We start from the raw sequence: 115,343 nt of genomic DNA, 5'->3' as shown, positions 1-115,343 counted from the left end.
GGCGATGGAGCAGCTCAACCAATATGTGCATGAAGCCCCACCAGCCTCTGAGGTACACCTTCACAGCATGGCATTGCGTCCGATGCTGCTGTCCATGCTTGACCGCCATGACGAAGCCTATGCTGTAGCAGCGGAAAATATTCATCAGCTGCCGATTGAATATACATTTCCCCATGCGATTCTGCGCACTTCACTGGCCTACGTGGCGCTGGTAATCGGGCACTATCGGGAAGCCCAGGACCTCCTGGACGAAGGGCGCCGGCTTCAGGTGATCGATTTCAGCCCGTTTACCCATATCTATGCGCAGTGCGTAGAAGGTGCCATTGAACTGCTACAGGGCCGCTTACGTCAGGCTGCCGCGCGCTTCCGCCTGGCCGCTGGTGTGGGTGACCAAACTGGCAGGATAGTTACTAATGGCAATGCCATGGCTGCCATTCTCCTTTCCGAAGTCTGGTATGAAAGCGGGCAGTTTGAAGATGCCGAGCGCTTGCTCCATGTCTATGTGCCGCTGGTGCAGCAACAGGGGGTGCCGGATCACCTTATCTGCGGGCATCGAAACCTGGCAAGAATTCTTTATGCCCGTGGCGACACGGAAGGTGCCTTCCAGACAATCACCGAGCTTGAATATTTTGGCTACCGCAACGAGCTACCGCGATTGGTTGCTAGCGCTCGGCTCGAACGCAGCCGAATCTTTTTGCTGGAAGGGGACCGATCCGCATCGCGCGATGAGCTGAAGCGTGCAACCAATGCAGGGGATTGGCAGAAATTCGACAGCTGGTCGCTGTTTGGTAGCGATCTGGATTCCCCGGTGGATGCCGAGCTTCGCTGGAAAATTCACTTTGGTGACCCGCAAGAGGCGGTCCGGGAAATCAAGGGCCTGGTCAGTGCCGCAGAGGCCGGCGGTCGTGGTCGCCGCGCGTTGAAATTGCGTTTGTTGCACGCCCTGGCTCTGTTTCGGGGCGGCAACGAAAAGGGGGCGTTTCGGCAGCTGCGGGAAGTGCTGAAAATTGCCGCATCGGAGCACTATGTACGGCTGATTCTGGATGAGGGCGCACTGGCGTTACAGCTGCTTCAGCGCCTTGCCCTGCATCAGGGGGTCGCATTTGATCCCCTGAACCAGGGGGATGTCCCGTTGCTCTTCCGGGAGCTGGTTCGCAGTTCCACTGCTGATACCGGGCAGGCGCCAGCTGCGGTCACAAAGCAAGACGGACAGCCACTGGAAAAGTTGACCCGCAAAGAGTTTGAGGTGCTCAAGCTTCTCGGCGAGGGGCTTTCCAATGGTGCGATTGGCGAGCGCATGTTCGTATCTGAAAATACCGTGCGTACGCATCTTCGCAACATCAATGCAAAGCTCCGGACCCAGAACAGGACCGAAGCGGTGGCCGTTGCGCGCAAGTTGAACCTGATTGGATAACGCCTCCATCAGCGCCTCATGGAGCGCGCTGCCTCCTGCTCCAGCATATTTGCCGAGTCTATAGCCCTTTCTGCATCAGCTCTATGTACGCATAGCCGTTTACTGATGATGCAAACCCGCGGATTCCTGTGCTGGGATGCTTCATGGTTGTCGCTGTATCAGTCAGTCAGGCGCTGAAATTTCATCGGATTGGACGAGTTTTTTTCACCCCCGGCTTCGCATACTGGCACCAATCCTGACTCACTGGATAAATACAAGAATGCGGCCGTGCCGTGATAGTGCCGCCAGAACGATAAAGATAATCAAGCGAGGAGAGACCTCCATGGCGATGAATGTGAACCCCCGCGGTGCCCTGTTTAAAGTGAGCGCAATGGCTTCGGCAATTGCAGCGGCGTTTCCGGCAATAGCGCAGGAAAGCGACGGCCGGCAACTGGAAGAGGTGGTGGTGACTGCCCAGCGCCGTGCGGAAAGCATGCAGGAGATCCCGGTAGCGGTGACTGCCGCGACCTCCGAGGATCTCGCCATGGCGCAGGTCGACAGTATCTCGAATATCCAGCAGATTTCCTCGAGTATCAAATTTGATGTCACCAACAGCGCGGCCAACAGTGCCAACATCATGATTCGCGGCATCGGTACTGTCGGTAACAGCCGCGCGTTCGAAGGTGCGGTGGGGGTGTTTGTCGACGGTGTCTACCGTACGCGCGCCGGTCAGGCGATGCAGAACTGGCTGGATATTGGTGGCCTGGAAATTCTGCGGGGGCCGCAGGGTACGCTGTTCGGCAAGAATACCTCTGCCGGTGCCCTGATCCTGAACAGCGTGGCTCCTTCCACTGACGCCGCCGGCTTCGACTACGAAGTAAGCGCGGGCAGTTACGGCAAGCAGATGGTACGCGGTGCGGCCAATATGCCGGTCACCGATGACCTGGCGGTGCGTATCGCCGGCTTGTGGGGGCAGCAGGACGGCTTTATCGAAGATCCCAACGGAGGCAACTACAACGAGCGCTCTCCGCGCGCCCTGAAAGCGCAGTTGCTGTACGAGCCGTCCGACACGTTTTCTGCGCAGGTAATCGCGGACTGGTCCGATGAAGAAAATAATTGCTGTTATGGCCAGGTCGATGTGATCGATGGCCCGATGCAACCGTTTATCGACGGGGTGCTGATACCGGCCCGCGGCCTGCAAGCACCTTCCAGTGATTTCCAGGACTATGAACAGGTATTGAGCGGGGCCACAGACCAGAACATCAAGGACAAGGGCGTGGTGCTGAAGATGGAGTGGGCGCTGGCCAATGGCTCCAGTCTGAATTCGGTGACCAGCTATCGCGACTGGAGTATTTCCCAGTGGAACATGGATGCGGACTTCTCCGGGGGCAACATCCTGATCATCAACGAATCGCTCAACACCGAGATGATCTCGCAGGAGTTTACCTTAAACGGCGTGGTGGACGCTTTTGGCCCCTTCAGCGGTGCGGATTACGTAGCGGGTATCTATCTCGCACAGGAAGATATTGGCGCGCACCATGAACTGGAGTGGGGGGATCAGGCCCAGGCGTATTTCGATGTCTATCTCGGTGCTTTGGGATTGCCGCCGGGCTTTGCCGATGCCAGTGAGGGCAAGTGGAGTGACGTGGATATGCCAGCAGATAGCATGACCTACGCCGTGTTTACCCACTGGAACCTGGATGTGACAGACCGATTCGGATTGACCATCGGCGCCCGCTACTCGGTGGATGAAAAAGAGGGTGAGATGGTGCGCAATTACTTTGCACCGGCACCCAATGCGGTATTCCGCATACTCGGTGTACAGCCCGGACCCGAATATACCGACACATTCGACGACAGTGCGGTGAGCGGCACCCTGGCAGCGCGATACCAGGTTAGCGACGATGTCATGGCCTACGCGTCCTATAGCCGGGGCTATAAATCCGGAGGTGTCAATATCGATAACACCGCAGCCGGAACCCTAGCCAACAATCCGGAAGAAGTGCCGGGCGCGGTACCTCTGGATCCAACTTACAAGTCCGAATTCGTGGACGGCTATGAGTTGGGGCTTAAGAGTGAGTACCTTGGCGGTCGCGCCCGCTCCAATCTGGCACTGTTCTATAACGACATCAGCGACCTGCAGATTGCCCAGTTCATCGGTACCCAGTTCACTATCGACAATGCGCCGGAAGCGACCGCGTACGGGGTTGAGCTGGAAAACCAGTTTTTGCTGAGCGATGCCTTCACACTGAATTTTGATGTCACCCATATAGCTGAGGCCAGCTTCGGCGATGACGCCGTGCTCGGCACCCTGGCGGACCGTCGTTTTGCCCATGCCCCGGAATGGGCAGGTAACCTGGCTCTCAGTGTCGATCAACCGATTAGCGACAGCCTGAACCTGTTCGGTCGTGCCGGCCTTAACTATTCCACTGATCTGTATACCAATACCTCCAATGACTTTAAGCGCGGCTCCAAGGGTGAAATAAGCGCCAGCCTGGGGGTGCGATCTGATGCCGGTGGTTGGACTCTGGCCGCCTGGTGCCAGAACTGTAGCGACGAGCGTTACGTTACCCAGCATTTCAATGGACCGCTGCAGGGTGCCGATGCCAACGGTTATGTCTCTGCGCCAAGGACCTATGGAGTAACGCTGCGGGGCAGCTTCTGAGTACAACCGCAGCGCGCCCCGGATGTAACAATCCGGGGTGCACAGCGGTTGTCTATCAGCAGTTAACGTGTGCAGCAGGTGGAAATAACATGAATCAGATCGCAGTCAGAACATCCGATTCCAAGGGTGTACAGCACGAACGGGCGCGCTACTTTCCTGCAACGGCGGAAGCCGCACTTCGCGATGGTGATGCTGTCCACGCACTGGCAACACCGCAAAACATAACAGAAGAATGGCTGACCAGAATCTTGAGGCTGAGCTATCCGGATGTTGCCGCCGTTGCCAGCTTTAGCTGTGAGCCGGTGTGTGCCAATGACTTCGATGTACTGGTGCGGCTGTCCCTGCAATATCACGATGCTGACGCCGGGGGGCCAGTCAGTTTGCTCGGAAAATTTACCCGGCCGCTACCCTCTCCGCGCTGGAGAGACTTTGTATTCCAGGGCTTTATTCGCGAGGCGACGACGTACCAGGAACTGAACCAGCACTATGCCTGCAGGGTGCCGGCGCTGCGGTTTGCCGTCGCTGATGAGTTTGGCTGCAACCTGCTGCTGGAAGACAGGGGATTTGCCGTACTCGATACGGATGAAAGCCCGGATTGCCACTTGGCTGAGCATGAAGCGGTACTGCAGGAACTGGCACAGTTACACGGATGCTTTGTACGCACATCGCCGGCGTCAGCGCCTGATTGGCAGCTGCGCCAGCGAGACAATGCGCGTTTTATCGCGCATTACTATCGCCAGGGTGTGGAGGCTTTGCGAAAAGTTTATCCGGGTTGGCTTGCCACCGGGTATTTTTGCCTGCTGGAGAAGTTTGCCGATTATGTGGCCGATTGGCACCGCTTTGAACGGCATATCCTGACGCTCACTCATGGGGATGCCCGGATTGAGAATGTGCTCTTTGAGCGTGGGGCAACGAACTGTCGCGCGAGCCTCACCAGCTGGAAGCTCGCAGGGCTGCGGAATCCGATGTATGACGTTGCCAGCCTGTTGTCGAATGACCTTTCTTATGTGGCTCGCAATAACAGCGAGGCGAAGCTGATTCAGCGCTACTGCCGGATATTCGAGCAGAGTGGTACTCAGTATCCGTTGCGTGAAGCCTACCAGGATTATCGCTTCAACCTATTTGGCCCGCTCATTTTCAATATTTGCGCTGCCAGTTTTCTACAGGATTCCCTGGCAGAAAATGGTGACCTGATGAAACGCATCCGCCGGAACTGTATGGCGATCATTGACTGGGATTCGATGGCGCTCATGGAAAAGCGAAAAAACGTGATCACTTGAGCCCGTCATAAACAACCGATTTTCAGTACCGAATTTGAATTCGTAAACGTAGTGGGAGGGGACATGATCCCGAGAACAGTATTTCAGCCAGAGCACGAAGAGTTTCGCAGAATGGTCAAACGCTTTCTGGAGCAGGAAGTTATGCCGCACCATGAGCGTTACGAAGAGCAGCAACATATTGATCGCGAGCTGTGGTATCGAGCCGGCGAACTGGGCCTGCTGTGTATGACAATCCCTGAAGAATACGGTGGCATGGGCGGGGATCGCGTGTATAGCACCGTCCTGATGGAGGAGCAGAGTTACGCGGGTGCTACCGGGCCGGGCTTTGCGGTGCATTCAGATATTGTGGCCAATTATATTTTCAATTTTGGCACTGAAGAGCAGAAACAGCAGTGGTTGCCCCGGATGGCCTCAGGAGAAGCGGTGGGGGCTGTCGCGATGAGTGAACCGGGTACGGGTTCTGATCTACAGGCGATTACCTCGCGGGCAGAAAAAGATGGTGACGACTACATCATCAATGGCTCGAAAATTTTTATTACCAATGGGTACCTCGCCGATATCATCGTGGTCGTTGCCAAAACCGGTAGCAGCGGTGATGGTGCAAGAGATACCTCGCTGATTCTGGTGGAGGCAAACCGGGAGGGCGTTTCCAAAGCGCAGCCCCTGAAAAAAATTGGCATGAAAGCACAGGATACCTGCGAACTCTATTTTGAAAATGTTCGCGTGCCTCAATCCAATCTGCTTGGTGGCCAGGAAGGGCAGGGATTTGTTCAGCTGATGCGGGAACTTTCCTGGGAACGGTTGATTATCGCAATCCTTTCTGTGAGCGGTGCGCGTGCCGCACTCAACCACACCCTCGAATACACCCGCGACCGCAAGGTGTTTGGTCAGCCGGTCGCAAGTTTTCAGAATTCCCGCTTCAAACTGGCGGAAATGAAAGCCGAAATAGAGATCGGTCAGGTGTTTGTGGATCGCTGCCTCGAGGAGGTTTTGAGCGGAAAGCTTTCAGCGGAAGCGGCTGCGGCTGCAAAGCTCTGGACGTCCGAGCTGTTGTGCCGTGTTGTCGATGAAGGGCTCCAACTGCATGGCGGTTACGGTTATATGCTTGAGTACCCAATTGCCAAAGCCTATATCGATTCGCGGGCGGGGCGCATTTATGGCGGAACCAACGAAATCATGAAAGAGCTGATCGCGCGAACACTCTGATCTGTTCGTGACTGGGTGGCGGGAACTGGTACTGAAACAACGCTTTATGCGTCACTGTCAAAGGTACGATTGACAGTTCATCGCCGCCGAATTAATTTCGAGGTCAGAATAATCAAAAAACCTGAAAAAGGTGAGCGCTGATGAGTCAAATCACGGAATTTTCCGAGCCGTTGGAGTATGTGCTGCGTTGGGAGAAAGAGAAGCCCGATGCCGTCTATCTTACGCAACCCCACGCCGATGGTTCTATCGCGGAATATACTTGGGGCGAGGTCTGCGATCAGGCAAGGCGGGTCGCGGCTTATCTGCAGTCATTGGGACTCCCGGAAGGCAGTAACATCGCGCTGACGGGTAAAAACAGTGCGCACTGGATCATCACGGATCTGGCGATCTGGATGTCAGGGCACGTCACTGTACCACTCTATCCGACACTGGGGGCGGACGCCTGCCAGTATGTGCTTGAACACAGTGAGGCCAAGCTGTTGTTTGTTGGACGCTTCGATGGCGTTACGGATAGCTGGCAGGAATTGGAACAGGTCCTGCCAGCGGACTTGCCCCTTGTGTTGCTGCCGATGGCGCCCGAAGTGCAGTCTTCGATGGCGAAATCCTGGTCGGAGATTCTCGATACTTACCAGCCGCTCCAGGACCCGGTGCTGAGGGGGCGCGAGGCGTTAGCCACCATCATTTATACCTCTGGTACCACCGGACGCCCGAAAGGCGTGATGCACAATTTTGCTGGGCTGACTGCGCCGGCCGGTTGTTCGGTAAATTTGTGGCAGCCTTCCGACGATGACCGGATGCTTTCTTATCTCCCGCTCGCTCATGTGGCGGAGCGGGTGGCTGTTGAAATTCCTTCGCTTTTGTTCGGGTTCCAGATTTTTTTCAACGACTCCCTCGAGACCTTCGCCGCCGACCTCAAGCGCGCGCGGCCCACGCGGTTTTTCTCCGTACCGCGTCTCTGGACCAAGTTCTATCAGGCGGTGAATGCCAAAATCCCACCGGCAAAACAGCAAATTCTGTTTGCCATTCCGTTCCTTTCGCGCACTGTCAAACGCAAGATTCTCACCGAGCTTGGTTTGGACAGTGTCAAAGTGGGCCTCACTGGCGCAGCGCCCCTATCCTCAGAAATTATCAGCTGGTATCGCAAGCTTGGTCTTGAACTGCTGGAAGTTTTCGGCATGACCGAAAACTGCGCAGCATCGCATGCCGCACGTTCCGGAGAGGTTCGTCCGGGCTATGTAGGTACTCCGCTTGACGGGGTGCAGTGCCGCATCGATGAGACCGGCGAGGTATTGGTCAAGAGCCCCGGGCAAATGATGGGTTACTACAAAATGCCCGAGGAAACCCAGGCAAATATGACCAAGGACGGCTTTTTCCACACCGGTGACCTGGGCGAACTGGACGAGAAAGGTCGCCTTAAAATTACCGGGCGCACCAAGGACCTGTTCAAAACGAGCAAGGGTAAATATGTCGCGCCGGTACCGATAGAAAACCTGCTCAGTGCACACCCGGGTATCGAGGTTATCTGCGCAACCGGGCCGGGACAACCGCAGCCCTTTGCCCTGGCAGTACTTTCCCCGGGCATGCTGAATCCCGCCAGTACGGATGATCGCACGCGTTTTGAGAGGGAGTTCATCGAACATCTGGACGAAATCAATCAGCAGCTGGAAGATCACGAGCGACTGAACTACGTGGTGATTGTCAAAGAGCCCTGGACCATCGAAAGCGGGCTTCTTACGCCGACGATGAAGCTGAAGCGTAATGTGATTGAGGATCGCTACCTCCGGTTTGCCGACCAGTGGCGAGAGCAGAAACAAAAAGTTATCTGGGAAGGTTAAGCGAAGGCGAAGGGAGGGCGAGAGCAGGTCCAAGGCATGAAAATTCAGGCAGCAGTTGCGCGAGCCGGGGCGATCGTCGATATCGAAACCTGCGAGCTGTTACCGCCGGGCATCGGCGAGGTGCAGGTAAAGCTGGAAGCCTGTGGTATCTGCCATACGGACCTACTGGCCATGGGAGGCCAACTGGGAACGCCTCTGCCTGCTGTTCTCGGGCATGAAGGTGTTGGGGTAATCGAGGCGCTGGGTCCTGGCGTCGAAGAATTCTCGGTTGGCGACCGTGTGTTGATGAGTTTCGGCGCCTGTGGTCACTGTGGGGCCTGCAATTCGGCCATGCCCGCATACTGCGATGCGGCGCTTGGATTGAATTTTGTCGGCCGTCGCCTGGACGGCAGCGCTCCCATGTTGCAGGGCAGGCAGCCCCTGACCAGTCACTTTTTTGCCCAGTCTTCCTTTGCCACGCACACAGTTGCCAGTACTAGAAATCTCGTAAAACTCGATTCCGATTTGCCATCTGCGCTGATAGCGCCACTCGCCTGCGGCGTACAGACCGGGATGTCGGCGGTACTCAATGTGCTCGATCCTGCGGTCTCCAACCGTGTGGCGGTTTTTGGCTGCGGTACGGTTGGGCTTGCCGCAATCATGGCGGCCTCTATTGCTGGCTGTAGCGAGATTGTCGCGGTGGATATCAAACCCAAGCGTACCGAATTGGCGCTGCGTCTCGGTGCCACTGCGCAGGTTGTCAGTCGTGGGGATAGCCTGGCCGACGCATTGAAAACGATTGGACCATTTGACGGAGCGGTAGATTGCACCGGCTCCATCCCGGTAATTGAAACAGCGTTCAGGGCGCTGGGTCGGCGCGGGCAATTGGTCTGTGCAGGCGTTAGCCCGCCCGGACGTAACCTGAGTATCAGCCCGCGGGAGCTGGTGTTTTCCGGGCGCACGCTTCGCGGCACCGTCGAGGGCGATGCCGATCCGCGTGAGTTTGTGCCGCAGATGATCAATTACTTTCGGGCCGGGCGACTGCCGCTGGACCAGCTTGTGACAACGTATAAATTTTGCGAGATCAACCAGGCCCTGGCTGATCTTTCGTCAGGAGCCGTTATCAAACCTGTATTGGTCATGTAAGCGATTAGGGGATAGATATCGATGGAAATGGAATTGACCCGTACCAGCCAAAATGTTCTTTTTGACGAATTTATTGCCCTGAAAGAGGGGGCGGAGGCGCCCTCCGAGTCGCAGCTATTTGCGTTCTTTGATCGTTTGCCGGCAATGCCCGCGATCAGCATGCTCGGGGATTGGCAGGGGGGCGTATTGAGCCGGAATCATCCGGTCGAGAAACAGCTGGCAGTTATGCGTTGGGACGGCAAGCGCTTCAATGGTGCGGATGATGTAAACCCCATCATAAGCCTTGATGACGCCGGTAAACGCGTAGTTAATGACGTATTGGGTACAGCGAGCCTGCGCGAGGTGGTGTGTCGTGGTGTGGCCACGGCAACCATGATTTACGACAAAAGTCCGGTCTTCGATCACTTCCGTAAGGTGCATCCGAACCTGGTCGTAGGTTTGATGGATCAGAAGGGAAATAACCGTCCACTATTCTTCTATCTACGGCGTATTCAGTAATTCCGAAAGCAAGATTTGGTGGTGCCCGCCGGGGTATCACCGTCTTTATATAAAAAAATGAACAGAAAACCTGACTGTTCAGTTCGCCTTTTAGGCAGAAACCAAGAAATCATCCATTCAGACGAAGCGAACCAGCATCGAACGCACTATTGTCATCCGTGATGGTGAGATGCTGCAATTAATGCATCCAAAAGCATAAGCATAAGAACTTTTGGAGAATATCGATGATTCGTCGACTAACGAAGGGCGCTGGCTTGCCTGCAGTTTTGTTCGCGGTTTCCGCGCTGGCATCGGTCAGTGCAGCCGCAAACGAAGAATTGCCACTTCTAGATCAACAGGTGATCCGCTCTCCCCTGGCCGCCGGCTGTGAGGGGCAACCCGATGAAACCCCGCTTCCCTTGGATCCACGTACGCTGGTAGTGGATGGGATAAATAATCCTGTTTCGGCAGTACAGTTCAATGCGTTCTGGCTTGATTTGCACGACCCGCCTGCGCCGTTTATCCAGGATCCAGAGAAATTGCCTCCCAATCCGACTACCTGTGGCGAGTTTCGCGCGAGTGTTGCACGGGGCAAGAACAATCTGGAAACCCGGGATTACTTTCAGTTTTTCAGTACGTCAGATGCCTACTATTACCTGTACAAGACGTGGGGCTATCTGCTGCGTCCGTCGGATTTCGATGACCAGGTCCGGAAGCGCTACGGCCTGACTGAGGCGCCGTTCCGCAATCCGTATCCAAAGCCCTGGGAAAATCCCAAGTGGACGAATGGTGGTAGTGGTCAGTTGCCGCTGGGGCTGGTGCAGGTGAAGGACGAGAACGGCCAGTATACTGGCATGATTGCCTCATCTTGTTCCGGTTGTCACGATTCCAAAATTGGCGGTGCCGGTGAGTCCTATTTTCACTGGGGGCGGGCCAATGGTGCTATTGATGCGGGCCTTATCCAGTCCGACCTTTTCCGGGCGAACGTATTTACGCAGCCTCTGCAGCTCGCTCCGATTCCCTGGAGTGTGAACCGAGGAAATACAGACGCGATCGGTATTATCGATTATCTGCCGGCACTGTTCGATATGGACACCCTGATGCTGGCGCCGAGCCTGCTCGAGTACTTCCCGACGCATGCTGGAGGCCAGACCAAGGCACCGCATTGGTATCACCGGGCGTTTAAAACCCGTCAGTTCTGGGATGGCGCGTTGACCTCAGACAATGTGCGCTCCGAAATGGCGTTTGGTGTGGCAAACCTGACCAGGGATGCTGAAGAGCGCCGCGAGCTGACACCGGAATTTGAGGATATTGATAACTTCCTGATTTCCATGTCGCCGCCCGTATACCCGGGTGATATTGATACGACGCTGGCGGAGCAGGGCGCCATCCTGTTCCATGAGCGGGACTTGTGGGCGGACGGCGCCAATGCGGAGATCCCGAAAGCAGACGGCAATGGTTCCTGTGCAAGCTGTCACGGTGTCTATTCCCCGCGTCATGCAGCCGATATCAATTACCTGCCGGACCCGCGCCTGAAAGGGGTTGCCGGCGTCATCACGCCGCTGGAGACCATCGGTACCGACCCTGAGCGCGCACTGTTGATGGCGGATGAGAAAAAACGTCGCGCCTGGAACACCTCATTCTTTGCTTATAACGACCTGAGTCCTGACCACACCGGTTTCGTTGATAGCCTGGTTGTCAGTGAACTGAATCGTGTGCCGCGCTCACAATATGATCGCGGTGAAGGGCCGGTATTCTCACTGCTTGGGCCAAATGAGTGGATCGAGCCATTTGGTTACATTGCGCCACCGCTGTATGGGGTCTGGGGCAATGCACCTTTCTTTCATAACAGCAGTGTGCCGGACCTGTGGGGCGTGCTGAAACCGTCGGTACGGCCGAAAATCTGGAAGCGCCAGCAGACCAGTGCCGGTATCTATGGCAAGAACCGCGGTCTGGATATGAGCTTCGCCGCCTTCGACTGGGACAAGTTGGGCTGGAAATATGAAGCGCTGGAGTGCAGCAACAATTTCCTGACCTCGCCGTTCCTGCCCTGTACCAATGATATGGCAACGGCCGACATCCTGTTCGCCAATGTGGCCAACAAGGTGGCGGAATTCAATTCGCTGGCTTATCAGTCGCCGCCGCCCATCACCGACAAGCAGATCAAGTCGCGCATGATCTTCAACAGTTACCTCTACAGTATGGGTAACCAGGGACACGAGTTCACCCAGTCTCTGACCGATGAAGAGCGCTATGCAATTATGGAATACCTCAAAACCTTGTAACCATTCTGTGGACTTGCCGCCCTTCGGGGCGGCTTTTTTTATTCAGTAAAACTTGCGGCGATAGGCGTAAGGGGTGAATCCGGTCCACTTGCGGAATGCGCGTATGAATGTGCTGGATTCCGCAAAACCAGACAGGTGAGCCACCTGCTCGACGGAAATATCGGGGTTCGCCAGATGCTGCATCGCCACATCGCGACGCAATTGTTCCTTGAGTTCACCGTAGCCGATCCCTTCTTCATGCAGGTGCTGGCGCAGTTGTTTCGAGTGCACGCCGAGATTTGCTGCGACTTCTTCCAGTGTCGGTATTTCCACCATGTGCTGCCGTAAGAGTGCGCGCGTTTTGCCGATCCAGCTTTGCAGGTTGTGGTCGCCCTGGAGCAGGTTGTGCAGTGGGTTGCGCAGGAAGACCTCCAGGGTTTCCTGGGTTTGCCGGATCGGTTTCTGCAGCAGGTCCCGGCGCATGCGTATCTCGCAGTGGGATTCAGAAAAGGCGACTGGAGCACCGAGAAAAATGGCACGGTATTCGCGCTGGTGTTCCGGGGCAGGGTAGTCGAGGGTAACTTGCGAGATTCGCAGGTTACTGCGTGTCAGCCAGCAGGCGAATCGGTGCAGGCCAAACATGATCATTTCATAGGCGTAGGGTTTTGGCGCTGGCTGCTCCCCCCAGAGGGAAAACCGCAGTGTTGCGGTCTCCCTGTCCAGTAATAATTGTGGGCGCAGGCCGCGCTCGAGCATGCCGTAAAAATGGCAGTAGCGCTTCAATGCCTGTCCGAGATTCTGGGTGTGCAGCATCCAGTGTGACAGTGCAGCGCCGGTACCTAGCTTCATCGGTTGGGGTAAATACCCGAGCATTTCATCACCCAGCTCGCGGATGGCCTGGGTCTGGAGGTCGGCATACTGGCGGGCGCTTACCCGTGCGCTGTTGTCTTGAATAATCCGTGGTGGAATATTGCAACGCAGTAGCAGTTTTTCCGGATTCGCACCCTGTGCGCTGGCGTACCGTAAAACCGCGCGCAGGAAGGCCACGGGGATTGAGATGTCGTGCATGGCGAAGACTCGGGAAGAATTGCGCACATTTTTTGTGGGTGGGAACAAAATGTCAATTTTTGTCCCCGTATGTGCTTGTTGGCCCCGGTTATGGCACACCATAATGCATAAAAGGTCCATATTTGCTGCCAGATGTCACGGCGCTCACTGTTCAAGACCTCCGCACAATCGGATAACTACAGGAAATAGCGATGACTCACACTGCCTATATCTATGACGCCCTGCGAACCCCGCGCGGCAAGGGCAAAAAGGATGGATCCCTGCACGAGGTCAAGCCCGTCGCACTCGGTGCCGGGTTGCTGCGTGCGCTACAGCAACGGCACGACCTGGATACCAGCCGCGTGGACGATGTCGTGATGGGCTGTGTCTCGCCGGTAGGTGAGCAGGGCGGTGATATCGCCAAGACCATCGTGCAGTTTGCCGATTGGGATGAGAGTGTTGCCGGTGTGCAGCTGGATCGCTTTTGCGCATCTGGCCTCGAGGCGGTCAATATCGCCGCGATGAAAATCGCATCCGGTTGGGAAGATCTTGTTGTGGCTGGTGGTGTGGAGTCCATGTCACGGGTGCCGATGGGCGTTGCTGGCGGTGCCTGGATCAATGATCCGGAAGTGAACGTGCACGACGGCGCGGTGCCTCAGGGTATCGGTGCCGATACTATCGCCACCATTGAAGGTTGGGATCGCGAAAGCGTAGACGCTTACGCGCTCGCTTCACAACAGCGCGCCGCTGCGGCGCAGTCACAGGGGTATTTCGACCGCTCGGTGGTTCCTGTCACCGATATCAACGGCATGACCATTCTGCAAAAAGACGAGTTCATCAAGCCGAACACCACCATGGAAGTTCTCGGCAATCTGAAACCGTCGTTTGCCGGGATGGGTGGTATCGGATTTGATGACCTGATGCTGCGCAAATACCCACATCTGCCTGCCGTCAATCATGTACACACGCCGGGGAATTCTTCCGGCATCGTAGACGGTGCCTCGGCCGTATTGATCGGCAGCGAGCAGGCGGGCAAGGATCTCGGCCTGACTCCCCGCGGCCGTATCGTCGCGACTGCGGTGCTCGCCACCGATCCCACGATTATGCTGGTAGGGCCCGGCCCGGCGGCGAAAAAAGCACTCGCCAAAGCCGGCATGACCACCAGTGACATCGACCTGTTCGAAATCAACGAGGCGTTTGCGGCTGTGGCGCTGCGCTTTATGAAAGACCTCGATATCTCCCACGAAATTACCAATGTGAACGGTGGCGCGATCGCCATGGGGCACCCGCTTGGCGCTACCGGTGCGATGCTGGTGGGCACCATGCTGGACGAGCTGGAGCGGCGCAATCTCAAGCGTGGCCTGGTTGCCCTGTGTGTGGGCGGTGGGCAGGGCATTGCCACCATTATTGAGCGCGTGTGACCGGTTACGGACGATCAACAAAAAATTCAGAGCGGGTGAGAGCAATGGCTGAGAAATTCCACGGATTTATTTACGAAAAAGATAGCGACGGCATAGTGACGGTCACCATGGATATGGATGGTCCGGTCAATGCCATGAACGAAGAATACCGCGCGGCGATGGCGGAAACCCTCAATCGGCTTGAGGGTGAGAGTGGACTGGCCGGGGTGGTGATCGCCTCGGCGAAAAGCACGTTTTTTGCCGGCGGCGACCTCAAGGCGATGCTGGCGGTACCGAAGGGCGAAGAGCCGGAACAGTTCGACATGATTGAGCTGGGGGTAAAGCAACCCCTGCGCCGGCTGGAAAAACTGCCGGTGCCGGTGGTGGCGGCGATCAACGGCGCAGCCCTCGGTGGTGGCCTGGAAATCTGTCTGGCCTGTAATCACCGTATTGCCTGGAACTCGCCCAAGGTTTCCATCGGCCTGCCGGAAGTGACGCTTGGCCTGTTACCCGGCGGTGGTGGTGTGGTGCGTTCCATTCATATGCTGGGACTTGAAAAAGCGCTGCCCATTTTACTCGAAGGCAAGCATATGAAAGCGCCGGAGGCGCAGGCTGCCGGACTGATCGATGATGTGGTCGAGGTTACCCAGGACCTGGTCACCGCCGCGAAACAGTGGATACAGGCCAACGCGGATGCGGGGATGCAGCCATGGGACAAGAAAGGACACCGTGTCCCCGGTGGCGACATCTGGAACCCCAAGGTCACTGGGATTCTTTCTGCGGCACCCGCCATGTTGTACCAGAAAACCCGAGGTTTGCTGCCAGCACCGGAAAAAATTCTTGATGTCGCCGCACAGGCGATAACCGTGGATTTTGACACCGCACTGCGTTACGAATCCCGTGCCCTGGCATACCTGATCACGACACCACAGGCGAAAAACCTGATTTCCACCGGTTTTTTCCAGATGAACAGTGTTAAAAGCGGCGCAAGTCGGCCAAAAGATATAGCCAAGTCTACGGTGAAAAAGGTCGGTATCCTCGGTGCGGGAATGATGGGGCAGGGCATTGCCTACTCCAGTGCACGGGCCGGGATTGAAGTTGTACTGAAAGATATCAGCGTTGAAGCTGCGGAAAAAGGTAAAGCTTATTCAGCCAAGCTTCTGGACAAGCAGATTGCGCGGGGCAGGGCCTCCGAAGCCGATAAAGAGCAGTTGCTGGGCTTGATCAAAGCGACGGACCAGTACGCGGACCTGCAGGGTTGTGACCTGATCGTAGAGGCCGTATTCGAGAATATTGAACTCAAAGCGAAAGTAACCCAGGAGGCGGAGCCGTACCTCGCAGAGGGCGGTGTGTTCGGCTCAAACACTTCTACCCTGCCGATTTCGCAGCTGGCAGAGGTGAGCCAGAAGCCGCAAAACTTCATCGGGATTCATTTCTTTTCACCGGTAGACAAAATGCCGCTGATCGAGATCATCTGCGGTGCGCAGACCAGCGATGAAACCCTGGCGAAAGCCTTTGACTACGCGCAACAGATTCGCAAGACACCGATCGTGGTCAACGATTCCCTGGGGTTCTTTACCTCACGTGTATTCAGTACCTATCTCGACGAAGGTGCACGTTTGCTGGTTGAGGGACTGGACCCGGTGGTAATCGATGCAATGGGCAAGCAGGTGGGTATGCCTGTCGGTCCGTTGACGATTCAGGATGAAGTGAGCCAGGAATTGACCCGCAAAGCGGCGGAAACCCACCGCGAAATGGGCGTGCTCGGCAGCAAAGGTGACAACAGTTGCAATATCGAGGTCTGCGAGCGCCTGATCAATGAGTTCGGGCGCGGTGGTCGTTACCATGGTGGCGGCTACTATGAATACGCCGAGGACGGCAGTAAAAAAGTCTGGCCGAAACTCTACGAGCTGTATTTCAGTGCTGATGCGGAAATAGACCACGACGATATCAGGGACCGCCTGTTGTTCCGCCAGGTCATCGAGAGCCTCAAATGCCTTCAGGAGGGGGTGCTGCGCAGCGTGGCCGATGGCAACGTCGGATCTCTGCTGGGTATCGGTGCGCCTCCATGGACCGGCGGCTTTATCCAGTTTGTGAACAGCTACGGACTGGATAAGTTCATCGAGCGTGCTAGTGAACTGGCGAGCCGTTACGGTGACCGTTTCCTGCCGCCATCGATCGTTGCAGAAACACTTGCGGAAGGAAACACTTTCCGCTGATTGCGATTCAGCCTCCGGATTGGGGCAGATCGCCTGAGCGGTCTGTCCCTTTAAAATGTCTGATCCTCTAACAATAATAATTACCGCCGAGTGATGAGCGTATGTTGAAGAGAAACTTCACCGAAGAACAGGTGATGTTCCGCGATGCCTACCGAAAATTCCTGCACGAGCAGATAGTGCCGTATATGGAGGAGTGGCGGGATGCGGGCATTGTCGACCGGCAGGCATTCCGTCGTGCCGGTGAAATGGGTTTCCTCATGGTGTGGCCAGACGAGGCCTTTGGTGGTCTCGGTGATGACGATTTCCGCTTTGAGCAGATCATCATCGAGGAAAACCAGTATGCCTTGACCGGAGACTGGTATGCGACGTTGCACAGCCGTCTTGTTGGCCCATACCTGAAGCGATTTGGCTCGCCAGAGCAGCAGCAGCGTTTTTTGCCCTCCTGTGTCACTGGCGACACCATCCTGGCCATTGCCATGACCGAACCGGATGCGGGCAGTGACCTTGCTGGCATGCGTGCCACGGCGATCGACCAGGGTGACCATTTCCTGCTGAACGGCAGCAAGACCTTCATCTCCAACGGCATCAACGCCGACCTCATTATCGTCGCCGCCAAAACGGATCCACAAAATAACCCGCGCCAGATTGGTCTGTTTCTGGTGGAACGGGGAATGGAAGGGTTCGAGCGCGGCCGCAATCTGAAGAAAATGGGCAAAAAAGCCCAGGACACTGCCGAGTTATTTTTTACCAATGTGCGGATTCCAAAGGAAAACGTACTCGGTGATCCTGGCAAGGGCTTTTCCTACCTGATGGAAGCCCTTGCGGAAGAGCGTCTTATCGCGGCAACTGAGTTTATCGCGGCGGCCCAGAAAGCCTTTGACCTGACTGTCGACTTCGTACGTGAACGCAAGATGTTCGGCAAGACCCTGGCAGATTTCCAGAATACCCAATTCAAACTTGCGGAACTGCGTGCGGATCTGGATATGCAGCAGGTGTATATCGACCAGTGCGTGGCCGCGGTCAATGCAGGCGCGCTCACGGCCATCGATGCGGCCAAGGCGAAACTGGTCACCAGTGAACTGTTGTGCCGGGTGGTGGATGAGGGTGTTCAGTTACACGGTGGGTCCGGGTATATGGATGAATACCCCATCTCCCGCATGTACACCGACGCGCGGATTACCCGTATCTATGCCGGTACTTCCGAAGTCATGAAGCTGCTGATCAGCCGCGATTGCCTGGGTGATGGTGTGGATCCATTTGTCGACCGGATGTAATCGAACAATCCTGAAACGAGAATAATTTCGAGGAAAATTAGCGATGGATATCAAAGGGAAAACAGCCATTGTCACTGGCGGCGCCTCCGGACTCGGTCGCGCCACGGTCGAGCGATATATTGCCGACGGCGCCAATGTGGCCATTTTCGACCTGGATGAAAAAAATGGCCTCGCTCTTGCCGAGGCGTTGGGTGAACGCGCGATCTTCTGCAAGGTCAATGTGGCCGACGAGGAATCGGTCGCAGGCGCGATTACCCAGGTGATCGAGGCGTTTGGTGCGCTGCATATTCTCAATAACTACGCCGGTATCGGTTCGGCCTGTAAAACCTATGGCAAGAACGGCCCACACCCTTTGGATGTGTATATGAAGGTGGTGATGGTCAATCAGGTGGGGACCTTTAATGTGGCACGCCTCGCTGCGGAGCGTATGGCGGTGAATGAGCCGGTGAACGACGATGGCGTGCGTGGTGTGATTATCAATACCGCCTCCGTTGCGGCCTATGAAGGGCAGGTGGGTCAAGTCGCCTACAGTGCCACCAAGGGCGCAGTGGTCGGCATGACCCTGCCCATGGCGCGGGAGCTGGCGAGTTATGGCATACGGGTGAATACCATTGTCCCGGGCTTGATTCACACGCCGCTGTTTGAAACCGTGGAAGAGTCTTATTACAAATCCCTTGAGGCCTCCACGGTATTTCCGCAACGCCTGGGCAAGACCAGCGAAATTGCGGCGCTATCGGCACATATCGTTGAGAACGATTACATCAACGGCGAGTGTATCCGGATGGATGCGGGTATTCGCATGCAGCCTCGCTGAATTTCACTATTTTGGAGCTCGCGTTTATACAGCGCTGAAACTATGTGGCGGTACCGCTACCGGGTATAGCTTTGTGAGACACGCCGTGAACCCATCCATGGGGGCTCGGCTGCGGCCGTCCTGGCCGCAGACGGTCTCACAAAGCTATACCCGGTATCGGCACCTTCGCGGCAAGTTCAGTTTTGTCAATTGGCATAGGCAGGCGATGTTTCAGTCGAACTAATATTGGAGACGGTTATGGGTGTCTTGAGCGGATACCGCGTCATTGAGCTGGTGGGCATGGGGCCCTGTCCCATGGCGGGAATGCTGTTTGCGGATATGGGTGCGGAGGTTATCTGTATCGACCGCAGCGTAAAGCCGGATCCCATGTACAGCAAAGATATGAGCCGGCGCGGCAAAAAATCGGTGGTGCTCGATCTGAAAAGTGAAAGCGGGCGCGAGGCCTTCATGAAGCTTGTGGCCAGTGCCGATGTAGTGATCGAAGGTTTCAGACCCGGGGTCATGGAAAAACTGGGTATTGGCCCGGACGAATGCCAGCAGGTTAACCCGAAGCTGGTTTACGGCCGTATGACCGGCTGGGGGCAGGATGGCCCGCTGGCCTATAATGCCGGGCACGATATCAACTACATTGCGCTCACCGGCGCGCTGCATGCTATTGGCAGGAAAGGGGAAAGGCCAGTTGTGCCGCTGAACCTGGTTGGCGACTTTGGTGGCGGCACCATGTTCCTGGTGATGGGCGTGTTGGCGGCATTGCTGGAGAGTAAAACGTCCGGTAAAGGTCAGGTTGTGGATACGGCCATGGTCGACGGGGTGGCAAACCTGATGTGGATGTGTCACAGCTTTAGCGCGGCCGGGCTGTGGGACCTTTCACAACGTGAAAATAACCTGCTCGATGGCGCCGCCTATTTTTACGATACCTACGAAACCAAAGACGGCAAGTATATTGCGCTGGGTGCCATAGAACCGCATTTCTTTGCGTTGTTTGCCGAGCGGGCCGGATTGGACCCATCCCGATTCAATACAGCGGCTCAGGCCGACCGCAGCCAGTGGCCTGCGTTGAAGGCCGAACTCGCGGAATGCTTCCGGCAGAAAACCCGTGACGAATGGAGCGTGCTGCTGGAAAACAGCGATGCCTGCGTTTCGCCGGTTCTCTCGGCGGACGAGGCACCGCAGCATCCGCACAATGCCGGCCGGGACAGTTATCTGCCGATTGACGGTTATCTGCAACCAGCACCGGCGCCGCGTTTCAGTCGCACCCCCTCCGCGGTTCTGCATGGACGTCGCCAGCAGGGCGCCGATACCCGTGCCGTGTTGATGGGACTGGGATACTCGGAAGCCGAACTGCAATCCTTACAAGAGCAGGGCGTAGCGGAGACCTCCACGGCAGCGGAGTCTGTTTGATACGTTCGTCGGGCAAAATCAAAATCAAAAATAGTTTATAGCGGTTTTATGAGAGGAGCGTGTGATGGACCTATTCGAAACAGTGCTGTATCAGGTGGAAGACGGCGTAGCAATGATAACGCTGAATCGCCCGCAGGCTCGTAACTCCCTGAATCAGAGGTTGCGTCTCGAATTGCGCCAGGCGGTTGAAAAGGCCAGTGCGGATGACGGCGTGCGTGCGGCGATTATTACCGGGGCAGGGGCCGGTTTCTGTGCCGGTGCCGATCTGACCGAGCGTTTGCCCGGCGCTGCAGAAAACGGCTTTGTTACCCGCATCCTGCACGAGGAATACCATCCGCTGATTTTGGCGATCCGCAATTCTCCGAAGCCATTTATCGGTGCGATTAACGGCGCCGCAGCGGGCGTCGGTGCATCCCTGGCGATGTGCTGTGACTTGTTGCTGATGACTGAGGATGCCTTCCTGTATTCCGCCTTTGGGCAGATCAGCCTGATTCCCGACGGCGGCTTTCACAAAATGCTGCTCGAGCAGTTGGGAAGCAAACGTGCCTATGAAATGGTTGCGCTGTCGCAAAAGCTCGAAAGTAGCCGCTGTGTCGAGCTGGGTCTTGTCAATCGCGTGGTGCCGGCAGACCGCCTGATAGAAGAAACGAAAAATCTAGCCGCGCGCCTGTGCGCGGCAGCGCCACTGACATTGCAATATTCAAAGCAGATTTTCCGTGAAGCACAGTCTTATGATCTCGAATCGGTGATGGCGCTGGAAGCGGAAATCCAGAACCAGATGTTTCGCAGCCGCGATTTTCGAGAAGGCGCTGCGTCTTTTTTCGAAAAGCGCAAGCCGGTGTTTGAAGGCTGCTGATGTCATAGCGCTGGATATAAAAAGAAAGGAGCAGCCATGTCCAACTATTTGACTGAATTGTTTTCCCTGGAGGGGAAAACGGCATTGGTTTCTGGTGCTTCCAGCGGCCTTGGTGCCTACTTTGCCGAAGTGCTGGCGCAGGCGGGCGCCCGGGTAATTGTAGCGGCGCGCCGCACGGACAAACTGGAGATCCTGGCGGAGAAAATTGTTAACGCCGGGGGCACTGCGGATGTACTGGCGATGGATGTAACGGATCCCGACAGTGTGGAAGCTGCGTTCAGGGCCGTGGATGAACTGGGTGGGCGGCTGGATATCCTGGTCAATAATGCCGGCATCAGTACCCGCCCCGGCCGCTTTGTGGATCAGGAGGAGTCGGTGTGGGGGCAGCTGCTGGATGTGAATCTACGCGGCGCGTGGCGCGTGGCCCGCGCTGCAGCGACCCGGATGCGTGCGCAGCAGGGTGGCTGCATTATCAATACCGGCTCCATCTACAGCTTATGCACCGGCATCATGAAGACGGACTACAACGTGTCCAAAGTGGCGCTGGCGCAACTCAGCCGGAATATGGCGCTGGAGCTCGGCCGCTATGGGGTCAGGGTGAACACCCTGTGTCCCGGTTACTTTGCTTCAGATATCAATGCCGGTGAGTTTGCCACCGAGCGCGGTCAGGAATATATCCGCCGGCTGGTGCCCCAGCGCCTTGGTGAATACCGGGAGCTCGCCGGGCCGTTGCTGCTGCTGGCCAGTGATGCGGGGAGCTTTGTGAACGGGATTGACCTGCCGGTGGATGGTGGATCTCTGCTGAATCCGGTGTAGTTTGTGGTTCTTTGCAGGTCTTGCAAGGCTTTAGCCGGTATCGACACCTTCGCGGAATGAACAGACTGCGTTTCTATTTCCTTGTCATTCCCGCGCAGGCGGGAATCCAGAGCTTGGTGGCACTGGATCCCCGCCTGCGCGGGGATGACCGGCGACCCAAATAGTATTATGCCGTCATAGATTCTTTCGTCGGCTCCACTCCCATCCTGGCTAACGGCCGCACCAGCTCTCCCATTTGCTGTGCTTTTTCGCTGGAGGCATTGCCATCCAGTGCACGCTTTTTCACGCCCTGCAAAATAGCGGCGAAGCGGAAAAAGCAGAAGCTCAGGTAAAAGTTCCAGTGCGGGATGCCATCCAGTTGCATGCGTTCGCAATACCATCGCACATAGGTCTGCTCTGAGGGCAGGCCGGCTTTCGCACGGTTTATACCCCCTAGCCCGGCGAGGGCGCCATCGTGGGGCATGCGCAGCTGCATGCACTGGTAGGCGAGGTCGAATAGCGGATGGCCCAGGGTGGAGAGCTCCCAGTCCACCACCGCCAGTACTTTCGGCTTTGTGGGGTGGAAGATCATATTGTCGAGACGGAAGTCCCCATGCACCAGGGAGAGCTTGCCGTCATCCTCAGGCAGGTTCTCCTGTAGCCAGTCCATCAGGAAATCCATATCTTGCAGCTGCTCCGTCTGGGACGCGCGGTACTGGTGGCTCCAGCGGCTGATCTGGCGCTGGTAGAAGTTGCCCGGGCGGCCGAAATCCGAGAGTCCGGCTGCGGCAATATCGACCGAGTGCAGGGCGCTGAGTACCCGGTTCATTTCCCGGTAAATCGCCCCGCGTTCGGGCTCCGGCAATTGTGGCAGCGCGGGATCCCAGAAAATGCGGCCTTCGACGTATTCCATCAGATAGAAAATACTGCCGATGATGGATTCGTCTTCGCACAGGTGGTACACGTCAGCGACCGGTACTTCACTGCTGGCGAGGGCGGAGATAACCCGGAATTCCCGGTCCACGGCATGCGCAGACTTCAGCAGTTGGCCCGGCGGTTTGCGTCGCAATACGTATTGGCCGCTGGCAGCGTGGATCCGGAAGGTAGGGTTTGACTGGCCGCCAGCAAACTTGTCTGCGTGCAAGGGTCCCTTAAAGCCGGGTACATTGTGCTCCAGGTAATTCGCCAGTTTTTGTTCGTCGAAGTGAAAATCTCGCTTTTCCGTATGGCTCATGGATACTCCCCGTATTAACCCGTGTACTGACCGATGATCTGCTTGCCCAGGGCCATCTCGTGTACCTGGTCCGGGCCATCTGCCTGGCGGCACCAGCGCGCATAGTTGAATGCTTCTGCCATGAAATAGTCTTCCGTAAGCCCTCCGGCACCGTGCATCTGCATGCAGCGGTCGAGGATTTTCTGCACCATTTTCGGAACACTGATTTTGCTTGCAGCAATCATGTCACGCGCATCACGAGCGCCTACTTCATCCATCTTGCGACAGGTGTCGAGTACCAGTAAGCGCGCCATCTGGATCTCGGCAAAGCTGCGTGCGATATCTTCGCGCACCGATTGATGCTGGCTCAGCTTACGGCCGAACGTCGAGCGTGACTCGACCCGCTCACAGGTCTCTTCCAGTGCGCGCTGCGCGGCCCCGATGAGGCGCATGCAGTGGTGGATGCGGCCCGGGCCCAGGCGCCCCTGGGCAATCTCGAAACCGCGTCCTTCCCCGAGCAGCACGTTTTCCAGCGGTACCCGCACATTGTCGAAACGGATTTCCGCGTGACCGATAGGGGCATCGTCATAGCCGAGTGTGGTGAGCGGCCGGACCAGCGTGATACCGGGAGAGTTTTTGGGTACAAGCACCTGGGTCTGTTGCTTGTGGCGGTCGCGATTGTGCGGATCTGACTTGCCCATCACGATCAGTATTTTCGTGCGCTCGTACATGGCGCCGGTGATGAACCACTTGCGGCCATTCAAAACCCATTCGTCGCCTTCGCGCCGAATCTGCAGCTCGATATTGGTGGCATCCGAGGAGGCCACCTGGGGTTCGGTCATCGCGTAGGACGAGCGTATTTCGCCATTTAACAACGGGGTCAGCCACTGGTTCCGCTGGGCGTCGGTGGCGTACTTCATCAGCACTTCCATATTGCCGGTGTCTGGTGCGTTGCAGTTGAACACTTCCGGTGACCAGATGACGCGCCCCATCTGCTCGGCCAAAGGTGCATAGTCGAGATTGCTCAGGCCACCGAATTCACTGTACTCCGGGTGCGACTTGGGAATGAACAGGTTCCACAGGCCGGCTGCTCGCGCATGCTGTTTAAGTTCATCCATCAGCGGCAACGGTGCAAAGCGATTTTCCGCATGATCCAGTTGCGCGCGGTAATGGTGCTCGTTGGGGTAGATATGTTGTTGGAAAAAGTCCGCGAGCCGGGCCTGTAAGGTCATGGATAAATCGCTGAATGCGAACATGGGATTCTCCCGTATTGCCGCTGAGACAATGAAATGCGTTGACAGGGTCTGGGTAGAAATATAAAAAAACGGACATGATCAGCCTAATTTATTCGGGTGATCACTTTGCATAAATAAAAATGATGGCTCGGGGTGGCGTTGCTATCCCGGCGGTTGGAGGGAAGCATGCGCCTGGATAAAGTCGACTTGAACCTGTTTGTGGTTTTCGATGCGCTCTACCGCGAGCGCAGCGTCACCAAGGTGGCACAGTTGTTGAGCCTGACCCAACCGGCCGTGAGTAATGCGTTGGGCCGGTTGCGGCAGACGTTTGACGACCAGTTGTTTGTTAAAACCCGCGAAGGCATGAGCCCAACGCCCGTGGCCGAGAGTGTGGTTGCCGATGTGCGTGAGGCATTGGGGCTCTTGGGGCGCAGCGTGGGCGTAAATGCGCGCTTTGAACCTGCCCGCTCCGAGCGGGTGTTCCGCCTTGGCATGAACGATCTTGCCGAGTCACTGCTGCTTCCACGATTACACGAGGCGGTACGCCAGGTGGCACCGGGCGTGGGTATTACCAGCTACTACGTGGAGCGCGAGGTGGCCACGGCTGATCTCAAGGCGGGCAGCATTGATCTGTTGCTGGATGCTCCGGCGGTCAATGCGCGCGAGCTGGGGGTCTTGCCATTGGGGGAGTTGCCGTATGTGATCGCGATGCGCGACGGCCATGAGTTTGCGGGGGAGTCCGTCTCAATGGAACGCTATCTATCGGCAGAACACCTGCATGTTTCCAGCCGCCGCAAAGGTCGAGGGCATGTAGACATGGCGTTGCATGGACAAGGCCTTCGCCGCAACATTGCCATGCGGGTGCAGAATTATCTGGTCGCTGCGCAAATTACTGCGGGCACGGAACTGTTGTGGACGGTTCCCGGTGTACTGGCTGAATCCCTGCCACTGGTCGTATCCGAACTTCCGCTGGAAGTTGAGCCGTTGCGCTGGAATTTGTACTGGCACAAGAATGCGGAAAGTGATCCGGCCAATGTGTGGATGCGGAGCATGCTGGAATCGGTGGCGCAGGTTGTGCTACAGGGCTAATTCAAGTTTTGCTGCAGCTACCGAAAGCTGGCCGGGCCGATGCTGATAAGTCCGGTGAGAATTGCGTGCGTTGCCATTGGATAGCCAATAGCATACTTTGGATCGCAATAAGAATTCATAAATATAAGGGTGTATTCGATGGCGTTTAAGAAACTGTGCAATATTTTGACCGTGTCACTACTGGTGGCTTCTTCACCACTGTTGGCAGATCAGACCGGCGATGCCAAATTTGCCATCGCTATCCACGGCGGCGCGGGCACGATCGAAAAGTCCCGTATGACACCGGAAAAAGAGCGCGCATACCGGGCCAAACTTGAAGAGGCTATCAATGCGGGATATGCCGTTCTGGAAAAAGGTGGGGCAAGCCTGGATGCAGTGGTGACGGCAATCAATATTCTGGAGGATTCGCCGCTGTTCAATGCCGGGAAGGGCGCGGTGTTTACCTATGATGGTACCCATGAACTGGACGCCTCCATCATGGATGGCCGCAACCGCCAGGCCGGTGCGGTTGCGGGGGTCAAACGTATCGCGAACCCAATCAATCTGGCGCGAATGGTGATGGAAGATTCTCCCTTTGTGATGCTGTCTGGTGCTGGTGCGGAGTCCTTCGCCGAGAGCCGCGGTGTGCCGTTCGTCGACAACAAGCACTTCGATACGGAACAACGACGAGAGCAATTGAAAAAGGCCAGGGAAAAACTGGATCGTGAAAACCAGCAGGAAAAGGATTATCGGGCTGCGGTAGAGGCGCTTCCGGTGCCCTTCAGAATGGGTACGGTTGGTGCTGTGGCACTGGACAAACAGGGCAATCTCGCCGCGGGCACCTCCACCGGCGGCATGACCGCCAAGCGCTTTGGCCGCATCGGTGATTCACCGGTGATCGGTGCCGGCACCTTTGCCGACAACCGCTCCTGTGCGGTTTCCGCAACCGGGCATGGTGAGTACTTTATCCGCTATAACGTTGCGGCAGATATCTGCGCGCGCGTGCAGTATCAGGGCAAATCGGTTGGTGAAGCGGCATCCGAGGTGATCGATGATGTGTTGTTGCCGGTGGGCGGTACCGGTGGCGTCATCGTACTGGATACGAAAGGCAATATTGCGCTGACGTTCAATACCAAAGGGATGTACCGTGGTAGCCGTACCTCCAGTACACCCCTGAGCGTGGCGATTTTTGGCGATAACTGATCGCGCTTACTGTCGCCCCTGTTTGAGCAGGCGCTCGATGGCCTTGGTGGCGGCAACAAAGCCGAAGGTGCCGGTCACCATGGTGGCGGCACCGTAGCCGCCGCTGCAGTCCAGTTTTACCCCATTCTGCATGGCACTTTTCTGCTGGCATACCTGGCCATCCGGTTGCGGATACACCATCGGCTCGCCAGAAAAAATGGCGTCGACACCAAACTGCCGTTTGCTGGATTTCTGGAAGTTGTGGAAGCGATACAGGTGCTGGCGCACTTTGGCCAGCATCGGATCATTATGGGTACGTCCGAGGTCTGCGGTGGTGATTTCTGCGGGGTTTTTCTTGCCGCCGGCAGAGCCCACAGTAATCACGCGCAGCTTGCGCGCCTTGCAGTAGGCGATAAGCGCCGCTTTTACCCGCGCGTTGTCGATAGCATCTACGACGATATCAATGGCTTCCTTCTCTGGATCCAGCAGCGTGGCGAAGTTATCAGCGGCGATAAAGTCTTCGTGTGTGGTGACGCGAATTTCCGGGTTGATCTGGAGTAACCGGTTGGCCATTTCAGCCACTTTGATTTCACCGACGGTGTTACTGAGGGCGTGGATCTGGCGGTTGGTATTGGTTATGCAGATATCGTCCAGGTCAATCAGGGTCAGGTGACCGACCCCACTGCGGGCAAGGGCCTCGGCGGTCCAGCTGCCAACACCGCCGATACCGATCACCACCATATGTGCGCCCGCCAGTTTCTCCAGCGCCGCGGTGCCATACAGTCGGCCGATGCCGCCAAATCGTTGCAGGTAGGTATCACTCAAACTCATGGGGTTGCAGATCCGTTATCTCTTCCAGAAACCATTGTTGTTCATGGGCGTTGGGTATGCGGCAGGCGGGTGGCCGGCCGAACAGGCGGTAGCGGTTTTGCGCCACCAGGTCGTAAAGCCTGTCTCGTAGCGAGGTGGGCACAAGCCTGAATATTCTCAACCAGCACCAGGGGGCCGGCAACTGCCCGATAACATCGAGTGCTGCTTCGCTGCGAAAGCGCGGTGCTGGCCCATACGTGCCGCGCACTAGATAAATCATGCTCTGGTAATTGTCCAGAGGCTGATCCAAAAGACGCAGTAAAAACTGCCCGGCAGGGGACTGGACCCGGCACAAGGTAAACTGGTGAAATTTGTCATGCCGTAAAATGAAACGGCTCCAGCTGTTACAGAGGTTGCACTGGCTGTCGAAGAGAATGAGGTGATCGGGAATCATGTTGGCTGCCGCAGGGCGCGGGCAATCCGGTGAGAAGTTAGGCACTACTTGATTGGGCTCGCGGAGCAGTGTTAGCTGCTCCGCGGTGTCCTTTAGTGGACGTGACCGTGATCGATCTCTTCCGGGGTCGCTTCGCGCACGGAAACCACTTCTACCTCGAAGTGCAGCTCTACACCCGCCAGCGGGTGGTTGCCGTTGATGGTTACCTGGTCGCCATCAACGTCGATGATTTCGACTTCAATCGGATGACCTTCGGTGCTCTGTGCGCGGAACGCCATGCCCACTTCCAGTTTTTCTACGCCGCCAAAAGCGCTGCTCGGCAGGGTCTGAATCAGCTCCGGGTTCTGCGGGCCGTAGGCCTCTTCCGGGGCGATTACCACGGAGAACTTGTCACCAGCGCTCTTGTCCAGCATTTCCTTTTCCAGGCCGGGGATGATGTTGCCCACGCCCTGCAGGTACTTCAGCGGTTGTCCGCCTTCGGAGGAATCGATTACGGTACCTTCGGCATCTTTCAGGGTGTAGTTGATCTCCACAACACTGTGGTTGGCAATTTTCATTAGCAGTCTCTTGTTTCTTGAGAGTGTTTGGTAGCGCTTACCGCTTACAGACAGGAAGGCAAACGGGGGTATAAGGCTGTGTGAGCGGCCATTGTAGGGGTGGGGTTTGCTGCTCGCAACCGAGAGGTCGTGCGCGGTCCCGATCTCATGCAGTGATGAAGGGTGGTTGGCAGAGGCGGGAAGGGGCATTTGCCCCATAAACCGTCGGTCAGCTATACCGGCCAGGACAGGGGCTTTTGCCGCGTCAGCCCCGTATCCCTGGTATCCGGGCGTGCTCAGCAGGCCAGGGAGAGGGGCTCGTCGCAGTTCTCGTACAGTTCGCCTGCTGTGCGTAGGAGTTTACTGCTGAGATCGGGGCAATAGCCCAGCTCTTCCATGCGCGCTTGCAGGTACTCCAGCAGCGCTTCAAACAGTGCGGGGTTCAACCCCCGGGCCAGAAAGCTGGCGCGGGCGCTATACACCGGTTCCGGCTGGGCCGACAGTGCGTGGCTAAGAAACTGGGCCTGGCGGCTGCTTTGCTTGTCATGATCACTGCTGTCAGATGGGGCAAGGTATTTGCCGATCGCCTGGTAAAACTCGTTTACGGTGCGGCGAACAAACTGGTGTCCTCCCATCTCATCCAATAGGCTCTGCATAATGTCCCCCTGAGACATGTATATTTTTGTATGTTTCGTATCTTTTATGCGGCTTAACGGGTTGGCATGGCGACTGAGGAAGTCACCGATACCTGAATTTATAGATTTTGATATGCATTTCGAGGGCCAGGTTTGAAGCGTTTCTGCCCCAAAAGTGTGCACTCGCAATGTTGGCTGCAGGCAGCCCGTTTGCCTGTCTCGTCACATGGGCGGCAAGATTAAGGGAAGCCCCGGATAGTGCCAATGATTGACCATAAAATTGTCACGGGCTTCCACGGGTATTCGCGTGTTGTGCATTAGGGCGCAACCCCTGGCAGTGAATGCTTCCGCTGACTGATTGGCCACTGTTAGACTAGCTGGTAATCAATGCTCGGTCTTAAAGCATGACCGGCGTATTTTTATGCAAACCTGGCACTTCCGAGGCAATACATGGCGAGTATTTTTACCAAGATTATCAATGGAGAACTACCTGGTCATTTTGTGTGGCGCGATGACGTCGCGGTCGCGATTATGACTATTGCGCCGGTAAAAACCGGTCACTGCCTGGTGATTCCGGTAGAAGAAATCGATCATTGGGATGATGTGCCGGCCGACGTCTCTGCCCACCTGATGGAGGTGGCCCGTAAGGTGGCGAAGGCGCAAAAGCGGGTTTACCAGCCAAAGCGCGTGGGGGTCATGGTGGCGGGTCTTGAAGTGCCGCATACCCACTACCACCTTATCCCGGCGAACGAGATCACTGATCTGGACTTCGCCCTGCAAAAGCCGGCGCAAGCCGAGGAACTCGCCGCAGAAGCTGCACGTCTGCGCCAGGCTCTCGTTGACCTCGGTTACGCCAGCGGCGAATAAAGGTCGCTCCCGGAAAATTATCTTTGGGGTAGGTGCATCTAAATGGCACTCTCGCCTCATCCTACCGGTAGACGACACTAAAGGAACCGCAGAATGTTCACCAAATCCCGATTCTCCGCTGTGTGTGCAGTATTGATTATGTTGGTAGCCGGCGTGGCTCACGCCGATCGATCGACCAAAAGCTTTCCGCTGGAGGGGTTCACCGCCATCTCCCTGAAAGGCAGCTCCGACTTGAAAGTCATTCAGGGCGATCACTTCTCAGTGCGTGCCACTGGCCCTGAGGATGCAATGGCTTATGCCCGCGCGGAAATTGAAGGAGACACGCTGAAACTGTTCGTAGAGAGTGAGAAAAAGTTTCTCTTTGGCGTGGTTACCGTTAGCTCGGAGCCGGAAGTGAAGTTTCAGGTCACCTTGCCCGAGATTTCCGCCCTGCACGTTACCGGGTCCGGTGAAGCGGATGCGGATGCGCTGGAGAGTGAGCGACTGGATCTCGGTGTCACTGGTTCCGGGGTTATCCGTATAGATCGGGTGGCAGCCGAAGAGCTCAATACCGCGGTTACAGGCTCCGGTGATTTGCTGATCGGTACGGTGCTGGCCGTGCGCGGAGCAGCCGGGATTACCGGATCTGGCGACCTGCGAATCGAGAACTTCGTTGGTGAGGAGCTGGCTGCTCAGATCAAAGGGTCCGGTGACATGATGATCGGCGGTAAGGTCGCGGATGTTGATATCACCATCATGGGATCGGGAGATTTCGTCGGGCGTACCCTGAGTGCGCAAAATGCCGGCGGTGCCGTGATGGGCTCAGGTGACATTGTTTTACGGCGCCCAGCGCACGACTCTTTCTCTGTGATGGGATCTGGAGATATCGCTCTGGTGGAGTGAGCGACAGGTGACAATATGATAATGCGATGGCTCGGGGTTGCCGTTGTTGGTGTAACCCAGCTGCGCTGAATTCGTCCATCATTCCGCAAAGCGCGACGCCCTGGGGCTCGCGCTTTTTTATTGCCGGCGTCCGGGAAGTGTTCGTGGCTGCATGGGGGCTAGACTTGTCGGGAACAGTCAGTCACAGTCATCTTGAATCCTCCACGTTCGCTGTTGGTCGTTGGCTGCCGCTCGCGCAACTGGAGAGATGGCTAACAGAAGTTGAGAGCAAGGATAATGAGCAGTGATAAGAGTGGGCAGGGACGGCTCCGAAAAATTCGTTCCGGCTGGAGACGTTTGCGTCGCGAGGCGGCGGACAAGTCTCATTGGGCGGCAGAGCGTTTACTGGATAGGCGTATCTGTATCGGTATTACCGGGCTCAGTGGCGCCGGTAAATCCACGCTGTTAACCAGTCTCATTTACCAGCTGAGCCATCCTGACCGGGCGCAGCTCCCTGGCTTTGGCCCCGCGCTCAATGGACGTCTGCTTGGCGCAGAGCTGCGCCCGGCACTCGATACGGGTTTGCCGACTTTCGAATATGAAAAATGCCTGGAAGCGCTCAACGGAACGCCTCCGCGTTGGCCTGAATCCACCCGTGACCTGTCTGCGATGGAACTGCATATCCATCTACAGGGGCGCCGACTCGGCAGGGACTTCCGTCGAACCCTGATACTTGAGCTGCGGGATTACCCTGGCGAATGGTTAATGGACCTGCCACTGCTGAACCTGTCCTACGACGAGTGGTGTCGCCATCAGGGCAGTTTGCTTGAGGGGGAGCTTCGGGCCAGCCTGGCGCCCGATTTGATTCGTCGCCTGCACTCGCTAAAGCCGACGGATACCGCGGATCCCCGCGTGCTGGATAGCTTGTGGCAAGACTACAGGCAGTTTTTGCGGGATTGCCGAAGCGTACACAAATTGAGCTACCTGCAACCCGGGCGTGCGCTGCTGGAGGAAACGGAATATGGCGTGCTGCCACTGCCGGGCTTGGGCCACCTTGGAAAAGAGACACTTGAAGCGCTGCCGGAAGATAGTGTGTACAAGGCGCTTGCCGGGCGGTATCAGGCGTATGTTGAAGAGCAGGTTGCGCCCTTTGTGGAGAGTCATTTCCGTCACCTGGACCGTCAACTGGTCTTGGTGGACCTGATCAGTACGTTATTTGCGGGCGAGTCTTCACTCGATGATATGCGGTTGGCGTTTCGGCATATCGCGGATACGTTCCGCTATGGCAATACTGGTGTACTGCGAAAACTGTGGAAGCCTCAAATCGATCGGCTGGTATTTGCTGCGACCAAAGTGGATCAGGTGCTGGCCGCTGACCACGATGCTTTACGCCAGCTGCTGGGGCAGCAGCTGCAGCAGGCGTTTTCTGGGGCGCGCCACCGGGGTCTCCCGCTATTTTGCGAGGCGATCGCCGCTGTGCGCTGTTCCAACGAGAGCCAGCGCGAAGGTCGCCGGATACTGGTTGGTCACGATATGGAGGGGCGTCGCCTTGGCTTTGAAAATGCGGAGATCCTGCCGCACTCGCCGGATGAGCGCGACTGGCAGCACTACGCCGGTGGCTTGCCGCCGCAGCTGCGCCCACCAATGGGCATTGGGCGGGAAGGATATATCCCTCATATACGTATGGATGCACTGTTAAATCTATTGCTTGGAGACAAGGTGTGAGTGAGCCAGACAAGTCTCATCGCGACGTAAATACCGCCGCCGATTCCACTATTGGTAATGGCGAGGAAAAGCGGAGAAAACCGGTTGAACGCCGCCAGACACGGATTGAGAACCTTGAATCGGAGCTGGAAACGGAAGCGCGCCGCGCTCGTGCAGAGACCCGTGTGGAGGCGCTGACAGATGAAGATGATCAGCTCCCCCGATCAATTACCACCGGGGAGTCTCTGCCAGACAAAATCTCGTTTTCTGAACTGAGGTTGCCAGCCTTCCGGTTGCGTTTGTGGAAGCCGGCATTAGTAGCCGCATTACTGTTGGTTTTCGGCGCTGTGTTCTGGGAACTGCGGCAGTTTTTTTACTGGGCTGCCGATATGCACTGGATTTTGGGTCTGCTGTCGGCGGTTATTATCGGTGCGCTGACGCTGACTATGGCCAGCGCAGTGTGGGAATACTTTCGCGCTGGTCGGCCGCTGCGAAAGCTGCAGAAGACTCAGGAGCTCGCCGCTGAAGTGCGTGACAGTCGGTCCACGGATGCGGTCGAACCTCTCAACGATCAGCTTCGCGAGCTGTTCGACGGCAAGCCGCAAGGGGCGTTGCTCGCTCGAGTTCAAAGTGAAATGCCGGACTACTATGACAACAGCGAACTGCTCCGGCATCTGGAAATTAATTTTTTCGAAGCCCTGGATCAGGAAGCATTGCGTAGAATCGTTCGTCACGCCTCTACCACCGGCGCTCTGGTAGGTTTGAGCCCGTTTACGACTCTCGATGTACTGGTTTCCCTCCGGCAGTCGATGCGGATGATCGATGATGTGGCGCAGATATATGGTGTGCGCCCATCGGTGGTGGTGCGCTGGCGCCTGTTCAAGAAAGTCCTGGCGCTGGTTGCCTATAGTGGCGCCAGCGAATACGCGGTGAGCGAGCTGTGGCCGGAGCTGGTGGGAGATAGCATGTTGAGCTCGGTGTCCGCACGTCTGGGGCAGGGCATGGGCGCGAGCCTGTTTATGGCGCGTATCGGGCTGGCTGCGGTGCATAGTTGCCGGCCCATTCCATTTTCTGAGAAGCAGCGTCCAAAGCTTGGTGCACTTACCAAGCGCATTGCGACCAGCCTCAAAGAACGGCTGCTGGGGCGTGGGGAGCGGGCGCCCGTGGTGACCAGAGAAAATGCGGAAAAATTTGGGGTGGAGCGAGAGTAGAGAAAGGACCAGACCGGGTCATTGCCCCGGTCTGGCGGTCGCTCAGAAACGAGTCTCTGCTTACTGGAACTGCTTCTTCATCAGCATTCTTGTGTGATGCTGATCAATCAACTGGGCCAGGGTATCGAAGCGACTTTTGACAAAGGGGCGGGGGTTGTTGGCTCCAGTTTCATCTGGGTATTCAACGCCCTCTCGAACCAGTTGCAGTTCTTTGGCCAGGCCATCGATTGCGGCAAAGATACCCTGTGTGCTTTCTTCGCTATAGAAGATGTGGCTCTCGCCGGTATCTAACAAGTAGTCATTGCATTCTTTCAGCCAGGCTGAGCGCTGCTGCAGGAAGTTAATGGTGTTGCGGATCCCGCCTTTGTATTCGGGTTTGAAGTTCTCATTGACATATTTGCCCAGGCTCCGCATGCCAGAGTCCACAAATTGCTCAACTACGCTGTCGCAGTAGCTGGTGTTGAGGTAGGACGGGTGTGCTTTCGCCAGCGAGAGGCTGCTCACAAGGAGCAGGCCGACCGTGAGCAAAGCGTTACTGATCAAGCGGGAGAGGGGGTGCGCTGTTGTGTTACTAGACGATTTCATTTTCAGTGCCCTGCTGTTGTTTTTTTCTCTATCAGGCTTTTATTTGTGATAAGCATCACATGAATAACGAAACAGAATTCTATTGTCAATCGCTTTTAGGGGGCGATTGTCACTTAAGTGCCAATTACTGAGCTAATGCACACTTATTTCCGGTTTACTTCGGTGGAAATGATGGGCAACTTGTGTCGCCACATGAGCGCGGCCTGAGAAGATAGCCGGTTGGGCTTTGCCCGTTGGTTGGCTTGAGCTGAGACTAACTTCAGATATTAGGAGAGTATTTTGTCTGAGTACGATTTTGACCTGTTTGTCATCGGAGCGGGCTCCGGCGGCGTGCGCGCTTCCAGAATGGCAGCGGCAAACGGCATGCGGGTGGCTGTGGCGGAAGACCGCTACATGGGAGGTACATGCGTAAATGTCGGTTGCGTTCCGAAAAAGCTGTTTGTGTATGGGAGTGGCTACAGCGAGTCATTTGAAGACGCTGGTGCCTATGGCTGGGATGCCGGGAAGGCGGCGAGCTTTGACTGGGCAATACTCCGAGATAACACAGCGAAAGAGGTCGCCCGTCTCAATGGTATTTACCGCAACCTGCTGGGTAATAGCGGTGTGACGGTGATTAATGGCCGTGCGATTCTGGCCGGTCGTCATGAGGTTCGTGTTGGCGAGGATATCTACACTGCAGAGCGAATTCTGGTGGCGACCGGTGGATGGCCCGTCGTGCCCGAATTTCCTGGCAGCGAGTTGGCCATTACCTCCAATGAAGTTTTCTCGCTGGAGGCGTTCCCGCAGCGGATTCTTGTAGTGGGCGGTGGCTATATTGCCGTGGAATTCGCGGGCATTTTCGCCGGCCTCGGTGCGGAGACCTATTTGTCCTATCGGCGCGACCTGTTCCTGCGCGGTTTTGATAAGGATGTAAGGACCTTTACCCGCGATGAAATGACGAAGAAACGGGTTCAGTTGCGGTTCAATCACAACGTAACAGCCATCGACAAGCAGGCTGATGGCAGCCTTCTGGTTCGCGATGACAGCGGCGATACATTGGTGGTCGATGCAGTGCTGTTCGCCACCGGGCGCAAGCCGAATACCAGGGGATTGGGATTGGAGAAGCTTGGCGTTGTTCTGCACAAGGATGGCACTATCGGCGTTGACGACAATTTCCGCAGTAGCGTTACCTCAATTTATGCCCTGGGCGATGTTACCGGTGGGCCAGAGTTGACCCCGGTGGCGCTCGCAGAGGCGATGGCACTGGTGAAACACTGGAAGACCGGCAAGACCGCGGAGATCGACTACAACAACATTCCCACGGCGGTGTTCTGTCAGCCGAATATCGGTACGGTCGGCCTGACCGAGGAAGAGGCTCGGCAGGCGGGTATCAGTGTGGAGGTGTACAAGTCTGATTTCCGGGCCATGCGGCATACCGTGAGTGGCAGGGATGAGCGCACCCTGATGAAGCTGGTCGTTGACAAGTCGACGGATAAGGTAGTCGGGGTGCATATGGTCGGGGCCGATGCGGGCGAAATTATTCAGGGCATCGCTGTGGCCATGAAGGCTGGCGCTACCAAAAGCGTGTTTGATCAGACCATAGGTATTCACCCTACAGCGGCCGAAGAATTTGTGACCATGCGTACGCCGGTTTCGACGTAGGAGTGTGACGGAGACAGCGGAACCTGTATCCGCGGGTTAAATTTTGAACCAGTGCAGGAAGCAGCAAAGCCCTGCAATAAAAAAGGCGACTCGCTGATAGTGAGTCGCCTTTTTGGTTCCGTACCGCCCGTCATCGGGCGGTACGGATATCAGTTACGGGTTGGTTTTTGGTCGGAATGTGCCGAGCTACTCCTCAATCTCCACCTCTTCGGCGACTTCGTCCATTTCAGGTAGCTGGGTACGTCTGCTTTTACGTTTGTCTCCACGCTCCTTCAGGCAGCGCTCGGCAGAACTGAACGCAGCGTTTACTGCACGATGAATGGAGTCGCTTTCATTGGTAATGGTGACCGGGTTGCCGCTCAGGGCAAGCTCAACAGAGGCGCGGTACTGTTTGCCTTTGTGCTTGTGATTGTGGGGGGCTTCTAGAACCACACGGCTTCGTATGATATCGCCACAATAACGTTCCAACTTGTGTAGCTTTCTGGACACGGTGTCTGCCAGGGCGGCAGATTTGTCTAAGTCGCGGAACACAATGTTATCGTAAGGCGCAGATTTCATGGGCACATACCTCCGGTTATAAAGAGTCCATGCAGGCCGCAAAGTGCGGTTTGCTAGGTAAAAGGTAGGGCGCCCTTAGGGAGTTTCGCTTCGTTGGGAATCAGGTTGCCAGAGGTCGCAGATTTGAAGTGCTGATCCGATCTCAGCTTTGGGTGTTTTGCGCCTGGTCTGGAATTCCAACGAGGTTCGAAATATCTCCCTGTAACCCATAATGCGATTCCTACAAAAAAAATCAAGCACCCCGTGCGATTAAATGTCACAAAAATATGCTATTGCTCCAGGGGTACTAAACCTCAGTGGCATTCAGGACAAAAAAGGTGCTCCGGTCACCAATTGTGTCCTGATCTGCTTGGCATGGTCATTGCTGCGTATGGGTGTCTGAGGTACATTGTGCGGATATACGCCGGGCCAGTATTGCAGGCTGGTGTGATTCAGGCGTGTGACATCCTCAGATCTTGAAGTAAAAAATCAATTAACGGACTTTTGGCTATGGCGGTAAACCGTGGTTGCTCGCTGCTATTTGCGGGCTTGTTGGGGGTAGTGAGTGTAGGTGCTGTTGCGCAGTCGGCCTCGTCGCTGACGGTGGAGCAGAACAAGCTTGCCCGAATTGAGCAGACTCTGGAAAACCGGCAGGTGGAGCTGGAGGAGGTCGAAAACGAGATACTGGGGTATGACTATAAGCTTGAGCGGGCTGAAAAATCCCTGGCGGACGCGCGCAAAAACTATCAAGAGAGTCTGCGCGAGCTGAAAGCGGCTGAGCGCGAGCATCAGGCGTCTCCCGGTGCGGATTCTGAGCGTGCCTTGCACAAGGCCAAGCATGCGTTCTCCATGGCGGAGCGTGGCGTAGATAGCCGCAGTCGGCGGGTTGAATTTATTCAGACCAACTATGAAGAATTGCAGGCTCGCCTTAATAAGTCCCAGGCAGCCGTCGCGGATGCGAAAGCGCGCCAGTCCTCTCAGACAGCGCGCGTGGATGGCATGGTGAAGTCCATGTTGGTGCAGGCCGAGGAGCAGCGGAAAGCGGCGGTGGCCAAGGCTCAGTTGAAGCCTGCTGCGAAGCCGGTGATGAGTGAGCCGGAAATTCCGGCGCCTACGGTAGCCTCTCTGGCGCCGGTGCCAGCAGAGCCCGCCAAAGCGCCCGATGCACAAGAAGAGCGCGAGATCGATGCGGACCTGTTGGAGTACGTCCAGGGTGAGCAGGCGCGGTTGGAGCAATTGCTCGCGGATACCGAACAGGGCGAAAAAGGAAAGCAGACGTTCCGCAACCTGTCACTTCGGATGTCAAATGGTGAGTCTTTGGAATTTGAATTCCTGGGGCACAATCAGTACCGCCTGCTAGCGCCGGTGGAGGCTGGTCGCCAGACGTACAAAATCAATAGCTGGAAATTCCGCCGTACAATTCCCTCGGATGATAACGGCGTCCGCTATGTGTTTGTGCTCGATGCTCGACGCCTGTCCCGTCCACGTTTGGTGATGTATCCGGAGTATGTACTCTCTCGCCTGGATTAAGTGTCTCGTTAGAGCTGCTTGAACCGATAAAAAAAGCCCGCTGCTGCGGGCTTTTTTTGTTTCAACTACTGCTGAATGGGAATCTGGCCAGTTGAGAGTACTGGCTTCCACCGGGCGCCAGCAGGCTGTGATACAGGGTCAGGTTGTTCAGTAGGCAAAGGTTGTGTGTGGGGAGAGGTGGGACCCTGGCAAAGCCCTGGCGCGACCTGGCCAGGGTGAAGTGCGGTCTGTAGCGAGTGCTTTCGGGTCGGATGCCGATATCAATCATAAGTTGCCGGCATCTCTGATGCAGTTGATCCAGTTCCGGTGAGGGCAGAAGCTCGGTTGCCAGCAGCTTGGACCGGGTTTTCGGGAAGGGGTGTGTGCTGACGGCCTGGGCCCAGATTTCCCGGGTTTTCAGGGAGATCTCGAGCAGGCGTGTTTCAATGCGCTCTATCCGGTCGGCGGGAGTTTCGCCGAGAAACGCCAGGGTAAGGTGACGATTACTGTGGCTGATCCAGCGTGTATCCCGGGGTAATGCCTGGTGGCGGCACTCTGTCGCCGTAGCGTCCAGGAATCGCTGCGTGGCAGCATCGGGGTCTACGCCGATAAACAGCCTGGGTGTGGCGTTAGTCCCGTTTTCCGTCATTGGAAATTCCAGTTTATTTGGTGGGGTGAGGAAGGCGTTGGAGTTTGCCCTATATGGTACTTGAAGCGCTGCTCAGGCCCGACACTTGAAACGCGAAAAAATTTTTGGGGTTGAAACCTCTAAGTTGGCCCATATCTCTATTCATGTGAGGGGCAGGCTCGATAGAGCTGCTCTTCCAAACTCCCCCGGGCTGAAAGCTTTTGTTCCGGGGTATCAACCGCCCGGTCATTGACGGGCTTGGAATATTGCTCTGAATTGAGGATATGATTATGCGTAGTTTAGACCTTTCCCCCCTTTACCGTTCCGCGATCGGCTATGATCGCCTTGCGAATCTGCTGGACTCTATGGCCAGTACTGAACAAAATCAGCCGGCATACCCCCCTTACAATATTGAGTTGACGGGTGAGGATGCGTACAGAATTTCTATGGCCGTGGCCGGGTTTGATGAGGCTGAGCTGGATATCCAGCTCGAACAAAATCGCCTGACCGTCAGCGGGCAAAAGCCGGGAAACAATGAGTCCAGCCGTAATTTTTTACACCGGGGTATTGCCGCTCGAAATTTCGAACGTCGTTTCCAACTCGCGGATCATGTGCGAGTAACGGACGCGCAACTGGTTAATGGGTTGCTCCATATAGACCTGGTGCGGGAAATCCCGGAAGCAATGAAGCCGCGTAAAATCGAGATTTCAAACGGCAAGCTGCTGCACGCAGAAAAAGGCAATAGTGCTCAATCTGAATTGCAGGGCTCCGAGAGTGAAAGGGCAGCCTGATAATTTAAGTTGTCCGCTGTGCCACGGTGTGGCGCAGCCCTATCATCAGGACAAGTTCCGAAGCTACAACCAGTGCGCAAATTGCGCACTGGTTTTTGTGCCTTCGCATTTCTGGCTTTCTGCAGACGAAGAAAAATCCTATTACGACCTGCACGAAAACAGTGAATCAGATGCTGGGTATCGCCAGTTTTTGAATCGATGCGCCGCGCCGCTATTAGGTGCACTACCTCCGCGTTCGGTAGGATTGGACTTCGGGTGCGGCCCGGCTCCACTACTGGCACAAATGCTTTCTGATGCTGGTCATAGCGTCTCCATATATGATCATTTTTACTTCAACGATCACAATGTGCTGGAGCGCCAGTATGACTTTGTAGTCAGTACGGAAGTGGTCGAGCATCTCAGCCAGCCGTGGGTGGAATTGGAGCGACTCTGGAGTCTGATTAAACCGGGTGGATTGCTCGCGTTAATGACCAAGATGGTGATTTCCCACGAACGTTTCGCTAATTGGCACTATATCCGCGATCCAACCCACATCATCTTTTTCAGCGAGCCGACGTTCCATTGGTTGGCTGATGCCCTGGGTGCCGAGGTGGAGTTTGTGGCGCCCGACGTGATTTTTCTGCGCAAGCCGTAACTTGCGAACTTTACGTATTCACCCGAAACAATTTTGCCCTGACCGTGGTGCGGTATTCGCTCGGCGTTGTCGCAAGGAATTTTTTGAACAGGGCCGTGAAGTGGCCCATGTCCTGGTAGCCCACTTTTTCCGCTATTTCATTTACTGAAAGGTTGCTGGACTGCAGCAACTCCCTGGCCATATCGACACGCACATTCTGCAGGTATTGCAGTGGTGTTTGTCCTGTCGCCATTTTGAACCGGCGATTAAACGAGCGAACGCTCATGTCGAAATACTGGGCCACCTCGCTGAGTTTTACATCTTCGCTGCAGTGTTGTTTCAGCCAGGTTTGAGCCTGAACGATATCTTCGTCCGGGTGGAGGTGAACGGCGCCTTCGGAATAGGCAATTTCCTCGAATGGACGACGAATTTCGTGGGAAAAGTTGCGCTCGACGTGACTGGCGACGGCCGGTCCGTACAGTTGGCGGATCAGGTGAACCGTCACGTCAGCCAGGGCATTTACGCTGGCGGCACAGAACAGTTTATCCGCCTGGGTAATAAAGTACTGGCGCTTGAGTTTTACCTGGGGGTAGTCGGCCGCAAACTGGTCAAAGTAATGCCAGTGTGTGGTGGCGGGTTTGCCATCCAGCAATCCGGCTTCGGCCAGAAAACAGACGCCGGTACCCACCGCCGAAATGGCGGCCCCCAGCTCGGCTTGATTTCTCAGCCACTCCAGTAGCTGGGCGCTGCGTCGCAGGGCCGGGCGAGGATTTCGCCACAGGGCCGGCAGGTAAATGATGTCGCTGTCGGGCGCGTCGGCAAGCGCCACATCCGGCATCAGTTGGAAGCCGGATCGTGACTTGACCGGTGCGCCGTCAATGCTGGCAGTTACAAGTTTCAATGGGGTGCGCTCGCCGCTTGCGCGCGCGCGGCTTTCGGCGCCGCGGAGCATTTCCAGGGGCAGAATGGTGCCCGTGGAAAGCATTTGGTCGACCAGCATGAATGTAATGGTGGGCATGGGTAACTCTCGCTGCCGGATTGGCCGCTGGGAGCATGATGTTGATCACGCTCTGCGGGGTATCGGGCGCATAATGGCCAGAAGCTCAAAATTGCTGGCCAGTATGCCCATAACGAGGCCGAATCGCCAGCCCCTAAACTGACTCTCTATCGGATTCATACTTAAACACAGGCTGGAGATCAGGATGCAGCGCCTACCCGTTATTACCGCTTTTGGGGGGTTTAACCCCGCCGGTCGCAGTTCATTTCATCGCGGTTATAAGCGCTTGATTCTGGATAATCTTAGTCAGACGGAGCGCAACGATACCCTGTCTGACCTTGCGGCGCTGATGGGCTTGCGCACAGGCGCGGCGGCATCCGGCCCACTGGATGCGGCGCTCGAGCGGCAGGTGCTCGATGGCACCCTGGTGCGTGAGCTTGAAACGCGCTTTTACGATTATCGAAACTGCCATTTTCACCAGTCTGCGCAGTTGAGCAGTGACAGCGGCTTCACTTTCGAGATGTCGGTGCGGCAGCTGCCATCACCGTTGCCTGAAGGGTGGGAAGTTGAGCCTCTCGATGGTGGAAAGGTGCGGGTAAGGTGTGCGTCACTTTCGGTGATGCTGGATAGTCACCGCGAGATTCCCGTCGCCTCGGCGGGACAGCTACCCACAGGCTTTGAGCCGGGTGAGCAGTATAACTCCCGCTTTCACCCCCGCGGATTACAGCTTGCGATTCTCGGTGCCTCCGATGCAGTGCAGTCCCTGGGGATTGATTGGGAGCGTGTGGTTGAGAGAGCGGGCCCGGAAAATATATCGGTCTACGCGAGCTCAGCGATGAGCCAACTTGACCCCAATGGTAATGGTGGTCTGCTGCAGTCCCGGCTGCGCGGTAGTCGGGTAAGCTCCAAGCAGTTGGCGCTGGGGCTGACCAGTATGCCGGCGGATTTTGTGAATGCGTATGTACTCGGCAGTGTCGGTACGACAGGAGCCGTTGCCGGTGCCTGTGCAACTTACCTCTACAATCTGCGCGCGGCGGTGGAAGATATCCGCTGCGGTCGCGCCCGCGTTGCCGTGGTTGGCGCAGCGGAGGCGCCGCTGGTGCCGGAAGTAGTGGATGGTTATACCACCATGGGCGCTTTGGCCAACACTGAAGGCCTGCGCAAAATTTTTGGTGGCGATATTGATTTCCGTCGTGCCAGCCGTCCTTTTGGTGATAACTGCGGTTTCACTCTGGGAGAGGGCAGTCAGTGGGCGGTACTTATGGACGATGAACTCGCTCTCGAGCTGGGGGCGCCGATACACGGTGCGGTGGCGAATGTATTCGTCAACGCGGATGGTCCGAAAAAGTCGATTTCCGCGCCAGGGCCGGGTAATTATCTCACGGTGGCTCGCGCCATGGCGGAAGTCCGCGCAATCCTCGGTGATGAGAGTCTGCGACGCCGCAGTTTTGTGCAGGCACATGGTTCGAGTACTCCGCAAAACCGGGTGACCGAATCTGCGATTTTTGACCAGCTGGCAGCGGCGTTCGGCATTGATGCCTGGCCCGTGTGTGCGGTTAAAGCTTATCTGGGGCATACCGTTGCGGCGGCGAGTGGCGACCAGCTTGTTACCAGTCTGGGTATTTTCTCCCATGGCGTTCTGCCGGGGATTACTACGATTGATCGCATTGCTGACGATGTGCACCACGATAACCTGATGTTGTCCATGCAGCACGTGGAGCGCGCGCCGGAGTCGTTGGATGTAGCCTTCCTCAATTCGAAGGGTTTTGGAGGCAATAATGCGACGGCCAGTGTTTTGGCGCCTCATGTGGTAGAGCGTATGCTGAGTAAGCGCCACGGAGCCAAGGCGATGACGGATTACCGCAGGCGCAGCGAAGCGGTTGCCGCACAGGCTGCCGCGTATGATGAGAGTGCCAGTCGCGGCGATCTCAAGGCGATTTATCGTTTTGGCGAGGGGCTTATTGATGAATCAGGCATCGCCTGTGATAGTGAGCGTGTGACCTTGCCGGGAATGGGGGGCGAGGTGACATTGCCGAACGTAAACCCCTACGAAGACATGGTATAAGCCTCTAACCGCTCGTCGCTTCGTCAGTACCTGTCACTGACCGAACATTCCTTCTTTATATAGGTGACGCCAGGACCGAATCCGCGGTCCTGGGCATACTCCCTGGTCATGCCGTCCAGTTCATTGCCAGGATTATCGATCCAAACGGCGAATGGCTCGTCTCCGATAGAGCAGATGACTACTATTGCTTGGCTGTTGTGCCCCGCAGGCACTGTTCTAGCGTTTCCGTATTCAGGTTGCCGTTCTGAGTAAATAATGATCGGTTTGAGGGTCCCTGTGCTAAAGGGGACACTGGATATGGTAGAAATGGTATTCAAACGCGTGTTTGAATCTGGCTATACTAGGTCTCGTTGACTGCGCCAGTTGCTGTCGTCGCCGAACTGAGAATACTGTGGCGGTGTCAGAGCAGCAGTCATATTCAAACCCCGACCCCCCGGACCGGTTTATATTCTGGCGTCAGAGCCCGGTCATCAAACAACGAGGTCAATAATGTTATTTAGTGGCAAAGCACTTTCAGTGCAGATGTTGGAAGACGGCATCGCGGAGCTGAAGTTCGATCTGGAAGGCGAATCCGTCAACAAGTTCAATCGTCAGACTGTGTCAGAGTTCTCTGAAGCGCTGGACGCGATTGAAAAGGCTGGCGATATCAAAGGCCTGCTGCTGACCAGCGGTAAGGGCGTATTTATTGTCGGCGCAGACATCACAGAGTTTGGTGGCGCCTTCTCAGCGGGTCCGGAAGGGATCTCTGAGCTGATGAACAAGAACAACGAGAATATCAACCGCCTGGAAGATCTGCCGTTCCCTACCGCCGTTGCCATTAATGGCTACGCTCTCGGCGGCGGATTCGAAGTCTGCCTGGGTTGTGATTTCCGCGTAATGGGCGACAAGGCCAAGGTTGGACTGCCGGAAGTGAAGCTTGGCCTGATCCCGGGCTGGGGCGGCACTGTTCGTCTGCCGCGTGTGATTGGCGTTGACGGTGCTGCGGAGTGGATCGCCGCAGGTAAAGAGCAGCGTCCGGACGCCGCGCTGGCTGCACACGCAGTTGATGCTGTAGTCGCTACCGAGCAGCTGAAAGCTGCCGCTCTGAAACTGTTGGGTCGCGCGATTGCGGGTGAGCTGGATTACAAAGAGCGTCGCGAGATTAAGAAGTCTCCGATCCCCATGAACGACACCGAAGCGCTGATGGCTTTCTTCACCACCAAGGCGTTTGTTGGTCAGCAGGCGGGTAAAAATTATCCGTCTCCGGTGAATGCGGTAACCTCCATCGAGCAGGGTTATAAGCTGGGTCGTGATGAGGCTCTCGCAATTGAGCAGCAGCAATTTATCGCAAGTGCTCAAACCGGTACGGCGAAATCCCTGGTTGGTCTTTTCCTGAATGACCAGAAAGTTGGCAAGGTGGCCAAAAACTGGGAAAAGAAAGCGGACAAGCAGATCGAGCGCGCCGCGGTACTTGGAGCTGGCATTATGGGCGGCGGTATTGCCTACCAGTCTGCCTCCAAAGGCACTCCCATTAAGATGAAAGATATCGACCAGAAAGGTATCGATCTGGGCTTGAACGAAGCGAACAAGCTTCTCGCCAAGATGGTAGAGCGTGGCCGTATGACTCCGGCCAAGATGGGTGAGGTGCTGAACCGTATCGAGCCGACTCTGAGTTACGACGGCTTCGAAAACATCGATATCGTTGTTGAAGCGGTTGTTGAGAACCCGAAGGTCAAGCACGCGGTTCTCAAAGAAGTGGAAACCAAGGTCACCGAAGACACCGTGATCGCGTCCAACACTTCTACCATCTCGATCGATCATCTTGCTGAGCCGCTGGCGCGTCCGGAAAACTTCCTGGGCATGCACTTCTTCAACCCGGTGCACAAGATGCCACTGGTGGAAGTGATTCGCGGCGAGAAGACTTCCGAGACTGCGGTTGCCCGCGTTGTTGCCTATGCCAACAAAATGGGCAAGAAGGCGATCGTTGTGCGTGACTGCCCGGGATTCCTGGTTAACCGCGTACTGTTCCCGTACTTTGCTGGTTTTGCCATGCTGGTGCGCGATGGCGCCGACTTCCAGGAAGTCGATAAAGTCATGGAACGCTGGGGTTGGCCGATGGGTCCGGCTTACCTGATGGATGTTGTGGGCATCGATACCGGTGTGCACGCAGAGCAGGTTATGGCAGAAGGTTTCCCTGACCGGATGGGTAAGACGTTCACGGCTGCTTCTGACGTTATGTACGAAGCTGGTCGCTATGGCCAGAAAAACGGCAAAGGCTTCTATAACTACGAAGAAGACAAAAAAGGCCGCCCGAAGAAAGTGGCGTCTGAAGAGTCTTACGAGCTACTCAAGCCGCATGTAGCTGAGCGTCGCGAATTCGAGAAAGACGAAATTATCGCGCGTATGATGGTGCCTATGGCTACCGAGCTTGCACGCTGCCTGGAAGAGGGCATTGTTGAGTCCCCGGCAGAAGCCGACATGGCACTGATTTACGGTATCGGCTTCCCGCCGTTCCGTGGTGGCATCTTCGCCTGGCTGGACAGCATCGGTATGGACAATTTTGTGAAGATGGCTGAGCAGTTCTCTGATCTCGGCAAGCTTTACGAGCCTACCGAAGGCATGCGTGAAATGGCCAAAAATGGCACCACCTACTACGGCGACAAGTAAGGAGAGTTTCCATGAGTCTGAATCCTAGAGATGCCGTAATCGTCGACTATGCGCGTACTGCCATGGGGCGTTCCAAAAACGGTGTGTATCGGAATGTGCGAGCGGATGATATGTCCGCCGAGCTGCTGAACAAGTTCCTGCAGCGTAATGACAAGCTGGACCCGAAAGAAATCGATGACCTCATCTGGGGTTGTGTGATGCAGCGTGACGAGCAGGGCTTCAACGTGGCGCGCATGATCGTGCTGCGCGCCGGCCTGCCTCATACCATTCCGGCGCAGACCGTAAACCGTCTGTGTGGTTCCTCCATGTCTGCGCTGCACACTGCGGCGGCCAACATCCAGGCGGGTGTTGGTGATGTGTATGTGGTGGGTGGCGTTGAGCACATGGGCCATCTGAACATGATGGAACATGTGAGCCCTAACCCGATGATGGGGCGCTTTATGGCCAAAGCTGCCGGCTCCATGGGTATGACCGCAGAATACCTGGCAATGATGCACGGTATTCAGCGTCAGCAGATGGATGAGTTCGGTGCTCGCTCGCATCAGCGTGCCGCTGCCGCAACTGCAGAGGGTAAATTCAATCGCGAAATTATCGCGATCGAGGGGCATGACGACGACGGCGTGCCTTACCTGGTGGAGTCTGATCAGACCATCCGTCCGGATACAACCGTCGAAGGGTTGGCTCAGCTGCGTCCGGCGTTTGATCCAAAGCACGGCCAGGTAACTGCGGGAACTTCTTCCCAGATTACCGACGGCGCGTCCGTAATGTTGATCATGTCCGCCGAGCGTGCTCAGGCGCTGGGTATGACCCCGATTGCCAAAGTCCGCGAAATGGCATTGGCCGGCGTGGACCCGTCAATCATGGGGTACGGCCCGGTACCGTCCACCCAGAACGCTCTCAAGCGTGCAGGTTTGACGATCGACGATATCGATAAGGTAGAGCTGAACGAAGCTTTCGCTGCGCAGGCGCTGCCGGTGCTGAAAGATCTTAGCCTGCTCGACAAAATGGATGAGAAGGTCAACCTGTACGGCGGCGCCATCGCGCTTGGTCACCCGTTCGGTTGCTCCGGCGTCCGCATTACCGGGACTTTGTTGAGCGTTCTGCAAAACGAAGGCGGTAACCTGGGTGTCTCGACTATGTGTATTGGTCTGGGACAGGGCATCACCACGATTGTGGAACGCGTCTAAACCGCGGTATTGCCTGAAAAGCAGGGCGCCTTCGGGCGCCCTGTTGCATTTTGGGGGAGTAGGTTAATTAGTCTTGCAGGTTTTGTTGAAGCGTCGCTAATGCTGTGGCACAATCTGCTCCCCTCGTTGCAGCTCACTGTGTTTTCTTTGTAAAACAACATTGAAATCAATAGGTTAGAGCGTTTCGAGGTGCGGGGACGTGGTGAAATTGGTAGACACGCCAGATTTAGGTTCTGGTGCCGAGAGGTGTGGGAGTTCGAGTCTCCCCGTCCCCACCAACTCAGGAATTTTATAGTCCGTGCCCGGCAGGGAGTTCACTGTTTCCAGTGGCTGCTTGCCCCAAGTTGGCGCGGGCTGGTTGTATTTGGCGGCCGGTGAATTTTCCGGCAGATCGCTGATCGCTGGCGCTGCGGCGTAACTTATTTACGGCCCGGTGCGATTGTAGAGAAGAGTCTCACGAGGATTATCATGCAGGTTTCTATCGAAACAACTTCCGGCCTGGAACGTCGTTTAACCGTCAATTTGCCGGCGGAAATCGTAGAAAAGGAAGTTGACAAGCGCCTTCAGCAGGCTGCCAAGACCGTGCGCATTAACGGTTTCCGTAAAGGCAAAGTGCCGATGAAAGTTGTTCGCCAGCGTTTCGGTGCCGGTGTTCGTCAGGAAGTTCTCGGTGAAGTGATGAGCCGTTCTTTCTACGAAGCGGTGCAGAAGGAGCAGGTGAAGCCGGCCGGTCAGCCGAGTATTGAAGCAAAAAGTGGTGTCGCTCCGGGTGAGAACCTCGAGTACGTTGCAACTTTCGAAGTGTATCCGGAAGTTGAGCTGACTGACCTTGCTGAGGTTGCTGTAGAGCGTCCGGTAGCAGAAGTGACTGACAAAGACGTTGACAACATGATCGACGTTCTGCGCAAGCAGCAGTCTTCCTGGAAAGAAACCAAGCGCAAAGCGCAGAAGGGTGACCAGGTCACTATCGACTTCGTTGGTCGCAAAGACGGCGAAGAGTTCGAAGGTGGCAAGGCCGACGGTCACAAGCTGGTTCTGGGTTCCGGCAGCATGATCCCGGGCTTCGAAGACGGCATTCTCGGCATGAAGCCGGGTGAAGAGAAAGAAGTTGAGGTTACTTTCCCTGAAGACTATCAGGCGGAAAACCTGCGTGGCGCAGAAGCTGTGTTCACCATCAAGGTTACCGCTTCCGAGAAGCCGGAACTGCCAGAACTGAACGATGAGTTTTTCGCGGCCTACGGTGTTGAGGAAGGCGGCGAAGAGAAGTTCCGCGAAGAAGTTCGTGGCAACATGCAGCGCGAGCTGAAGAATGCAGCCCTGAACAAGGTCAAGACCCAGGTCATGGACCAGCTGTTCGAGAAGCACCAGGTGGAAATCCCTGCTGCACTGGTTGCCAGTGAAGTAAACAGCCTGCGTGGCCAGATGGTTCAGCAGTTCGGTGGTCAGATCAAGCCAGAAGATGCGGCTCGCATGCTGCCGGACGCGATGTTCGAAGATCAGGCCAAGCGCCGTGTTGTACTGGGTCTGGTTGTTGGTGAAATCGTTAAGCAGAACGAGCTGAACGTTGATAGCGACCGCGTAAAGGCGAAAGTAGAGGAGCTGGCCTCCACCTATCAGCAGCCTGAAGAAGTGGTTGACTATTATTTCAGCAATCGTGAGCTGCTGGCTGGTGTTGAGTCTGTGGTGCTTGAAGATCAGGTTGTTGACTTCGTGCTTGATAAGGCAAAAGTTAGCGAAGTGGAAAGCAGCTACGACGACGTCATCAAGCCTGAAAAACAGAGCTAAGTTGATGTAAAAAAGGCCACCAAAAGGTGGCCTTTTTTTTCATATCAAGTAAGCGCCCGTAAATTCCAATGCCTGTTCCGGGTTAGCGCGCTGCGTGACATTTTTCTCTTTTTTATTCCTGTCTTAGACTCGCTGGCTTTATCGCTCATGACCAGTTAAGCTCAGATTGACTGAGTTTTGGGGATTGCAGTGATGGTTGACTCTGATCCCGCCAAATACGCCAAAAAAAGGAAGCACCGTATCCATGGCATCTTTTGACTACCTCTCAAGAAATAGTGACACATTGGCCACCGGCGGCCTGGTTCCCATGGTTGTGGAACAGACCGCTCGAGGTGAGCGTTCTTTTGATATTTACTCCCGGTTGCTGAAAGAGCGTGTGATTTTTTTGGTGGGACCGGTAGAAGACCATATGGCCAATCTGGTCGTGGCCCAATTGCTGTTCCTGGAAGCTGAAAATCCTGACAAAGATATTCACCTCTATATCAATTCACCGGGTGGGTCGGTGACTGCCGGCATGTCAATTTATGACACCATGCAGTTCATCAAGCCTGATGTCAGCACAATGTGTATCGGTCAGGCCTGCAGTATGGGGGCGTTCCTGCTGACGTCTGGGGCGGAAGGGAAACGGTTTGCGACGCCAAATTCCCGGGTGATGATTCACCAGCCTAGTGGTGGCGCCCAGGGGCAGGCATCTGATATCCATATTCACGCGCAGGAAATCCTCAAGATCCGCTCCCGCCTCAATGAGCTGATGGCGCATCACACCGGGCGAAGTGTCGCGGACATTGAGCGCGATACTGAGCGAGACAAGTTCCTGAGTGCTGACGAGGCAAAAGAGTATGGCCTTGTCGATGAGGTAATCTCGCGCCGCCAGGCGGTGAGCAAGTGATGACGGTTTTGCTGTAAAGCACGACACGGAAAGTCTCTTCTCACGATAATTTGTGGTGCGATATTCCAGGTCGGCCTGGTCTAGAGGTCACACATGCTAAAGGTGGCAGCCCTGACAGATGTTAATTCGGGGTTGTCATCAGAAGAAAAAAGCTTGAAAAACATGCCAAAAGGCCGCATCTTGCTTATGAACCCTATTTGCCACCGCGTTTCGGCTGGCTGTTAGACCACGGAGTACATTGATGACTGACCAGAACAGCGGAGAAGAAAACGGCAAGCTCCTGTACTGTTCCTTCTGTGGCAAAAGCCAACAGGAAGTGCGCAAGCTTATTGCCGGTCCATCGGTCTATATCTGTGATGAATGCGTAGAGTTGTGTACCGATATCATCCGCGAAGAAGTACAGGACTCATCGGATGGCGACGATAGTCGTTTGCCTACCCCACAGGAAATCACCGAAATCCTCGATCAGTATGTGATCGGGCAGAAGCGGGCAAAAAAAGTGCTCGCGGTAGCGGTTTATAACCACTATAAGCGCCTTCGCACCAGCAAGAGTGTGAAAGGCAAAGAAGACGTAGAGCTTGGTAAATCCAATATTCTGCTGGTCGGACCTACTGGTAGCGGTAAGACACTGCTGGCGGAAACTCTGGCGCGTCTGCTGAATGTGCCTTTCACGATTGCAGATGCCACGACGCTGACGGAAGCTGGCTACGTAGGTGAAGACGTAGAAAACATTATTCAGAAGCTTCTGCAAAAATGTGATTACGACGTCGAGAAGGCACAGCAGGGCATCGTGTATATCGATGAGATCGACAAGATTTCTCGCAAGTCTGATAACCCCTCGATTACCCGTGATGTATCGGGTGAGGGTGTACAGCAGGCTCTGTTGAAGTTGATTGAAGGCACTGTGGCCTCTGTTCCACCGCAAGGTGGGCGCAAGCACCCTCAGCAGGAATTCTTACAGGTTGATACCTCGAATATCCTGTTTATCTGTGGTGGTGCATTTGCAGGCCTCGACAAAGTGATTCGAGATCGCTCGGAAAAAGGCGGCATCGGTTTCGGTGCAGAGGTGAAATCCAAAGACAGTGGTGGCAACTTCGGTGAGGTACTGCTTGATCTGGAGCCTGAAGACCTGGTCCGCTACGGTCTGATTCCCGAGTTCGTAGGGCGTCTGCCTGTGACAGCAACCCTCGAAGAGCTTGATCGCGCTGCGCTTGTGCAGATTTTGACCGAGCCGCGCAACGCACTGACCAAACAGTACGGCAAGCTGTTTGAAATGGAAGATGTAGAGCTGGACTTCAGGCCTGACGCGCTGGACGCAGTAGCGACCAAAGCGATGGAGCGGAAAACGGGTGCGCGAGGGCTGCGCTCTATTATGGAGTCTGTGTTGCTTGAAACCATGTACGACATTCCGTCCATGGATAACGTAGCCAAAGTTGTTATTGATGAGGCGGTTATCAAGGGTGAGTCGGCGCCGTTACTGGTGTATGAGCAGGCTGAGGCTCAGCAAAAGGCTGCTCCCGAGGAATAATCCGCCAGGTTTGAGTCCTTGCTGTGTGAGTCTGTAGAGTCACTTCTGCGGGCTCGTACTCTAAAAAAGCCCCTGTCAGGGGCTTTTTTTATGGGCGCTATTTCGCCGAAGGGCAGGATTTGGCGATGAATTTCGTCAAAATCCTCCGCGCGGGTAGTCACTAGCTGCACTCTGCCGGCGGCACCGGCGTAAAAGTGGCTTTTTGCAAGTCGTTTCGGGGTGGGTAAATTAAACTTATTTTGCAGCAGAGCCCTACGGAGGCTTGTTATTCTGTGGGCTGCCCCCAATTAACCCCTGTAATGGCAATAATTACAGTGATGTGCTTCTGGTGCAGCGCTGGCCAGAATGCCAATAATCCGGTGGCGGAACGCCGCCGAGAGGGCCCGAGAGGAGTTTTATGGACCAGCCATCCGATACCCTGAACGAATACCCCATGCTCCCACTGCGTGATGTAGTGGTCTACCCGCATATGGTTATCCCGCTGTTCGTTGGCAGGGAAAAATCAATTGATGCGCTCGAAGATGCCATGCGCACAGACAAGCAGGTGTTGCTGGTGGCTCAGCGCCAGGCGTCTGAAGATGATCCGGGTGCAGACGACGTTTATCGTGTCGGTACTGTCGCCAGTGTGCTGCAGTTACTGAAGTTGCCTGACGGCACTGTAAAAGTGCTGGTTGAAGGCGGTCATCGAGTGAAGATCGAAGAGATCAAAGAAGGCGAGAGCCACTATCGTGCAAGCGTAAGCGAGCTTTCCACGGAAGAGTTGCCTGAAGCCGAATCTGAGGCTCTGGTGCGCTCGGCGATGTCACAGTTCGAACAGTACGTTAGCGTCAGCAAAAAAGTGCCAAACGAAGTGATTACTTCTTTGTCTGGCATTGATGAACCCGGTCGACTTGCCGATACCATCGCCGCGCATATGTCCCTGGATCTGCCGCAGAAGCAGGAACTGCTGGAAACCGTGTCGGTTAAAGAGCGGTTGGAGCATCTCCTGGGCCTGATGGACTCCGAAATTGACCTTATTCAGGTCGAGAAGAAGATCCGTGGCCGTGTGAAAAAGCAGATGGAGAAAAGCCAGCGGGAGTACTACCTGAATGAGCAGATGAAGGCCATTCAGAAAGAATTGGGGGAAATTTCCGAAGAGCCCAACGAAGTTGAAGAGCTGGAAAAAAAGATTGCCGAATCCGGCATGTCTGCAGAAGCAGAGAAAAAGACCCGCGCCGAGCTTGGCAAACTGAAAATGATGTCGCCGATGTCTGCAGAAGCATCGGTGCTGCGCAGTTACATTGATTGGATGCTGAGCGTGCCGTGGAAAAAGGCCAGTCGCGTTCGCCACGACCTGATCAAGGCAGAAGAAATTCTGAACAAGGACCACTATGGTCTGGAAGAGGTCAAGGAGCGGATACTCGAGTATCTTGCAGTTCAGAAACGCGTTAAAAAGGTCAAGGGCCCCATATTGTGTTTGGTTGGGCCTCCCGGTGTCGGTAAGACCTCTTTGGGAGAATCCATTGCCCGCGCGACCAACCGGAAGTATGTACGCATGGCGCTCGGCGGCGTGCGTGACGAAGCTGAAATTCGCGGGCATCGTCGAACCTATATCGGCTCTTTGCCTGGCAAGCTGGTTCAGAAAATTTCCAAGGTTGGTGTTAAAAACCCCCTGTTCCTGCTGGACGAAGTAGACAAGATGGGCATGGACCACCGCGGTGATCCTGCCTCTGCCCTTTTGGAAGTGTTGGATCCCGAGCAGAACAAATCCTTTAACGACCACTACCTGGAAGTCGATTACGACCTCTCGGATGTGATGTTTGTTTGTACCTCTAACTCCATGAATATTCCGGGTCCTCTGCTGGACCGTATGGAAGTGATTCGGATTCCGGGGTATACCGAAGATGAAAAGCTCAACATTGCACAGCGCTATCTGGTGCCGAAACAGCGAAAAGCGGCAGGGTTGAAGGAAGATGAGCTGGAGCTTCGCGATGAAACTGTCCGCGACATTGTGCGCTATTACACCCGGGAAGCCGGGGTGCGAGGACTGGATCGTGAGGTGGCAAAAATTTGCCGGAAAGTAGTGACTGAGCACGTGCGTAAATCGACAAAGCACAAAGTGGTTGTCGAGCCGGAGCAACTGGAAGAATTGCTGGGTGTACGTAAGTTTGACTACGGCCGCGCAGAAGAGGAAAACAAGATTGGTCAGGTTACCGGCCTTGCCTGGACGGAAGTTGGTGGTGAGCTGCTCACAATCGAGTCTTCCGCGGTTTCAGGTAAAGGGCGGGTTATCAAGACCGGTTCCTTGGGTGATGTGATGCAGGAGTCAATCCAGGCAGCCCTTACGGTTGTTCGTGCGCGTGCTCAGGCGCTGGGTGTTGCGCCGGACTTCCACGAAACCCGGGATATCCATATTCACGTGCCTGAGGGCGCCACACCCAAGGATGGCCCCTCTGCAGGTATTGCGATGTGTACGGTGCTGGCGTCTGTTTTGACGAACATTCCTGTGCGCTCCGATGTCGCCATGACGGGGGAGATTACTCTGCGCGGCGAAGTTTTACGGATCGGCGGCCTCAAGGAAAAACTGCTGGCAGCGCACCGCGGCGGTATCAAGACTGTGTTGATACCTGCGGACAATGAGCGGGACTTGAAGGATATTCCTGACAACATACAGCAAGACCTGGTGATCAAGCCGGTAAAATGGATTGATCAGGTTTTCGAATATGCATTGGAAAGAATGCCCAGCCCCCTGAGTGACGAAGAGTACTCCGCTTTGCAAAAGCAGGCGGAGGAGCGTTCTCAAAAGTCGATACAAACGCACTGAACTGTCTGAAATACGCCAACCAGGCCGATGCGCCTGGTTGAATTTAGCCGGTAAACTTTGCTTGCTTGCCAATGACCAGGTCGCGTAAAGTACGCGACCTGGTCATTCTGCAGTTTAAAAAATGAGCTTGCCGGGTAAAGCCTGAGCAAGAGAGCTTTAAATTTGTTCAACTCCCCGCAAAGCCGCATGGTTCCTTGACCCGCTCACGGGCAGTTGGTATAAATCGGGCCTTATTGCACTGCGGAGAGTGCCGCAGGCGATTAAAAACCGTGTGCAAAATGCATGAAAAGATGTCCCCAAAGAGGGGCATTTGTAACTAGATACACACCTAGAAAAGAACAGAGGGATATAGCGTGAATAAGTCCGAACTGATCGAAGCCATTGCCGCATCTGCCGACATTCCGAAGGCAGCCGCTGGCCGTGCTTTGGACGCCATGGTAGACAGCATTACTGACGCACTGAAAAAGGGCGACCAAGTAGCGCTGGTTGGCTTTGGTACTTTCGCTGTTAAAGAGCGTGCCGCTCGCACCGGTCGCAACCCGCGTACCGGCGATCCGATCGAAATCGCTGCAGCTAAAATCCCGAATTTCAAAGCCGGTAAAGCTTTGAAAGACGCGGTAAATTAAGAAGCATCGTTTCATCGAGCTTCAAAAGGGCGTATCAGTTCGATGCGCCTTTTTTATTTCTGCAATATTGTAGTTCTCAGTCTTGGATCAGGCCCAGAAGGGCTAAATATTTCACTTGTGCTCGGGTAGCTTCCTGAAGCAGTGAGCCAAAAATAACCAATGATTCTTGAGTGTTCTAAGTAAGAGTTAATTTTCGGAGCTGAATATGCTTCAGTCCATGCGTGACAACCTGAAGGGAACGGCTGCAGTAATTGTTGCGGCATTTTTCGGATTTATCATGGTGATCGGTGGAATCGACTTTTTCACCGGTGCCAGTGGTGGCTCGGCTGACAAAGTAGCCGAAGTCAATGGTGAAAAAATTACCAATCTGGATCTGCAGCGCGCGATTCAAAATCGCCGTAGCATGATCGAGAGCCAGTACGGTGACAGCGTTCCTGCAGAGCTGCTGACCGATGAGCAACTGCGGGGACCTGTCTTGCAGCAGCTGGTCAATACCTCGGTAATGCGACAGGCCGCTCAAGAAAGCGGTATGGTGATGAGCACCGCGATTGTCGACCGGGACATCGCGCAGATGGCCGGCTTCCAGATTAATGGCAAGTTTGACGCGCAGGTGTATCGCGACGCTCTCCGCCGTATGGGATACAGCCACGCAGGTTTCCACCAGCTGCTGGAGCAGGATATGGTGATGCAGCAGTATGCAGGGAGTGTCGCTGACAGCGCATTTACTACCCGTAAAGCTGCAGAGCAGGTGGTTGCCGTATCCATGGAAGAGCGTGATTTCGACTATGTGACCCTGCCGGTTGCCCCGCTTTTGTCCGATGTCTCTGTCTCGGACACCGAGATCCAGGGTTACTACGATTCCCATCAGGACGAATTCCAGCGTCCCGAGCAGGTTGCTGTGAACTACATTGAGCTCACCCCGGATCTGTTTGCAGCCAACATCGACGTGGCGGAAGCGGATGTGCGTGCACAGTACGAACAGGAAGCGAAGAACTTCGCGGCAGAAGCTCGCCGCCACGCAGCCCATATCCTGGTCGAGAACGCTGATAGTGAAGAAGGCAAGGCGAAGGTTGCGGCTGTGCAGGCCAAGCTGGCAGCGGGTGAAGATTTTGCAGTGCTTGCCAAGGAGTTCTCGGACGATATCGTTTCCCGTGAAGAGGGTGGTGATGTTGGTTTCACGAGCGGTGATGTATTCCCGGAGACTTTCGAGGAAACCCTGTCAGCATTGAATGTGGGTGAAGTTTCCGGTCCGGTCGAAACTGACGCGGGTACTCACTTCATTAAGTTGTTGGAAATTGCCGACGCAGAACCGCCGACCTTTGATGAGCGGAAAGCAGCAATTACCGCGCGTTTGCGCAATGCGGAGGCCGAGCGTGAGTTTGTTGGCGCCATGAGCCGTCTTGCTGACCTGGCATACAATGCCGAGAGTCTGGCCGGACCGGCCGAAGAGCTTGGTGTAAAAGTTCAGCAGTCTCCGTTGTTTTCCCGCAACGGCGGTGCCGGTATTACCGGTAATAGCAAAGTCCTGGCTGCAGCCTTCTCGCCGGAAGTCCTGGAAGATGGGATGGCTTCGGAAGTGCTTAACCTGAATGAAAACCACGTCGTTGTATTGAAGTTGGCGGAACACAAGCCAGCAGGTGTGAAGCCGCTGGATGAGGTGCGCGAGCAAATCGTCGACCGCCTTAAGCGCGATAAAGCCAGCGAGCAGCTGCTGGCCAAGGCTGAGGATATCCAAAGCAAGCTCACCAGTGGCGAAGCCTTTTCCGAGGTTGCCAGTAGTGAGGAGCTGACCCTGGAAACCAGTGACAATACCCGTCGCGGTGGGTTCGGGGTGCGCGGGGATGTGGTTAGCCATGTTTTCGGCCTGGATGCGCCAAAACCGGGTGCGACTGCTGTTGAGCATTTTGCACTGCAGAATGGCGACCAGGTGGTTGTTCAATTGCGTGCGGTCCGTGAAGGAAAACTGTCCGGGCAGAGTGCTGAGCAGCGTGCTGCGATGCTGACGCAGTTGGCGTCCATGCAGGGAACATCCGAACTGGCAGCTGTTCAAAAGTACCTTGCTGACAAGGCCGATATCGAGATTGTCGAAGGGAAGTAAATTGAACACCGAGTTCTGAACCAATAAAAAAACCGGCTTTTAAGCCGGTTTTTTTATGTGTGCAATTTACGCTAGTGGCGCTTTGGGTTTTTTAGCCACTCGCTGCGGTATCGACAAAGAGTGTCAGGCGCTGGCCCGGTTGCAGGTAACCATTTTTGCTGAGCTTGTTCCAGCGTACGATATCACTGATATCGATGCTGAACTTGCGGGCGATGCGGTAAAGGGAGTCTCCACTGCGAACCCGGTAAGACACTTTTCGTGTAGTGCGGCTATCGTCTGAACCGCTATTACCGCTTCCCGCATATGCGATGAGTTTTCGTCCCGGGCGGAGGGTATCGCCGGGGGCAATACTGTTCCAGCTGGCAAGTTCGCGTACTTTTACATCGAGTGAGCGGGCGATGCCCCAGAGGGTGTCTCCGGGCCGCACGGTGTAAGAGGTTTTGTCGCCTTTACCGGAGGACTGGCGGCGCTTCATACGCTGGTCTATAGAGTAGGCGTATTGTGCATCAGGGCCGGAAGCGCTGGGAATCAGCAGGGTCTGTCCGGCTCTGATACTGGAGCCTCTCAGTTTGTTGGTCTGCTGAATGGCGGAAACAGTCGTTTCATAGCGGCGGGCGATCACAGAAAGGGAATCGCCGCGTGCGACCTTGTAACGTTGCCAGCTGACCCGCTCAGAGGCAGGTAGCTTGCTCAACGCCTCCGTGAACTGCTCACGCTTCTCTGCGGGAATCAGCAGGCGGTGGTTACCATTCGGATCGGTTGCCCATCGATTGTAGCCAGGATTGAGCAGATACAGCTCTTCAATTTCTACGCCGGCCAGCTCGGAGGCTTGGGCGAGGTCGATCTGACTACCCACGTCTACAGCCGCGTAGTACGGGGTGTTGTCGACGTTGAAAAGTGGCACCTGATATTTCTCCGGATGCGCAACGACTTCTGCCAGTGCGAGGAGTTGAGGTACATAGCGACGGGTTTCCCGTGGCAGCTTCAGCTCCCAGAAGCTGGTACCAAGACCGCGTTTGCGGTTGCGCTCCATTGCACGGCGGACTGTGCCTTCACCGGCGTTGTACGCGGCGAGAACGAGCAGCCAGTCGTGGTCGAATTTTCCGGCCAGATAATTGAAGTACTCAGTCGCTGCCCGGGTAGATTCCACCACGTCACGGCGGCCGTCGTACCACCAGTTCTGGTGCAGGCCAAATGAACGGCCGGTCGCGGGGATGAATTGCCACATGCCGGAGGCCTGGGCGTGAGAATAGGCAAAGGGATCGTAGGCACTTTCTACGATGGGAAGCAGGGCAAATTCGGAGGGGATATTTGCCTGTTCCAGTTGTTCCGCCACATGAAAAATGTAGCGCCGGGAGCGCTCGGTCACGCGTGACATGTAGCCCTGGTTAGACGAGAAGTATTTGACGTAATCCTCGACTTTGTCCCGGTTGGTTTCTCGCTCAAGCGCGAAGCCGCGTCGAAGGCGCTCCCATACATCCTCGGGAGGGAGGGCAGGCTCGGCAGCTTGCAGGATATTGCGGCTGATTTCCGCGGAGTGGCTGGGAGTGTTGGCATCGGCCGCCGGTTTGCTTTGAGAAGCGGTTGTTTCCGGCGCAGTTTCGATTTGTGCGCAGGCCCCCACTGCCGCCGCTAAAACGGCGACGGCAAATTTTTTGTAAACCATGCTGGTGTCCGCGATTCAGTCGTTATCTTTCTGCTCAGGCGTTTATGCGATTTCGTTATTTCGAATGCGCGTGAGCTTTGAATTGTAATTGTCTGATTCTAAAGAGGAGCGTTGGTTCCGGTCAATGCGATTTGGTCAAAAAGTATCCTTCCAGTGGCGTAAAGTGGCGAAAATTTCGACAGGTGATGATTGTTTGGCGGCTCCATGTAACTCTGCCTGCACACGCACTTCACCCTGATTGCAGCGAAGAAACGGGTTTGTTTCCTTTTCCAGCTGCATATTGGATGGCAGGGTGGGTTTTTGCTGGTCGCGTAGTGCCTGTGCTGCGTTCTGGCGCTGGAGGATCGCGGTATTTCCGGGTTCTACTGAGGCGGCAAAATGGAGGTTTGCCAGGGTGTACTCGTGTGCGCAGTAGATCAGGGTGTCGTCCGGTAGCTGAGTCAGCTTGCCAAGGGATTGGTACATCTGGTCGGGGGAGCCTTCAAATAGACGCCCGCAGCCTGCGGCGAAAAGGGTATCACCACAAAACAGGTGTGTTTTCCCTGATTCGCGTACGATATAGGCAATATGGTCGAGTGTGTGCCCGGGAACAGAAACAACAGATGCCTCGACGCCCAATATTGAGAAATTACCGCCACCCTGAACGGGCTGGGTGACCCCGTCGATGGATTGGGGGCCGATCACCGGGCAGTTGTACTTGTCGATGAGTGCAGAGATGCCGCCGGTGTGGTCAAAGTGGTGGTGGGTTACCAGTATGCCACTTAGGGTTTCGTGGCCCAGGGCCGCGACTACTGGCTTGGCGTCGCCGGGATCCACGACCCAGTGTTCGCGCCCCCGCGTCAGGCGCCAGATATAGTTGTCATTAAATGCCGGGATTGGGCTGATTGTGATCATCGAAACGGGCCGTTACTCTAGGGTGAGGTTGTGAAGTTTTAGGGCAACCTTAACATAGCAAGCTGGCAGTGAAGGTAGGCCCATTGGATGATATGGTTCCACCTGAAAGGCTAATACGAGCACAGGAAAGTATCCCAAGGGAGGCCTATGGAACGCAAAGCGTGGTTTGGTCGCCGTCGCGAAGAGTTGCCCTCTTTGGAGCAGGCGTCTCCGGCACTGGCCGACTGGTTTTCCAGTGCTCTCGGGGAAGAGCTCCTGTCTCAGCAGCTGGCCCTTGCCCAGCCACTGGTTGAGCGGCTGTTCGGTTATCACCTGATGCAGGCCAGTGTCGCGCCGCAGGTGGATTTTGCGGCATGCAGCCGAATTAATCACCGATTTCGCTTGAGTCCCTGCGAGCACGAGGGTGCTGCAATTGTAGAGTTTGAGCAATTGCCATTGCCATCCGAGTCTATCGATGTCGTGCTGCTGCATCACATGCTCGATTTTGCCCCCCATCCGCATCAAGTATTGAGAGAGGCCGCCCGGGTGCTGATACCGGGTGGCCATTTAGTGCTCATTGGCTTCAACCCCTTTTCCCTGCTGGGGCTTTCGCGCCTGTTTCGGTCCGCCAGTCCCTATCAGCGAGGAAATCAGCTTCGTGCTGCGCGGTTGGCAGACTGGATGAACTTGCTGGATTTGCAGGCCGGAACAGTGGAGCGGGGCTTTTTTCGACTGCCTATTCAGCAGCGTGAGCTGCTGGCCAAGACTGCCTGGATGGAGAGGGCAGGTACTCGCTGGCACTTGCCGTGGGGGGGCTTTTACATCATAGTCGCGCGCAAAGAAGTGGTGCATATGCGCACCATCAAGATCAATTGGAGCGGCGATAAGCGGCCGGCTTTGACTGCAGTGTCCAGTACACCGCGTGTTGCTGCCAGGGATCGTCATCGTCGGGATTGATCTCCTCCTGTAGAGGCCCTGCACCAAGCCGTTAAATGCTACGGTTGCATCGCGAGATGTGACAGCGGGCGGCGCTGAGGCTACCCGATATAAATCCAGAAGAATCCAAGAGCCAGATTTGAAACAAGTTACGATCTATACCGATGGCGCTTGCCGCGGTAATCCCGGTCCAGGTGGTTGGGGTGCGCTGCTGATGAGTGGTGATGCGGAAAAGGAAATCTACGGTGGTGAGGCCCTTACTACCAATAATCGAATGGAACTCATGGCGGCGATTCAGGCGCTTGAGGCGCTGAAGCAGCATTGCCGGGTAGACCTTCATACCGACTCCCAGTATGTGAGGCAGGGTATTACAGGCTGGATTCACAACTGGAAGAAAAATGGTTGGAAAACTTCCAATAAAAAACCGGTAAAGAACGCGGACTTGTGGCAAACGCTGGATGCCGCGATCGGTCATCACGAAGTGCACTGGCACTGGGTCAAGGGCCATGCCGGCGACCCCGGTAATGAGCGCGCTGATGCGCTGGCCAATCTCGGAATAGATACATTGGGGGAGTGACGTTGTGCGTCAGGTTGTTCTAGATACGGAAACAACGGGCCTGGATCCGAAGTCAGGTCATCGAATTATTGAGATCGGTTGTGTCGAGTTGATCAACCGCAAACTTACCGGTCGACACTATCACCAGTACATAAACCCCGAGCGGGAGGTGGATAACGGTGCGATCGAAGTGCACGGTATCACCAACGAGTTCCTGGTGGATAAGCCCGTGTTCGCAAAGATCGCGGACGAGTTTATGGCATTTTGCGAGGGCGCTGAGCTTGTGATTCACAACGCGGCGTTCGACGTGGGCTTTATCGATGCCGAGTTGAAGCGCTTGCGCAGCGCTCGCTGGAAGTCTGTTGCCGCCCATTGTGGAGTGTTGGATACCCTGGCGCTGGCAAGGGAGAAGCATCCGGGGCAGAAGAACAACCTGGATGCGCTCTGCAAGCGTTATTTCGTTGATAACTCGCAGCGGGATTTGCACGGCGCTTTGCTGGATGCTGAGATTCTCGCCGACGTCTATCTGGTAATGACCGGTGGTCAAACCGACCTGGCATTAGCCGGCAGTGATGGCAGTGGTGACAATGAAAAAGAGGGTGAGGGGCAACAGCAGTCAGAAGCGGGCGTCATTCGCCGTCTTTCCGTGAATCGGGCAGCTTTGAATGTCGTGCGTGCTTCCGCTGATGAGCTGAGCGCACATGAAGATATGTTAGCGCTGCTGGAGAAGTCGGCCGGCAAGCATTTCTGGTAGCAGGCGTTTGATTGTTGCCGGTGCGGCAGGTAAAAAAGTGGCAGGTAATAAAAAAGGGGCTTTCAGGCCCCTTTTTTAATGCTCGTGTTCCTGTGTGTTCGCCGCAGGTTAAAGTGCGTACACCACGCAAGCCAGTGCAACGATACTCAGCACAACGGTGTAGGGGAGAGCCATGATCACCATCCGGCCGTAAGATAGTCGGATGAGTGGCGCCAGTGCGGATGTCAGCAGAAACAGAAACGCAGCCTGTCCATTGGGTGTGGCCACGCTTGGCAGGTTAGTGCCGGTGTTGATGGCAATGGCGAGTTTCTCGAAATGCTCGCGAGTGATTTCCCCGGTGGTAAAGGCAGCCTTCACTTCATTGATGTACACGGTAGCTACGAAAACATTGTCGCTGATCATCGACAAAATGCCATTGGCTAGAAATAGCATGCCTGGCTGCTGTTCTGGCTCCAGACTCAGTACAAAATTTGTGACCGGTTCGAACAGGTGCTGTTCGTGAATGACCGCGACGATCGCGAAGAACACCACCAGCAGAGCCGTAAACGGCAGGGCTTCTTCAAATGCGTGCCCGATACGGGCTTCCTGGATCACGCCGTTAAATGCGGTTAAAAGGACGATAACCATGAGGCCGATCATGCCGACTTCCGCTACGTGAAAGGCGAGGGCAAGTACCAGGATTACAGCAACGGTGCCTTGAATACAAAGCTCGATAACATCCCGCTGGGTGCGCTTCTGCTCTTCTTCAGCGGCAAAGTTCGCGAGCACTTCCCGAACTGCGGTAGGCAATTTTGCACCGTAGCCAAAAGAGCCGGTTTTCTCGAGCAGGATGCAGGTCAGCAGTCCTGCCGCAAATGCGGGCATGGTTACCGGTGCCATGCGCAGGAAGAAGTCTGCGAAGTGCCAGCCGGCCTTTTCTGCGATCAGCAGGTTTTGGGGCTCGCCTACGAGGGTGCACACTCCGCCCAGCGCGGTACCCACCGCGCCATGCATGATCAGGCTACGCAGAAATGCACGAAACTGGTCCAGGTCGGTACGATGGTATTCGACAACATGATCGTCCGATGAGTGGTCGTGTTCCGGATGGGTTTGCTTGTTGGAGGCCACTTTGTGGTATACAGCGTAGAAGCCAACTGCCACGCTGATCAATACCGCTGTAACGGTAAGGGCATCAAGGAATGCCGAAAGTACTGCTGAGACACCGCAAAATAGCAGGGACAGGGCAGTTTTGGAGCGAACGGTGATCAGAAGCTTGGTAAATACGTGAAGCAATAGCTTCTTCATGAAGTAGATGCCTGCAACCATGAACATCAGCAGGAGGATCACTTCAATATTTTCAGTCACCTCATGGTATACCGCATCGCTGCTGGTCATGCCGAGCAGGACCGCCTCAATGGCCAGGAGGCCACCGGGCTGGAGGGGGTAGCACTTAAGGGCCATTGCCAGGGTGAAAATGAACTCGGCGATCAGTACCCAGCCAGTAAAAAATGGTGTGGTAGTATAGAGTAGGACCGGGTTGATGATCAAAAAAGCGGCAATGGTGAGCTTGTACCAGCTCGGTGCTTCCCCCAAAAAGTTTTCGGTAAAAGCGCGACCAAAGCCTGTGCCGGTTGCTGGTATGCTGTGATTAATAGCATTCATTATTGGAAACTTCCTTGACTTTTTGTGAGCCCGCACGTGTCGCAGTCTTCAAGCCAATAAACGCTACCCAGTTCTCGGTAAAAATTCAATTCATTTTATAAGGCAGGCCTTATGAATTGGTTTTGTCGATTGATCGATGGAAATCCTTTATAGAAAGGTGGACTCTTTCACAGTTTGGTATAAATTGCCCCGTTCCAGGCTAATTCGGGCGACATGCGCTTACGATTACTACGGGATACATAACAAGATAATTGCAGTGGTGTAGCAATGACGGAATTGCGCGAAATAAATCTGACATCTGTCAGCCTTGTCAAAGAAGAGTTGATTGCGAGTATCGAAAACGCAACCGGCCACCTCGATCAGTTCGCAGCAGATCATGCAAACAAGGCCGCATTGGAGCAGTGTATCCAGGGATTGCGACAGGTTGCTGGCGTTCTGCAGATGGTTCAGCTAAAGGCTGCAGACCTGCTTGCTCAGGAAATGCTCACTGCGATGGGGGATGTTCTGCAGGACCGGCAACCATCGCCTGACGAATTGTTGGAGGCCGTGGGTACTGCCTTTTATGTGCTCACGCGCTACCTCGACTTTGTACAAAATCGTGTTACGGCCCGGCCCGAGCTGCTGATTCCCTACATCAATAGCTTGCGCCTGGCACGGGCCCAGGCACCCGTGCCGGAAAGCCATTTCTTGCGTTGTCGGCCGGAGGCTTCGGTTCCCGGTGCCGTTTCTTCGGCGGTAATGTCTGAAGATCTCAAGTCGTTCGTGCGGCGGTTCCGTCACATGTATCAGGTCGGGCTGCTGGCCTTGCTGAAGGGCAAACCGCGTCGTCCTGCGTACACCATGATGGCGCGGGCATTGCAGCGGATCGCCAGCGTCGCTGCCGGGCGGCCGAATGGCAAACTCTGGTCCGTCGCGGGTGCCGCCCTCAATGGCATGGCCGAACGGGAAATGCTTATTAATCGCTCCCGGGTAATGGTGCTAAGTATGCTGGATCGCCGCCTGCGTACTATCAGCCGAGACGGCGACGTTGCGCTGGATCAGCCTGCACCGCCGGTATTAATAAAGGAATGCCTGTACTGGCTGGCGCTCTCCGGAGCCGGCGGCCAGGGCGCAAAACTGCTGCAGGCCTTCAGTGTGCGGGAGCTGTCTTATCGCGAACCGGAACTGGAGCGCGATCGCGCTAGTCTGGGTGGGCCCGGTGCTACTGCGATTGCGGCAGTCGCCAATGCGCTGGATGAAGAGTTGTCCGGTGTTCGTCGGATGCTGGACGACGCGGAGGTGATTGGGGCATCCGGTCTCGCCGAGGACGGTGGTCTGGCTGACACGCTTCGTCGTATTGCCAATACGCTCCACCTACTGAATTTCAAACGGATTGGCGACGGTCTTAGTACTGCGACTTCTCAGTACCAGAGTATGGCTTCCGCCGGCGGTCAGCAGGCAGAACAGGCGTTGCAGCAGCTGACCAGTCAGGTGCTGGCTGTCGACAGCACAATCCGCGCGCTGCGCCAAAGTTCCAGTATCGACGTCGATGAATCCGGTCACGCGGATATCGTTTTGGAGCATAGTCAGCTGGCTGAAGCGGAATTGGCCGTGCTCAAAGAAGCGGAAGCCGGGCTGTCGCTGATCAAGCGGGCGCTGGCTTCGTATGCTGAATCCGGATTCGATCATGGCCATATCCGCAATGTGGCAACAACACTGAACAGTGTTCGTGGCGGTTTGATTGTGTTGAGCCTGAAGCGAGCGGCGGCAGTCGTTGAGCGTCTGGTCCACTTTGTAGAGGCAGTTATTGATCAGAAAACGGTCGCGCCCGGGGTGGATCAGCTGTTGGAAAATTTTGCCGATGCAATAATCAGCCTCGAATACTACTTGGGCGAGGTCAAATTGGACCGGAAGGTGGATATGCAGTCACTCGATCTGGCAGTTGAGAGCCTGGAAGCACTGGGCTACCCGGTTGAAGTTGCCTGATACAGGTACTGCGGTTATTGATAACGAATTGAAAGCGGGTGTCAGCGGGAGTACAGCGCCACCATGACCGAGTTTCAGGCTGCCGGTAAGGCTTGGCCAGTGCCAAGTCTGCATCAGCATATCCTGATTGCAGAGGGGGAAATCCTCTGCAATGGGGAAGAGTTTATATTTGCGAGCTTGCCCCCCGGCCTGGACGCGAGTAACTCACTAAGTAGCCACTATCTGGGGGACTGGATGGGGGCCGCCTGCGGTACTCACAGCTATCCCCAAAAGGTGCCCGTGGCAGGCGCTGAATGGCGGTCATTGCGAAGCCTGCTGGGGCGTGTGAGCGATAGCGAATTCTTTCTGGCAGGGCGCGCTATGCAGGTCATTGCCTGGGATGTGGATCATCGTTACTGCGGGCGCTGCGGCGGCGAAACCGAATACCATTCAAGTGACCGTGCACGGGTTTGCCATCAGTGCGAATTTACCGTGTATCCGAGGATTTCCCCCTGTGTCATCATGTTGTTGACCAGAGGGGATGAATGCCTGCTCGCTCAGCATACGCACCATCGCCATGCCATGTTTACAGCGCTCGCGGGATTTATTGAGCCGGGTGAAAACGCCGAGCAGGCCTTGGCCAGAGAAGTCAGGGAAGAGGTTGGGCTGGAGGTTGGGCGCCTGCGCTACGTCGGGAGTCAATCCTGGCCATTTCCTGGTCAATTGATGATCGGGTTTCTGGCAGAGGTCACTTCTGGTGAATTGCGTCCTGACCCATCAGAAATCCAGGATGCCCGCTGGTTTCGGCGAGACAGCTTGCCTGATGCTATCCCGCCGGAGCAGACGCTTTCCGGGCAGTTGATCCGCACCTTCGCGCTGGAATCGCAGAGTGAAAAGGCCGAAAAGTAAAACGGGATTGGGGCGCGGCCCCCAACCATAGAGTACGATGAGAATCTTCAGCGTCAACGCTGGGGGAAAGATAGACGGGGGTTGATACGACAATGTATATCGCCATTACCTTTTTAATTGCTTTTATTGCTCTGTTGCTCGTTTTTTGGGGCGGCAAGGTGCTGTTGAGCGGCAGTTGGTTTCTGGGGTTCCTGCGTGGATCCATCGGGTTGGTATTGCTTGCCGGTGCGCTGCTGATCGTACTGGTTGCACTGGATGTGTATAGCTATCGCAACCTTGGAAATGAACACAGTGTGGGTACGATTTCTTTCGAGCGCCTAGGTGAACAGCACTTCATGGTCAAGCTTGCGGATGAAGACGGTCTGGCCCGGGAATTCGAGCTTTATGGTGATCAGTGGCAGCTGGACGCCCGCATGCTGAAGTGGAAGGGCGCGCTTGCACGTTGGGGAATTGAACCTGCCTACCGCCTGGATCGGCTGAGCGGCCGCTACCTGACGTTGCAGGATGAACGCAATAGAGAGCGCTCAGTATACGCACTTGCAGAGAGTGGGCACGGCGTAGATGTATGGGGCGCGCTGCGAGATATGGGTGGCAGGCTGCCTGTGGTAGACGCTGTTTATGGTAGTGCAACCTTTTTACCGATGCAGGATGGTGCGGTATACGAAGTTCGTATCACTCATACAGGCTTGCTGGCGAAACCACTCAATCAGCAGGCGCAAACTGCGCTGAATGAGTGGCAATAATTTAATTTCGATTTTTGGGGGATGAGTGGAGTTTCTCAGTGAATACGGCCTGTTTTTGGCCAAGGTAGTCACCATTGTTGTCGCAATTTTGGTGGTGGTTGGCTTTGTCGTTGCTAATCGATCCCATATGAAAGACCGCCAGCCGGGGCACATTACGGTTTCGCGTCTCAATGACCGATTCGAGGAGATGAAGGAAACATTACTCGAAGCAGTGATGGACAGCGGAGAGTTTGCACATCGCCATAAGCTGATAGCCAAAGAAAAGAAAGCAAAGGAAAAGGCTCAGGCGAAACAGCGAAAGGCCGAATGGAAGGCTGCAGAAAGGGAAAGGAAAAAAGCAGGCAAGGGCGCGTCCGTTGCAGAATCCACTGCTGGTGCAGTGCCAGAGCAGGCTGAAGCTGATGCGGAAGTGGGGCAATCCCCGGCGCTACATGAGGGTGAAGAAAAAAACTTGTTGGGTGCCGGGGAGCCGGGCCGCAAGCGCGTTTTTGTAGTGCATTTCGAGGGCGATATTAAAGCCAGTGCACTCAGTAACCTCCGCGAAGAGATCACTGCGATACTGCAGATTGCGGAAAAAACCGATGAAGTGGTGGTCTGCCTCGAAAGCCCGGGCGGTATGGTGGCCAATTACGGTTTGGCCGCGAGTCAGCTGGCCCGTGTGCGCGGGGCCGGTGTGCACCTGACGATCGTGGTGGACAAGGTGGCAGCGAGCGGTGGATACATGATGGCTTGTGTAGCAGACCGTATTCTTGCTGCGCCCTTCGCTATGCTGGGTTCTATCGGTGTGGTTGCACAGTTGCCTAATTTCCACCGCCTGCTGGAACGAAATAACGTTGATTTCGAGCTGTTTACCGCCGGAGAATACAAGCGCACGGTCACCATGTTTGGTGAGAATACGCCGGAAGGTAAAGAAAAATTCCAGAGTGATCTGGAAGAGATCCACACCCTGTTTCAGCATTTTGTGGCTGAGTACCGTCCCAAGCTTGACATCGCCAAGGTGGCAACCGGGGAAGTGTGGTTCGGGCAGCGGGCTCTGGATTTGAGCTTGATTGATGAGCTCAAGACGTCTGACGAATATCTGACGGCACGTGCGGAGCAGGCCGATCTGTATCAGGTTGAATACAAAGAGCGTCAGAATATTGCCAAGAAAATCGGTATTGCAGCTCAGGTCAGTGTGGAATCTGCGCTGTCCCGCTTGTTTTCCCGTTTGGCCGCCTGGCGCCATCAGGCTTAGTAATTGGTGAAGGCGTTGCCAATTTTGATTGGCGGCGTGGAGGAAGAACTGTCGGTAGCTTTTGTTGATACAGGAGCTGTCGAAAATTGTTCAATGGGCGAGAGCTATGACTGAAGAGCACTTTAGGGCAATGCAGGTTGAGGAAGTCGCGCCGGGCAAATATGACCAGATCATTGTCGAGCGCACTCTGGACTCTCTACCTGAAAACCCGGTATTGATTGCGGTTTCCCACTCTTCTCTCAATTATAAAGACGCTTTGTCTGCATTTGGCAACAGGGCTGTCACTCGGGAATATCCGCATACGCCAGGTATCGATGCGGTAGGGCAGGTGGTCCGCGATGATTCCGGGAGTTTCACCGCTGGTCAGCAAGTCCTGGTGACCGGTTATGACCTGGGTATGAATACCTCCGGTGGCCTGGCCGAGCGGATCGCTGTACCAGCGAAATGGGTTGCGCCACTGCCGGAAGGGCTGACACCTCGCGAGGCGATGGTTCTCGGTACTGCGGGGCTAACCGCGGCACTCTGTGTGGAAAAATTGCTGGAGTCCGGTGCGTGCCCGGAAGATGGCGAAGTGCTGGTAACAGGTGCTACTGGTGGCGTTGGCTCGATTGCGGTTGCGCTGCTTGCCAAGCTCGGCTTTCGTGTCGCGGCGGTGACCGGCAAGCTGGAGTCAGCCGAGTTCCTGACATCGCTCGGTGCCTGGAAGGTTCTGGATCGTGAGACACTCGCGCCTTTTGCAGACAAGGCGATTGCCAAGCCCCTGTGGGCCTGGGCAGTAGACACCGTGGGCGGTGAAACACTGTTTAATGTCGTCAAATCGTTGGCGTATGGCGGTGGTGTCGCGGCTTGTGGCATGGCGTCGGGGGCACAATTCCAGGCCAATGTATTCCCTTTCATTTTGCGTGGCATCAGCTTGCTGGGCGTTGACAGTGTTGAGCTGCCGCTGGATAAAAAGACCGCCGTATGGGACAAGCTCGCTGGCGACTGGTATATAGGCGAACAACTGCAAAAAATTGCGGAAGACATCGCCCTGGAGCAAGCCCCTGAATTTCTTGCGCGCTTGCACCGGGGGCATGGGATCGGTCGCTATGTGGTCGATATGGGCCGGTGAACGGGTAGTCGGACAGAGTTTTGGCCCTGGCAGGCCACTCTACGGGCTGGCTGCTATGCTGAATGGCCTGCAAGCGTTATCCTGCTGGGAGTTTGAACGTTTCTTTCTGTTTCTGATTAATAGAATTATTTTCCTTGTATTGAGTCGGTAGCAAACCTTGTCGGCGAAGAATTCACCAGCTCCTAAGATCGCAGATGTGGGCGCCCTGGTTCTGTCGGGGGGCGGCGCGCGCGCGGCTTATCAGGTGGGCGTCCTTAAAGCGTTGGCGGAGCTTACGCCCGACAGTGAGCCCAACCCTTTCAAAATCATCTGTGGCACCTCAGCGGGTGCCGTGAACGCACTTCTGATTGCTTCCCATCCGGGTACCTTTAAAGAGGCCGTTAGCAGGCTGTGCGACCTCTGGATGGAACTGACCGTTGATGATATTTACCGCAGCAACTGGACGAGTCTGCTGGGTAATATGTCGACAATTACCCTTTCGCTCTTCAATCATGGTGTGGCACGTCGCAAGCCCCTGGCTCTGCTTGACAACAGTCCGCTCAGAAAGCTGGTGAACGAGACTATTCCCTTTGCCAATATCCAGCGCAATTTGGATGAAGGGCGGCTGCGTGCGGTATCCGTCAATGCGATGTCATACAACCAGGGGGAGTCGGTCAGCTTTTTCCAGGGGAGCGAAGATCTGAAGGAGTGGCGACGTTTTCGTCGCTGTGGGGAGCGAACCCGGCTGACAGCAGATCATCTGATGGCGTCTGCGGCTATTCCCACGCTTTTTCCATGCGTAAAAATTGGCGATGAATATTTTGGTGATGGCGCGGTACGGCAATTGGCGCCCATCAGTCCGGCTCTGCACCTGGGTGCCAGCCGCGTGTTCGTTGTCGGGGTGTCGGACAACCGCTCCCCGGTACATTGGGGAAAGCGCCGACAGGTGCCCAAGCATTCGCCCTCATTGGCGCAAATTGGTGGGCAGCTGTTCAATGCGGCGTTTATTGATAGCCTTGAGGGGGATCTTGAGCATCTCGACAGGGTCAATCTATTGCTGGACTCGGTGGACGACAAAGGTTTGGCGGATCTGTCTCCCTTGCGCCCGGTGGAGTCTGCGGTGATCGAGCCGAGCCAGAGCCTCGACCGGCTGGCAGGCCGCAAGGTGCGTTACTTACCCCCTGCGTTGCGCTGGCTGTTCCGTTCGACCGGGGCGACAACGTCCGGTGGTGGCGCTTCGGCCGCCAGTTATCTCTTGTTCGAGAAACCCTACCTCGGGGAGCTGGTCGAACTGGGGTATCAGGACGCCATGTGGGAGAGGGATAAGTTACGGGACTTTCTACGCCCGCGGACGCAATTGGTGGAAGCGGAGCACAAAGGTTTATTTGGTATCCGGGTAAAACCGGCAGCGGAAGCAAGCAATGGCAATACACCTCAATAATTTTTCTTTGCGATTTGCCCTCGTTGGCTGTGCAGTAATCCTGGCGGCTTGTGCCGGGCAGGGTGGAGCTCCATCGGAGTCAACGGGTTCGGTCCTGCGTAATAAGCAGGAAAGCGAATACCATCAGTTACTCAGCGAGGCCCGTCAGTTGTCGTTCACCCTGGACTTCAACCGCCTGCGACAGGCGTTTGTCGAGTCTACTGAGTACAACCCATACGGCGGGGTGAAGCTGAAGTGGTTGCCGGAGGCCTACAAGGCCGTTGAGCAGGGTGATTTTGACGGCTGCCTCAAGAATGTCGGGAAGGTACTGTCATACAACTATATGAGCCTCGAGGCGCATATGATCGGTGTGGTGTGCAGTGGCCAGGAAGGCGCTTTCGAGCAGGAAGATCGCCACCGTTACATGGTGGAAGGCCTGATGGCATCGATCGAAGACAGTGGCGATGGCAAAAGCCAGCAGAGTGCGTTCCGTACGATCAGTACCTCGGAGTTACGTGGATTCGTGCGTTTGAAAGGGTTGCAGGTACTGGACCAATCTATTGTGTATGACCAGCAGGGTATTTACGACAAAATGCAGGTCCGTGATCCCGAGTCCGGGGATGAGTACGCGCTGTATTTTGATGTCAGCCAGCAATTTGTCCGCGATGGTGAAGTGGAAAATTGACTGGCGTTTACATAGCTCTCTTTTAAAAATGCACGCCAAGGGCGTGCATTTTTCTTGCAGACACGACAGTCAGCGCATAGTCACATCAGAAACTGCGCCAGTTTCTCCCACTCAAATCGGCGCGTCTGCCGGTCGCTGAACAGTATTTCCACACGATTATCTTCCCATTTGGTTACCCGCCCATGGCCCAGCTTCTGGTGCCGAATACCTTCACCCAGTTGTGGTCGACGCTGGGTGGCTCTGGGTGCATTGATATCCGGGTTGTAATCGCAGGCTTCCAGATAGCGCAGTCCGAGCCGGGTAACCGGTACCGTAGTGGTGATGGTGTCGCGTCTGTCATGCAAGCTCTCTCCCAGCAGGTTGCTCAGGGGGAGCTGCATTTCCTCGATAAACAACGACGGCTTCTGTTCCTGGACCGGGGTGCGATTTGTCTGGGCCCGGCTGTCAGGAGCGGCGGCGGGTGGGGTCAGCAGATAAAGCTGTTTACGCGCGCGGGTCATGGCAACATACATGAGCCGCCGTTCGCTTTCCGTGGACGCCGGTGTCGAGAAATCCCTTTGCGGCTGGTAGGGCATATTGTGAATAGTAAGCCCCGGGATGATGACCTGATCCCATTCCAGACCCTTGGCCTGGTGCATGGTGGTGATCTGGATGGCATCGGAGCCCTGTTCGTCAGAACGATCGGCCTGCTGGTGTTGCTGCTGTAACTCCTGCAGGTGCTCCAGAGTCTCTCGTGGCGGCAGGCGCAACTGATCGAGGTATTGGCAGAAGGCCAGGACCGTTTGTTGCCGTTCTTCGCCCTGCTGCCGGCTGAAACAGTCTTCTGCGATACCGCTCAGGTAGTCGAGCTCGCCGATATGCCTGCGCAGGAGTTCACCGGCGAGGCCTCGCCACTGTTCAATCTGTGTTAGCAATTCCGCGCGCTGGCGGAGGCGTTTGCACTGCGGCTGGCTAAGGGAATCTTCGGGTATATGCTGAATCAGCGCCTTGCCCCAGCCGCTCTCCAGTTTGGCCAGTGCATCGCACAGGGGAGTCAGTATCGCGCGGGGAATACGGATATGCGGTGCCGTAAACCACTCGTACAGCCCCTGGCTGCGGCGCTTTGGTGTTTGTTCGGCAAATCGACCGGCGGCGATATTCAGGCTCCAGAACAGCGGACGCAGCTCCCGTCGGGAAAGTACGGTGTTACGGCTGCCGGAGCGGTAAGGAATGTTGTTGGCCAGCAGTGCCAGTTCAAGGGGCGCGGCCAGTGACCAGAGTCGGACCAGGATCGCAATGCTGTTTAATGGTGTTCCCTGTTTCTGACATCGGCGAATGTGCTCTACCAGCCACTTGCCTTCCTGCTCGGTTTGTATGTGATCGAGTGTCGTTGCCGCCTCCGGATTGCCGGATATACAGAAAATATCAGCGCGCTCCCGGTTGTTCTCGATAAAGTGGTTGGCGGCCAGCGACAGGCTGTGGCCATAGCGGAATGTTCGGCTCAGGCGATAAACATTGGACGGTGGAAAATCCCCGTCAAACAGTTTCAGCAAAAACGCCGGGCGCGAGCCGCGCCATTCATAAATAGTCTGATCCGGATCCCCGATGGCGATTACATTGCCCGACTTTCCGTACAAAACGCGCAGCAGGAAGTGCTGTATTTCATTGATGTCCTGATACTCGTCAACGAGGATGTCTTCATAAAAACTGCCGTATTGCTCAGCCAGGTCCGGCCGCAGGCTAAAGAGTATCGCGGGGTCGTAAATCAGGTCTGCATAAGTGACGGCATTCTGTTCCTGGCGCCACCGTTCGAAATGCCGAAATACCTTGAGAAAGTACATGTACTCATCGCCGAGCTTGAGCTGTTGAAACGCACTCAGGTCGCCGGTGAGAATGGTTTTGGTGTAGTCGATAAAGAATTCCGCAGCCTCGGTTTCCGATTGCTTGCGCGCGCGAATGTCTTCCAGCTCCTCAGGCGGCGCGCAGGCCTCAATGGCTTTCCACACTTGTAGTTGCACCACTGACTGCGGCAAAGGGGAAAGGTTGACCGGGGCAATCTGCCCCCGTGCGATCAGCTGCTGATAGAGGCGGTAACCGAGGCTGTGAAAGGTTTGTACAGTCGGCAGTTGGTGCCCGCAAAGCTCTTGCACACGGCGGTAAAAATCATCCCGCGCACTGCGGTTATACATCACCGCCAGAATGCGCTGTGGCTCTATACCCGCGTTGAGCCGGTTTTTGATGTAGTGGAGCAGGGCGGTGGTCTTTCCCGAACCCGCGACGGCGATGATTTTGGCATGGCCGCCCGGATGGTTGGCTATGGCCCTTTGTTCATCCGTGAGATGGGATGTTTCGCCTGACATGGATATTCCGTACCGCTCGCTTAAATACTGTATATATTGCCAGTGTTGGGCCGGGGGGTACAGGTTTTTATACCGGTTGTTCCTCTGTGCCTGAGTCCTCTCCCCCTTTACTCAGTGCGAGTTCTGCGATGTAGGACGAGAGAAAAATACGGCCTGAAAGGTGTTCCAGCAGCTTCGAACGACTGAGACGGTCGAGCACTGGTCCTTTTACTTCCGACATGTGCAGTCGGATCTTGCGGTTGTTGAGGTCTTTGTTGATCTGGTCCAGGCGCTCCAGTGCCGTGCCATCAATTCGACTGACCGAGGATAAAATCAGTACCAGTTCACGGGTCTCAGGATGTCGTTTCAGCTCCATCAGCAGCCGATCTTCGACTGCACTGATGTTGCTGAAAAACAGGCTTTCGTCGATGCGCAGAAACAGCAGGTTTTTGTGGGTTTCCACATCGTGGCGGAGCACATTGCGAAAGTGCTCGGTGCCCGGAACCCGGCCGACAACGGCAATGTGAGGTCGGCTGCTGCGCCAGATCAGCGTCGCGAAGGAAAGTCCGATACCGAGCGCAATACCTACTTCTACCCCGAACAGCAAAACACCGAGAAAGGTGAATAGCATGGCGAGGCCGTCAGTCCGGTCGTAGCGCCAGTTGTGAATAAAGCCCTTGAAATCAAACAGGCCTGCGGCCGCGACAATAATAATGGCGGCCAGTACCGTAAGCGGCAGCTCGCTGAACATGCCAGTGAGGAAGAGCAGGATCGGGACCATCAGTAAGGCGGATAATACCCCGGCGAGAGGAGAGCGGGCTCCGGCCTCGGCATTGACTGCAGTCCTGGAAAAACTACCCGCAACCGGCAAACCGCCAGAAAATGCACTGGCCATATTGGCTGCACCCAACCCCAAAAGTTCACCATCTGCATTGAGCCGCTCACCCCGCCGCGCGGCGAGTGACTGGGCTATGGAGAGGCTCTCGACAAAACCAAGCAGGGCGATAATCAGTGCCGGGAGCATCAGCTTGTAGATAAGGGCCCAGTTTAAATCCGGCACGGTAAGCTGGGGCAAGCCGGCGGGAATGCTCCCCACAATTTTGAGTTGGTCGCCGAGTTTTAACCAGTGCACCAGGGCGATGGCGCAAAGTACCAGAAGCATGGGCATCAATTTGGCCGCAAGACGGGCAATCTGCTTTGGGGTGCCCAAACGAAAAAGCGCCATTGGCAGCCAGATTCTACTGAAAATCAGAATGACTGCTGTGGCCACCCCAAAAACCATGGTGGGCAGGTGCGCCTGAGGCAGGTGCTCGAGAACATGCAGGAGCTTGACGGATGCAGTGCCGCCGTCAGCTTCAACGCCGAGTAAGCTTGGCAGCTGGCCTACGATAATCAGGGCTGCTGCACCTGATACAAAACCACTGATCACTGGGTGGCTCAGAAGATTGGATAACAGGCCGAGCTTCAATAACCCCATGACAAACAGAAAGAGGCCGCTGAGCAGGGTGAGAATAATTGCGGCAGCAATATATTCCTGGCTTCCCGGCGCCGCCAGTGGCGATAAGGCGGACAGTGTCATCAGGGAGAGTACGGCCGCGGGCCCTACCGACATGGCGCTACTGCTGCCGAAAACGGCATAGGCAATAAGCGGCAGCAGACTTGCATAGAGACCGACGTGGGGCGGCAAACCGGCAAGCAGTGCATAGGCCAAGCCCTGGGGGACCACCAGCATGCCTGACACCAGGGCTGCGGTGATATCAGCGGGCAGTTGCTGGCGGCGATAGTTTCGCAACCACTTGGGAATCAGGTTCTTTACCCGCATTGCTTGCGTCGACGGCGTCCGGAGGGAATGGGGGAGTTCTATCAGGATAGCCGCTGGCGCCGAGATGGCGCCAGCCCCGTTGGCCGGGTAAGGGGGAGTGTGGCGGGTTATGCCGCCGAATGCTTACGGAGCTCCAGCATGTGGAAGATCCACATGCCGGCAACCATGGAAAGGGTAAAGATCACGGCGCCAAACTGGAGCGCGCCGGTCGCGACAATACCTGGACCCGGACAGAAGCCGGCGAGGCCCCAGCCAATACCAAAGGCGAGGCTGCCCAGCACAAGGCGACGGTCAACCTCCCGCTTGCTGGGCAGTTGCATCGGCGCGCCGAGTACGGATGTCTGGCGACGCTTAGCCAGCGTGAACAGAGGTAGACCTACGGCAATGGCACCGCCCATTACCAGCGCCAGGGATGGGTCCCAGGCGCCCATAATATCCAGGAAACCCAGTACCTTTTCCGGGTTGGCCATGCCGGAAAGCAGCAGGCCGAAGCTGAAAATCAGACCCGAGACAAAAGCTGAAATTGAAATCTTGTTCATGGATCAGGCTCCCAGCAGGTGGCGAACAACGTAAACGGTGGCGAACCCGCTGGCCATGAATGTCATGGTGGCGGCCAGGGAGCGCGGCGAGAGTCGGGACAGGCCGCAAACGCCGTGGCCGCTGGTGCAGCCTGCGGCATAGCGGGTGCCGACACCGACCAGCAGGCCGGCCGCAACCAGCATTGGCGTGCTCGCGCGGATGTCGATGGCGGGCAGCGTGTGAAACAGTCCCCAGATCGCCGGGCCAGCCAGCAAGCCAAGGATAAACGCTACTCGCCAGCCGCGGTCGCCTTTGGCGCCGTCAAGCACGCCGCCGAGAATGCCGGAGATCCCGGCGACGCGTCCGTTCATTAGGATGAGCCAGGCACTTGCCAGGCCGATAAGCACACCGCCGCCAAGGGCGGTATAGGGTGTGAAAGCATTCCAATCGATCGTCATGGTGGCAGCTTACTCCGCGCAATAAAGTTGATAGAGCGTTTGTAACAGAGTGAGAACTTTCGGGTCAGCTACCCGATAGTAGACCCGCTTGCCCTCCTTGCGGGTGGTCACGAACCCCTCCCGGCGCAGCACTCCCAGCTGTTGTGACAGGCTGGGTTGGCGAATATCCAGTCGCTCCTCCAGATCACTGACGCAGAGCTCTTCCTGGCTCAGCTGGCACAGCAATAAAAGACGATCCTGATTGCCCAGTGAGCGCAGCATAGCGGAGGCGTCACTGGCCGAGGCGCGCATCTTTTCAAGGCTAAAGTCGGTTGTGTCGGGCATGGATTGATCCCTGGTCAAACACTCTGTGTGAAAACATTATATTGAAATATATAATATCCACAAGTATATTGAATCCAGATCTAATACAAACGGGAGGTTTCCATGAGCCAGACCAAAGTTTTTCCTCAAGTACAGTCCTTCCTCGATGAGATGACAGAAACCTGGAGTTATGTGGTCTATGACCGGGAAGGCGGTAGCGCTGCGGTGATTGACCCGGTGCTGGACTTCGATCAGCCCTCTGGCCGCACCACCACAGACGGTGCGGAAAAAATCGTCGCCTTTGTGAAAGAGAAGAGCCTGACAGTCGAATGGGTGCTGGAGACCCATGCCCACGCCGACCACCTGTCTGCAGCCCCTTTCATCCGCGAGCAACTGGGTGGAAAGATCGGTATCGGCGATCACATCACCCAGGTGCAGGGCATTTTCCGCAGCGTGTTCAACCTGGAAAAAGAGTTCCTGGTAGATGGGTCGCAGTTCGACCACCTGTTTGCCGAAGAGGAGACTTTCCGCATCGGCGACCTGGAAGGTCGAGTTATTTATGTACCCGGCCACACCCCTGCGGATATGGCGTGGCTCATCGGTGATGCGCTGTTTGTAGGCGACACGTTGTTCCTGCCGGATGTCGGTAGTGCGCGTTGTGATTTTCCCGGTGGTGATGCGCGTATGCTCTACCGTTCTGTACGTAAATTACTGGAACTGCCGGAAGACACACGTATGTTCATGTGTCACGACTACCCGCCGAACGGCAGTCGCCCACACCAGTGTGAAACCACTGTCGGCGAACAGAAGCGCAGTAATATCCATTTGAAAGATGGCGTTTCCGAAGAGCAGTTTGTAAAAATGCGCACCGAGCGCGATGCCACTCTGGGTATGCCGCGGCTGATTATTCCTTCAATCCAGGTCAACATCCGCGCGGGCCAGATGCCACCGGCGGAAGACAACGGCACCGTGTATCTGAAAGTACCCGTTAACAAACTTTGATCCCGTATTAGCAATGAGTGAGGTCAGTATGGAATTCAAAACTCTGGACCAGCAGGTGAGTGTTTCCGAAGAGTTGGCGCCCGGCGCAGTACAGGCTCTGGCCGATGCCGGTGTTGAAGTGCTGGTGTGTAATCGCCCGGAACACGAGTCAGAAAATCTGGCGACCTTTGCCGAGCTTGAACAGGCGGCAAAGGATGCGGGTATGGCATTTGCGGCCATCCCTTTTTCACGGGGGCAGATGCAGCCGTCACACAGCGAAGCCTTTGCAGAATTGCTGAATGGCGGTAAGCGTGTCCATGCGTTCTGCCGTACCGGCAATCGCTCTTGCAATCTGTGGGCCGCAGCACGTTGTGCTCAGGGCGCGGACAAGCGTGAGTTGCAGGCAGCAGCAGCGCAGGCTGGATACGATATTTCCGGTGTTCTGGTGACCTACTGATCGACAACGGGCGGTAAAGACGTGGCGACAAAACAGCAATCAGTGGCGGGTACAGTGGGTGAGCGTGTGGGTGGCGGTATGCGTCGCTATCTGCCGATAGCTGGGTGGCTTCCATCCTACTCCAGTGGCGCATTGCGGCGGGATCTGGTGGCGGCGCTGGTAGTCACCGTGATGCTGATTCCACAATCGCTGGCATACGCGCTGCTTGCGGGGCTGCCGGCAGAAGTGGGCCTATACGCGAGCATTGCGCCGCTGATCGCTTACGCGGTGTTCGGCAGTAGCCGCACGTTGTCCGTCGGCCCCGTTGCCGTTGCCTCTCTGATGAGTGCAGCGGCACTTGGACAGGTCGCTGCGCAGGGTACCGCGGACTACCTGATGGCGGCCGCGGTACTGGCGCTGCTTTCGGGTGGTTTTCTGGCATTACTGGGTGTTTTACGCCTGGGCTTTCTCGCGAACTTCCTGTCCCACCCGGTGATTTCCGGTTTCATTACCGCGTCCGGAATTCTTATCGCCTTCAGCCAGCTCAAGCATCTGCTGGGTATTTCCGCCAGCGGCGAAAGCCTGCCGGAGCTGATGCACGGCATGGTGCAGAATCTGGCTGGCTGGAATCCGGTGACGCTGTTGCTGGGTGTGGCCGTTGTACTGTTTCTGGTCTGGGCGCGCTCCGGTGCAGTCAAACTGTTGCAACGACTTTCCGTGCCGCGGGATACCGCTTCGCTATTGGTGAAGGCGGCTCCGGTTGTCGGGGTACTCGCAACTATTGTACTGGCGTCCGGCCTCGACCTGGAAGGCAAGGGTGTACAGCTGGTCGGCGCCATTCCCAGTGGCCTGCCGCAACTGCAGTGGCCCAACTTCAGCTGGGCACTGGTGGAGCAGCTGGCGGTACCGGCGGTCATGATTTCCATCATTGGTTATGTTGAGTCGGTGTCGGTGGGCAAGACGTTGGGAGCCAAGCGGCGGCAGAAAATCGACATGAACCAGGAGCTGATCGGCCTTGGCAGCGCGAACCTGGCTTCGGGTATTTCCGGCGGTTTTCCTGTAACCGGCGGCTTCTCGCGCTCTGTGGTCAACTTTGATGCGGGGGCGGAAACGCAGTTGGCCAGTGTATTCACGGCCATCGGTATCGCGCTGGCTGCCATGTTCCTGACACCATTTCTTTACTTCCTGCCGAAGGCCACCCTGGCGGCAACCATCATCGTCGCGGTGCTGTCGCTGGTGGACTTCTCCATCCTGAAAAAGACCTGGCGCTACTCGCCCAGTGATTTCTTTGCGGTGTTGGTTACCATCATTGTCACGCTGCTTTTCGGCGTGGAAATCGGTGTTTCCTGTGGTGTCCTGGCTTCCATCGTGCTGTTCCTGTACCGCACGTCCAAACCGCACATTGCGGAAGTCGGGCTGGTGGAAGGCACCGAGCACTTCCGCAACGTTGAGCGGCACTCGGTAATGACCATGCCGCAGATACTCAGCATTCGCGTGGACGAGAGCCTGATGTTCTCCAATGCTGCGTTTCTGGAAGAGCGGATCTACCGCGATGTCGCGGCAACGCCGGAACTGCGCCATGTGATCCTGATGTGCAGCGCCATCAATGAGATCGACTGGAGTGCGCTGGAAACCCTGGAATCCATCAACGAGCAATTGCGCGAGTCCGGCATCTGCCTGCACCTGTCCGAGGTGAAAGGTCCGGTAATGGACGCGCTGCAGCGCTGCGGCTTTCTGGAGGAAATTTCCGGAAAGATATTCTTTACCCAGTATCAGGCATTTACTGAGCTGCGGGAAAACTTCGACGGTTGCGATCACTCCGGTCCGGCAGCCTAGGGCCGCCGGGCTAGAGGCTTCATTCAGGAAAACAGACAAGGGAACAGCGCGCGCTTTTCCGCTTCGGTGAGTGCTTCGACCCGCAGAATATTATTGTGGGGAATACTTTCTGGATCCGGGTAGTTTTTCAGCCCGCGCTCCAGGCTCGCTTCCCGCAGCAGGTGCAGGATCGGGTAGGGGGATCGGTTGGTGAGGTTTTCCTCATCGTCCGGCCGGGTGTCGGCGAACTGGTAGTGGGGGTGGAAGCTGGCGATCTGGTAAATGCCTTCATAGCCCTGGCGCTTCAGTAGCCACTCCGCTTCATCGAGGAAAAAATTGTAGTCGTGAAAGTCCCGCAAATAGGTGGGCAGGATCAGCAGGGTTGTTTCCACTTCCTCCTCTGAGGTGCGATCCAGCACCTGAAATTCATCCAGCAATTCTTCGAGCAGTACTTCGTTGCTGTTGGCCTCGCTCACCACAAAGCGGATCTGCCCTGCGCGCAGTGGTTTGCGCGCGAACGGGCAGAGGTTGAGACCGACCACTACATCCTGCAGCCATCTCTCGACGTGGGCGATTACCGGATCGCTGTCAGTCATGCGTTTACCACATCAGGTCGTCGGGAATTTCGTAGCCCGCGTAAGGATCGTCTTCGTCTACTGTAGTATTGTTTTCCGGCGGCGCCACGACCATACCGGGATTGCGCTCGGCAATCTTTTCCGCGATCACGCGGGGTACCAGATCGAACTGCTCACCCTCGCCGACGATCTGCAGGCGCCCGGCGATCAGGTGATCCTGCACGGCGGCGGAGACATAGATTTTCTTGACCTTCTTGTCGAAGGTGAAGTGATAGGCGATATCGTTTTTGCCGGTATCGCCCTTCGGCTGTTTGTTGTGCTCGATCATCTGTTTGATCTGTGCGGCGATCGCTTTCTGCTGCTGCGCGGCTTCACGCTCGGCATTGAGTGCCCGGTCGCGGGCGACCTTTTCTGCGCGCGCGCGCTCAGCGGCCTGCTGGGCCTCGCTCTGGCGGGATTCCCCGGTCTTTTTCGCGACCTTGTCTTGCTTGCGCTTTTCCTTGCCGACTTTCTTGGCGGTTTTTTTGTCTACCAGGCCTGCCTTGAGCAGCTGATCCTGTAGTGAAGCCATTGCTGATTACCTGTCACTTCGCGGTTGAACTGGCGGAAGTGTACCGGATACCGCGCCGTTTTGCCGGTTTCCGTAGCGATTCAGGGTAGAACTTGAGCGTGGTGGAAGGATGGCAGAGGGGTGGCGGCGCGGGGACAGTACCCCACGCCTGAAGTGCGGTTATTGCTGGGTGAATACCAGTTTCACCGTGACAGGGACAATCGGGCTGATGCTGTCGAGACCGGCAATTTCACGCAGCTTCTCGATGCCGTCCAGCAGTTTATAGTCTCCGGCATTGATCACGATGGGGGCGGTCGTTGTGACCAGCAGGCCACCGTTTTCCAGGCCGGTTACCTGAAGCTGAGCCTTTTCGGTTTTCTGGGAACCGTGTACATCCAGATTCAGGTCTGCGCTGACCGCCATGGTTTTGCCTGGAGTCAGGGACTTCAGTTGGTCAGTATCCACCTGCGCTGAGATCACCGCACGGGCGAACTTGGCTGTGTCGAACAGCAGTTTCTGCATACGCTCGTTGCGGATCGGGATATTGGTCTCAACACTCGCAAGCTCAACATCGACCTCGGCCTTGCCATCATCGGTAATCTTGCCGCTCAGTCCTTTGAAGGAGTGGGTTTCAGCGATTGTTGATTTCTTTACGGAAACGAACTGGACGCTGGAGTCGCCACCCACCAGTTGCCAGTCGGCCAGGGCGGAAAGTGGCAAAACCAGTAGGGACATCAGGGCGATGGATTTAAAAGGCTTGGCAAATAACATGTTGAGCGCTCCCGTTGGATCCATAAGGAAGTAGTGTAGTGTGGCGTTTTCGCCACTCGGGTTTTCCGGCTGAAGGTTACATGACTGCAACAGACTGACCGGTTTCGAGGTTCAAACACTAACAGCCAGATATGTTACTGGCTAGCGGCTTAACACAAATTAAAAAAAGGCCGGTTGGGGAACCGGCCTGAAGTTTGGGATGGTTCCCAGTGGTTGGCGAGCGTGGCTCGCCGGGGAGAGGACCGGGTATCGCTGGGAGGCCAATACCCGGTATGGGGTCAGGTAAGCACTGTTGCGATCAGCTCGCCATGGACAGTGATTCACTATCCTCAGCCGGTACAGACGTCCGGATCAGGTGGTCGAACGCACCCAGCGCGGCCGTGGCTCCAGCGCCCATGGAGATCACGATCTGCTTGTAGGGCACCGTGGTGGCATCGCCAGCGGCGAAGACACCCGGGATTGAGGTTGCACCGCGTGCGTCAATCACGATCTCGCCCATGCGGTTCATTTCCAGGCCGCTGTCTTTCAGGAACTCGGTATTTGGTACCAGGCCGATCTGTACAAAGACACCGGCCAGTTCCACAGTTTTACTCTCGCCACTTACGCGGTCGGTGTATTTGAGGCCATTCACCTTGCTGCCGTCGCCGAGAATCTCGGTGGTCTGCGCATTGGCAATGATGTCGATATTGGGCATGGAGCGTGCCTTGCGGACCAGTACTTCATCCGCACGCAGGGTGTCGGCAAATTCGAGCACGGTGACGTGCTTGACGATGCCCGCCAGGTCAATCGCCGCTTCGATACCAGAGTTGCCACCGCCGATCACAGCCACATGTTTGCCCTTGAAGAATGGACCGTCGCAGTGCGGGCAGTAGGCCACGCCCTTGGTGCGGTACTCGGCTTCGCCGGGCACGCCGAGTTCTCTCCAGCGGGCGCCGGTTGCGAGGATCACCGAGCGGCTTGCGAGGGTCGCACCACTGGCCATGTCCAACTCGATCATCTGGTCGCGCTTCAGTTGCGCGGCGCGCTGGCCGGTGATGATGTCTACACCGTACTCCTTGATGTGCTGCTCCAGGCTCGCGGCCAGTTTCGGGCCTTCGGTATAGGGTACGGAGATGAAGTTCTCGATACCTACGGTGTCCATTACCTGACCGCCGAATCGTTCAGCGACCAGGGCGGTGCGGATACCTTTACGCGCTGCGTAGATTGCCGCCGCAGCGCCGGCCGGGCCACCGCCGAGAACGAGGACGTCGTATGGATCGCGCTCGTTCAGCTCAGCTGCTTTGCGCTCTTCCGCACCGGTGTCCAGTTTGCCCACGATCTCTTCGAGGCTCATGCGGCCCTGGCCAAAGTGTTCGCCGTTCAGGTACACGGAGGGCACGGCCATTACCTGGCGCTGATCTACCTCGTCCTGGAACAGGGCTCCGTCAATCATTACGTGGGTGATGTTCGGGTTCAGGGTCGCCATCAGGTTCAGTGCCTGGACCACGTCCGGGCAGTTCTGGCAGGACAGCGAGATATAGGTTTCAAAGTGGAATTCACCCTTGAGGTTGCGCACCTGCTCGAGCACCTCCGGATCTGCCTTGGAAGGGTGGCCGCCGGCCTGCAGCAGGGCCAGTACCAGGGAGGTGAATTCGTGTCCCATGGGGATGCCGGCAAAGCTTACCCGCGGTGCTTCGCCTACTGGGGCGATTGCCATGCTGGGGGTGCGCTTGCTGCTTTCCTGCTTGTGGGAAATTTTGTCTGACAGCTCGGCGATTTGTTCTGCGAGGCTGCTCAGTTCAGCAGACTTTGCGCTGCTGTCGGCGGACACACTGATCTCGATCGGATTGACGATATTCTGCAGATAGGTGTCCAGTTGTTTCTTTACGTTTGCGTCCAACATCGGTGTGTCCTGAAATTCGTAGAATTTGGTTGCCTGCAATTGGCAACGCGATTCGTAGTGCGATATTCGCTGAGAAGGTGTCGATGCCGGGTGCTCTCTTGTGAGACCTTCCGCGAGAGGGACCTCGCGGAAGAGTACCCAGGGATGGGTTCACGACGTGTCTCACAAGAGAGCACCCGGTAGCGGCACCGCCACTGAAATTGTTCAGTGTGCTGTGCTTGCTTAAACGGCGGACCTTTAGGTCCGCCATCCAGTGTCAGCTATTAGATTTTGCCGACGAGATCCAGAGACGGCGCCAGAGTAGCTTCACCTTCTTTCCATTTGGCCGGGCAAACTTCACCCGGGTGGGCGGCTACGTACTGAGCGGCCTTGATCTTGCGCAGCAGGTCCTGTGCGTCACGGCCGATGCCGCCAGCGTTGATCTCTACGATCTGGATCTTGCCTTCCGGGTCGATCACGAAGGTGCCGCGCTCAGCGATGCCTTCTTCTTCAATCATCACGTCGAAGTTGCGAGTGATGGTGCCGGTAGGGTCGCCGATCATCGGGAACTGGATCTTGCCGATGGTTTCGGAAGAGTCGTGCCACGCTTTGTGAGTGAAGTGGGTGTCGGTAGATACCGAGTAGATTTCTACACCCAGTTTCTTGAATTCTTCATAGTTGTCCGCCAGGTCGCCCAGCTCCGTCGGGCATACGAAGGTGAAGTCGGCCGGGTAGAAGAACACCACAGACCACTTGCCTTTCAGGTCCGCATCGCTGACGTCGAAGAAGTCGCCAGACTGGTAGGCTTTGGCGTTGAACGGCTTGATCTCTTGGTTGATGTAGCTGGACATAGTGATTTCCTTGTTGGTTTGCCTTAGTGGTTTAAGGCGCGGGTTGCTTGGTACGGGGTAAATACTATTAGCCGATCCCCCTTGATAAAAATGATTGATTTCTATCGTTTTGATAGCTTTTTTGTATTGATGGTTTCTTGCTCATAGTCTGACGTGTGATTTTGAAGCTGTGGCCTGCAAACTTAGTTGGCGAACCGCTGGCTAAAATGTGAATATCCGGTCACAAGTAGTTCGAGCAAGCAAAGACAACACACAGATAACAGATTGGGTAAGGGGAATTTTGTGGGGCAATCCAATAGCAACACGGCATCCGCATTCGGGATGGGACTGGCCATTCAGGGTGTTTCACTGGCGATCGCGATGGCCTGTCTCTATTTCAGCCGGGTGGATGTGTCCTGGTTTGGTTCGGAGCAAGGGATGCTGGGGCAGGGCTATATGCCTCAAGTGCTGACTGGAGTATTGGGGGCTTTATTGACATATATCACGTGTGCGGCGCTCACTCGTTCGAAAACGCGAGTCGGTGTGAAATTGCGCGAGCACTGCAAGGCTTTCCATCCGTTTTTCCGAGACTTTTCGTGGGGGCAAATTGGTTTGTTGGCAGTGGCCGCTGGCGTTTGTGAGGAATTGCTGTTTCGCGGTTTTTTTCAGCCGTGGATGACGTCCTTTAGCCTGCCGGTCCTGGGCATTTTAGGGGCGTCGGTGCTCTTCGGTTTACTGCACTACGCCTCGTTTATTTATTTTTTCCTGACTTTCGCAATCGGTTTGACCCTGGGCGTTGTTTACTGGCTGAGTGAAAGCCTGTTGACGGTCATCGTTTGGCACGGCGTCTACGACCTGATCGCCATTGGTGTGCTGGCCAAGTATCCCCATTGGCTTGGGGTTAGCTCGGCGAGCCAGCAGCAGGCGATGCCGCAGGATCTTTGATCAACTTTTTTGCAGGACGGACACTATTTCGGTAACCGCACCGGAAATAAAAAAGCGGGCCCGAAGGCCCGCTCATTTTTAGTCTGAAGACTTGGGTTTAACTCAGCTGAGTTTGCGTCTTCTGAACAGACCAGCCGCTGCGAGCAGGGCCAGCAGGTAGTACACGGAACCACCTTTTTTCTTCTTCTTGGTCGGCTCTGGATCTACCGTGGTTTCGCCACCAGAAGAGCTACTGGAGCTGCTGGAACCACCGGAAGAACTGCTTGAGCTGGAAGAGCTGCTGGAGCCACCAGAAGAGCTGCTCGAACTGGAGGAGCTGCTGGAACCACCGGAAGAACTCGTTGCTGCTGCGAGAACAGTTACGGTCACACTGGCTTCTGAAGTCATTCCACCATCGCTCACGATGACAGTGAACGTGTGTTCGCCTTCGGCCAGGCCGGTGACTGTCGGAGTGGCGGTGTCCGCACCCTCAATCACACCCGGGCCAGTCCAGCTGAAGCTCAGTACATCGCCGTCAGCGTCAAAGCTGGCACTCGCGTCGAGCGCGGCACTCTCGCCTTCGGTGATGGTCAGGTTGCCTGCTGATGCAGCGACCGGTGCGTCCGCAACGGGGTTTACCGTCAGCATGAAGGTCACGCTGCTGGCATCGCTGGTTGCGTTGTTGTCGCGTACGGTGACGGTTACTTCGGTTTCACCGGAGAAGTTGGCTTCCGGGGTGATATCAAAAGTGGAACCGGCTTCGTGGCCGTTAACGGTAGCGGAAATGTGCTCGCCGCTGACTTCGATGGTGTTACCCACTTTGTCGGCGTCCGCGTAGAGCACCTGGATGCCTTCGAGGGTTTCATCCTCATTCACCACCTGGTCGGCGATGGAAGACAGGGCGATGTTGCCGTTTACCTTGATCTCCTGGCTGGTGGACTTCGCGTCGGCAAACTGCATGTTGTTGTCCAGGTTAACGACCAGGGTTTGGCCAGCTGCAGACTCGTTTACACGCGCCTTGAACTTCACCTGCATGGCACTTTGTTCCGGACCGCGATAGTCGTAGCAGACTACCAGATCGTTATGCAGTTTCTGGTCAAGGTTGTTGTAGCCGAAGCTTTCGCCAAGGTAGCCGTTCAGAGGACCGTACGGGGTCTGGAAACCGTCGCCTTGCTCGACGCCGATGGCACCAAGGGTTAGATCACCGCTCAGGTTGTCATAGGCCATCACAATTTCGTGCATGCCTTCGCCGAAATCGATGCCATTACGCATGATTACTTCGAAGTCCACTTCAGTTGGTATTCCTCCTTCTATCGGTTCACCAGTGATCGGGTCAATGGGTGGAGCAACGATATTGTCGTATTCCATAAACACCAGATCGCCGAGATCCGGACGCTCGCTGGCGTACTGGTTGGCAATGGTCAGTCCACGGACTTCATATGGGGAATTGTAGTAATCCGCGGTGAAGTCACCGCGCCAGAAGGGCATTACACCGGAGCTAACGAAACCGGCGCCGGCAGGGCGATGCCAGCTCCAATTCCATGAGTTTTGATCCATGTGCAACAGCCCGTTCGGCAGGATATTGACGAAACCCTTGTGTGGCAGGCCAAACAGCGGGATCTCCGCATCGTCCATCCAGAACAGCCATTCGGTGGAAACCTGGACGAGGTAGTTGGAGTCAGCGCCTCCTTCCCAGAGTCCCACAAGTGGACGGATATTAAACTCCAGCAGGTCGATGTACTTGCCGTCGGAGTATTCATCGATCATCGGCGTGTGACACATCTGGTCGGTGGCATTGGTGGTTACCACATACTCTCGTGCCACATCTCGGGTGGAGGACTGTGAGCCAGCGAGACTGATCAGGCCGTTTTCGGTGCTCAGGTTCTCGATATTTTCGGTGGACTCTACAGAGCCCTCTACCAGGGTCAGTCCCTGCGGCAGAGTTGCCTTGATGTCGTAGCTGCGATTGGCGGATTCCAGGTTCTGGCGCACGTCCAGAGTGAAGTCGAGGACGTCACCCGGTTTTGCGGTTTTCTGGCTGATATCCAGGTTGACTTCATCCACACCCCGCTCAAGGCGCACAGCAGACAGACCAATGCTACCCGGTACACCGGAGACGCCGAGATCGAAGGCACCGTAGTACACATCACCATTGGTCGCTTCCGGCAGGTTCCAGTCCAGGGCAATGTCCACTTTGCTGCCGCCGGTGCTGGATTGTGGGGTAGAGATGGTCATATTGTTCGCGTCGGAATCGGCGCCAACCAGGGCGTAACCACCAGTTACTTTGCCTGGTTCGTGTCTAACTAGACCATCACCGGCAAACGAGGAGTTGTGAATCACTGCCCAGTAGCTGCCGGGTTCTGGATTGTTGATCACGCAGAAGTTATTCACGCCCGGATGGAAGGAGGTACATATCAGCTCTTCCCGGTATTCTTCTGTACTCTCGAAGTCCGCGCCGTTGCCATTGCTGTCAATACCGACCATAACGGAAGCATTGCGATCCAGGTTTGCGGGATCGGTCGCTTCGTAGCTGTAGGACTCGACCACCAGCTGCTTGGTATCGGCCGGAACATCAATCAGCATCCAGCCCCAGCCTCTTTTCTCATCCATGTTACCGGGGGAAACGTTGACGTTGCCTTTCTCCAGATCAAACTCGTGCACGGTTGCCTTGGTCAGGCCGTATTTGCGCACTTCGAATGAACTGGCTTCCGGCAGTTGCAGGCCAGCAACGACTTCGCGGCCCTGCTCACGGTGCACTTCCAGTGACACTTGGTTTGGCATTACCCCGCGATTAAACGCGGCGACCACCGGCAGGTGGCTGCGTGGCGCGGCACCGCTGGTTTCGGTCAGTACCACATCACCGAAGAAGAACAGGTGATTGGTGTCGATGGAGGCCATGTCCTCGAACGGCGACTCGGCGACGGCATCGAACATGTCCGCTTTCACGTTGACGGTGACCATGATGGTCTGCTCTTCACCGGCGCGCAGGGTGAACTGCTCCGGCGTTACCGTTACTTCGGCGTCAGAGCCGTATTTGCTCTCGCCGGTTGCGGTCCAGGTACCATCTTTGGTCGCTTTCAGCGTACGAATCCAGGAGCAGGTGGTTTGGCAGTCTTTGTTGACCATGGAAGCGGTGTTCAGCCACTCCGCACGACCGCCTTCTTCCGGGTTGGCAGCGAGGTAGTTCTCGATGGTTTCATTCATCACCAGGCCGGCCTGGGCCGCAGCGGCGATGTTGAGGCTACCGGCACCCTGACGGAAGGAGTTGTCCAGGTCCAGCTTGCGGCCGTATGCGTCGGCACCGTAAGCCTCGCCCGCGGTCAGCATCAGCGCGGACTGGATTTCCGCCGGCGTCCAGCTCGGGTTCGCCTGCTTCACCAGAGCCATAGCGCCAGCCACTTGAGGCGATGCCATAGAGGTGCCGCTCATGAAGGTCCAGTCGCTGGGGAACGGCATATTGGTGAACGGCTGATCGTCCGCGTTTGCCGCGTAAACATCCACACCCGGGGCTGCAATTGCAGGTACCAGATAGTTGGTGTTGGTAATGCTTGGTCCTGCAGAACTGAAGGGTGCCATCATATGGCCAGCTTCCGGGTCGGTACCGTAGGTGGTTACGCTGGCGCTGATCTCGGCCATGTTGACCGTGTCCTGGTTAGCATTGAGCCAGTTGTACAGGTTCCGACGATCAGTTGAATCAATGTGGATGCCCGGGATCACATAGGGATCGGCAACCAGATTTTCGTTGTAACTGACGTTGCCCAGTACGAAACCTTCCGCGCCGCCGGCGGCCACGTTTTCAGCTTTTGCAACGCGCGCATTTTCTCCGCGGTCACACAGGACGATCACCGGCACGGTGCTTTCGTCGACGTCCACGGTTTCAGGGTCGTCGGCAAAATCGAAAGTGCCGGCCGGGAAAGGCTGCTCACACAGCTTCGAATCCATAGTGGAATTCGGGTTTTCGTAGTGGCCCGCGTAAACGATGCGGCCGCTGATACCGTCGGAGTAGCTGACGCCGTCGAAGCTCTTGCCATCTTTAACGCCAAAGTTCGAGTTGGTACCACCGGTGAAATTGCCGATGGTTTTTTCCGCTTCCTTCAGCACGCGATCGTGGGTAAGGGCGCCAACAGAAGTCAGCCACGGAGAAGTGTGATCCGTGCTCCAGTAAGCACCGGCGTTACCAGCGGCTACTGCAACAGAGATACCGGCTTCACGCGCGGACAGGAACGCCAGTTCCATCGGGTCTTCCCACGGGAAGGATTCCGCTCCACCAATGGAGAAGTTGATAACGTCCACACCGTCGGTGATCGCGTCTTCGACGGCGGCAAGGATGGCTTCTTCCGGACAGCCTGAGTAGGTATCACCAGCGCCGCCGTTACCCGCGAAACATACCTGGTAAGAGATGATGTTCGCGTGTGGTGCGATACCGGATGTTTTCGGGAAATTGAACGGCAGATCGATACCGTCGGAGGTAACGGTGTTTTCCGGAGTCTGCAGCGGGGTATCGAAAAGAATGTTACCGCCGGCAGTACTTGCGGTGTGGGAGCCGTGACCGTGGTAGTCCTCACCACTCGGCGGCTTGCCCGCTTGGCCGTTGATAGGGCGGCGATTTTCGCGAGGCTGCCAGTAGGTATAGGCCTCGGTAATAATCGGATAGGAATGTACACCGATCAGTTTGTCATTACACAGGGTTGCGTCGGTTACACAGTCGCCCACATACACACCTTCACCCATTGGGTTGGTGTGTTCATAGCCGTCGCCGCCAGTTGCCGCGAAGGCCACGTGGTCGGTATTGATACCGGTATCGATGATACCGAGGATCATACCTTCACCCTGGTAGGGCAAACCGCCGGTTACAGAACCATCGTGTACCTTATCGGCACCGAGGAACTCGACAGAACGGTCGGAATTCAGTTGGAAAATACGAGACGGGGTAATACGTTTTACACCCGGCATTTCCGCCATACGCGCCGCTTCGTTCTCGGTCATGCGAACGGCCATGGCATTGGTCGCCATGGTGAACTGACGCTGAACTTCGAAGCGAATGCCGCGGGCCTTGGCGGTGCTCATCAGGTCGGATTGGGCGCGGCCCAGTTTTTCCCGGTACTGCTCAACCGCACGAGTATTTTTAACGCTCTTGAACGTGCTGGCTGATCCCTGGAGCGGGGAGATATCGTCGACAATATTTACTACCGGCTCGTCGCTCAACTGGACGATGTAGGAAACTTCGCCGCTCACATTGCCCTGAGGTTCGAAAACCGGACGATTGCCCCCACCGCGCACCTGGTTCACACCCGGTTGGCGATTTTCATAAATACTGCCCTGGATGTCGGCGGTATCCTCTTGAGAGCCGCGGATCATGTCCAGGGTCAGTTTCGAAGCGTGAAGCCCGGTACGTTGCTCCGATAAAGAGTCTACCGCGGCAGTACCACCGGCTACATAAAGCGCAGTAATACTGGCGATAAGACACTTGGAGAAGCGTGCCTTATTGGATTGGTTCATAGTTATTTTCCTGATTTGGCGGCTGCTACAACGCGAAGGCGAAACGCAATGTTTCGGATCCTGACTGCGGAGTTCCCGCCATTAACCTCTAACCTCTAAGATTTTGACGCGATTTTCGTCGCGACTGATTGTTATAGAGGAATTGAAAAGAGGTGAATATGGGAGTTTTATTGCCCTGTGTAACAGTGTGTCACATGGAATTAATGGCATAAAAGTCAGTTATATAAAGACAGTTAAGGACTTTTTGGGCGGTTGTTGTATTTGTGAAATGAATAACTTGGCTGCAGTGGTTGTGCAAAAAATGTGCGCAGGAAAGACAGAATTTTCCGGTAATCCGAAGTTGTTCGGCCAATTAATCTGTTGAATAGTTGGGGGTAGATCACTTTTTATGCGGCAAGAGCTGATCTAAAAGGGCACGCATTGGGCAGAATTAGAGCAAGGCGCTGATGATTAAGGCGGGTACTGTGCAGGTCACAATAAAGGCAAAAATGGCCAGTAGACCATCGTGGGCAACCAGTGCCAGGCCGAAGGCGGCGAGTGCCAAACCGGCGATGGATGCGGAGAAGGGCACCACCTCCATGAGCGGCAGGGCCAAAGCGATACCTGTACACAGGACCGCGATTACATAAGAACCTGTGCGGTATACGAACAGTGAGAGGCGTGGCCGAATCCATTGATCAACGGTAGATGCGGGTTTGTGTAACCACCGCACGATACGGCTGAATTTTCTTTCCGAAATGGAGCGTTGCAGTAGCCAATCCGGGAGCCACAGGTGCGTGCGTAAAAACAGAAGCTGCAATGATGCCAGTAGCACCAGCAACCCCATTAACGAGGGTACACCGGGAATCCCGGACAGTGGCGAGAAGAGGATAAGGCCCGCGATCAGAAGCAGAGGGGCGAAAGAGCGACGCCCGGCGGCCTCAAGGATTTCTGCGAGAGTGATACGACCCCGCGCCCGGGACAGGTGTTCCAGTTGCTTTAAAAGCTGACTGAGGTTCGCGATTTCCTCTGGCATGTACGGGGTGCGCTGGTTGGGTTTTAACCGAGCTTAAGGGTATGCGGCAATTTTGTCTTCATAGATGGTGCGTCTTCCATCATTTACATAACTTCCTCCATCAGTACCGGGTATTCAATCTGTATTGGGCCAGTTAATTCCAAATTGGCGGCGCTAAATAAAAGCTTTGCGCCTGAATCCACGGAACATTCACCGAGAGTGCGAAATATTTTTCTATAGTTCTCAGCGCAGTGCGACATATCTTTTCGGATGGAGACGGCGTCAATGGCAATGAAGAAAAATGTATTGGCTGTCACGGTGGCAGCAATTCTCTCGGCGGGGCTGACCGGGCATGCAATGGCTCAGGAAAAGTTCATGCCCGACGAGCCGAAACCCAACCAGTTCTGGTGGCCCGACCAGCTGGATCTTTCTCCGCTTCGTGATCATGGAAAATCTTCCAATCCTATGGGAGACAATTTCGATTACGCCAAGGCCTTTAACAGTCTCGACCTCAACGCGGTGAAGAAGGATATCGCACAGGTATTGAAGACGTCGCAGGACTGGTGGCCGGCGGATTATGGTAACTACGGACCGCTAATGATCCGCATGGCGTGGCATGCCGCCGGTACCTACCGTGTTGGTGACGGCCGTGGTGGTGCTGGTGGTGGCCAGCAGCGCTTCGATCCGCTCAACAGCTGGCCGGACAACGTGAGCCTGGACAAAGCACGCAGGCTCCTGTGGCCGATTAAGCAGAAGTATGGCAAAGCGATTTCCTGGGCCGATCTGATGATCCTCACAGGCAATGTGTCGCTGGAAACCATGGGGTTCAAGACATTCGGCTTCGCGGGCGGGCGACAGGATGACTGGGAGCCCGAGCGGGTTTACTGGGGCCCCGAAACCCAGATGCTGGATTACGAAAAGCGTTTTAAAGGCAAAGATCTCGACAGGAAACTGGCGGCCACGGTAATGGGGCTGATTTATGTAAACCCGGAAGGGCCGGGCCACAGCCTTGATCCGAAGCTGGCGGCGGAAAAAATTCGTCTTTCCTTCGGCCGTATGGCGATGAACGATGAGGAGACCGTGGCACTGATTGCTGGCGGTCACGCCTTCGGTAAAACCCATGGCGCGGTCAAGGCTGATTGTGTCGGTAAAGAGCCTGCCGCGGCTCCTATTGAACAGCAGGGATTCGGCTGGAAAAACAAATGCGGTAAAGGCGACGCCGAGGATACCTTTACCAGCGGGCTGGAAGGCGCCTGGACGATTACACCGATGCAATGGAGTCATAACTTCCTAGACAACCTGTTCAAGTTCGAGTGGAAAAAACAGAAGTCGCCAGGTGGCGGAACTGTCTGGGTACCCACAGACCCCAATGCCGCCAATATGGTGCCGGATGCGCATATTGAAGGTAAGCGCCATGCGCCGATCATGCTGACCACGGACCTTTCACTGAAGGAAGATCCCGCCTATCGCAAGATCTCCGAACGATTCCACAAAAACCCGAAAGAACTGGAAGACGCGTTTGCCAGGGCGTGGTTCAAACTGACCCACCGGGATATGGGGCCCAAAGCCCGATACCTTGGATCGGAAATCCCGAAAGAGGATTTGATGTGGCAGGATCCTGTACCCACCGCCGATTACAAAATGGTGGACGAAAGGGACGAGCTAAAACTGAAACAAGAGATTCTCGCATCCGGGCTGACCGTTCCCGAGCTGGTGCGGACAGCCTGGGCCTCGGCTTCCACCTTCCGTGGTTCCGATATGCGTGGTGGCGCCAACGGTGCGCGCATTCGGCTGGCACCTCAGAAAGATTGGCCAGTAAACGACCCGCAGGAACTGGCTAAAGTACTGGGCAAGCTGGAAGCCATCCAGCAATCCTTTAACAAGTCGCTTTCTGGTGGAAAGCAGATCTCTCTTGCCGATACCATAGTGCTGGCGGGAAATGCGGCCGTAGAAAAGGCGGCCAAGGATGCCGGCCACAACGTGCGCGTACGGTTCAAACCCGGGCGTACGGATGCAACCGCGGAAATGACCGATGTCGAGTCTTTCGGTTGGCTGGAGCCCATGGCAGATGGCTTCCGCAATTACTACGGTAAGGGCAATTCAGTCACCCCGGCCAGAATGCTGGTGGACCGCGCAGACCTGTTGACACTGACCGTACCGGAAATGACCGTACTTGTGGGCGGCATGCGCGCACTGGGAGCGAACGCCGGTGATTCCAAGCACGGTATGTTCACGGATAAGCCGGGCACACTGACCAATGACTTTTTTGTAAACCTGCTCAGTATGGATACCGAATGGTCCAAGTCTTCCAAGGGCGAGGGGATCTATGAAGGCAAGGATCGCAAGAGCGGTAAAGTAAAATGGACAGCGACCCCTGTTGATTTGATTTTTGGCTCCAACTCCGAACTCCGTGCAGTTTCAGAGTACTACGCAACCGGGGATGCCGGTGGTGTATTCGCAGAAGACTTCGCCAAGGCATGGGGTAAGGTGATGAACCTGGATCAGTTTAACTAGTCCTGAAATCCGGGGTGTGTAGTTTTAAACGGTTTTAAACGGTTTTTTTTACGGGTATTCGCTAACAGGGCAGCTTCCGAGCTGCCCTTTTTTGTCTGTGTAGTTTTATGATCCAGTTGGCTCCGGCCTACGTACAAAACACTTAATGGATACATTCATCTATCTAGTACTTTATCTAATACTTACTTTGACTTACTGTCAGCCAATCTATACCGCGAGCCCATGAAAATATCCCAGATCTGGTTATTCGTATTACTTTTGATCGCGTTGCCTTCTGCTTTTGCAGAGCAGGTGAATGTACGGGTGGCGGGGGTGCCACCTGAAGGTGTGCTGGTGCTGCAGGTATATGACAATCCCAATTCATTCGGGGACTTCCGTAATCCTGTACTGGAAACGCGCTTTCCCATCCGCCCGGATGGGGTGTATCGCTTAAATGGTGTACCTGTTGGTTCGGTAGCCGTACTCGCTTATCTCGATGCTAACGGGAATGGGGCGCTGGACAGGACATTTATCGGTATTCCCAAGGAGCCAATTGGGTTATCGAACGATTACCGCCCGAAAGGTCCCCCCAGTTTTCAACGCGCCAGCTTTGGCGTGTCGGCTGGGCAGGTGCAAACAATGGATATTGCGATGTACGAGGTGCTGGGGGATGCTGGCCAGTGGGGTGTCGGAATCGGGGTAATCGGTCGCAGCAGTCCCTATGAAGGCTCCGACTCGTCGGTTACTCAGGTAATACCGGCGATCACCTATTTCGGTGAGCGTCTGCAGTGGGTCGGGCCGAGCTTGCGTTATGGCCTCTGGGGCAGCGATCAATTCCGCTTCGCCGTCAATGCCACCTACCGCGTTGGAGCGTACGAAGAGAGCGATAGTCCCATACTCGCAGGACTGGGCGATCGCGATGGCACACTGATGGCGGGGGTTGGGTTTGTATACGATGGCCCGGAGCGAATCGACGTGGATTTTCGCTATCAGCACGATATGCTTGACCGCTTCGGTGGAGGTACGGCAGAGCTGCGGGTGTCGAAGGGGTTCCAGACCGGTAATGTAAGTTGGGGACCATCTATTGGCGCGAGCTGGCTCAGCAGTGGTATGGCAAATTACGACTTCGGTGTCCCAACCTGGGCGGCAACCCCATTGAGACCCGCCTACGATGTGGGTAGTACCATCACGATGGAAGCGGGCATTGGCGGTATGCTGGAAATTACCGAGCATTGGCGATTGGTACTAGACCTGAACGCAGAATATTTGGGGGACGATATTTCAGACAGTCCCATTGTCGATGAGGACTATGTGCTTAAGGGGTTCGCTGCAATCACCTACACATTCTGAATGTTTTTTGACCGGGTCCGCCGCAGGTATCGCGATCAGAACAGCCCCATCTGGGGCTGTTTTTCATTTAGTTGCACCACTGGCGCGTGTGGCAGGCGTGCATTCAGCATTTCGCTCCAGAGAGTAACCAGCCCCAATGCATCGCCGTTATCCGGCATATGGATAAACATGAAGGGGCGTACACCCTGGTCGATCCAGCCAGCGACCCGTTCCACCCAGGGATTTAGATATTGTCGGTTGCTTGCCAGGTCCGGGTGGCCGATAAAGCGGATGACCGGCTGGGCATCTACTGGCAGCAGATGCACGGGAACATTGGGCTTCTTGCGCTGGGCATCACGAATGGATCCGGAGTCCGGCTGTGCTGCGAACAGACCGCGGCTGTCCAGGCATACCCTGGCGGTCTTCCGCTCGCGCAAACCGCGGTTCAGTGCTCGCTCCGCCTCGCCCTTTTGAAAAAAGGCCCCGTGACGCACTTCCACGGTAGCGGTCAATGGCGTTGGCAGGTTATCCAGAAAGCGCCACAGATTGCCCAGATGATTTGGTCCAAAGGCCGCTGGAAGCTGCAACAGAAATGGCCCTAGGACGTCATGTAGCGGCCCGGTAATCTCCAGAAATTCCCGCACCTCCTTCTGTGACACTGCCAATAGCTGGTCGTGGGTGAAATTCCTCGGAAACTTGAGCAAGAAGCGGAAATCGTCTGCCACCTGAGTGCGCCACAGTGAACACTGTTCCAGAGTGGGCGTTGCGTAGAAGGTGGTGTTCCCCTCAACACAATTCAGCACCTGGGCGTAGCGCTGGAGCGGTGCAGATCCACTTGGTAAGCGCGTATTCCACGCGGGGTGTTGCCACTGGGGGCAGCCGAGAAAGTAGGGAAGGGGCATGGTCCTGGACGGGCTAACTCTTTGGGTCAAATTTAGTGCGAACTCGCCTCGAGTCAAGTCTGCAATTTCATTTTTAAATCATTAGAATGCGCCCCCTTTCGGCCATTCAGATAACTGTGAACTGGCAATTCATTTTGATCTCAATGATGTTGACTGAGGTTTTATGCACGTATTCACCCTGACCAATGAAGCGACAGACCATGTGTGGGTTGGCACCAGCCGTGAGGGCGTATCCCCGGAAGCCCGCTTCAAGCAGCTTCAGGACGCACTTGCGCTGGGTATCGACCACCCATTCTATCGGGAACTGAAGGTATTTGGCCCCGATGTGTTCTCAACCGAACTCTTTGCCGTGGTCGAGGACCGCATGGAGTTGCAGGAAATGGTTGAAGAAGCCCTGGACACCTATAACGGGAAAAGCCTCGTAGGTATCACAACCGTATTGCCCGGTACCACCAAGTCTTCATTGGCTCCCAAGTCAAAGGCGAAATCTCGCTCCAGTACCGCCAAAACGACAGCCGGCTCCGCTTCCCAGAGCAGTAAGACCAAGCCCGTAAAAGAAAAGATGGCTACGGGACGTACCGGCAGCGCTGCCAGAGAGCGCGCAATCAAAGCGGGCATCGAAGCCGAAAAAGCCGCGATTGCGGCGGCAAAAGCCAAGAAAGTCGAGGAAGAAGCGGCCGAGATGAAAGCTATCCTGGCTGGACTCGATGCCCGCGGATCGACACTCCGTCGCTGAGCCAAATCCAGGCTCAGCTACTTACTGTCCTGTGGGGGTGTGGCCAGGGATTGGCTGCGTAACACCACTGCTCGAAGGGCAAAGCCCCATGCTATCGAGGGCTGGTTAATGGGGCACAGTTATTCTTAGCGATTAATCCGCAAGTGTCTCCTGCCAATGCGCAACATTGAGCTTCCTGATTTCATGCAATAGAGTCTGTAAGTCATGTTCCGAATAGATGTGGTAGTGAATTTCCCAACTTTCGACCATCTGAATGGTCGGCTTAAGTGACCTTAACCAACCTTGTTGTTCAGCGTAAGTCGGAACAATCACGTCACGTGCTTGCTCGCCCCCAGGAATAGATAAAGAGGCTTGTTCACAATACGGCTTCCGCATAAAACTAAACTTCCAGCCGTTATCTAACCTGATGTCCAGGTTTGACCAGGAAGAGAACTGGTATTTGCTATCAAGCCAGTGCTGTACTTTTGCGTCCCCCGTTGCTTTGGCAATCTTTATCAGCTGTGCCTGATGTTTCTGAATTCTGTCCTCCCGTTGTTGACCAAAACTGACTTGCTCCTGAATCCACAGAGACATGATGTCTAAACATTGGGGAGTGCTGAAAAATTCATGGGAAAAGTCAGCGTGCTTAACGGCAACAAGGTGCTGAAGGTAAAGTGGTGTCTCGGGCTCTACTGAGTTTATGGCTTCGGCAGCGGCCACTCGCCATCCGATACTCCAGTGCTGAGCAATACGCTCAAGTCCTTCCCGGAAAAGGCTTAGGTTTCTCTGCGCGAGTTCAAGTAAATCAGGGTAGGTTAAAAACAGGTTGTTGTAGTGCATGGCATTTTTATTGTTCGCTTCGTCTTGCACGATGCTTGCGAACTCTTCCCGTACCTGTTCATCAAATGTACTTCCGTGATGCTCGGCGATAGTGCTGTAATTGAATGTGAGTAGCTTTAATCCTGGAACACGAATTAGCAGTCTGCTGATGATGGCTTTCGAATTCTCGATTTCGTCTTTCACCAAGGCATAGAGGAGGAGCCACATCGCATTGTTGAACTCGTCTTGCGCTTTGGCCTCGGGTGAGGATCGGGGCCAGGTTTTAGCATTGACGATTTGTAGTTGTGTGCCGATGCAATCGTTGGTTAATAAATCCTCTATGCGGAGCTTTAGTTGAAACCCATCGTGTTGAGTTACCGCAGTTCTCAGGCTAAGCGAAAGTTCGTGAAGATCGGATAAGTTCGACATACTCAATAGATATTTGTAATGGTGCTTCATTCTCACATAGCACCGCGAAAGCAGCAATTTCAGTGATGAAAATGAAGAAAATTGAGGAAGACGTAGAGGCGAGGGTCATTTACGCCGGGCTGGATTCTTGGAAGTACTTCCTTCCTGGTACTTTTGAACTTTTCTGGGCGCGATAAACAGTTCCTTTGCTTGCGGGTTGTGTGGGTAGAATCGAGCGTTCGCCCTTTAGCGGGCGGTGTAGAACCCCTGGAGATCAAGTGCTGCACGTATCTGGCTAACCGTTGCATTACTGAGCTGGCGGTAGTCGGGATAGGGTGTCAGTAGTATCTGCCTTTTACTGTCGATGGCTACTGTCGGTGTGCCCTGTAGTGGCACAGGATTCAGGCCGTCGATATTGAAACGTTCCAAATTGTCCTTGCCGCCGATCCAGTGCCAGGCACTGATGTCCATCAAGCGCGGAGCAAAGCACAGGGCTGTACGCTGAAACAACTCGCGGTCCCTGAAACCCCGCCATTCTGCCGTCGGGCTGGCAACCTTGGCCAGCAGAGTCACGATTTTGCGCCAGTGGTTCGAGTTGTTATCCATCAGCATGCCTGCATCCGGAATTTGCAGGAGTTCTTCCAGCCCGTTAGGGCGATGGGGAAGATAGAGCACCAGGCTGGGGCAAGGACTGCCGAGGTAGTCAGTGTTGGACATGGTTCACGTTACGGCTGTTTCTCGAAAACTTTTACCCCTTCGGGGATCCGGTACCAGTCCAGCTTTTCACTGACCCACACATGGGCGCTGGGCTCGAACAGCCGTGTATTGGCCAAGTGAACCGGCTTGAGTTTGAGCTTCACGGTGGCTGGATCATCCGGGTTGTAATGGTAAATCCGGGTGCCGCATTCGGGACAAAATTTCGCGTGGTTTCTATTACCGCTCTCCGCCAAACGCCCCCAGTCTTTCATCTCCCCGTCAAAGTCGATGCTGCCTGCCGCGACAAGCGCCGTGACACTAAAAGGGCTGGTCGATAATTTCTGGCACTCAGTGCAATGGCATGCGAGAACCATTTGGGGTGGCTCATGCAGTTTGTAAGTCACCTTTCCGCACTGGCATGACGCTTCGATCGGATATTCCATGGTTTTGACTCTTGTTTATCGATAGTAAGAGCGAGCTGGCGATATAGTAACCGAAAAAGAAGGCGGGTGATTAAGCACGAGCTCCGGGAATGAAAGATACTTGATGGTGGTGCCACTATCGGGGTTCGATCATGGTTTTCTACCTGATTTCACCAGCCACTCACGCCGGCGTTTCGTCAATATCTTCATAGTCTTGACTGGTAAATGGCGGAGTGCAGAGCGCCAGAAAAATCAGGTCCTCCTGGCCGGTATTCGTGATTCGCTGGGGAGCCATCGGGGGAATAATAACCACATCGCCTGGCCCCACGACTTCGGATGATAAATCGCTGATCTCTACTCGCCCAGTTCCGCTGAGAATGTAATAGCGTTCAGCTGACGTTTTGAGACGGTGCCACCGGGTTGAGACTCCAGGCTCGACGCGCGCACGCGCAATCGACAGGTTTTCGTCATCTGCCGAATTGGAAAGCTCAACGATGAAACATTTTTCCGGAGTGAAAAACTCTGTTGAGAGGTCTTGCTTCTTGATCGATTCCTTCATGATGATCTCTATTCTCACCAATCACTCGTATTAATATCTTTAGAGCAGAGTGCAAGTTGCTCGCGATCCTTGATGGAATGCAGCGATGAGTGAGTAACGTAAAAACGGGGCGCAAGTGGTGAGGTAATCCTTGATCCAATACAGAATGTTTTCTGCTAACTCGTCCACGCGGGGTTGCTGCGTTTTATCCTGCGACGCGCTTTCTGTGATCGTTTTTTGATCAAGCAGGGTGAAGTGACACTTCACAACGTCACGCGAGTCTTGCTGTTTCGAATCGTCCGTTACGACAATCGTGAGAATCGCGTTTGTGGTATCCCACTCAAACAGCAGAAATCTGGAATCGTCTTGGATGTTCTGGTGGAGTAGGGTGCAGGCTTTCTCTATACAGGCATCGATTGCCTGTTGTACGTCGTGGTCTGAAGTGCCTTCAAAGGTAGAAGAGTGGATGACTTGTTCAGTCTCTGCACTTTTGTTCTCGATCCAAGCTAAGGTCACGGTATCCCCTGGGGTTGAAGTCTGAGGCTGATGTTAGATGCGGAGTGGATTATCGCGCATATCCTATGTTTTAGCATGATTCAATTTCTGATGGCGTGCTTTCACGGCGATAGCGGTGCTCGGCCCATTTCCAATCAAGCACTATGGTTTTGCAGCGACAGAGCACTGGAGTTCCTTTATTCGAGGGCTGCCAGCTGTTCTTAACGAATCAAGCTCAATCTATCGTAATTTTATTTGTAGAATATCGACCACATGTACCGCATTTGATGAAATACCGGCCTCCGCTCCATTCTGGCTGAGCAATATCAGCCTTTTTTCCACAAAGAGGACAATTGTCCATTTGAGCCTCCAGAAAACTCAATGCTTGGTTTAGGGATGGCGGTAGAGTAGCTTAATCCGCTCAGCCGAGAGTTAACGTCTTTCACTGCCAAGGGTCTGTGCCAAATCAATATAATAGCGATCCTTGACTGAGCCATTCGGCCAGCTAGTAGGCTTTCCGAGCCATTCAGGTAATTCACTTCCACATTTCTTGCTGGAATAGTAGAGGTAAAACATAGCTTCAGTGCTCGCAGGGTCTATTTCCAATAGTGTCTTAGATTCTTGAATCGCTCCTGAACATTTGTTGCTCACCAAGTGTTCTTGAAATTTTTCTACTCGATGATTCCACTCATTGGAGATGTCTGGGATTTCATGCGCGAATGAAAAGGCTGGAAAAATTAAAGCGACATTTATTAATCTTTGATTCATGTGACTTTTCTAAGTTAGCGTCCCGCGGAGGCCCGAAGGATTGGAGTATCTTACTTGGGCTCGTTAAGAGTGGTGTCACTCACAGTCTGGATCTGAATAACCGAGATCCAGTCCACCATCAATCCCGTAGTTTGAGCAGGATGGTGCACTCTGGCTGTCTCTTTTTCTCTGGAACTCAGCTTTGAGAGCCTCTTTTTGCTCTTTTAAAGCAAGCTTCTCAGCTGCGGAAAATTTTTGCTCGCCAAGAAGTTCATTGCCGCAATACATACATGACTCAAATCCAGTATTCTGAATCTGACGGTTGCAAATGCCGCACGTACCTTTATTCATATGAGCCGGCGCCGTTCGTTTGTTGCATTTCAATTTTGTACTATGCACTTCGGAGTATTTTGTTTGCGTAGAGGTCCTCTACAGGGAAAATCATAGTGTAACCATCCCAATTTAGGTTTCCATCTACTATTTCATACTCAAGAAACTTTTCTTCAGACTTGTATTGCTCATAATCAGGGTGCTGCACAGAGGATATGAAAGGTGCAAAATCTACAATCTGCTTGTGGCCATCATTGAATGTAATTTCAAGGATGTGAGATTTAAGGTGGCGGGCGGACTTAACCAGAACCTCAGGCATTTTTAACTCTCTGCGTGATTGGTTTCAGGGCAATAAGATGCTGTCTCAAAAGTATGAAACCGGATTTCTACCTTTCATCGGTATGGACGTGAATGGGTTCATGCTCATTGCTATAAAAGAATAATTCCGAGATGTTAATGCGGCTTTACTTGCGCAAAGGTGAGGCGGTGTCCGCTCTCACGTAACACCGCTGCAAATCCATTGCTATCGCGCTGAATAGTAAAGCACTCCTGGAAAAGACTGGTTCCAGTGCTCCAGTGGAGGCTGTTTATGGTTGGTCAACGGCGTCGCGATTGAGACTTTATACTAAGCGCTCTAGATAGATTCAAATATGCCATCTTCTGTTTCATCCACAAGGATCAAGAAGTCTATGTATAGTGAGACAGCTTCATCTTGTTGATTTACTCCCCAGAATGCGCCGTAGGCACCATCTCCAAAACCGCTGGGGGAAATAACGCAGTCTTCTTTGTCTGTCATTGATAGCAAATCTGGCTTGCCAGACTGGTACCATTCATAAAATATTTTTTCTTTTCCTAAATGATTCAAGCTCAGGAGACTGCTGACATCAAAAATAGCTAAATTGCCAGCGTCTACACCATAAACACCATTGCAGCTCGGTGTGTTGGCCGCATACCATTTTACCGGTTTCTCGCTTTGGCTAAATTTTACTCTAAGGCCGGCTACTCGGTTATATATGGTTACAGTTTCAACAGGGTAGTCCCCTGGCTTTATCTTTTTTTGTAAAGGCTCAAAATCATAAATGTCATAGCCGAAATCTAAGATCCCAAGGATGCCTGATGTGACCCGTAGCTTGCCGATTTGCTCAAGTTTGGCAATCCCTTCGCCTAAATCTGGGGTGTTGATGTTTCGGTCTTGCTGGAAAAGTATATTTTCATCCAGGTCGAAATAATCCTCTCTATCCATGAAAGGGGCGTCAGGGCTGCTCATGCCAAGGATTTCTGCATGTTTATCAATATCGATAACAGGACTTTTAGGAGGGTCATATAGGGTAAATATATCCTTTATTTTCCACCCTTTCTTTGCATCCATCTTAAGGTCATAGACATGGTACTTGCTAGGTTCAGGATCTTCGTCATAAATTTCCGTGAATACCTGCGCACTGTCAGCTCTAATTTCGTATTCTGCGATTTTTTCAGTCTTGGGGTCGTACGTGGCTTTTGACATAAATGATCCCGCAGAGTTTGAGCTGCTCCCCGGGAAAAAATGGGTCTTATCAACTTCTGATATTTGCTCCCCCCAATAGTCGAAGTCGAAATCTTCTACATCACCCATTGTTCGTTTTGTTTTCGACCACTGCTCATGCCAGTGAGAAATAAAAGCCTTAACCCTGTCTTCAGGAGAAGATGCAAGATTATCGTAACTACTGTTGTTTTTGTGGGAGTTTATTGTATCTTCCATGTTCGGTTTCGAAATCCGGTTTCACTTCATAGTTTTTTCAAGAGCCTCAGGTATCGGCGGAATACCTATACCTGAGCATTTCATTTCGTACTATACCAATAATGCCCGGATCTACCCAGCTTGTTCGGGTTTCCGGGGAGTCTATATTTAGGTATGCGGTTCCGCTATTACTGAATGCTGCTGGTGCTCATACGGAGGCAGTAGGTTCTCTTGCTAAAACTGCTATGGTGCAACATTCTTGGGATCGCATATATAGTCTATCGCGTTCGCGACTAATATAGGGCCGAATCCGTACTTGTCCCGTAGGTATTTCGTGGCGCCCCTGGCAAAGAAAGGATCCCGTTTAACTTCCTGAGGGATAATTTTCCAGTCTTCTGCGTCAAGCCGACCTATGTTTGCCGCGAGTATTGCTGCGGATAGTGGTTCTCCCCATGAGATTAGGCTTGGGTCTTGGGGACAGTAGTGCGTGAGCTTATAGCCATCGTCACTCTCAATCAGGAAAAATAATGCGTTGGGGACCGTTTGCTCTCCTCAATTCCACAGCGCTCGCCATCAGTAGATTGCTTGTATGAAATCTCCAATAAATGCGTAGGTTTGTGGTTACTAAAAACGCCATTGGCTAGCCCAAATTCTGTAAACGCTTCTACTTTATATTTTGCATGCTCGGGAATCGGTTGCATTGCCAGGAAGCCAAATACGTCAGCGCCGGAAGCTGATTTCCAGCAGTCAAATGTCCCCGGCTCGTATAATTCCGAAAACAATCGCCAGTTTCCTGAATTAAAACTTAGCTTTGAGGAGTCTTTGATGCGGGATATCAGGTTTGCGACATTGGGGGCGTCAGCTGATTCTGTGGGCGCTTTCGGCAGGCTCTGGCTTTGTTTGGTGGGTGATTTTTTCAACTCTGAGAGCAATAGCTTGATTTCTTTATAGCGATGAGCGTATTCCTGATCGAACCTGTCAATTTACTGTGGAAATTCTGTGTTGCAAAGGGTATCGACTTTTTTTCGGATAAATCGAGTGCTTGAAGTCGCTCATCCTGTGAGCCAGTCACCAACGGTAACTCTGTTTCAAAGTTAAAAAGCAACAGGTAACGTGGAGCTGAGGACGCTTGATAAATGCCTTGGTAAACCACTTCCTGGGGCGGATAAATGACGCTGCAGGTATTCGCCATCCGTTGCAGCGACTTGCTTAACATCAGGGCTGCTCCAATTTCCGGTAGGAGTTTTGCCTTGTTGTCGAGGGATTGGCTATGGGCTGTTACGCAGAGAGATGCGGCGAGGATCAGAATCAGAAGGCGGGATAGGATTTGCATGGTGATGACGTCCCTTTTGTCATGAACCGGTGGGCGGAATTTCCTCAGGTAATACGTCCGTGGCCCAATGCTAATGGAAATAGGGAGTTTCTTGCCACTTTGGCTCTGCGGAAAACGAAAAAACCCCACTCTTTCGAGTAGGGTTTTTCTTTAAATTCAGTCAGTTGTTTAAATCGGCGACTTAAACAGCAACGTCCTGAATCTCGGTAGCAGCGATACGCTTGCCTTCTTCGGCAGATTTCTGGAATTCCTCAATCTGGTCGAAGTTCAGGTAGCGGTAGATTTCCGCAGACATGGCGTCCAGGTTCTTGGCGAACTCCTGGTATTCCGCCGGGGTCGGCAGTTTGCCCAGGATGGCACCCACAGAAGCCAGTTCCGCGGAGGTCAGGTACACGTTGGCACCGTCGCCCAGGCGGTTCGGGAAGTTACGGGTGGAGGTGGACAGTACGGTGCTGTTCGGGGCTACACGTGCCTGGTTACCCATACACAGGGAGCATCCCGGCATCTCGGTGCGTGCACCGGCAGAGCCGTAGATGTTGTAGTAGCCTTCTTCCATCAGCTGGTGCTCGTCCATCTTGGTGGGCGGAGAGATCCACATACGGGTGGAGATGCCACCTTTGTGCTGCTGGAGCAGTTTACCGGCTGCGCGGAAGTGACCGATGTTGGTCATGCAGGAGCCGATGAACACTTCGTCCACCTTGTCACCCGCGACAGTGGAAAGCAGGCGTGCGTCGTCCGGGTCGTTCGGAGCGCAGACGATCGGCTCTTTCACGTCGGCCAGGTCGATCTCGATCACTGCTGCGTATTCGGCGTCGGCGTCGGCGCTCATCAGTTCCGGTTTCTCCAGCCACTCTTCCATGGCGCGTGCACGACGTTCCAGGGTGCGCTTGGAGCCGTAGCCTTCCGCAATCATCCAGCGCAGCAGGGTGATGTTGGAGCGCAGGTATTCGGCGATGGCTTCTTCCGGCAGCTTGATGGTACAGCCGGCAGCAGAGCGCTCTGCAGAGGCGTCAGACAGTTCGAATGCCTGCTCTACGGTCAGGTGGTCCAGGCCTTCGATCTCGAGGATGCGGCCGGAGAAGATGTTCTTCTTGCCTTTCTTCTCGACCGTCAGCAGACCTTCCTGGATAGCGTAGTAGGGGATTGCGTGTACCAGGTCACGCAGGGTGATGCCAGGTTGCAGTTCGCCCTTGAAGCGTACCAGTACAGATTCCGGCATATCCAGCGGCATAACGCCGGTGGCTGCGGCAAACGCTACCAGGCCAGAACCGGCCGGGAAGGAGATGCCCATCGGGAAGCGGGTGTGGGAGTCACCACCGGTACCAACGGTATCCGGCAGCAGCATGCGGTTCAGCCAGCTGTGGATGATGCCGTCACCCGGACGCAGGGAAACGCCGCCGCGGTTCATGATGAAGTCGGGCAGGGTGTGCTGGGTGTCGATATCAACGGGCTTCGGGTAAGCCGCGGTGTGACAGAAGGACTGCATGGTGAGGTCGGCCTGGAAACCGAGGCACGCGAGGTCTTTCAGCTCGTCACGGGTCATCGGGCCAGTGGTGTCCTGGGAGCCAACGGTGGTCATTTTCGGTTCGCAGTAGGTACCCGGGCGTACACCTTCCATACCACAGGCTTTACCGACCATCTTCTGGGCCAGGGTGTAGCCTTTGCCGGTGTCGTTCGGCTGCTCCGGCAGGCGGAACAGGTCGGACGCGCCGAGACCCAGGGATTCGCGTGCCTTGGTGGTCAGGCCACGGCCAACGATCAGGTTGATACGGCCACCCGCCTGAACTTCGTCCAGCAGTACGTCGGACTTCAGTTCGAATTCAGACAGAACCTTGCCGTCTTCGGACAGGATTTTGCCGTCGTACGGGCGAATCTCGATGATGTCACCCATGTTCAGATCGTCGACCGGTGCTTCGAATACCAGTGCGCCGGCGTCTTCCATGGTGTTGTAGAAGATCGGGGCTACTTTACCGCCGATACAGATACCACCACCTTTCTTGTTCGGTACGCCCGGCAGGTCGTCACCGAAGAACCACAGTACGGAGTTGGTGGCAGACTTACGGGAAGAGCCGGTGCCAACGACGTCGCCAACGAAGGCGACGGGGATGCCTTTGGCCTGGACTTCTTCGATCTGCTTCATCGGACCGGTTACGCCGTGTTCTTCAGGCGTGAGGCCGTCGCGGGTCATTTTGTACATGGCGCGCGCGTGCAGCGGGATGTCCGGGCGGGACCAGGCATCCGGGGCAGGGGACAGGTCGTCGGTATTGGTTTCACCGGTGACCTTGAATACCGCAACCTTGATGCTCTCAGGCACTTTGTTGCGCTTGGTGAACCACTCACCTTCGGCCCAGGACTTGATGACGTCCTTGGCTACTTCATTGCCTGCTTTGGCTTTTTCTTCGACGTCGTGGAACGCGTCGAACATCAGCAGGGTGCCTTTCAGCTGTTCGCCGGCCAGCTCTGCCAGGTCTTTGTCGTCCAGCAGGTCAACCAGGGTGGCGATGTTGTAGCCGCCGAGCATCATGCCCAGCAGTTTGGTGGCGTGTGCGCGGTCGACCAGCGGGGATTCCGCTTCGCCTTTAACGATGGCGGTGAGGAAACCGGCTTTTACGTAAGCCGCTTCGTCCACGCCCGGCGGTACGCGGTTGGTGATCAGGTCCAGCAGTTCCTGCTCTTCGCCGGCGGGCGGGTTTTTCAGCAGTTCCACCAGGCCGGCTACCTGCTCGGCATTCAGGGGCTTGGGTGGGATACCTTGTTCGGCGCGCTCGGCGACGTGTTTGCGATAGGCTTCAAGCACGGATAATTCCCTCTCTGTATATGGGGTAAAACCAACAGCTTTTCAGGACTCCGGAAGCGCATGTACTTCTCGTCCGGATCCCGGTTTACAACGGTGGCCGCTGGAGGCGGGTGGCGAATTCTACAATAAAAGGGTTAACGCTGTTAAGTTCGCTGAAAAATCAATAACTTACGCCAATTTTCGCCATTCATGGAATCAATAGTGGTCGTATTTTGCACGCCCTGGAAGTGAGAATTAATCGCATCTTCGGGCGCCAATATCCATTGTGTGAATGGCAGAATCCGCCGCTTAAAAAATGCTATTCTCTGCCGCCTGCAATTACACGGGATTGTTTCACTTCCGTGTAGATCGGTTTGGTTCACGAGGATGTCGGCTGCATGGCGATTTACAAAAAAGTGCGCACGCCCTGCATTGGTGTTTGTTCCACGGGGATTGGTGATAACGTCTGCCGTGGCTGCAAGCGCTTTGCTCATGAGGTAATCGATTGGAACGGATATACCGAAGAGCAGCGCCGTATTATTGCCGATCGTCGTGACGGATATCTTGCAAATGCTGTGCGCAGTCAGCTGGAGATTGTTGATCAGTATCTGCTTTTATCGCAGTTGCGGCACCAGCAGATTCGCTTCAATGAAGATCAGAACCCCTATTGCTGGGTGTTTGAACTGCTGCGGGCCGGGGCCAGTCAGATCGGCGAGCTCGCCGACTATGGCCTGGTGAGAACCCCGATAGCTCGTGGCGCTTCTCTGGTGGAGGTACGGCGGCGTATCGACGAAGACTTTTACGCGCTTTCCGTTGCGTATTACCAGCGATTTGTAGCTCCCGGGCTGCAAACGGCCTAGCACAGGACGCCTGCTGCTCGCGTTTCTTCTTACTTGCTATCACTCTTGTATCCGCGGTTGGCTCCCCCTGAAGCGTTATCTGCGGGTGTAAATTATTGCTGTCCGGTGTGCAGATGCACACGAAGGGCTGCTAATAGTGGTTCTGGTGAGATCTTGAGGTCGCGTCGCTGGCGGCGACGACTGGCGGGCGGGTTGTGATCGACACGCGTGAACTCCGGGAGATTTCTGTTGTTTCCTCCGTTGACCAATACCGGCATCGCCGAGTAGCCCACCTGCCGATAGGTGTCTTTCTCTCCCGCCCGGGGGGCACCGTAAAAAATCTCCGCAACCTGCAGGTTGGCGCGACTTTGAACCTGAACCTGGCGTAGGGAGTCTCGCTGGCGGGGATGTAGTCCGGCCAATAGCTGGCGCTGGTACTGAATCCCGGCGTCCTCGCCCAGGGGATCCAGCTGCACCAGCTTTTTTTCGCACCACTCTACAGTCACTTTTTTGATGGACTTGCGCGCTTTGATCCAGCTCAACGTAATAGCGTCGGGCTTTTGTGGGCACAGAAGAATCTGGCGGTAAGACTGACGCAAGTGGGTTCGCGGGAAGCCGGCATCGGCAATGGCCTCCCGGAGTTGCGCGTCGCGTTCGAGCGTGGGGCAGTCAGACAATATTTGTTTGAACTCGGCGGCGAATTGCTGGAATTCGGATTTGGCCCGATTCAGTTCCTGCGCCAGCGTGATTACGGTGGAGGGTACCGCGAGCAGGCCCGGTATCTGCAAAGTTTGGCGTGCGTCGCCAAGCTCCACTTCGTCGTCATAGTCGAGCTGGGAGAATAGTGCACCCGCCAGCTGATATGGCGTGTCGAAAGGCTGGCTTAAGCGCAGCGCTGCATCGCTGGCAAAGGCTGGTTGCAGCACATAGCTTTCCCACGGTGAGGCGTTGTGCTCCAGATCCGAAAGGGCATCTCTCAGGGTCGATGCCCGTTGGTGCATGACCGAGAGCGAGTCGGGAAGTAACCGGGTGATAGCGCGCAGGCGCCCTGTCTCGGCTATTGATAGCGGTTTGCTGGGCAATGGTATGGATCTCATGGGGGTAGTTATAAATATTAATCCACTTAATAAGCCGTTATCAATCTTTGTGACCAAGGCTCCACATCAAATTTCCCCTCCAAGAACCCGTATGGTTATCCAGTAGGCGGGGGAGGCGCTATAATGCGCCGCCATTCTTGTGGTTTATTGAAGATTCCCTGCCGCCTATGTCTATCGAAGTGCCTGATCTTTCCGCGATCCATGAATTTCTGCTGTGCCCGACCCCGGATGCCTGGGTTGAGGCTGCGTTGTCGGAGCCGGCGTTGATGCTGGTCGATCACGCCAATTGCGAGAAAAAAGCCGCGGGCACGGCACTGAATCTGATGTTCCGCTATCTCGATAATTTTGATCTGCTCAACAAGATGTCACGGCTCGCGCGCGAGGAGTTGCGTCATTTTGAGCAGGTTATCGCGATCATGAAAAAACGCGGTATTGCCTATCCACATATCAGTGCGTCGCGCTATGCGGCCGGGTTGCGTAGCGAGGTTCGTTCCGCCGAGCCGGGCCGGTTGGTGGATACGCTGATCTGTGGGGCGATTATTGAGGCGCGTTCCTGTGAGCGATTTGCACGTATTGCGCCGCATCTCGACGATGAGTTGCAGAAATTTTATTTTTCTCTGCTGAAGTCGGAAGCGCGTCATTTTCGCGATTACCTGAGCCTGGCCCAGGGTGTCAGCGACGAGGATATTGAGCCGCGTGTGCAGGCGCTGCTTGAGGTAGAGCGAGCGCTTGTCGAAAGCGGTGATGGCGAGTTCCGGTTTCACAGTGGTGTGCCTGGAATCGCGTAAGTCCCAGGAGCCGCAGAACGGGCTCGGGTGGGCATTAGCTGCGTTCGATTTTCCCGAGCAGTTCGATAAATTCTTCGAGGTCCAGTGAGTTGCGGCACTCGATAGTGAATTTGTTGTGGAAGAAGATCGTCAGTTCAACTTTTGCTGAGCGCAGGAACACCGTGTAACCGTCAAAATCGGTGCTGGCTGAAAGGCCGCGGTATTGCCATCCCTTTTCGGTTTTCTCTCCGTGCCGGGTGATTTTGTCGAACACCCGTAGAGCCTGCTTAACATCGATTTTTTGTTCGTTATTCATTGCTATTCCTCTTGTGTTGGCGCGCATTGCGCAGCTTTCTGTCTCGCTGCAGGAGGTTTATTCATCAACCGTCACAATATCGCCCAGTCGTTCGCGCACGATGTTGCGGATATCGGCCGCCAACGCCCGATAGTACCGCCTCGCGGGCGCGCTTGCCCGCCATACCAGGCCGTGTTGTCGCAGAATCGGTTTTGAGCGGATTTCACTGACATGCAGGGCCTCGGGGTTGTGCATTTCGGAGTGCACGTAGAGCCCCGGCAGAAACGCAACGCCGAGCCCCATTACCACCATTTGTCGCAAGGTATCCAGACTGGTGCCTTCGTAGTCACGCTGCAAATGCGCGCCAAGACGCTGGCAGATCTCCTGAACCTGATGGTGGAAGTGGTGGTGGTCTTCCAGGGTCAGTACTTTTTCGCCGCGTAATTGTGATGGGCTGACTTTGCTCTTGCCAGCCAGTGGGTGGTCGGCAGGTACCACGAATTTCAACGGCTCCGTGAATAGTGGCTCTACCGCCAGATCATCCCGTTCAATCGGTAGCGGTACGATGGCAATGTCGTAGCTGCCTTCACTCAGGCCACGGAGTAGAGATCGCGGTGGCGCTTCCCGGACGTAAAGCTTGAGGCGTTGATGCTGGCTGTGCAGCGAGGGCAATACGTTCGGCAACAGGTAGGGCCCCAATGTGGGCGGAACGCCGAGTTTGAAGGTGGTCTGGTGCCCCTGTCCGACCATTTCGGCGAGCCCGGTAAACTCTCGCATGCTGAGAACCAGTTGGCGGGCGTGCTCAAGCAGTTCGCGTCCCTGTGGCGTTATCAGCGTGCCAGTACGGTTTCGCTCAAACAGCGGCAGTCCCAGAGTGGTTTCCAGTGCCCGAATCTGCGTGGTGAGGGCTGGCTGGCTAACCCTGAGTTCTTCGGCGGCGCGTCGGAAATTTAGTCGCGACGCAACAGTCACAAAGTACTCGAGTTGCTTGATGGTGGGGGCTTGTTGCTGCGTTGGCACGGTCACTCCGTCAGGCTTTTGATAATCAAAGGTTATCAGCAATTGGTATTTTAACTTATTGAACTATCAAAAAATAATGGATTCCAACCAGTTAGCCCATAGTCGTTATGAAATAGGAGTTTCCATGGAGCACGTGATTTCTGGAGTGGCGAAGTTTCAAAAAGAAGTTTTCCCGACCAAGCAAGCCCGTTTTTCCAAGTTGGCAGATGGACAGAACCCTGAAGTGCTGTTCATTACCTGTGCAGATTCGCGCATTGACCCGAACCTGGTGACTCAAACCGAGCCCGGTGAGCTGTTTATCTGCCGTAATGCCGGCAATGTTGTTCCTCCGCACAGCAGTCAGACTGGCGGCATGACTGCCTCTATCGAGTTTGCTGTCGCGGCACTGGGTGTTTCCCATATTGTGGTGTGCGGCCATACCGATTGTGGTGCCATGAAGGGCGCAATCGCACCGGAGAAGCTGGACGGTTTGCCGCACGTGAAAGAGTGGCTGGGTCACTGTCGTTCCGCCACTGAAGTGGTTCGCGGCCGTCACGGCGAGCTGTGCACTGATCATCTGGATGAGGTGACCTTCGAGAACGTTATCCAGCAGATGCAGCACCTGCGCACCCACCCGGCTGTAGCCAATGGCATCGCCAATGGCGGCATCACCCTGCATGGCTGGGTTTACAACATTGGCAGTGGCGAAGTGCTGTGCCTTGACGAAGAAGCCCGTGAGTTCAAGCCAATGGAAGAGCGCTACCGCTCCCTGTTTGGTGAGTTGCCGGAAGCCGTAACCGGAGGAGCCTGCGGCGCCTGACGCGAAAGTTTTCGTCGCGCAGTATTTATTTGTCTGGAGTGGTAGCGTTTTTGCAGGGAAGTTGAATAGTTTGAAGAAGGTAAGGCTGTCATGAAGTTTGATTTGTCCAATTTGCGCGGCGACATCACCGGTGGAGTTACCGCCGGTGTCGTAGCGTTGCCCTTGGCATTGGCCCTGGGTGTGGCGTCGGGGCTTGGCCCTATGGCCGGCATGTACGGCGCAATAGCCGTGGGCTTTTTCGCCGCATTGTTTGGCGGTACCGGTCCGCAGATTTCCGGTCCTACCGGCCCAATGGTGGTTGTGCTGGCGGGCTTATTCGCCAGTCTCTCTGGCGACGCCTCCCTTATTTTCACGGCGGTGATACTGGCCGGTGTCTTGCAGGTTGTCTTTGGCGTGCTTGGGGTTGGTCACTATATTCGCCTGGTGCCATATCCGGTGATCTCCGGTTTTATGACCGGTATCGGCGTGATCATTATCATCCTTCAGCTGAACCCCTTGCTTGGGCACGCTTCTCCGAGCGGAACCCTGGGCGCATTGGGTAATGTACCAGAGGCGCTTTCGGCTATTCATCCCGCCAACTTGCTGCTGGGCATTGCTACCCTGGCGATGGTTTACCTGTGGCCCTCGAAGTGGGGGCGCTATGTGCCCGCGCCCCTGGCGGCGCTGATTGCGGGTACGCTGGTCGCTTTCTTTGCACTGAATGTGCCGGTACTCGGTAGTATCCCCACCGGTTTGCCAGAGCTGCATATGCCGGTATTCGGCGGTGACCAGATCATGTTGGTGGTCGAAGCGGCGATTATTCTGGCTATTCTGGGTTCACTGGACAGTCTGCTGACCTCGCTGGTGGCGGATAACATGACCCGTACCCGTCACCACAGCAACAAAGAGCTGATTGGTCAGGGAATCGGTAATGCGGCGGCGGGCTTCATCGGCGGTATCGCTGGTGCAGGTGCCACTATGCGTACCGTAGTCAATATCCGCTCTGGTGGTCAGACCCGTATTTCCGGCATGGTTCACTCGCTGGTGTTGCTGGCGGTGGCTCTGGGTCTCGGGCCTCTGGCGGAAAATATCCCGCAGGCGGTGCTGGCGGGTATTTTGGTTAAAGTCGGCCTCGATATCATCGACTGGAGCTACCTCAAGCGTGCTCACCAGGGCCCCCGCTGGGATCTACTGTTGATGGTACTGGTACTTGGATTGACTATTTTTGTCGACCTGATCACCGCTGTGGGTGTAGGCGTGGTTTTGGCAGCGCTCGCTTATGTAAAGCAGGTGGCGCGCCTGCAAATCGAGCATTTGCGTAACCTGCCCGAGCATCTGGACTCTGAGGAAGAGCGGGCAATTCTGTCGCGTAATCGCGATCGCATCGCACTGTTCGAGTTCAGTGGCCCGCTGAGTTTCGGCGCGGCTGCAGACCTCGGTCACCATGTGCGGGAGCAGAGTGCATCCGGCTCGCAGATCCTGATCCTCGATTTTTCCGCGGTACCGTTCCTGGATCTTTCCGCAGCACTGGCGGTGGAGACGATTGCCACAGATGCCCGTGACAGTGGGAAGCAGTTGTATCTCGCCGGCATGAACGACGAAGTACATAAGGTTCTGAAGGGCTTGAACGGAAGGTTGCCTGCACAGGGGTCTTTCAAGGACCGCTTTGAAGCATTGAAAGCTGCGGAGGTTGCCTTGCAGCAACCGGATGGGCCTGATATCGCTGCGTTACCAAGTGGGGCGGCGTAAGTAGGCTGCAGTTGTGTGAGATCGCCGCAAAGCTCCGCGTCAGCGGGCGCTTTGCGGTGTATCAAACCGGCTGACCACTGCGTGCGGGGTCAGCTCTTCCAGGATTTCTTCCAGCTCTAACAGTTGCCAGCAGGGCCTCGCCCCGCTGGTGCTGTATTCCTTTCTCAATATCTTTCGGGCCATGGCCGCGGCCGGCGCAGCCGGAATCCATGGGCCGTCCCCATTCAATCCGAGAACCTGCCAGCTGGACGCGGCGAGTGTCTCATGGTCAGTGGTCCCGCTAATTTTCACTTGCATGCCGCCATGCGGGCTGCCTCCGGGCCAGCGTGCTGCAAGCCAGTGACCGGCTTTTGCCAGGTGCGGAAGCAGTGGTGGAATCGTGTCTGGTAATTTAATGCGTGCCAGTTGTGCGCAGAGCGCCAGGCCCAATTGCAGTGGACGCGGTTGGACACCGGTACCAAAGCGCAGGTTTTGTATTTGTGGCAGTGCCGCCGGGATCAGGCGGAGGTCGGGCACATCAAAATTGCATACCCATCGTTTTCCTACCGGGTGTCCTGTGTCGACCTGGCGTAGTTCGTCTCCGGCAAATGTCGTGTGGGATTGGCCGTTGCGCGTGATGACGAATTCTTTTCCCAGAGATTCAAAGCCCGAGCGGACTGTCGCGAGGCCCCGGCTGATCTGGTGTGCGGGTGCTATATCGATTTCGATGCTTTCCACGGTGTGGAATGGGGCTGCGAGCCGTTTGATGGCGGCGGAACTGAGTGCCGGGAGGCTGCTGGCGCCGCTGATGGCAACGGTGCCGGCTGCGCGTGCGTTGCTGTCCAGCCCTTCGATGTTGCACACAAAGTCGCCGGCATCGGCAATATCGATGTAGGCGGTGCAGCTATTAATGCAGGCCTCGGCGATATGGTAATCCTGACCCTGGAAGGGGCCGGCGCAGTGGATTAGCAGGTCAAGGTTGAGTGCGGCTAGCTGGCCCGCGAAATTGACTGCCTCGTGGTCCAGTCGTAACCCTTCAAAATGTGCCTCGGGGAAGCGCTCGCGCAGTTGGCTTGCGAGCAGGTCGGCCTTAAAGCGGTCGCGGCCAGCGATGACCAGCTGGATATTGGGTTCGTTGGCGAGAAGTTCGGCGATGCGCGCGCCGAATGTGCCATATCCGCCAAGGATCAGGACGCGTTTGTAGAGTGAATTCAGGTGAGGCAAAGGAAAGGCTCCG

Annotated in this window: 98 protein-coding genes and 1 tRNA gene (1 of these 99 running past the window's edge); 56 read left to right on the top strand and 43 right to left on the bottom strand. The window is 55.3% G+C overall.

Annotated features, from left to right (window positions below; all coding sequences use genetic code 11):
- From LC093_RS03930 to LC093_RS03895, 8 genes are all read left to right on the top strand, one after another.
- Positions 1-1,414 carry the 3' portion of a LuxR C-terminal-related transcriptional regulator gene (locus LC093_RS03930; protein WP_226662327.1) on the top strand. It extends 1,307 nt beyond the left edge of the window, so only the last 1,414 of its 2,721 coding nucleotides appear in the window; its start codon lies beyond the left edge, outside the window; its stop codon occupies positions 1,412-1,414.
- 322 nt (positions 1,415-1,736) lie between these two features.
- Positions 1,737-4,058, top strand: a complete 2,322-nt coding sequence (locus LC093_RS03925) for a TonB-dependent receptor (protein ID WP_226662324.1) — start codon at positions 1,737-1,739, stop codon at positions 4,056-4,058.
- A gap of 89 nt (positions 4,059-4,147) precedes the next feature.
- Positions 4,148-5,338 carry a phosphotransferase family protein gene (locus tag LC093_RS03920; RefSeq protein ID WP_226662322.1) on the top strand — a complete coding sequence of 397 codons (1,191 nt, stop codon included), beginning with the start codon at positions 4,148-4,150 and terminating at the stop codon, positions 5,336-5,338.
- A gap of 63 nt (positions 5,339-5,401) precedes the next feature.
- The gene (locus LC093_RS03915; protein WP_226662320.1) at positions 5,402-6,544 is read left to right on the top strand and encodes an acyl-CoA dehydrogenase family protein; all 1,143 of its coding nucleotides are present in this window, start codon (positions 5,402-5,404) and stop codon (positions 6,542-6,544) included.
- A 140-nt stretch (positions 6,545-6,684) separates the two neighbouring features.
- The gene (locus LC093_RS03910) at positions 6,685-8,379 is read left to right on the top strand and encodes an AMP-binding protein (protein ID WP_226662319.1); all 1,695 of its coding nucleotides are present in this window, start codon (positions 6,685-6,687) and stop codon (positions 8,377-8,379) included.
- Positions 8,380-8,415: 36 nt separating this feature from the next.
- The gene (locus LC093_RS03905; RefSeq protein ID WP_226662317.1) at positions 8,416-9,504 is read left to right on the top strand and encodes an NAD(P)-dependent alcohol dehydrogenase; all 1,089 of its coding nucleotides are present in this window, start codon (positions 8,416-8,418) and stop codon (positions 9,502-9,504) included.
- A 21-nt stretch (positions 9,505-9,525) separates the two neighbouring features.
- Positions 9,526-10,002 (top strand): DUF4334 domain-containing protein, encoded by a 477-nt coding sequence (locus LC093_RS03900; RefSeq protein ID WP_226662315.1) that lies wholly within the window; start codon positions 9,526-9,528, stop codon positions 10,000-10,002.
- Between the two features lie 224 nt (positions 10,003-10,226).
- Complete coding sequence (locus tag LC093_RS03895; RefSeq protein ID WP_226662313.1) at positions 10,227-12,266, top strand: hypothetical protein; 2,040 nt, start codon at positions 10,227-10,229, stop codon at positions 12,264-12,266.
- A 42-nt stretch (positions 12,267-12,308) separates the two neighbouring features.
- Here LC093_RS03895 and LC093_RS03890 read toward each other — a convergent pair whose 3' ends face one another.
- Positions 12,309-13,313 (bottom strand): AraC family transcriptional regulator, encoded by a 1,005-nt coding sequence (locus LC093_RS03890; RefSeq protein ID WP_226662311.1) that lies wholly within the window; start codon positions 13,311-13,313, stop codon positions 12,309-12,311.
- A gap of 191 nt (positions 13,314-13,504) precedes the next feature.
- Here LC093_RS03890 and LC093_RS03885 point away from each other — a divergent pair, with 191 nt between their 5' ends.
- The 7 genes from LC093_RS03885 to LC093_RS03855 all read left to right on the top strand — a co-directional run bounded on the left by LC093_RS03885 (position 13,505) and on the right by LC093_RS03855 (position 22,072).
- The gene (locus LC093_RS03885; protein ID WP_226662309.1) at positions 13,505-14,713 is read left to right on the top strand and encodes an acetyl-CoA C-acetyltransferase; all 1,209 of its coding nucleotides are present in this window, start codon (positions 13,505-13,507) and stop codon (positions 14,711-14,713) included.
- A gap of 44 nt (positions 14,714-14,757) precedes the next feature.
- Positions 14,758-16,911 (top strand): 3-hydroxyacyl-CoA dehydrogenase NAD-binding domain-containing protein, encoded by a 2,154-nt coding sequence (locus tag LC093_RS03880; RefSeq protein ID WP_226662308.1) that lies wholly within the window; start codon positions 14,758-14,760, stop codon positions 16,909-16,911.
- 101 nt (positions 16,912-17,012) lie between these two features.
- On the top strand, positions 17,013-18,185 hold the full coding sequence (locus LC093_RS03875) for an acyl-CoA dehydrogenase family protein (RefSeq protein ID WP_226662306.1): 1,173 nt from the start codon (positions 17,013-17,015) through the stop codon (positions 18,183-18,185).
- 43 nt (positions 18,186-18,228) lie between these two features.
- The gene (locus tag LC093_RS03870; RefSeq protein WP_226662304.1) at positions 18,229-18,999 is read left to right on the top strand and encodes an SDR family NAD(P)-dependent oxidoreductase; all 771 of its coding nucleotides are present in this window, start codon (positions 18,229-18,231) and stop codon (positions 18,997-18,999) included.
- A gap of 237 nt (positions 19,000-19,236) precedes the next feature.
- Positions 19,237-20,400: a CaiB/BaiF CoA transferase family protein gene (locus LC093_RS03865; protein ID WP_226662300.1), complete on the top strand. Its 1,164-nt coding sequence runs from the start codon at positions 19,237-19,239 to the stop codon at positions 20,398-20,400.
- Positions 20,401-20,464: 64 nt separating this feature from the next.
- Complete coding sequence (locus LC093_RS03860) at positions 20,465-21,256, top strand: enoyl-CoA hydratase/isomerase family protein (RefSeq protein WP_226662297.1); 792 nt, start codon at positions 20,465-20,467, stop codon at positions 21,254-21,256.
- Positions 21,257-21,292: 36 nt separating this feature from the next.
- On the top strand, positions 21,293-22,072 hold the full coding sequence (locus LC093_RS03855; protein ID WP_226662295.1) for an SDR family NAD(P)-dependent oxidoreductase: 780 nt from the start codon (positions 21,293-21,295) through the stop codon (positions 22,070-22,072).
- 166 nt (positions 22,073-22,238) lie between these two features.
- On the opposite strand, the gene LC093_RS03850 is transcribed toward LC093_RS03855, so the two are convergent.
- The gene (locus LC093_RS03850) at positions 22,239-23,285 is read right to left on the bottom strand and encodes a phosphotransferase (RefSeq protein WP_226662292.1); all 1,047 of its coding nucleotides are present in this window, start codon (positions 23,283-23,285) and stop codon (positions 22,239-22,241) included.
- Positions 23,286-23,299: 14 nt separating this feature from the next.
- The gene (locus tag LC093_RS03845) at positions 23,300-24,520 is read right to left on the bottom strand and encodes an acyl-CoA dehydrogenase family protein (protein ID WP_226662289.1); all 1,221 of its coding nucleotides are present in this window, start codon (positions 24,518-24,520) and stop codon (positions 23,300-23,302) included.
- A gap of 165 nt (positions 24,521-24,685) precedes the next feature.
- Between LC093_RS03845 and LC093_RS03840 the strand changes: the two genes are divergently transcribed.
- Together LC093_RS03840 and LC093_RS03835 are read left to right on the top strand one after the other, a co-directional pair.
- On the top strand, positions 24,686-25,588 hold the full coding sequence (locus LC093_RS03840; RefSeq protein WP_226662286.1) for a LysR family transcriptional regulator: 903 nt from the start codon (positions 24,686-24,688) through the stop codon (positions 25,586-25,588).
- Between the two features lie 138 nt (positions 25,589-25,726).
- Positions 25,727-26,770: an isoaspartyl peptidase/L-asparaginase family protein gene (locus LC093_RS03835; protein ID WP_226662283.1), complete on the top strand. Its 1,044-nt coding sequence runs from the start codon at positions 25,727-25,729 to the stop codon at positions 26,768-26,770.
- Positions 26,771-26,776: 6 nt separating this feature from the next.
- On the opposite strand, the gene tcdA is transcribed toward LC093_RS03835, so the two are convergent.
- From tcdA to LC093_RS03815, 4 genes are all read right to left on the bottom strand, one after another.
- Positions 26,777-27,580, bottom strand: coding sequence for a tRNA cyclic N6-threonylcarbamoyladenosine(37) synthase TcdA (gene tcdA / locus LC093_RS03830; protein ID WP_226662280.1), 804 nt, complete (start codon positions 27,578-27,580; stop codon positions 26,777-26,779).
- A complete protein-coding gene (locus LC093_RS03825) occupies positions 27,567-28,013 on the bottom strand; it encodes a thiol-disulfide oxidoreductase DCC family protein (RefSeq protein WP_226662277.1) in 447 nt (148 codons plus the stop codon). The genes tcdA and LC093_RS03825 overlap by 14 nt, the downstream gene beginning before the upstream one ends.
- A gap of 92 nt (positions 28,014-28,105) precedes the next feature.
- Entirely contained in the window at positions 28,106-28,570 is a 465-nt protein-coding gene (locus tag LC093_RS03820) for an FKBP-type peptidyl-prolyl cis-trans isomerase (RefSeq protein ID WP_226662274.1), read from the bottom strand.
- A gap of 275 nt (positions 28,571-28,845) precedes the next feature.
- Entirely contained in the window at positions 28,846-29,205 is a 360-nt protein-coding gene (locus tag LC093_RS03815) for a hypothetical protein (RefSeq protein ID WP_226662271.1), read from the bottom strand.
- Between the two features lie 429 nt (positions 29,206-29,634).
- Between LC093_RS03815 and LC093_RS03810 the strand changes: the two genes are divergently transcribed.
- The 4 genes from LC093_RS03810 to LC093_RS03795 all read left to right on the top strand — a co-directional run bounded on the left by LC093_RS03810 (position 29,635) and on the right by LC093_RS03795 (position 33,827).
- A complete protein-coding gene (locus tag LC093_RS03810) occupies positions 29,635-30,051 on the top strand; it encodes an HIT family protein (protein ID WP_226662270.1) in 417 nt (138 codons plus the stop codon).
- Positions 30,052-30,144: 93 nt separating this feature from the next.
- Positions 30,145-30,933, top strand: a complete 789-nt coding sequence (locus LC093_RS03805) for a GIN domain-containing protein (protein ID WP_226662268.1) — start codon at positions 30,145-30,147, stop codon at positions 30,931-30,933.
- A 276-nt stretch (positions 30,934-31,209) separates the two neighbouring features.
- A complete protein-coding gene (locus tag LC093_RS03800) occupies positions 31,210-32,637 on the top strand; it encodes a YcjX family protein (RefSeq protein ID WP_226662267.1) in 1,428 nt (475 codons plus the stop codon).
- A complete protein-coding gene (locus LC093_RS03795; RefSeq protein WP_226662265.1) occupies positions 32,634-33,827 on the top strand; it encodes a TIGR01620 family protein in 1,194 nt (397 codons plus the stop codon). Before LC093_RS03800 ends, LC093_RS03795 begins: the two co-directional genes overlap by 4 nt.
- Positions 33,828-33,887: 60 nt before the next feature.
- On the opposite strand, the gene LC093_RS03790 is transcribed toward LC093_RS03795, so the two are convergent.
- Positions 33,888-34,412: a hypothetical protein gene (locus tag LC093_RS03790; protein ID WP_226662263.1), complete on the bottom strand. Its 525-nt coding sequence runs from the start codon at positions 34,410-34,412 to the stop codon at positions 33,888-33,890.
- A 279-nt stretch (positions 34,413-34,691) separates the two neighbouring features.
- Here LC093_RS03790 and gorA point away from each other — a divergent pair, with 279 nt between their 5' ends.
- Complete coding sequence (gorA, locus tag LC093_RS03785; RefSeq protein WP_226662261.1) at positions 34,692-36,053, top strand: glutathione-disulfide reductase; 1,362 nt, start codon at positions 34,692-34,694, stop codon at positions 36,051-36,053.
- A gap of 186 nt (positions 36,054-36,239) precedes the next feature.
- Here gorA and LC093_RS03780 read toward each other — a convergent pair whose 3' ends face one another.
- Positions 36,240-36,611, bottom strand: coding sequence for an HPF/RaiA family ribosome-associated protein (locus LC093_RS03780; protein WP_226662259.1), 372 nt, complete (start codon positions 36,609-36,611; stop codon positions 36,240-36,242).
- Positions 36,612-37,100: 489 nt separating this feature from the next.
- On the opposite strand from LC093_RS03780, the gene LC093_RS03775 reads away from it, so the two are divergent.
- Complete coding sequence (locus tag LC093_RS03775; protein WP_226662256.1) at positions 37,101-38,120, top strand: hypothetical protein; 1,020 nt, start codon at positions 37,101-37,103, stop codon at positions 38,118-38,120.
- 61 nt (positions 38,121-38,181) lie between these two features.
- On the opposite strand, the gene thpR is transcribed toward LC093_RS03775, so the two are convergent.
- Positions 38,182-38,748, bottom strand: a complete 567-nt coding sequence (gene thpR, locus LC093_RS03770; protein WP_226662253.1) for an RNA 2',3'-cyclic phosphodiesterase — start codon at positions 38,746-38,748, stop codon at positions 38,182-38,184.
- Between the two features lie 269 nt (positions 38,749-39,017).
- On the opposite strand from thpR, the gene LC093_RS03765 reads away from it, so the two are divergent.
- Together LC093_RS03765 and LC093_RS03760 are read left to right on the top strand one after the other, a co-directional pair.
- Positions 39,018-39,518: an Hsp20 family protein gene (locus LC093_RS03765; RefSeq protein WP_226662243.1), complete on the top strand. Its 501-nt coding sequence runs from the start codon at positions 39,018-39,020 to the stop codon at positions 39,516-39,518.
- On the top strand, positions 39,502-40,152 hold the full coding sequence (locus tag LC093_RS03760; RefSeq protein ID WP_226662240.1) for a class I SAM-dependent methyltransferase: 651 nt from the start codon (positions 39,502-39,504) through the stop codon (positions 40,150-40,152). Before LC093_RS03765 ends, LC093_RS03760 begins: the two co-directional genes overlap by 17 nt.
- Positions 40,153-40,162: 10 nt before the next feature.
- Here LC093_RS03760 and LC093_RS03755 read toward each other — a convergent pair whose 3' ends face one another.
- Entirely contained in the window at positions 40,163-41,149 is a 987-nt protein-coding gene (locus LC093_RS03755) for a GlxA family transcriptional regulator (protein ID WP_226662237.1), read from the bottom strand.
- A gap of 184 nt (positions 41,150-41,333) precedes the next feature.
- On the opposite strand from LC093_RS03755, the gene LC093_RS03750 reads away from it, so the two are divergent.
- The 10 genes from LC093_RS03750 to LC093_RS03705 all read left to right on the top strand — a co-directional run bounded on the left by LC093_RS03750 (position 41,334) and on the right by LC093_RS03705 (position 56,755).
- Positions 41,334-43,193 carry a beta-ketoacyl synthase gene (locus LC093_RS03750; RefSeq protein WP_226662234.1) on the top strand — a complete coding sequence of 620 codons (1,860 nt, stop codon included), beginning with the start codon at positions 41,334-41,336 and terminating at the stop codon, positions 43,191-43,193.
- A 489-nt stretch (positions 43,194-43,682) separates the two neighbouring features.
- On the top strand, positions 43,683-45,839 hold the full coding sequence (gene fadB, locus LC093_RS03745; RefSeq protein ID WP_226662231.1) for a fatty acid oxidation complex subunit alpha FadB: 2,157 nt from the start codon (positions 43,683-43,685) through the stop codon (positions 45,837-45,839).
- An 11-nt stretch (positions 45,840-45,850) separates the two neighbouring features.
- Positions 45,851-47,026, top strand: coding sequence for an acetyl-CoA C-acyltransferase FadA (fadA, locus tag LC093_RS03740; protein ID WP_226662228.1), 1,176 nt, complete (start codon positions 45,851-45,853; stop codon positions 47,024-47,026).
- A gap of 193 nt (positions 47,027-47,219) precedes the next feature.
- Positions 47,220-47,304: transfer RNA gene (locus LC093_RS03735), tRNA-Leu, on the top strand.
- Between the two features lie 190 nt (positions 47,305-47,494).
- Complete coding sequence (gene tig, locus LC093_RS03730; protein ID WP_226662225.1) at positions 47,495-48,811, top strand: trigger factor; 1,317 nt, start codon at positions 47,495-47,497, stop codon at positions 48,809-48,811.
- A gap of 244 nt (positions 48,812-49,055) precedes the next feature.
- Positions 49,056-49,700: an ATP-dependent Clp endopeptidase proteolytic subunit ClpP gene (gene clpP, locus LC093_RS03725; protein WP_226662223.1), complete on the top strand. Its 645-nt coding sequence runs from the start codon at positions 49,056-49,058 to the stop codon at positions 49,698-49,700.
- A gap of 241 nt (positions 49,701-49,941) precedes the next feature.
- Positions 49,942-51,228, top strand: coding sequence for an ATP-dependent Clp protease ATP-binding subunit ClpX (gene clpX / locus LC093_RS03720; RefSeq protein WP_226662220.1), 1,287 nt, complete (start codon positions 49,942-49,944; stop codon positions 51,226-51,228).
- 397 nt (positions 51,229-51,625) lie between these two features.
- Entirely contained in the window at positions 51,626-54,031 is a 2,406-nt protein-coding gene (lon, locus tag LC093_RS03715) for an endopeptidase La (protein WP_226662218.1), read from the top strand.
- A gap of 353 nt (positions 54,032-54,384) precedes the next feature.
- A complete protein-coding gene (locus LC093_RS03710) occupies positions 54,385-54,657 on the top strand; it encodes an HU family DNA-binding protein (protein ID WP_010132873.1) in 273 nt (90 codons plus the stop codon).
- A gap of 205 nt (positions 54,658-54,862) precedes the next feature.
- Complete coding sequence (locus LC093_RS03705) at positions 54,863-56,755, top strand: SurA N-terminal domain-containing protein (RefSeq protein ID WP_226662215.1); 1,893 nt, start codon at positions 54,863-54,865, stop codon at positions 56,753-56,755.
- A gap of 91 nt (positions 56,756-56,846) precedes the next feature.
- Here LC093_RS03705 and LC093_RS03700 read toward each other — a convergent pair whose 3' ends face one another.
- Both LC093_RS03700 and gloB read right to left on the bottom strand, forming a co-directional pair.
- A complete protein-coding gene (locus LC093_RS03700) occupies positions 56,847-58,421 on the bottom strand; it encodes a LysM peptidoglycan-binding domain-containing protein (RefSeq protein ID WP_226662210.1) in 1,575 nt (524 codons plus the stop codon).
- A gap of 135 nt (positions 58,422-58,556) precedes the next feature.
- Positions 58,557-59,315: a hydroxyacylglutathione hydrolase gene (gloB, locus tag LC093_RS03695; protein WP_226662208.1), complete on the bottom strand. Its 759-nt coding sequence runs from the start codon at positions 59,313-59,315 to the stop codon at positions 58,557-58,559.
- Positions 59,316-59,462: 147 nt separating this feature from the next.
- Here gloB and LC093_RS03690 point away from each other — a divergent pair, with 147 nt between their 5' ends.
- The 3 genes from LC093_RS03690 (at position 59,463) to dnaQ (ending at position 61,540) form a co-directional block, all read left to right on the top strand.
- Positions 59,463-60,251, top strand: coding sequence for a class I SAM-dependent methyltransferase (locus tag LC093_RS03690; RefSeq protein ID WP_226662205.1), 789 nt, complete (start codon positions 59,463-59,465; stop codon positions 60,249-60,251).
- A 118-nt stretch (positions 60,252-60,369) separates the two neighbouring features.
- Complete coding sequence (rnhA, locus tag LC093_RS03685) at positions 60,370-60,807, top strand: ribonuclease HI (RefSeq protein ID WP_226662203.1); 438 nt, start codon at positions 60,370-60,372, stop codon at positions 60,805-60,807.
- Between the two features lie 4 nt (positions 60,808-60,811).
- Positions 60,812-61,540, top strand: coding sequence for a DNA polymerase III subunit epsilon (gene dnaQ / locus LC093_RS03680; protein WP_226662201.1), 729 nt, complete (start codon positions 60,812-60,814; stop codon positions 61,538-61,540).
- Between the two features lie 108 nt (positions 61,541-61,648).
- Here dnaQ and nhaB read toward each other — a convergent pair whose 3' ends face one another.
- Positions 61,649-63,181, bottom strand: a complete 1,533-nt coding sequence (nhaB, locus tag LC093_RS03675) for a sodium/proton antiporter NhaB (protein ID WP_226662200.1) — start codon at positions 63,179-63,181, stop codon at positions 61,649-61,651.
- A gap of 267 nt (positions 63,182-63,448) precedes the next feature.
- On the opposite strand from nhaB, the gene LC093_RS03670 reads away from it, so the two are divergent.
- From LC093_RS03670 to LC093_RS03640, 7 genes are all read left to right on the top strand, one after another.
- Complete coding sequence (locus LC093_RS03670; protein ID WP_226662198.1) at positions 63,449-65,146, top strand: hypothetical protein; 1,698 nt, start codon at positions 63,449-63,451, stop codon at positions 65,144-65,146.
- Between the two features lie 63 nt (positions 65,147-65,209).
- Positions 65,210-66,034: an NAD(+) diphosphatase gene (gene nudC, locus LC093_RS03665; RefSeq protein ID WP_226662195.1), complete on the top strand. Its 825-nt coding sequence runs from the start codon at positions 65,210-65,212 to the stop codon at positions 66,032-66,034.
- Between the two features lie 92 nt (positions 66,035-66,126).
- The gene (locus LC093_RS03660; protein WP_226662192.1) at positions 66,127-66,777 is read left to right on the top strand and encodes a cation/multidrug efflux pump; all 651 of its coding nucleotides are present in this window, start codon (positions 66,127-66,129) and stop codon (positions 66,775-66,777) included.
- Positions 66,778-66,802: 25 nt separating this feature from the next.
- Positions 66,803-68,011, top strand: coding sequence for a protease SohB (gene sohB / locus LC093_RS03655; protein ID WP_226662190.1), 1,209 nt, complete (start codon positions 66,803-66,805; stop codon positions 68,009-68,011).
- A gap of 106 nt (positions 68,012-68,117) precedes the next feature.
- Positions 68,118-69,122 carry a YhdH/YhfP family quinone oxidoreductase gene (locus LC093_RS03650; RefSeq protein ID WP_226662187.1) on the top strand — a complete coding sequence of 335 codons (1,005 nt, stop codon included), beginning with the start codon at positions 68,118-68,120 and terminating at the stop codon, positions 69,120-69,122.
- A gap of 196 nt (positions 69,123-69,318) precedes the next feature.
- On the top strand, positions 69,319-70,542 hold the full coding sequence (locus tag LC093_RS03645; protein ID WP_226662185.1) for a patatin-like phospholipase family protein: 1,224 nt from the start codon (positions 69,319-69,321) through the stop codon (positions 70,540-70,542).
- Positions 70,523-71,206, top strand: coding sequence for a DUF4919 domain-containing protein (locus tag LC093_RS03640; RefSeq protein ID WP_226662182.1), 684 nt, complete (start codon positions 70,523-70,525; stop codon positions 71,204-71,206). Before LC093_RS03645 ends, LC093_RS03640 begins: the two co-directional genes overlap by 20 nt.
- An 80-nt stretch (positions 71,207-71,286) precedes the next feature.
- Here the strand turns inward: LC093_RS03640 and LC093_RS03635 are convergent, their stop codons facing one another.
- The 5 genes from LC093_RS03635 to LC093_RS03615 form a co-directional block, all read right to left on the bottom strand.
- Entirely contained in the window at positions 71,287-73,545 is a 2,259-nt protein-coding gene (locus tag LC093_RS03635) for an ATP-dependent helicase (protein ID WP_226662179.1), read from the bottom strand.
- Positions 73,546-73,612: 67 nt separating this feature from the next.
- Positions 73,613-75,346, bottom strand: coding sequence for a SulP family inorganic anion transporter (locus LC093_RS03630; RefSeq protein WP_226662176.1), 1,734 nt, complete (start codon positions 75,344-75,346; stop codon positions 73,613-73,615).
- A 107-nt stretch (positions 75,347-75,453) separates the two neighbouring features.
- Entirely contained in the window at positions 75,454-75,885 is a 432-nt protein-coding gene (locus LC093_RS03625; protein ID WP_226662172.1) for a DUF6691 family protein, read from the bottom strand.
- 3 nt (positions 75,886-75,888) lie between these two features.
- The gene (locus LC093_RS03620) at positions 75,889-76,323 is read right to left on the bottom strand and encodes a YeeE/YedE family protein (RefSeq protein WP_226662170.1); all 435 of its coding nucleotides are present in this window, start codon (positions 76,321-76,323) and stop codon (positions 75,889-75,891) included.
- Between the two features lie 9 nt (positions 76,324-76,332).
- Positions 76,333-76,647 (bottom strand): ArsR/SmtB family transcription factor, encoded by a 315-nt coding sequence (locus LC093_RS03615; RefSeq protein WP_226662166.1) that lies wholly within the window; start codon positions 76,645-76,647, stop codon positions 76,333-76,335.
- A gap of 102 nt (positions 76,648-76,749) precedes the next feature.
- Here LC093_RS03615 and LC093_RS03610 point away from each other — a divergent pair, with 102 nt between their 5' ends.
- The 3 genes from LC093_RS03610 to LC093_RS03600 are packed head-to-tail and all read left to right on the top strand — an operon-like array spanning position 76,750 to position 79,879.
- Positions 76,750-77,628, top strand: a complete 879-nt coding sequence (locus tag LC093_RS03610; RefSeq protein ID WP_226662163.1) for an MBL fold metallo-hydrolase — start codon at positions 76,750-76,752, stop codon at positions 77,626-77,628.
- 28 nt (positions 77,629-77,656) lie between these two features.
- The gene (locus LC093_RS03605; RefSeq protein WP_226662161.1) at positions 77,657-78,064 is read left to right on the top strand and encodes a TIGR01244 family sulfur transferase; all 408 of its coding nucleotides are present in this window, start codon (positions 77,657-77,659) and stop codon (positions 78,062-78,064) included.
- Between the two features lie 21 nt (positions 78,065-78,085).
- Positions 78,086-79,879 (top strand): SulP family inorganic anion transporter, encoded by a 1,794-nt coding sequence (locus LC093_RS03600; RefSeq protein ID WP_226662159.1) that lies wholly within the window; start codon positions 78,086-78,088, stop codon positions 79,877-79,879.
- Positions 79,880-79,902: 23 nt separating this feature from the next.
- On the opposite strand, the gene LC093_RS03595 is transcribed toward LC093_RS03600, so the two are convergent.
- The 5 genes from LC093_RS03595 to ahpC form a co-directional block, all read right to left on the bottom strand.
- A complete protein-coding gene (locus LC093_RS03595) occupies positions 79,903-80,454 on the bottom strand; it encodes a DUF1415 domain-containing protein (RefSeq protein WP_226662155.1) in 552 nt (183 codons plus the stop codon).
- Positions 80,455-80,458: 4 nt separating this feature from the next.
- Positions 80,459-81,004, bottom strand: coding sequence for a DUF2058 domain-containing protein (locus LC093_RS03590; protein WP_226662152.1), 546 nt, complete (start codon positions 81,002-81,004; stop codon positions 80,459-80,461).
- Positions 81,005-81,163: 159 nt separating this feature from the next.
- A complete protein-coding gene (locus tag LC093_RS03585) occupies positions 81,164-81,754 on the bottom strand; it encodes a YceI family protein (RefSeq protein WP_226662150.1) in 591 nt (196 codons plus the stop codon).
- Positions 81,755-82,052: 298 nt separating this feature from the next.
- Positions 82,053-83,636, bottom strand: coding sequence for an alkyl hydroperoxide reductase subunit F (gene ahpF, locus LC093_RS03580; RefSeq protein ID WP_226662148.1), 1,584 nt, complete (start codon positions 83,634-83,636; stop codon positions 82,053-82,055).
- A 263-nt stretch (positions 83,637-83,899) separates the two neighbouring features.
- On the bottom strand, positions 83,900-84,466 hold the full coding sequence (gene ahpC, locus LC093_RS03575) for an alkyl hydroperoxide reductase subunit C (protein WP_226662145.1): 567 nt from the start codon (positions 84,464-84,466) through the stop codon (positions 83,900-83,902).
- A 282-nt stretch (positions 84,467-84,748) separates the two neighbouring features.
- Here ahpC and LC093_RS03570 point away from each other — a divergent pair, with 282 nt between their 5' ends.
- A complete protein-coding gene (locus LC093_RS03570) occupies positions 84,749-85,390 on the top strand; it encodes a CPBP family intramembrane glutamic endopeptidase (protein ID WP_226662142.1) in 642 nt (213 codons plus the stop codon).
- A 102-nt stretch (positions 85,391-85,492) separates the two neighbouring features.
- On the opposite strand, the gene LC093_RS03565 is transcribed toward LC093_RS03570, so the two are convergent.
- On the bottom strand, positions 85,493-90,868 hold the full coding sequence (locus LC093_RS03565) for a S8 family serine peptidase (RefSeq protein WP_226662139.1): 5,376 nt from the start codon (positions 90,866-90,868) through the stop codon (positions 85,493-85,495).
- A 430-nt stretch (positions 90,869-91,298) separates the two neighbouring features.
- A complete protein-coding gene (locus tag LC093_RS03560) occupies positions 91,299-91,883 on the bottom strand; it encodes an exopolysaccharide biosynthesis protein (RefSeq protein WP_226662136.1) in 585 nt (194 codons plus the stop codon).
- A gap of 270 nt (positions 91,884-92,153) precedes the next feature.
- Here LC093_RS03560 and katG point away from each other — a divergent pair, with 270 nt between their 5' ends.
- On the top strand, positions 92,154-94,376 hold the full coding sequence (gene katG / locus LC093_RS03555; protein WP_413231487.1) for a catalase/peroxidase HPI: 2,223 nt from the start codon (positions 92,154-92,156) through the stop codon (positions 94,374-94,376).
- A 222-nt stretch (positions 94,377-94,598) separates the two neighbouring features.
- On the top strand, positions 94,599-95,705 hold the full coding sequence (locus tag LC093_RS03550; RefSeq protein ID WP_226662133.1) for a MipA/OmpV family protein: 1,107 nt from the start codon (positions 94,599-94,601) through the stop codon (positions 95,703-95,705).
- Between the two features lie 35 nt (positions 95,706-95,740).
- On the opposite strand, the gene LC093_RS03545 is transcribed toward LC093_RS03550, so the two are convergent.
- Positions 95,741-96,586 (bottom strand): DUF72 domain-containing protein, encoded by an 846-nt coding sequence (locus LC093_RS03545; RefSeq protein ID WP_226662131.1) that lies wholly within the window; start codon positions 96,584-96,586, stop codon positions 95,741-95,743.
- Between the two features lie 163 nt (positions 96,587-96,749).
- Between LC093_RS03545 and LC093_RS03540 the strand changes: the two genes are divergently transcribed.
- A complete protein-coding gene (locus tag LC093_RS03540) occupies positions 96,750-97,322 on the top strand; it encodes a hypothetical protein (RefSeq protein ID WP_226662126.1) in 573 nt (190 codons plus the stop codon).
- Positions 97,323-97,454: 132 nt separating this feature from the next.
- Here the strand turns inward: LC093_RS03540 and LC093_RS03535 are convergent, their stop codons facing one another.
- The 12 genes from LC093_RS03535 to acnB form a co-directional block, all read right to left on the bottom strand.
- On the bottom strand, positions 97,455-98,579 hold the full coding sequence (locus LC093_RS03535; RefSeq protein ID WP_226662124.1) for a hypothetical protein: 1,125 nt from the start codon (positions 98,577-98,579) through the stop codon (positions 97,455-97,457).
- Positions 98,580-98,774: 195 nt separating this feature from the next.
- Positions 98,775-99,245: a DUF6942 family protein gene (locus LC093_RS03530; protein ID WP_226662121.1), complete on the bottom strand. Its 471-nt coding sequence runs from the start codon at positions 99,243-99,245 to the stop codon at positions 98,775-98,777.
- Positions 99,246-99,253: 8 nt separating this feature from the next.
- Entirely contained in the window at positions 99,254-99,667 is a 414-nt protein-coding gene (locus LC093_RS03525; RefSeq protein WP_226662119.1) for a GFA family protein, read from the bottom strand.
- Positions 99,668-99,827: 160 nt separating this feature from the next.
- On the bottom strand, positions 99,828-100,205 hold the full coding sequence (locus tag LC093_RS03520) for a cupin domain-containing protein (RefSeq protein ID WP_226662116.1): 378 nt from the start codon (positions 100,203-100,205) through the stop codon (positions 99,828-99,830).
- Positions 100,206-100,244: 39 nt separating this feature from the next.
- On the bottom strand, positions 100,245-100,700 hold the full coding sequence (locus LC093_RS03515) for a hypothetical protein (RefSeq protein ID WP_226662113.1): 456 nt from the start codon (positions 100,698-100,700) through the stop codon (positions 100,245-100,247).
- Positions 100,701-101,111: 411 nt separating this feature from the next.
- A complete protein-coding gene (locus tag LC093_RS03510) occupies positions 101,112-101,447 on the bottom strand; it encodes a hypothetical protein (protein ID WP_226662111.1) in 336 nt (111 codons plus the stop codon).
- A gap of 75 nt (positions 101,448-101,522) precedes the next feature.
- Positions 101,523-101,777 carry a hypothetical protein gene (locus tag LC093_RS03505; protein WP_226662109.1) on the bottom strand — a complete coding sequence of 85 codons (255 nt, stop codon included), beginning with the start codon at positions 101,775-101,777 and terminating at the stop codon, positions 101,523-101,525.
- Between the two features lie 40 nt (positions 101,778-101,817).
- Entirely contained in the window at positions 101,818-102,075 is a 258-nt protein-coding gene (locus LC093_RS03500; protein WP_226662105.1) for a DUF2442 domain-containing protein, read from the bottom strand.
- A 315-nt stretch (positions 102,076-102,390) separates the two neighbouring features.
- Positions 102,391-103,494, bottom strand: coding sequence for a DUF4241 domain-containing protein (locus tag LC093_RS03490; RefSeq protein ID WP_226662102.1), 1,104 nt, complete (start codon positions 103,492-103,494; stop codon positions 102,391-102,393).
- A 494-nt stretch (positions 103,495-103,988) separates the two neighbouring features.
- Positions 103,989-104,393: a hypothetical protein gene (locus LC093_RS03485; RefSeq protein ID WP_226662099.1), complete on the bottom strand. Its 405-nt coding sequence runs from the start codon at positions 104,391-104,393 to the stop codon at positions 103,989-103,991.
- The gene (locus tag LC093_RS03480; protein ID WP_226662097.1) at positions 104,390-104,806 is read right to left on the bottom strand and encodes a hypothetical protein; all 417 of its coding nucleotides are present in this window, start codon (positions 104,804-104,806) and stop codon (positions 104,390-104,392) included. Before LC093_RS03480 ends, LC093_RS03485 begins: the two co-directional genes overlap by 4 nt.
- Before the next feature lie 181 nt (positions 104,807-104,987).
- Entirely contained in the window at positions 104,988-107,603 is a 2,616-nt protein-coding gene (gene acnB, locus LC093_RS03475; protein WP_226662094.1) for a bifunctional aconitate hydratase 2/2-methylisocitrate dehydratase, read from the bottom strand.
- 377 nt (positions 107,604-107,980) lie between these two features.
- Here acnB and LC093_RS03470 point away from each other — a divergent pair, with 377 nt between their 5' ends.
- Positions 107,981-108,442, top strand: coding sequence for a DUF1289 domain-containing protein (locus tag LC093_RS03470; protein WP_226662091.1), 462 nt, complete (start codon positions 107,981-107,983; stop codon positions 108,440-108,442).
- Between the two features lie 92 nt (positions 108,443-108,534).
- Here the strand turns inward: LC093_RS03470 and LC093_RS03465 are convergent, their stop codons facing one another.
- A complete protein-coding gene (locus LC093_RS03465) occupies positions 108,535-109,422 on the bottom strand; it encodes a hypothetical protein (protein WP_226662088.1) in 888 nt (295 codons plus the stop codon).
- Positions 109,423-109,685: 263 nt separating this feature from the next.
- Between LC093_RS03465 and LC093_RS03460 the strand changes: the two genes are divergently transcribed.
- Positions 109,686-110,306 (top strand): tRNA-(ms[2]io[6]A)-hydroxylase, encoded by a 621-nt coding sequence (locus LC093_RS03460; RefSeq protein WP_226662085.1) that lies wholly within the window; start codon positions 109,686-109,688, stop codon positions 110,304-110,306.
- A gap of 34 nt (positions 110,307-110,340) precedes the next feature.
- Here LC093_RS03460 and LC093_RS03455 read toward each other — a convergent pair whose 3' ends face one another.
- Both LC093_RS03455 and LC093_RS03450 read right to left on the bottom strand, forming a co-directional pair.
- Complete coding sequence (locus LC093_RS03455) at positions 110,341-110,601, bottom strand: DUF3081 family protein (RefSeq protein ID WP_226662082.1); 261 nt, start codon at positions 110,599-110,601, stop codon at positions 110,341-110,343.
- A 57-nt stretch (positions 110,602-110,658) separates the two neighbouring features.
- Entirely contained in the window at positions 110,659-111,600 is a 942-nt protein-coding gene (locus LC093_RS03450; RefSeq protein ID WP_226662080.1) for a hydrogen peroxide-inducible genes activator, read from the bottom strand.
- Positions 111,601-111,724: 124 nt separating this feature from the next.
- Here LC093_RS03450 and LC093_RS03445 point away from each other — a divergent pair, with 124 nt between their 5' ends.
- Both LC093_RS03445 and LC093_RS03440 read left to right on the top strand, forming a co-directional pair.
- Positions 111,725-112,399, top strand: coding sequence for a carbonic anhydrase (locus LC093_RS03445; RefSeq protein ID WP_226662079.1), 675 nt, complete (start codon positions 111,725-111,727; stop codon positions 112,397-112,399).
- 90 nt (positions 112,400-112,489) lie between these two features.
- Positions 112,490-114,127, top strand: a complete 1,638-nt coding sequence (locus LC093_RS03440) for a SulP family inorganic anion transporter (protein ID WP_226662076.1) — start codon at positions 112,490-112,492, stop codon at positions 114,125-114,127.
- Positions 114,128-114,166: 39 nt separating this feature from the next.
- On the opposite strand, the gene LC093_RS03435 is transcribed toward LC093_RS03440, so the two are convergent.
- Positions 114,167-115,330, bottom strand: coding sequence for a saccharopine dehydrogenase family protein (locus tag LC093_RS03435; RefSeq protein WP_226662073.1), 1,164 nt, complete (start codon positions 115,328-115,330; stop codon positions 114,167-114,169).
- Between the last annotated feature and the right edge of the window lie 13 nt (positions 115,331-115,343).

Origin of the sequence: Microbulbifer aggregans, assembly GCF_020524005.1 — a bacterium.
GTDB lineage: Bacteria > Pseudomonadota > Gammaproteobacteria > Pseudomonadales > Cellvibrionaceae > Microbulbifer > Microbulbifer aggregans_A.
This window is presented reverse-complemented; position numbering and strand designations above follow the sequence as displayed.

What these genes read in the sequence shown, in the direction of transcription:
- LC093_RS03925 (WP_226662324.1), top strand. Translation starts at nt 1,737, where the DNA reads ATGGCGATGAATGTGAACCCCCGCGGTGCCCTGTTTAAAGTGAGCGCA.
- LC093_RS03920 (WP_226662322.1), top strand. Translation starts at nt 4,148, where the DNA reads ATGAATCAGATCGCAGTCAGAACATCCGATTCCAAGGGTGTACAGCAC.
- LC093_RS03915 (WP_226662320.1), top strand. Translation starts at nt 5,402, where the DNA reads ATGATCCCGAGAACAGTATTTCAGCCAGAGCACGAAGAGTTTCGCAGA.
- LC093_RS03910 (WP_226662319.1), top strand. Translation starts at nt 6,685, where the DNA reads ATGAGTCAAATCACGGAATTTTCCGAGCCGTTGGAGTATGTGCTGCGT.
- LC093_RS03905 (WP_226662317.1), top strand. Translation starts at nt 8,416, where the DNA reads ATGAAAATTCAGGCAGCAGTTGCGCGAGCCGGGGCGATCGTCGATATC.
- LC093_RS03900 (WP_226662315.1), top strand. Translation starts at nt 9,526, where the DNA reads ATGGAAATGGAATTGACCCGTACCAGCCAAAATGTTCTTTTTGACGAA.
- LC093_RS03895 (WP_226662313.1), top strand. Translation starts at nt 10,227, where the DNA reads ATGATTCGTCGACTAACGAAGGGCGCTGGCTTGCCTGCAGTTTTGTTC.
- LC093_RS03890 (WP_226662311.1), bottom strand. Translation starts at nt 13,313, where the DNA reads ATGCACGACATCTCAATCCCCGTGGCCTTCCTGCGCGCGGTTTTACGG.
- LC093_RS03885 (WP_226662309.1), top strand. Translation starts at nt 13,505, where the DNA reads ATGACTCACACTGCCTATATCTATGACGCCCTGCGAACCCCGCGCGGC.
- LC093_RS03880 (WP_226662308.1), top strand. Translation starts at nt 14,758, where the DNA reads ATGGCTGAGAAATTCCACGGATTTATTTACGAAAAAGATAGCGACGGC.
- LC093_RS03875 (WP_226662306.1), top strand. Translation starts at nt 17,013, where the DNA reads ATGTTGAAGAGAAACTTCACCGAAGAACAGGTGATGTTCCGCGATGCC.
- LC093_RS03870 (WP_226662304.1), top strand. Translation starts at nt 18,229, where the DNA reads ATGGATATCAAAGGGAAAACAGCCATTGTCACTGGCGGCGCCTCCGGA.
- LC093_RS03865 (WP_226662300.1), top strand. Translation starts at nt 19,237, where the DNA reads ATGGGTGTCTTGAGCGGATACCGCGTCATTGAGCTGGTGGGCATGGGG.
- LC093_RS03860 (WP_226662297.1), top strand. Translation starts at nt 20,465, where the DNA reads ATGGACCTATTCGAAACAGTGCTGTATCAGGTGGAAGACGGCGTAGCA.
- LC093_RS03855 (WP_226662295.1), top strand. Translation starts at nt 21,293, where the DNA reads ATGTCCAACTATTTGACTGAATTGTTTTCCCTGGAGGGGAAAACGGCA.
- LC093_RS03850 (WP_226662292.1), bottom strand. Translation starts at nt 23,285, where the DNA reads ATGAGCCATACGGAAAAGCGAGATTTTCACTTCGACGAACAAAAACTG.
- LC093_RS03845 (WP_226662289.1), bottom strand. Translation starts at nt 24,520, where the DNA reads ATGTTCGCATTCAGCGATTTATCCATGACCTTACAGGCCCGGCTCGCG.
- LC093_RS03840 (WP_226662286.1), top strand. Translation starts at nt 24,686, where the DNA reads ATGCGCCTGGATAAAGTCGACTTGAACCTGTTTGTGGTTTTCGATGCG.
- LC093_RS03835 (WP_226662283.1), top strand. Translation starts at nt 25,727, where the DNA reads ATGGCGTTTAAGAAACTGTGCAATATTTTGACCGTGTCACTACTGGTG.
- tcdA (WP_226662280.1), bottom strand. Translation starts at nt 27,580, where the DNA reads ATGAGTTTGAGTGATACCTACCTGCAACGATTTGGCGGCATCGGCCGA.
- LC093_RS03825 (WP_226662277.1), bottom strand. Translation starts at nt 28,013, where the DNA reads ATGATTCCCGATCACCTCATTCTCTTCGACAGCCAGTGCAACCTCTGT.
- LC093_RS03820 (WP_226662274.1), bottom strand. Translation starts at nt 28,570, where the DNA reads ATGAAAATTGCCAACCACAGTGTTGTGGAGATCAACTACACCCTGAAA.
- LC093_RS03815 (WP_226662271.1), bottom strand. Translation starts at nt 29,205, where the DNA reads ATGCAGAGCCTATTGGATGAGATGGGAGGACACCAGTTTGTTCGCCGC.
- LC093_RS03810 (WP_226662270.1), top strand. Translation starts at nt 29,635, where the DNA reads ATGGCGAGTATTTTTACCAAGATTATCAATGGAGAACTACCTGGTCAT.
- LC093_RS03805 (WP_226662268.1), top strand. Translation starts at nt 30,145, where the DNA reads ATGTTCACCAAATCCCGATTCTCCGCTGTGTGTGCAGTATTGATTATG.
- LC093_RS03800 (WP_226662267.1), top strand. Translation starts at nt 31,210, where the DNA reads ATGAGCAGTGATAAGAGTGGGCAGGGACGGCTCCGAAAAATTCGTTCC.
- LC093_RS03790 (WP_226662263.1), bottom strand. Translation starts at nt 34,412, where the DNA reads ATGAAATCGTCTAGTAACACAACAGCGCACCCCCTCTCCCGCTTGATC.
- LC093_RS03780 (WP_226662259.1), bottom strand. Translation starts at nt 36,611, where the DNA reads ATGAAATCTGCGCCTTACGATAACATTGTGTTCCGCGACTTAGACAAA.
- LC093_RS03775 (WP_226662256.1), top strand. Translation starts at nt 37,101, where the DNA reads ATGGCGGTAAACCGTGGTTGCTCGCTGCTATTTGCGGGCTTGTTGGGG.
- thpR (WP_226662253.1), bottom strand. Translation starts at nt 38,748, where the DNA reads ATGACGGAAAACGGGACTAACGCCACACCCAGGCTGTTTATCGGCGTA.
- LC093_RS03765 (WP_226662243.1), top strand. Translation starts at nt 39,018, where the DNA reads ATGCGTAGTTTAGACCTTTCCCCCCTTTACCGTTCCGCGATCGGCTAT.
- LC093_RS03755 (WP_226662237.1), bottom strand. Translation starts at nt 41,149, where the DNA reads ATGCCCACCATTACATTCATGCTGGTCGACCAAATGCTTTCCACGGGC.
- LC093_RS03750 (WP_226662234.1), top strand. Translation starts at nt 41,334, where the DNA reads ATGCAGCGCCTACCCGTTATTACCGCTTTTGGGGGGTTTAACCCCGCC.
- fadB (WP_226662231.1), top strand. Translation starts at nt 43,683, where the DNA reads ATGTTATTTAGTGGCAAAGCACTTTCAGTGCAGATGTTGGAAGACGGC.
- fadA (WP_226662228.1), top strand. Translation starts at nt 45,851, where the DNA reads ATGAGTCTGAATCCTAGAGATGCCGTAATCGTCGACTATGCGCGTACT.
- tig (WP_226662225.1), top strand. Translation starts at nt 47,495, where the DNA reads ATGCAGGTTTCTATCGAAACAACTTCCGGCCTGGAACGTCGTTTAACC.
- clpP (WP_226662223.1), top strand. Translation starts at nt 49,056, where the DNA reads ATGGCATCTTTTGACTACCTCTCAAGAAATAGTGACACATTGGCCACC.
- clpX (WP_226662220.1), top strand. Translation starts at nt 49,942, where the DNA reads ATGACTGACCAGAACAGCGGAGAAGAAAACGGCAAGCTCCTGTACTGT.
- lon (WP_226662218.1), top strand. Translation starts at nt 51,626, where the DNA reads ATGGACCAGCCATCCGATACCCTGAACGAATACCCCATGCTCCCACTG.
- LC093_RS03705 (WP_226662215.1), top strand. Translation starts at nt 54,863, where the DNA reads ATGCTTCAGTCCATGCGTGACAACCTGAAGGGAACGGCTGCAGTAATT.
- LC093_RS03700 (WP_226662210.1), bottom strand. Translation starts at nt 58,421, where the DNA reads ATGGTTTACAAAAAATTTGCCGTCGCCGTTTTAGCGGCGGCAGTGGGG.
- gloB (WP_226662208.1), bottom strand. Translation starts at nt 59,315, where the DNA reads ATGATCACAATCAGCCCAATCCCGGCATTTAATGACAACTATATCTGG.
- LC093_RS03690 (WP_226662205.1), top strand. Translation starts at nt 59,463, where the DNA reads ATGGAACGCAAAGCGTGGTTTGGTCGCCGTCGCGAAGAGTTGCCCTCT.
- nhaB (WP_226662200.1), bottom strand. Translation starts at nt 63,181, where the DNA reads ATGAATGCTATTAATCACAGCATACCAGCAACCGGCACAGGCTTTGGT.
- LC093_RS03670 (WP_226662198.1), top strand. Translation starts at nt 63,449, where the DNA reads ATGACGGAATTGCGCGAAATAAATCTGACATCTGTCAGCCTTGTCAAA.
- nudC (WP_226662195.1), top strand. Translation starts at nt 65,210, where the DNA reads ATGACCGAGTTTCAGGCTGCCGGTAAGGCTTGGCCAGTGCCAAGTCTG.
- LC093_RS03660 (WP_226662192.1), top strand. Translation starts at nt 66,127, where the DNA reads ATGTATATCGCCATTACCTTTTTAATTGCTTTTATTGCTCTGTTGCTC.
- LC093_RS03650 (WP_226662187.1), top strand. Translation starts at nt 68,118, where the DNA reads ATGACTGAAGAGCACTTTAGGGCAATGCAGGTTGAGGAAGTCGCGCCG.
- LC093_RS03640 (WP_226662182.1), top strand. Translation starts at nt 70,523, where the DNA reads ATGGCAATACACCTCAATAATTTTTCTTTGCGATTTGCCCTCGTTGGC.
- LC093_RS03635 (WP_226662179.1), bottom strand. Translation starts at nt 73,545, where the DNA reads ATGTCAGGCGAAACATCCCATCTCACGGATGAACAAAGGGCCATAGCC.
- LC093_RS03630 (WP_226662176.1), bottom strand. Translation starts at nt 75,346, where the DNA reads ATGCGGGTAAAGAACCTGATTCCCAAGTGGTTGCGAAACTATCGCCGC.
- LC093_RS03625 (WP_226662172.1), bottom strand. Translation starts at nt 75,885, where the DNA reads ATGAACAAGATTTCAATTTCAGCTTTTGTCTCGGGTCTGATTTTCAGC.
- LC093_RS03620 (WP_226662170.1), bottom strand. Translation starts at nt 76,323, where the DNA reads ATGACGATCGATTGGAATGCTTTCACACCCTATACCGCCCTTGGCGGC.
- LC093_RS03615 (WP_226662166.1), bottom strand. Translation starts at nt 76,647, where the DNA reads ATGCCCGACACAACCGACTTTAGCCTTGAAAAGATGCGCGCCTCGGCC.
- LC093_RS03610 (WP_226662163.1), top strand. Translation starts at nt 76,750, where the DNA reads ATGAGCCAGACCAAAGTTTTTCCTCAAGTACAGTCCTTCCTCGATGAG.
- LC093_RS03605 (WP_226662161.1), top strand. Translation starts at nt 77,657, where the DNA reads ATGGAATTCAAAACTCTGGACCAGCAGGTGAGTGTTTCCGAAGAGTTG.
- LC093_RS03595 (WP_226662155.1), bottom strand. Translation starts at nt 80,454, where the DNA reads ATGACTGACAGCGATCCGGTAATCGCCCACGTCGAGAGATGGCTGCAG.
- LC093_RS03590 (WP_226662152.1), bottom strand. Translation starts at nt 81,004, where the DNA reads ATGGCTTCACTACAGGATCAGCTGCTCAAGGCAGGCCTGGTAGACAAA.
- LC093_RS03585 (WP_226662150.1), bottom strand. Translation starts at nt 81,754, where the DNA reads ATGTTATTTGCCAAGCCTTTTAAATCCATCGCCCTGATGTCCCTACTG.
- ahpF (WP_226662148.1), bottom strand. Translation starts at nt 83,636, where the DNA reads ATGTTGGACGCAAACGTAAAGAAACAACTGGACACCTATCTGCAGAAT.
- ahpC (WP_226662145.1), bottom strand. Translation starts at nt 84,466, where the DNA reads ATGTCCAGCTACATCAACCAAGAGATCAAGCCGTTCAACGCCAAAGCC.
- LC093_RS03565 (WP_226662139.1), bottom strand. Translation starts at nt 90,868, where the DNA reads ATGAACCAATCCAATAAGGCACGCTTCTCCAAGTGTCTTATCGCCAGT.
- LC093_RS03560 (WP_226662136.1), bottom strand. Translation starts at nt 91,883, where the DNA reads ATGCCAGAGGAAATCGCGAACCTCAGTCAGCTTTTAAAGCAACTGGAA.
- katG (WP_413231487.1), top strand. Translation starts at nt 92,154, where the DNA reads ATGAAGAAAAATGTATTGGCTGTCACGGTGGCAGCAATTCTCTCGGCG.
- LC093_RS03550 (WP_226662133.1), top strand. Translation starts at nt 94,599, where the DNA reads ATGAAAATATCCCAGATCTGGTTATTCGTATTACTTTTGATCGCGTTG.
- LC093_RS03545 (WP_226662131.1), bottom strand. Translation starts at nt 96,586, where the DNA reads ATGCCCCTTCCCTACTTTCTCGGCTGCCCCCAGTGGCAACACCCCGCG.
- LC093_RS03540 (WP_226662126.1), top strand. Translation starts at nt 96,750, where the DNA reads ATGCACGTATTCACCCTGACCAATGAAGCGACAGACCATGTGTGGGTT.
- LC093_RS03535 (WP_226662124.1), bottom strand. Translation starts at nt 98,579, where the DNA reads ATGAAGCACCATTACAAATATCTATTGAGTATGTCGAACTTATCCGAT.
- LC093_RS03530 (WP_226662121.1), bottom strand. Translation starts at nt 99,245, where the DNA reads ATGTCCAACACTGACTACCTCGGCAGTCCTTGCCCCAGCCTGGTGCTC.
- LC093_RS03525 (WP_226662119.1), bottom strand. Translation starts at nt 99,667, where the DNA reads ATGGAATATCCGATCGAAGCGTCATGCCAGTGCGGAAAGGTGACTTAC.
- LC093_RS03520 (WP_226662116.1), bottom strand. Translation starts at nt 100,205, where the DNA reads ATGAAGGAATCGATCAAGAAGCAAGACCTCTCAACAGAGTTTTTCACT.
- LC093_RS03510 (WP_226662111.1), bottom strand. Translation starts at nt 101,447, where the DNA reads ATGAATCAAAGATTAATAAATGTCGCTTTAATTTTTCCAGCCTTTTCA.
- LC093_RS03505 (WP_226662109.1), bottom strand. Translation starts at nt 101,777, where the DNA reads ATGAATAAAGGTACGTGCGGCATTTGCAACCGTCAGATTCAGAATACT.
- LC093_RS03500 (WP_226662105.1), bottom strand. Translation starts at nt 102,075, where the DNA reads ATGCCTGAGGTTCTGGTTAAGTCCGCCCGCCACCTTAAATCTCACATC.
- LC093_RS03490 (WP_226662102.1), bottom strand. Translation starts at nt 103,494, where the DNA reads ATGGAAGATACAATAAACTCCCACAAAAACAACAGTAGTTACGATAAT.
- LC093_RS03480 (WP_226662097.1), bottom strand. Translation starts at nt 104,806, where the DNA reads ATGCAAATCCTATCCCGCCTTCTGATTCTGATCCTCGCCGCATCTCTC.
- LC093_RS03470 (WP_226662091.1), top strand. Translation starts at nt 107,981, where the DNA reads ATGGCGATTTACAAAAAAGTGCGCACGCCCTGCATTGGTGTTTGTTCC.
- LC093_RS03465 (WP_226662088.1), bottom strand. Translation starts at nt 109,422, where the DNA reads ATGCACCAACGGGCATCGACCCTGAGAGATGCCCTTTCGGATCTGGAG.
- LC093_RS03460 (WP_226662085.1), top strand. Translation starts at nt 109,686, where the DNA reads ATGTCTATCGAAGTGCCTGATCTTTCCGCGATCCATGAATTTCTGCTG.
- LC093_RS03455 (WP_226662082.1), bottom strand. Translation starts at nt 110,601, where the DNA reads ATGAATAACGAACAAAAAATCGATGTTAAGCAGGCTCTACGGGTGTTC.
- LC093_RS03445 (WP_226662079.1), top strand. Translation starts at nt 111,725, where the DNA reads ATGGAGCACGTGATTTCTGGAGTGGCGAAGTTTCAAAAAGAAGTTTTC.
- LC093_RS03440 (WP_226662076.1), top strand. Translation starts at nt 112,490, where the DNA reads ATGAAGTTTGATTTGTCCAATTTGCGCGGCGACATCACCGGTGGAGTT.